Origin of the sequence: Streptomyces sp. NPDC051740 (genome assembly GCF_044453165.1) — a bacterium.
In the GTDB taxonomy this organism is placed as follows: domain Bacteria; phylum Actinomycetota; class Actinomycetes; order Streptomycetales; family Streptomycetaceae; genus Streptomyces; species Streptomyces atrovirens.
The window spans coordinates 187,218-300,645 of sequence record NZ_JBITCL010000005.1 but is presented as its reverse complement, the minus strand read 5'-3'; the positions used below and the strand labels follow the sequence as shown (position 1 = coordinate 300,645).

Sequence of the window (113,428 nt, the reverse complement as noted above, 5' to 3'; positions counted from 1 at the left end):
GCTGCTGCTCAGCCGCTCTGCCGCCTCCCCCAGGAAGAACAGCCCCTTGTCGCGGCGCAGATAGCCCTCGTGCACCAGGGTGCGCAGCAGGTGGTACGTGGTGGGGAGCGCCAGTCCGGTCTCGCGGGCCAGTTGTTTGGCGGGAGCCCCGTAGCCGTGCCCGGCGACGGTCTCCAGCAGGCGCATGGCTCGCTGGACGGAGCCGATGAGGGTGGCGGTGGGCGGCGGTGCGGGGGGCGTCGGCGAGCGGGGCTGCGGGGGGACCGCGGTCAGCTGCGCGGAGCCGGTGCCAGTCGTGGCCAAGGGTCACTCCCGAAACGCGAGGGGGCAGCCCGTGCGGGGAACACGGGTGAGGGGTCGCCGCTCACGGGGATCGTCCCCGCGTCGAGTTCCGGACTCTAACGGGCTGTCACCGCATGCGGACGGCCCGCCGGAGAAACTTCCCCCGCCCGAGGGAACCGGTGATTCCTGTTACCGCCTCACCGGTCCCCCTCGGCTCACCAGTCGCTGCGCGACGAGGAACTCGATGTGAACTTCCGTACGACGTAGATCAGTCCGCCGACCAGCGCCACGAAGACCAGCGCCTTGAAGAGCAGTCCGATCACGAAGCCGACCACGCTCGCTATCAGCCCGCCGAACACGACCAGGGCGATGACCGGCACCGCGATCCACTTCACCCACCACGGCAGTCCCGTGAAGATCTCTCGCATCGCCCTCGTCCTTACCTCTCCGCCCGCCGAGTGCCGGGTCGTGTCGATGATGTCCTGCACTCGATGCTAGGGCGGCGGGTGCTCCGGCGGGGGGCTCGGATCCCTTGTCCGTCCCTGACCGTTCCCCTAGGGAACCCCGACGGCGCTCCTCAGCTCTCGGGGGGAGAGAACACCACCAGAACCCGCAGATCCTCGCTGATGTGGTGGAACTTGTGGGCCACTCCGGCCGGTACGTACACGACGCTGCCGCGTGCCACCTGGGTGGTCTCCATGCCGACGGTGATCGCCGCGCGGCCGCTGACGACGAAGTACACCTCGTCCTGGCTGTGCGGCTGCTGCGGATCCTGGGCGCCGGCGTCCAGGGCGTAGAGGCCGACCGACATGTTCCGCTCGCGCAGGAACTGCAGGTATGCCCCGTCGTTGGCGGCGCGCTCCGCCTCCAGTTCGTCCAGCCGGAATGCTTTCATCGCCTGTCCCGCCCCTGCCTCACTGCCCGAGTCCGATCGTGTCTGCCACGATCAGACACATGATGAATTTCCTAGTCAAGACGATCGCCAACGCGGGCGCCCTGGCGGTCGCGGTGTGGTTGCTCGACGACATCACCCTGACCGGTGACAGCACGGGCAAGGAGATAGGCACGCTCCTCCTGGTCGCACTGCTCTTCGGACTGGTGAACTCCCTGGTCAAGCCGGTTGTGCAGCTGCTGAGCCTCCCCCTGCTCATCCTGACGCTCGGGCTGTTCACCCTGGTGGTGAACGCGCTGATGCTGCTGCTCACCTCCTGGCTCGCCGACCAGCTCGACCTGAGCTTCCACGTGGAGGGCTTCTGGACGGCCGTGCTGGGTGGCTTGATCATCTCCGTCGTCTCCTGGGCGCTCAACGTCGTCCTGCCCGACAGGGACTGAAGCCGATGACCTACCGCGTCTGCTTCGTCTGCACCGGCAACATCTGCCGCTCCCCGATGGCCGAGTCCGTCTTCCGCGCGCAGGTGGCGGAGGCCGGACTCGACGGTCTGGTCGAGGTGGACAGCGCCGGTACGGACGGCTGGCACGAGGGCGAGGGCGCCGATCCCCGCACGGTGACCGTGCTGCGGGAGAACGGCTATGACGCCGGCCACACGGCCCGGCGGTTCGACCCGTCCTGGTTCGCCCGCCTCGATGCCGTCATCGCGCTCGACTCCGGCCACCTCGGGGCACTGCGCCGCCTCGCGCCCACACAACGGGACGCGGACAAGGTGCGTCTGCTGCGCTCCTACGATCCCGCCGCCGGCGACGATCTCGACGTACCGGACCCCTACTACGGGGGCGCGGACGGATTCGACGCGTGTCTTGAGATGGTGGAGGCGGCGAGCACCGGACTGCTCGCCGCGGTACGCGAGCAGGTGGAAGGACGAGCGGCATGAACGATTCGACGACGGGTGCGGGCCACGGGCCGGCGCTGCCGGACAGGGCGGGCGACGGCACCCGCGCGGTGCGGGCCGGGCTGCCCGAGCCGGTCAAGCACGAGCCGACCCTGCCCGGGCCGGTGTTCGCCGCCCACTTCCATCTGCCGGGCGACCCCACCGGCCCGTACACCTACGGCCGGGACGAGAACCCGACCTGGACGCTGCTGGAACGGGCCATCGGCGAGCTGGAGGCGCCCGGCCGGGACGATGTCGAGGCCCTGGTGTTCGCCTCGGGCATGGCCGCGATCTCCTCGGTTCTCTTCTCCCAGCTGCGCGCCGGGGACACGGTCGTCCTGCCGAACGACGGCTATCAGGCCCTGCCCCTGGTGCGGGAGCAGCTGGAGACGTACGGCATCGAGGTACGGACCGCGCCGACGGGCGGCGACGCCCAGCTCGAGGTCCTCGACGGCGCGAAACTGCTGTGGATCGAGACGCCCTCGAATCCGGGGCTCGACGTGTGCGACGTACGACGGCTGGCCGAGGCCGCGCACGCGCGCGGTGCCCTGGTCGCCGTGGACAACACCCTCGCGACGCCGCTCGGCCAGCGCCCACTGGAGCTCGGCGCCGACTTCGCGGTGGCCAGCGGCACCAAGCAGCTCACCGGGCACGGCGACGTGCTCCTGGGGTACGTCACCGGCCGGAACGCCGAGGCCATGGCCGCCGTCCGCCGCTGGCGCAAGATCGTCGGTGCCATTCCGGGGCCCATGGAGGCCTGGCTCGCGCACCGCTCGATCGCCACGCTCCAGCTCCGCGTCGACCGGCAGAACGCCACCGCGCTGACGCTCGCCCGGGCGCTGCGGGAGCGGTCCGAGGTCACGGGGCTGCGTTATCCGGGGCTGCCCGACGACCCCTCGCACAGGATCGCCTCGCAGCAGATGCGGCGCTATGGGTGCGTGGTGTCCTTCACGCTGCCCACGCGCGCGCGTGCGGACCGCTTCCTCGACGCGCTGCGGCTCGTGGACGACGCGACGAGCTTCGGCGGCGTACGGTCCACGGCGGAGCGGCGCGGGCGCTGGGGCGGGGACGCGGTGCCGGAGGGCTTCATCCGCTTCTCCGTGGGCGCCGAGGACCCGGAGGACCTGGTCGCGGACGTCCTGCGCGCCCTGGACGCATCAGCCGGCTGACCGGCCGGGCCGGCAGGCGCCCGACACACTGCGGCGGACGGTCCGAGCCTCCCCCCTCGTGGCTCGGACCGTCCTCGGTTCCACGCGCGAAGAACCGCGTGACCAAGGCTAGTTGACTCAGTGTCAGTGTCCAATCACAGTAGCGACAGCGACCTATCGACTTATTTATGGTTGGACATCCGGACCCGGGACGGGACCGGCGAGGGAGGATGTGGCGTGGATCTGGCCTTGCTGCGGACCTTCGTGACCGTGCACCGGGCCGGTTCCTTCACCCGCGCCGCCGCCCTGCTCGGCCTCTCCCAGCCGGCCGTCACCTCGCAGATACGGACGCTGGAACGGCAGCTGGGGCGGCCCCTGTTCCTTCGGCAGGCGCGCGGTGTGACACCGACGACCATCGGGGACGAGCTCGCCCACAAGGCGGCACCGCACCTCGACGCCCTGGTGGAGATAGCCGAGTCCGGCCTGGAGGAGGACTCCTCCTTACGGACGCTGCATCTGGCCGGCCCTCCGGAGTTCACCGCCGAGCGGGCACTGCCCGCGCTCACGGAGCTGACCGGCGAGGACGGCCAAAGCTTCGCCCTGCGTGCCTCCTTCGGCACCGCCGAGGAGGTCCTCGAGGGACTGGCCGCCGGACATCATGATCTGGCCATCAGCACGGTCCGGCCGCGCGGCGCCCTGCTCTCGGCGACCGCGCTCTGCGACGAGGAGCACGTCCTGGTCGCCGCCCCGCGCTGGGCCGAGCGGATCGGCTCCGGCACGCTCCACCGCACGGGCCCGTCGGTCCTGGAACACGTCCCGGTGGTCGAGGTGCACGAGTCGCTGCCCTTCGTCGCCCGCTACTGGGCCTCCGTCTTCGATTCCCGCCCCGTCGCCCCGGGCACCGTCATCGTCCCGGATCTACGCGCGGTGCTGGCCTGCGCCGTGGCGGGAGCGGGGCTGGCGGTGCTGCCCCGCTACCTGTGCGCGGGCGCGCTCGGGCGGGGTGACGTGGTGCCCCTGCACGAACCGACGGTGCCTCCGCTGCGCACGTACTTCCTGGTGGTCCGCACCGGCACGCTGGCGATGCCGCACATCGCGCGGGCCCACGAGTGGCTGGAGCGGGCGGCCACCGGCTGGTGCTGACCCGCCGGTCCGGTGTCCCACCGCGGGAAGCCGGCCGCTGCCCTCCCGCGATGTTTCACGTGGAACCAGCCGGGCCACATTTCCTCCATGACCGTCCGACCCGTGGTCAAGCGCACCGCCCGAGCCGTTCTGCTGGACGGCGAGAACCTGATTCTGATCAAGCGCACCAAACCCGGCGTGGATCCCTACTGGCTCACCCCGGGCGGCGGGGTGGAGCCGGAGGACTCCACCGTCGTGGACGCCCTGCACCGGGAGGTGTACGAGGAGCTCGGCGCGAAGATCACCGACGTGGTGCCCTGTTTCGTCGACACCGTGGAGCACATCGGCGAGGACGGCGGCGCCACCGGCGTGAAGGTGCAGCACTTCTTCGTATGCCGCCTGGAATCCATGGACCCGTCCCTGCGCCACGGCCCGGAGGTCGACGAACCCGTCGGCGAGTACGAGATCGTCCGCGTGCCGTTCACCCGCGTCGGAATCGCCTCCGTCCACCTGGTACCGCTGTCGCTGCGGCACTACCTGGACGGCAACATCGAGGGCGTACGCGCCATGCACGCCCCCGACCTGGGGTGACGCCCGGACCTTACACGGCCCGCACCAGTTCGTAGGGTCGCCAGCCGGATTAGCGATCCGTAGTGACTCTGTGACAGACTGCCACGCGCATGCTCGGCGCCCAGGCGACGTCGGGCGCCCTCCTCGGTGAGGTCGCGAGAGCTCACCGACCAGCGTCCGGAGGGACGTGCCACGAGGGCTGACAGCTCCCGCTGTTCAGCACCAGGGCACGAAGGCGATCGGCTTACATCCCTGGGCTATACAGGGGATCACCAAGCCAATCAGAGACGCTTCCCAGAGGTCCCGCCCCGTGTAGGAGTGGGTCACGAGGCCACTCGGATGCCGGTCTGCGTTGATCGCGACGGAGACCGACACAGAGCCGAACAGGCCCTTGTCCGACGCAGATACGGGCCAGCCATGGAGCCGCTTCGAACGCCGCCGTCACATGCGCCTCGGTGAGACCGGCGCAGAGGGCGTGCACCTGTGTGGCGTACTCCGGTGGCCCGATCAGACCGGAGGAGATCGCCCGGTCAAGGGCCATCGCCTCGGCCTCCAGTCCCAGTTACCGCGAGATCTCCACGGGAGCCGAGGTGCCGTGGAGCAGGGTGCCGTCGAGATCGAAGAGATGCAGCCTCGCCATGAGCGACGAGGTTAACGGCTCCTGCTTCCTTCGCCTCCGGGGGAAGGAAGCGGCCACGCGCCGTTCTCGTATGTTTCACGTGAAACATCCCGTGCCCGTGTCCGCGCTCCGCCTGTGACCACGGCATGGCCAAAAGCTCGCACGAGTCTCCTGAAACGGGTGGACGCCGAAGCCCCCTGTCGGACAGCCTGACCTGCGTGCCGACACCTTCCCTTGCCTCTCTGCCCATCCGCCGTCTAACGCTCCGCGACCTCACCGCCTGCGCCGACTTGTCCGAGGACCGGGGGTGGCCACGGGAGGAGCACAAGTGGGGCCTCCTCCTCGCGGCCGGGAAGGGTTACGGCATCGACGATCCCGACGGTGGTCTGGTGACCGCCTGTGTCGTCACCGAGTACGGACCGCGGGAACAGCCCGTTCTCGCGGCCGTCGGCATGGTCCTGGTCGCCGAACGGCATGCCCGCCGGGGCGTGGGGCGCCGGCTCATGCGTCACATCGTCTCCGCGATGGGCACCACGCCCCTCACCCTGCACGCGACCCCCTTCGGCCGGCCGCTCTACGAGGAGCTCGGTTTCAAGGTCACCGGACGTGCCGAGATGCTGCGCGGCCACTTCGTCCCCACCGGTGACCGGGCGGAGGTCGCCACCCGGGCCGCGACCGCGGAGGATCTCCCCTCGGTCGTCCGGCTCGACGAGGAGGTGTTCGGTGCCGACCGAACGCACATCGTCACCCGCCTGCCCGCCTTCGCCGATCAGCTGCGCGTCGCCGAGGAGGGTGGACGGATCATCGGTTACGCGGCCGCCTGGCCCAACATGGACACCCATGTCGTGGGGCCGCTCATCGCCCGCGACACGGCGACGGCCGAGGCCCTGCTCGCTTCGCTCGCCGCCCGCACCGACCGGCCGCTGCGCACCGACATCGACGTACGGCACGAAGAGCTGCTGAGCTGGGCGAAGGCACGCGGGCTGGCGTCCGTCGCGTCGAACGCCGTCATGACGTACGGAATCACGGAGCTGCCCGGGGACTGGAGCCGACGGTTCGCACCGGTGACGGTCGCTGCGGCCTGACGTCCATCGGATGTGACGACGCCGGCCCCGAGCTTCGGGGCCGGCGTCGTCACGTGCGGTGGGCATCATCGTCAGATGAGGGCCGCCACGGCGGCCGTGGCGAAGGCATGGTCCTGCTCCGGGGCGCCACCACCGACACCGATCGCGCCGATCAGCCGGCCGTCGCGCCGGACGGGCACACCCCCTGCGATGAACAGCAGCGGCCGGTCGAGTGCGGTGGGCAGGGTGTGGAAGAGACCTCCGGGCTGCACGGCGTCCACGAGGTCGGCGGTCGGCGCGTTCAGTTGGAGCGCGGTGTACGCCTTGCGGGTGCTGGTCTCCCCGGAGATCAGCACGGCGCGGTCGTCCCGGCGGAAGGCGAGCAGGTGCCCGCCCGCGTCGAGGACGGTGACGCTGACCGTCACACCGGCCGCCTCGGCGGCCTGACGTGCGGCGACGACCAGGGATTCGGCATCCGCGGTGGTGAGCGGGGCGACGGCGGTGGTGGTGCTCATGAGGTGGTTCTCCTTGTGGTGCGGGTGATGCCGGTAGTGCCGGAGTGAGGAGTCGGCGGATGCGGGAACGGCCCTGGCCCCGTACCTGCCGGTCCTGTGGGTCAGTGGGGGACAGCGGTCCGCCGCTCGGTGGTCACCGGGCCGGCGAGCACGGTGGCGGGCGGGATGTCGCGGCGCTCGAGAGCGGCCGAGACGAACGCCAGCACCAGGGCACTCGCGGCGAGAACGGCACCGACCCAGTTGGGTGCGGTGTAGCCGAGGCCGGACCCGATCACGAGGCCGCCGAGCCAGGCGGACAGCGCGTTGCCGAGGTTGAAGGCGCCGATGTTCAGCGCCGAGGCCAGGGTGGGGGCGCCGTGCGCCTGGTCGAGGACCCGCTTCTGCAGGGGCGGCACCGTGGCGAATCCCAGGGCGCCGATGAGGGCGATGGTGACGGCGGCGGCGATCTTGTTGTGCGCGGTCAGGGTGAAAAGCGCGAGGACGACGGCGAGGGCGCCCAGGGAGAGGTACAGCATGGGCATCAGGGCGCGGTCCGCGTACCTGCCGCCGATGAGATTGCCGCCGACCATGCCGAGGCCGAAGAGGACCAGCAGCCAGGTCACGGAGCCGTCGGCGAAGCCGGTGACGTGCGTCATCATCGGCGCGATATAGGTGACGGCCGCGAAAACGCCACCGAATCCGAGGACGGTCATCGCCATGGCGAGCAGGATCTGGACGTTCTTCAGGGCGGCCAGTTCGTGCCGCAGTCGCACGCCCTCGGCCTTGGGCATGTCGGGAACCAGCCCGGCGATGCCGGCCAGGCCGACGACGCCGAGGGCGGCGACGATGCCGAAGGTGACCCGCCAGCCGATGGACTGGCCTACGAGCGTGCCCAGCGGAACACCGACGACATTGGCGACGGTCAGTCCGGTGAACATCAGGGCGATGGCTCCGGCCTTCTTGTCCGGGGCGACCAGGTCGGCCGCGACCACCGAGCCGATACCGAAGAAGGCGCCGTGGGCCAGTGAGGCGACCACCCGCCCGGTCAGCATGAGGCCGAAGGACGGGGCCAGCGCGGACAGCAGGTTCCCGGCGATGAACAGTCCCATCAGCAGCATCAGCATCCGCTTGCGGGAGATCCTGGTGCCGAGCACGGTCATCAGCGGGGCGCCGAGCATGACGCCCAGCGCGTAGCCGGTCACCAGATAGCCGGCGGTGGGGATGGAGACACCGAAGTCACCCGCGACCTCGGGCAGCAAGCCCATGATCACGAACTCCGTGGTTCCGATTCCGAAGGCCCCGATCGCGAGGGCCAGAAGCGCGAGAGGCATGGGGGACAGACCTTCCCAGACGATTGCAGGAGCGCTTTGCGTGCTCCGACAATAGTTGCAGACGCCTACTATTTGCAAGCGCCTTATATTGCGGGCTTGCTCTACCCTGGTGTCAGCAGCTCCTGGACGGAGGAAACGCCCATGACAGCCACGGACCCCGCGCTCACCGCCCTCGCTCAGGGCTGGTGCGCACTCTCCCTGCTGCACGGGAGGATCGAGGCCCGCATCGAGCGCGCCCTTCAGGCCCGGCACGATCTGAGCGTGCGGGAGTACTCCCTGCTCGACGTACTGAGCCGACAGCACGACGGCGACGGGGGCCACCTGCAGATGAAGCAGGTCGCCGACGCGGTCGTGCTCAGCCAGAGCGCCACCACGCGCCTGGTCACCCGTCTCGAGGACCGCGGACTGCTGGAGCGCTACCTGTGCCCCACCGACCGCCGGGGCATCTACACCAACGTCACCGAGGCCGGCCTCAAGTTGCTGGACGAGGCGCGGCCGACCAACGACACGGCCCTGCGCGAGGCCCTCGACGCGGCGGCGGAGAACCCCGACCTCGCTCCCCTGGTCCGGGCCGTGGAAACACTGAAGGCGCCGGTGCCCGCGTAGGGTGCCGGCATGGATGATCTGGAGATACGGGCCGCGGTCGCCGACGACGTCCCCGCCATCGTCGGCATGCTCGCGGACGACCCCCTGGGCGCGCGGCGCGAGTCACCGGACGACCTCAGCCCGTACCTGACCGCGCTGGAGCGGCTCGACGCCGACCCGAACCAGCACCTGGTCGTCGCGGTCCGTGAAGGCCGCGTCGTCGGCACGCTTCAGCTCACGGTCGTTCCCGGACTCTCCCGCCGCGGCGCCACCCGGTCGATCATCGAAGCGGTCCGCGTCCACGCCGACGAACGCGGCAGCGGTCTGGGAAGCAGGCTCGTCAAGTGGGCTATCGACACCTCCCGCCGCGAGGGCTGCCAACTGGTCCAGCTGACCTCCGACAACACCCGGGCCGATGCCCACCGCTTCTACGAGCGACTCGGCTTCACGGCCTCCCACGTGGGCTTCAAACTGCCGCTGTGACCAAAGGCCCGGGGTCCTGTTTCACGTGAAACAGGACCCCGCACGCACTCCTGGACGCTAACCGATACCCCGCCATCCCGCCGGGTCCACTCCGCCCGGCACAGGAGCCCCCTCGTCGTACGGTTGACGCGTGAACACGAACGACCCCAGGTCGAGATGGCTCAGCGAGCCGTCCGGCCGCCGTACGGGCTTCAGGAGTTCTCCTGCGTAGTAGCCCTCCAGGCCCACCCAGGTGCCGTCCTCCGCCGGACGGAAACGCGAGCGCCGGCCGTTGCCGGACAGCGGCTCCAACGAGACGAGACCGTCGGCCGAGAGCCGGAGCGCGAACGCGGACGTCCCCCAGTACCACTGCCCCACCAGCTCCAGTCCCGCCGGATCCACCTCTCGCAACGGCTGCCAGGGAGCCGGGATACGTGGTTCCGCCTCGGCGACGATCCGGACGAGGTCGGCGGCCACCGTGAACGGCGCCGGTCCGGACGTGCAGTTGGCCAGGACCACCGCGCTCACGTCGTCCGCCACGCCGATCGTGAGGCAGGCGAGGAAGCCCGGCAGCGAACCCGTGTGCCCGACGAGAGAACGTCCGTGCTGGTGACGGATCTCCATGCCCAGGCAGTACGCGTAGCCGCTCGCCACGTCCGCCGCCTCGACCGGCGCGGCCGGTGTCCTCATCTCCCGCAACGACTCGGCGCTCAGCACCCGTTCGTCGCCCTCGGCCAGGAAGGCGGCGAAGCGCGCCAGATCAGCCGCGGTGGACCACAACTGGCCGGCGGGCGCCATCACCCCGAGGTCCTCCAGGGGTTCGGGCAGCATCACGTCGGCCCATGGATGCACCGCCCAGCCACCCGCGTGCGGCGCTTCCGCGCGCACGGTCGTGCGACGCAGGCCCAGAGGTACGAGCACTTCGCACCTAAGCACCTCCTCCCACGGGGTGCCGCGCAGCTTCTCGACCAGGGCGCCGAGCAACGCGTATCCGGGGTTCGAGTAGTGGAACCGCCGACCGGCGGGGTGCACCAGGGGACGCTCGCCCAGCACGTCGGCGAGGCCGGGGCGCAGGGAACCAGGGGTCCGCTCCCACCAGGGACCGGGCGTCTCGGCGGCCAACCCGGCGCTGTGTGCGAGCAGTTCGGCGATGGTCACGTCACCCACGCCCGTACCGGGCAGGTGCTTCTCCAGCGGGTCGGTGAGACCGAGCGCTCCCTCGTCGCGCAGCCGGAGCACCAGAACGGCCGTGAAGATCTTGGTGATCGAACCGATCCGGTACTGCACGTGCTCGTCCGGAGCGTGTCCTTCCACCGACGTCCGCGCCCCCGTCCACACGGTCTTCCCGTCCCGCACCACGGCCGCGACGAGCGACGGCGCGCGTCCTTCGCTCTGGGCGACGGCGATCCTGTGCAGCAGCGCCCGCCGGGTACCGGGCAGCAGTTCTTCCTGATGAGGTGTCGTCATGCCCTCAGTTCAGCAGGAACGGGTCAGGTCTGCGCCATGTCCACGAAGCGCGAGTAGTGGCCCTGGAAGGCGACCGTGATCGTGGCCGTCGGACCGTTTCGGTGCTTCGCCACGATCAGGTCCGCCTCACCCGCACGTGGGGACTCCTTCTCGTAGGCGTCCTCGCGGTGCAGCAGGATGACCATGTCGGCGTCCTGCTCGATGGACCCGGACTCACGCAGGTCGGAGACCATCGGCTTCTTGTCCGTGCGCTGTTCCGGGCCACGGTTGAGCTGGGAGAGCGCGATGACCGGGATCTCCAGCTCCTTGGCGAGCAGCTTGAGGTTACGGGACATGTCCGAGACCTCCTGCTGACGGCTCTCGGAGCGTTTGGAACCGCCGGACTGCATCAGCTGGAGGTAGTCGATGACGACCAGCTTCAGATCGTTGCGCTGCTTGAGGCGACGGCACTTGGCGCGGATCTCCATCATCGACAGGTTCGGGGAGTCGTCGATGTAGAGCGGTGCCGCCGAGACGTCCGGCATCCGGCGTGCCAGGCGCGTCCAGTCCTCGTCGGTCATCGTGCCGGAGCGCATGTGGTGCAGGGCGACGCGGGCCTCGGCGGACAGCAGGCGCATCGCGATCTCGTTGCGCCCCATCTCGAGCGAGAAGATGACGCTCGGCAGGTTGTTCTTGATGGACGCGGCCCGCGCGAAGTCCAGGGCGAGCGTCGACTTGCCCATCGCGGGACGCGCGGCGATGACGATCATCTGCCCCGGGTGCAGGCCGTTGGTGAGCGAGTCGAAGTCGGTGAACCCGGTGGGCACCCCGGTCATCTCACCACTGCGCGATCCGATCGCCTCGATCTCGTCGAGCGCGCCCTCCATGATGTCGCCGAGCGGCAGGTAGTCCTCGCTGGTGCGCTGCTCGGTGACCGCGTAGATCTCCGCCTGCGCGCGGTTGACGATCTCGTCGACGTCGTCGTCGGCCGCGTATCCCATCTGTGTGATGCGCGTGCCGGCCTCGACCAGGCGGCGCAGCACGGCGCGCTCGTGCACGATCTCCGCGTAGTAGGCCGCGTTGGCCGCCGTGGGGACCGTCTGGACGAGGTTGTGCAGATACGAGGCCCCGCCGACCTTGTTGATCTCACCGCGCTTGGTCAGCTCCGCGGCGATGGTGATGGGGTCGGCCGGCTCGCCCTTGGCATAGACGTCGAGGATGGCCGTGTAGATGGTCTCGTGGGCCGGCTTGTAGAAGTCGTGGCCCTTGAGGATCTCGACGACGTCGGCGATGGCGTCCTTGGACAGCAGCATGCCGCCCAGCACGGACTGCTCGGCCTCGAGGTCCTGCGGCGGCACCCTTTCGAACGCGGAGCCTCCGCCGTCCCACGCGCCGTTGTCCCGGCCGCGGTCGTGCTGCTCGTCGCGGCCCCTGCCCCGGTCCTCACGGCGACGGGAGGCGGGCAGACGATCACTGGGTCCGCTCTCGGCCCACGGGTCGTCCAAGGGCTCGGAAATGCTCACCGAGCCACCTCCTCCCGTCCGCCGGAACGGACCTCGCCGTGCCTCTCTGTTCTACGGCACGGCACTGACAAATAAGAGGCCCAACTCCAGTTGTCGCGCGCCGGATTTGTGGCGTTTCTGAAACCGGTGGACGGAGCGAGCGCCGGACCACCGTAGGCCCGTCGGCACCGTCAGCCAATCTGGTTATCCACAGGCCCTGTGGACGACTGGCCCAATGCTGTGGAGAACTCCGCGAAACCTGTGCACGAGCCGGTGGACAGCCCTGTGAACAAGCCCAAACCTTTGACATCCACAAGGCTGTGACCTGCGTTTTCATCATCCACCGGCTGTGCAGAAGAAAAAGTTGCCCAGTCGGATCAAGATCGCTTCATGCGATGTACCCAAGCCCACACCCGGAGCCACAAAGTAAGGGTCTCCAGAGCTTTGCATCTCTTACCTGTGGACGATTAGATTGGTGCACATGACACAGGCCCCCGCGCGGCCCGGAGCCGCTCGACGGCGGCATGACCGCGAAATCGTCATGCTGGCAGTCCCCGCCTTCGGCGCCCTCGTCGCCGAGCCGCTCTTCGTCATGGCGGACAGCGCCGTCGTCGGCCATCTGGGCACGGCACAGCTCGCCGGTCTCGGCGTCGCCTCGGCCCTCCTGATGACCGCCGTGAGCGTCTTCGTCTTCCTGGCCTACGCCACCACGGCCGCCGTCGCCCGGCGCGTCGGAGCCGGCGACCTGCCCTCGGCCATCCGCCAGGGCATGGACGGGATCTGGCTGGCCCTGCTCCTCGGCGCCACCGTCATGGCCGTCGTCCTGCCCACGGCACCCGCCCTCGTGGACCTCTTCGGCGCCTCCGACACGGCGGCTCCCCACGCGACCACCTATCTGCGGATCTCCACACTCGGCATACCGGCCATGCTGGTCGTGCTCGCCGCGACCGGTGTCCTGCGCGGACTGCAGAACACCAGGACACCGCTCTACGTCGCCATCGCCGGCTTCGCCGCCAACGGTGTCCTCAATGTCGCGCTGGTCTACGGCGCCGGCCTGGGCATCGCGGGCTCCGCCTGGGGCACCGTCATCGCGCAGTGCGGCATGGCCGCGGTCTACCTGACCGTGGTGCTGCGCGGAGCACGCAGGCACGGGGCGTCGCTGCGCCCGGACGCCGCCGGGATCAGGGCGTCCGCCCGGGCGGGCGTTCCCCTGCTGGTCCGGACCCTCTCGCTCCGGGCGATCCTGATGATCGCGACAGCCGTCGCCGCCCGTCTCGGTGACTCCGAGATCGCGGCCCACCAGATCATCCTCTCCCTGTGGAGCCTGCTCGCCTTCGCGCTGGACGCCATCGCCATCGCCGGGCAGGCCATCATCGGACGTTATCTGGGCGCCGGCGACGACCGGGGTGCCCGTGAGGCATGCCGCCGCATGGTCGAGTGGGGTATCGCGGTCGGTGTCGTCCTCGGTGTCCTGGTGGTGCTCGCCCGGCCGGTGTTCCTGCCCCTGTTCACCAGCGATGCCACGGTCACGGACGCGGCGCTGCCCGCCCTGGTGCTGGTGGCGCTGTCCCAGCCGATCTGCGGCGTCGTCTTCGTCCTGGACGGGGTCCTGATGGGCGCGGGCGACGGACCGTACCTGGCCTGGGCGATGCTGCTGACCCTCGCGGTGTTCACTCCCGCCGCCCTGCTGGTTCCCTCACTCGGGGGCGGACTCACCGCACTGTGGGCCACGATGACGCTCATGATGACCGTGCGGATGCTGACCCTGTGGCTCCGCACCCGGTCCGGCCGCTGGATCGTCACGGGCGCCGCACGTTGACCGTTTCACGTGGAACATGACGATGGGGGCCGCACCCCGAAGGGTGCGGCCCCCATGCTCACTGCTTCAGCGAGCGCGGCACTCAGCCGGCGACGACCTCGATGTCGACCTTGGCGGCCACCTCGGGGTGCAGACGCACGGACGTCTCGTGGGCGCCCAGCGTCTTGATCGGCGAGCCCAGCTCGATGCGGCGCTTGTCGACCTCGGGACCACCGGCGGCCTTGATCGCCGAAGCGATGTCGGCCGGGGTGACGGAACCGAAGAGACGACCGGCGTCGCCGGAGCGGACGGCCAGGCGGACCTTGACGCCCTCGAGCTGGGCCTTCACCTGGTTGGCCTGCTCGATGGTCTGGATCTCGTGGATCTTGCGAGCACGACGGATCTGCTCGACGTCCTTCTCGCCGCCCTTGGTCCAGCGGATCGCGAGCTTCCGCGGAACCAGGTAGTTGCGAGCGTAACCGTCCTTGACGTCGACGACGTCGCCCGCGGCACCGAGACCGGAGACCTCGTGGGTGAGGATGATCTTCATGAGTCGGTCACCCTTCCCTTATCGCGCGGTGGAGGTGTAGGGCAGCAGCGCCATCTCACGGCTGTTCTTGACGGCCGTGGCGACGTCACGCTGGTGCTGCGTGCAGTTGCCGGTCACGCGGCGGGCACGGATCTTGCCGCGGTCGGAAATGAACTTCCGCAGCATGTTCGTGTCCTTGTAGTCCACGTACGTGACCTTGTCCTTGCAGAATGCGCAGACCTTCTTCTTAGGCTTGCGCACAGGCGGCTTCGCCATGATGTTTCTCCTGTGTGATCAAGAAGTGTGGGTACGGCCCGCCTAGAAGGGGGGCTCGTCCGAGTAGCCGCCGCCGCTGCCGCTGGAGCCACCGCCCCAGCCGCCGCCACCACCCTGCTGGCCACCGGCGGGAGCGCCGGTCGCCCACGGGTCGTCGGCGGGAGCGCCGCCGCCCTGCTGGCCGCCGCCCTGCTGGCCACCGCCGGGGCCGCCGCCCCAGCCGCCGCCACCCTGGCCGCCACCGCCGCCGTAGCCGCCACCACCCTGCTGACCACCGCGGCCGGTGGTCTTGGTGACCTTGGCCGTGGCGTTGCGCAGGCTGGCGCCGACTTCCTCGACGTCCAGCTCGTAGACCGTGCGCTTGACGCCCTCACGGTCCTCGTAGGACCGCTGCTTCAGCCGGCCCTGCACAATGACGCGCATGCCTCGCTGGAGCGACTCGGCGACGTTCTCCGCCGCCTGACGCCAGACCGAGCAGGTCAGGAACAGGCTCTCGCCGTCCTTCCACTCGTTCGTCTGGCGGTCGAAGGTGCGGGGGGTCGACGCGACACGGAACTTCGCGACGGCCGCACCGGACGGGGTGAAGCGCAGCTCGGGGTCGTCGACAAGATTGCCGACGACCGTGATGACGGTCTCGCCTGCCATGGGGAACCTCTCGGCGGGTTTGCTGCTGGCTGCTTGTGCTGCTACTCGAGTCCCGGGATCAACTGAGCGGGAGAGCTCAGTGGGTCTCGGGGCGGAGGACCTTGGTCCGGAGGACCGACTCGTTCAGGTTCATCTGGCGGTCGAGCTCCTTGACGACCGCAGGCTCGGCCTGCAGGTCGATGACCGAGTAGATGCCCTCGGGCTTCTTCTTGATCTCGTACGAGAGACGACGACGGCCCCAGGTGTCGACCTTCTCGACCTTTCCGCCGCCGTCACGGACGACAGAGAGGAAGTTCTCGATCAGCGGGGAGACAGCGCGCTCCTCGGTGTCGGGGTCGAGGATGACCATCACCTCGTAGTGACGCATGTGGAACCCACCTCCTTTGGACTCAGCGGCCACGGTCGTTCCGTGGCAGGAGGGTCGTGATGCGTTGCCGCAACGATGCCTGTCAGTAAAACAGCCGCCACTGACAATCGAGGTCGGGCGGCGATCTCCCAGGCCGGCCGGGGCGGACCGTGGCCCTTCCTCGGCTTGCCTGGCTCTGTCCGGACAGAGACCGGTGCGGACGGTACAGAGTACCCGCACAGCGGCTTCCGGTTGAAATCCGGCCGTGGGGACAGTCAATCTGTACACATCGGGTGTGTACGGCGCTACGATCCGCCGCCTTTCGCAGGAGGTGCCCCATGGCACAGGCATTGCGACCCAACACCGCCGGAGGCCTTTTCGCCACGGACGGCAAACCCCACCCGCTCCAGGACACCCTCATGGCGGTGACCCTGGTGCTGGGCATCACGTCCTTCATCACGGCGATGTTCCACCACCTGCACCTGCTCAGTTCCTGGACCGGCCTGGTGGGGATCCTCACGGGCGCGTACGGCCAGTGGATCTCGGTGACGACCCGCGAGCGATTCGGCCTCGTCCTGGGCCTGGGTGCCGCGGCGGTCGGGTTCTTCCTGGGCATGGCGCACGGGGGCCTCTTCGGCGGTCTCTTCGACTGACGTCGGACACCCCCTCTTTCGAACATCGTCGAACGCCCCGGCCGGCGACGGGCCGGGGCGAAGGTCCCGTGCGCCCAACCGGGGCGCCCCCGAGGCGCAGTAGGCTTCGCGCGAGAGCCGGAGCCCCTGAACCCATGGGGACACACCAGCCCGAGGAGCGCCCCGAATGAGCCTGACCCTGAGGACCATCAGCCGAGAGCAGCATCTGGCCTACATCCAGAGCCTGCCGTCGGCGAGTCACATGCAGGTCCCGGCCTGGGCTGATGTCAAGGCGGAATGGCGCTCGGAGAACCTCGGCTGGTTCGACGACCGGACCGGTGAGCTGGTCGGTGCCGGTCTCGTCCTCTACCGGCAGCTTCCCAAGATCAAGCGCTACCTCGCCTATCTGCCCGAGGGCCCGGTCATCAACTGGTTCGCGCCGAATCTCCAGGAGTGGATCGAGCCGATGCTCGCCCACCTGAAGCAGCAGGGCGCGTTCTCGGTGAAGATGGGTCCGCCGGTGATCATCCGGCGCTGGGAGGCCTCGACCATCAAGAAGGGCATCCAGGACCAGGACGTGAAGCGTCTGCGCGACCTGGAGGCCGACTTCATCGAGCCCCGCGCCTTCGAGGTCGCCGACAAGCTGCGCCGCATGGGCTGGCAGCAGGGCGAGGACGGCGGCGCCGGCTTCGGGGACGTCCAGCCCCGTTACGTCTACCAGGTGCCGCTGGCCAACCGCGCCCTGGAAGATGTCCACAAGAACTTCAACCAGCTGTGGCGCCGCAACATCAAGAAGGCGGAGAAGGCCGGCGTCGAGGTCGTCCAGGGCGGTTACAACGATCTGCCCGAGTGGCAGCGGCTGTACGAGATCACGGCTGTGCGCGACCACTTCCGGCCCCGCCCGCTGTCGTACTTCCAGCGCATGTGGTCGGCCCTCAACACCGAGGACCCCAACCGCATGCGGCTGTACTTCGCCCGGCACAACGGCGTGAACCTGTCCGCGGCGACGATGCTGATCGTCGGCGGGCACGTCTGGTACTCCTACGGCGCCTCCGACAACATCGGCCGCGAGGTCCGGCCCTCGAACGCGATGCAGTGGCGGATGCTGCGCGACGCCTACGCGCTCGGCGCGACCGTCTACGACCTGCGCGGCATCTCCGACTCGCTGGACGAGACCGACCACCTCTTCGGTCTGATCCAGTTCAAGGTGGGCACCGGCGGCCAGGCCGCCGAGTACCTCGGCGAGTGGGACTTCCCGCTGAACAAGCTGCTCCACAAGGCGCTCGACATCTACATGTCGCGCCGCTGACCTCTGCTTCGCCGCTCCGGCGGCTCCATTCGCTCCCATACCTCTGATACACCGCAGCCACGAGAAAGGTTCCAGGTCCGGCCATGGCGCTCACGCTCTACGTCGACACCGCGCGCTGGCGGGCGCATCACAAGCACGTGCAGGAGCAGTTCCCGGGGCTGGTCCCGGTCTGCAAGGGCAACGGCTACGGCTTCGGCCACGAGCGGCTGGCCGAGGAGGCCACCCGGCTGGGCTCGGACGTCCTCGCCGTCGGCACGACGTACGAGGCCGCCCGGATCAAGGACTGGTTCGGCGGCGACCTGCTGGTGCTGACGCCGTACCGGCGCGGTGAGGAGCCGGTGCCGCTGCCCGACCGGGTCATCCGCTCGGTGTCGTCCGTCGACGGCGTGTACGGCCTGGTCGGCGCCCGGGTGGTCATCGAGGTGATGTCCTCGATGAAGCGGCACGGAATCAGCGAGCAGGACCTGCCCCAGCTGCACTCCGCGATAGAGAACGTCCGGCTGGAGGGCTTCGCCATCCATCTGCCGCTGGACCGCACCGACGGCTCGGACGCCGTCGAGGAGGTCATCGGCTGGATGGACCGCCTGCGGGCGGCCCGCCTCCCGCTGCACACCATGTTCGTGAGCCATCTCAAGGCCGACGACCTCGCCCGGCTGCAGCAGCAGTTCCCGCAGACCCGCTTCCGCGCCCGGATCGGCACCCGGCTCTGGCTGGGGGACCACGAGGCCACCGAGTACCGGGGCGCCGTCCTGGACGTCACGCGCGTCGCCAAGGGCGACCGGTTCGGCTACCGGCAGCAGAAGGCCGCCTCCGACGGCTATCTGGTGGTCGTGGCGGGCGGTACGTCGCATGGAGTGGGCCTGGAGGCCCCCAAGGCCCTGCACGGGGTCATGCCGCGGGCCAAGGGCGTCGCCCGCGCCGGCCTCGCCACGGTCAACCGCAACCTCTCGCCGTTCGTCTGGGGCGGCAAGCAGCGCTGGTTCGCCGAGCCGCCGCACATGCAGGTGTCGATCCTGTTCGTGCCCGCGGACGCGCCGGAACCGACGGTGGGCGAGGAGCTGGTGGCCCATCTGCGGCACACCACCACGCAGTTCGACCGGCTCGTCGACCGCTGACAGCGAGAAGGCCGTACACGCACTGACAGCGGGAAAGGCCGTACACGGGAGAACCGTGTACGGCCTTTCTCACGTCCTGAGGGGGCGTCACCCTCCGGTTTGTTCGCTCAAAGCGAACCGCCAGTGGTTTCCGTCCTGCCCCACTCGACCGGTGGCCCCTCGAAGTGGGCCGCGTGACGAGCGGGACGGGCCGCCGGCCCGAGCACGAACACGTCCTCGGCCCCGTCCAGCACCCCGCCCGAGGGGTCGTCGTCACCGGACCGGCGCACCGGGTCCCGCTCCGGCATCAGGATGTCGCGCAGGACCATGGCACACAGGTAGAGCGTCCCCAGCAGATGCACACCGATCGCCCAGTGGTAGCCGTCGGTGGGCAGTCCCTTGTGGGCGTCCCCACTGGTCGTGTAGGCGAGGTACATCCAGATGCCCAGGAAGTACGCCACCTCACAGGCCTGCCAGACGAGGAAGTCCCGCCACTTCGGCCGGGCGAGGGCCGCCAGCGGCACCAGCCACAGGACGTACTGCGGCGAGTAGACCTTGTTGGTGAGGATGAACGCCGCGACGATCAGGAAGGCGAGCTGGGCGAAACGCGGCCGGCGGGGGGCCGTGAGCACGAGGGCCGCGACGCCCACGCAGCACAGCAGCATCAGCGCCGTGGCGAGCGTGTTGACCGTGTCGGTGCTCAGCGGGTCGTCCGAGTTCTGCGCCAGGATCAGCCAGAAGGAACCGAAGTCGACACCTCGCTCCTGGCTGAACGTGTAGAACTTCGACCAGCCGTCGAACGCGAAGAGCATCACGGGCCCGTTCACGACGAGCCAGGCGACGGCCGCGCCGCCCAGGGCCGTGCCGTACGCCCGCCATCGTCCCGCACGCCAGCACAGCACCAGCAGCGGCCCGAGGAGCAGCACGGGGTAGAGCTTGGCGGCCGTGGCGAGTCCGAGGAGGACACCGAAGGCGAGGGAGCGCCCCCGCGACCACATCAGCATCGCGGCGGCCGTCAGAGCGATCGCCAGCAGGTCCCAGTTGATGGTCGCGGTCAGCGCGAAGGCCGGTGCCAGGGCGACCAGCAGGCCGTCCCAGGGCCGCCGCGCGTGCGTACGGGTCACGCAGACGACGATGACGGCCGCGCACGCCATGAGCATCCCGGCGTTGACCATCCAGTACCACTGCTCCTGGTCCTGGATGCTGCCGCTGCCGGGGGTGAGCCAGGCGGCGACCTCCATGAACAGGCCGGTCAGCACCGGGTACTCGAGGTACTCCATGTCCCCGGGAAGCCTGTCGAAGTACGGCACCAGCCCGTCGGCGAAGCCGCGCCCCTGGTAGAGGTGCGGGATGTCCGAGTAACACGCATGCGTGTACTGGGAGCTGGCGCCGAAGAACCAGGCGCCGTTGTAGCAGGGTGCCTTCTGCACCAGGCCGAGGGCGAACATGCCGATCGCCACGAGCGCGATCACTCGCACCGGGGTCCACCAGGAGGTCCCGGTCAGAGCACGCCGTCCGAGCGGACCGCCGATCAGCTCGCTGCCGGCCGCGGCGACCCGGTCCTCCTCGGTCGGCCGCACCGGTTCCGGCTCGTGGACGCTCGCTTGCGTCGATTCTCCACTGGGCATGCCGCACATCCTGCCGTACATGGCTGGGGATACGCCGAGGGCCGCCGCACCCGGAGGTGCGGCGGCCCATGTTTCACGTGAAACACCCAAGCCGGGCGATAGGCCGGCTAACCGGCCGGGCCTCCAAAGAGACTGCCTCCGTTGCCGTTGCCTCTGCTGCTTCCGGTGTCACTGCTTGCCGTGGGATCCGGCGAGCTGGTCGCCCCTCCGTCCGTGCCGCCGTTGTCCGTACCACCGTTGTCCGTTCCGCCCGTTTCCTCCTCACCGTCGCCTTCACAGTTGAAGTCGAACGGCCCGCACGTGGCGGTGTTGGCCGGCGGCGACGGTGTGACCTCGGTCTGCGTGGGCGACACAGGCGCCGTCGGCGTCTCCTTCTCCTCTTCTTCCTCGGTCTCCGTGGCGGTCGGAGTGGGAGACGGCGCTCCGATCCCGTCCGCGACCTCGCCGATCTTCTCGGCCTTGGGGAATCCGGGGTCGTCCTCGCCCTTCAGCGCGACCTTCATGTACTCGGTCCAGATCTGCGTGGGAACGTCACCACCGTGGATGGAGTCCTCACCCGCCGTGCCGTTCATGGAGAGCAGCTTGTGGTCCTTGGGGTCCTCGCGGAACATCCCGACCGAGGTCGCGAGCTGCTGGGTGTAGCCGACCCACCACGCGGACTTGTTCTTGTCGGTCGTACCCGTCTTGCCGGCCGCTGCACGCCCCAGCTCCTGCGCCTTGTAACCGGTACCGTTCTCGATCACGTTCTCGAGGATGTCGGTGATGTTGTTCGCCACGTTCTCCGGCATCGCCTGCGTGACCCGCGGCTTCTCGAAGCCGGGCAGTTCCGACCCCTTGTGCTTGACGGCGGTCACCGAGTACGGGTCGGCCTGCTTGCCGGATGCGGCGAAGGTCGCGTAGGAGTCGGCCATCCGGATCGCACTGGGGGTCGACGTACCCAGGGCGAACGACGCGTTGAGGTCGGCGAAGCTGTCCTTCAGGATGCCGGACTTCTCGGCGACGTCCGCCACGTTCTTCATCCCCACGTCCATGCCGAGCTGCACGAAGGGGGTGTTGACGGACTGCTCCATCGCCTTGCGCAGGGTGATGTAACCCCACGGGTAGTCGCTCTCGTTCTCCTGGTAGAAGGGCGTGTTGTCCTTCTTGAGGACGAGGGAGCCGTCGTTGTTCTTGATCTGCAGGTGGTCGTCGCCGTTGTACTTGCTGAGCGGCGAGACGCCCATGCCGTCCGTCTTGTAGGTGCCGTGCTCCATCGCGGCGGCCAGCACGAACGGCTTCCACGTCGAGCCGACGGGGACGCCCGAGGTGTCCGCGTTGTTGTTGAAGTGACCGTTCTCGAAGCCGGCACCGCCGTAGAGAGCGACGATCGCGCCGTCGTTGGGCTTCACCGAGGCCGCGCCGAACTGGACGTGCTGGTCCTCGTCGCGCTTCTTCGGGTCGATCTTCTCCTTCTCGACCTTCTTCACGGCCTTGGCCAGTGCGTCGACCTTGTCCTTCTCGAAGGTCGTGTAGATCTGGTAGCCGCCCTGGTCGAACTGCGCCTCCGTGACGTCGGAGTTCTTCAGGACGTAGCGCTTCGCCGTGTCGACGAGATAGCTGACCTGGCCGGTCATGCCCTTGACCGCCTTGCGGCCCTGGGGCTCGGGGTACTTCTTGGTCGCCTCCTGGTACTTGGCGTCCGAGAGGTGCTCGTCCGCGTGCATCTGCTCGAGGATCCAGCCCCAGCGCTCCTCGGACCGCTCACGGTTCTTCTCGGCGGTGGCGGAGGAGTCGAGGTTCGTGTTGCCCGCGGGGTCGTAGTACGTCGGTCCCTTGAGCAGGGCGGCGAGGAAGGCGCACTCGCTGGGCGTGAGATCGACCGCGTCCTTGCCGTAGTAGGTCTGGGCGGCGGCCTGGATGCCGTAGGCGCCACGACCGTAGTACGAGGTGTTCAGGTAGCCCTGGAGGATCTCGGCCTTGGAGAGCTTCGTGCCCACCTTGATCGAGATGAACATCTCCTTGAACTTCCGGGAGATCGTCTGGTCCTGGCTCAGGTAGGTGTTCTTCACGAACTGCTGGGTGATCGTCGAACCACCCTGGGTGTCACCGCCCGTGGCCATGTTGCCGAGCGCCCGGGCGATGCCCATGGGGTCGATGCCCGAGTCCTCGTAGAAGCTCTTGTTCTCGGCCGAGATCACCGCCCACTGCATGGCCTCGGGGATGCGGTCGATCGTGACGTTCTGCCGGTTCTGGCCACTGCCGGTGGCGACCATCTGGCTACCGTCGGCCCAGTAGTACACGTTGTTCTCGGACAACGCCATGGCGTTCTCCTCGCTGGGCACGCTCACCATCGCGTACCCGATCCCCGCCACGGCGACCAGGCTGCCGAAGAACGCGATGCACAGGCCGGACACGAGCTTCCAGGACGGCGTCCAGCGGCGCCAGCCGTCCTTGTCGAAGCGCGGATAGTCGATGATCCGTTTCTTTCCGGGAGGGGCCGAACGCCCCCCGCCCCGGCCGGGGCCGGCGGCACCGGCACGGCGGCCCCCGCCTCTCTGTGCCGCGCGTCGCGCCTCGGCGCGGCTGCCGTACGTATGCTCCTCACCCCCCGGGCCATGGGAGCCCGACCCATAGGAATCGGACGGAGACCCGGTGGCGCCTCGCGGTGCCGCGCGGCGGCCGGAGGACGAGCCGGACTGGCCGCGTCGGGCCGCGGCACGTCCGCCTCCCTGCGGCTGCGGCGGTTTGCGACGGTGCTCGCTCATCGAACGACTACTCCTCGGGCAGGCGCACCCTTGCGCGCCTGGAAACGGCGGCTGGTTTCCGGTCCCCCCGAAGTACGGATGCGGTGCTTCCCGCATTCACCCGTACCGCACCGGGGAGCAAGACGTCCCCAAGCGTCACTCGGTTCCCGGTGGTGTGCATGGCGCACAGACTACGCACCACCAAAACCCACCGAGCACAGAAGTTCACCTCAAATCAGGCAACTTGCTCCCTATCAATCAGCGATGTGATCCCGTTCACTTCTCTCCCCCTTGTCGCATCCGGAAGGCCGTTCTATCGTCGTGATGTATCGAGTCGATACATCAGCTCGACATAAAGGCGGCGACGAGCCGCACACGAGCCCGTCACGGCACGACCGCGGCAGAGAGGAGGCGACGATGAGCCGGCGTTCCGGGATCCTCGAGTTCGCCGTACTCGGCCTGCTCCGCGAATCTCCGATGCACGGCTATGAGCTGCGCAAACGACTCAATACGTCACTGGGTGTGTTCCGTGCGTTCAGCTACGGGACGCTCTACCCCTGCCTCAAGACGCTGCTCGCCAACGGCTGGTTGATCGAGGAACCGGGGAACACCACCGAGGACGCCCTCGCCGCTCCGCTCGCGGGGCGCCGCGCCAAGATCGTCTACCGGTTGACGGCGGAGGGTAAGGAGCACTTCGAGCAGCTGCTCTCCCAGACGGGGCCGGACGCGTACGAGGACGAGACCTTCGCCGCGCGGTTCGCCTTCTTCGGGCAGACGTCGCGCGACGTGCGCATGCGCGTGCTCGAGGGCCGCCGCAGCCGGCTGGAGGAGCGCCTCGAGAAGATGCGCGCCTCCCTGGCCCGGACCCGGGAGCGCCTCGACGACTACACGCTCGAGCTCCAGCGCCACGGGATGGAGTCCGTGGAGCGCGAAGTGCGCTGGCTGAACGAGCTCATCGAGAGCGAGCGGGCCGGGCGGGACCTGAAGGGGTCCGCCGCCGGGGCGCCCGCTCAGCAGGACACCACATCTGGAGCGACGGGCGGCCTGCCCCGGACCGGGGACGACCCCCGGCCGGATACGCCCGACGACACCGCCACGTGAGACCCGCTGAAGGGCCTCACTCGTACACACAGGGAGCAACCGGAATGGGTTCGGTTCGCGTAGCCATCGTCGGCGTGGGCAACTGCGCCGCATCGCTGGTGCAGGGCGTCGAGTACTACAAGGACGCCGACCCGGCGTCCAAGGTCCCGGGCCTGATGCACGTCCAGTTCGGCGACTACCACGTCCGTGACATCGAGTTCGTCGCCGCCTTCGACGTGGACGCCAAGAAGGTCGGCCTGGACCTCGCGGACGCCATCGGCGCCTCCGAGAACAACACCATCAAGATCTGCGACGTGCCGAACAGCGGCGTCCAGGTCCAGCGCGGCCACACCCTCGACGGTCTCGGCAAGTACTACCGGGAGACCATCGAGGAGTCCGCCGAGGCCCCGGTCGACGTCGTCCAGGTCCTCAAGGACAAGCAGGTCGACGTCCTCGTCTGCTACCTGCCCGTCGGTTCCGAGGACGCGGCGAAGTTCTACGCCCAGTGCGCCATCGACGCCAAGGTCGCCTTCGTCAACGCCCTCCCGGTCTTCATCGCCGGTACCAAGGAGTGGGCGGACAAGTTCACCGAGGCGGGCGTCCCGATCGTCGGTGACGACATCAAGTCCCAGGTCGGCGCCACCATCACGCACCGCGTGATGGCGAAGCTGTTCGAGGACCGCGGTGTCGTCCTGGACCGCACGATGCAGCTGAACGTCGGCGGCAACATGGACTTCAAGAACATGCTCGAGCGCGACCGCCTCGAGTCCAAGAAGATCTCCAAGACGCAGGCCGTCACCTCGCAGATCCCCGACCGGGACCTCGGCGAGAAGAACGTCCACATCGGCCCGTCCGACTACGTGGCCTGGCTGGACGACCGCAAGTGGGCCTACGTCCGCCTGGAGGGTCGCGCGTTCGGTGACGTCCCGCTGAACCTGGAGTACAAGCTCGAGGTCTGGGACTCCCCGAACTCCGCCGGTGTCATCATCGACGCCCTGCGCGCCGCGAAGATCGCCAAGGACCGGGGCATCGGCGGCCCGATCCTCTCGGCGTCCTCGTACTTCATGAAGTCCCCGCCGGTGCAGTACTTCGACGACGAGGCCCGCGCGAACGTCGAGAAGTTCATCCAGGGCGAGGTCGAGCGCTAAGACCTCCCCACTGTGGGCAGTTGAGGGTCTCCGGGTCGCATGGCCCGGAGACCCTCTCCGTATGTGAGGCTGTGCCCCATGGCCGTCGTCCGTGACCTGCGCGTCCTGCTGCGCCTCCAGGGCTTCAGGCGCCTGCTCGCCGTCCGGCTGCTCTCCCAGGGCGCCGACGGCGTCTTCCAGGTCGCGCTCGCCGCCTACGTGGTCTTCTCCCCCGAGAAACAGACGTCGGCCACGGCGATCGCCTCCGCGATGGCGGTCCTGCTCCTCCCGTACTCCGTGGTCGGCCCCTTCGCGGGAGTCCTCCTGGACCGCTGGCGCCGCCGCCAGGTCTTCCTGTACGGCAACCTGCTGCGCGCCCTGATGGCCTCGGTGACCGCTCTCCTGATCCTCGTCCAGGTGCCCGACTGGCTCCTCTTCGTCGCCGCCCTGTGCGTCACCGGCGTCAACCGCTTCATCCTCGCCGGGCTGTCCGCCGCACTGCCGCGCGTGGTGGACAGCGAGCGGCTGGTCGTCGCCAACTCCCTGTCCCCGACCGCCGGGACGCTCGCCGCGACCGCGGGCGGCGGTCTCGCCTTCGTCGTCCGTCTGGTCGTCGCCGACTCCGACGCGGCCGTGGTGCTCGTGGGCGCCGCGCTGTACCTGTGCGCGGCCGTGGCATCGCTGCGCATGGCGAAGGAACTGCTCGGTCCCGACCGGGCGCTGGTACGTCCCCGGCTGGCCACGGCACTCACCGGAACCGCTCGTGACCTGGTGGCGGGCGTACGGCACCTCGCCGCGCCCCGGCGCAGGGAGGCCGCCTGGGCGCTCACGGCGATGTCGCTCATGCGGTTCTGCTACGGCGCGATGCTCGTCATGCTGCTGATGCTCTGCCGGTACGCCCTGACGTCGACCACCGACGAGGGACTCGCCCTGCTGGGGCTGGTGTTGGGCGTGTCCGGGGCCGGCTTCTTCGCCGCGGCCGTCCTCACGCCCTGGGCCGCGGGGCGGCTCGGCCCCGGCCGCTGGATCATGGTGTGTGCCGCGGCGGCGGCCGTGCTGGAGCCGTTGCTCGGTCTGCCCTTCGCCTCCGGCCCTCTGCTGGCCGGGGCGTTCGTCCTGGGTCTGACCACCCAGGGCGCGAAGATCGCCACGGACACCATCGTCCAGGCCTGTGTCGACGACGACTTCCGCGGCCGGATCTTCTCCGTGTACGACGTCCTGTTCAACGTGGCCTTCGTCGGCGCCGCGGGAGTGGCCGCCCTGATGCTCCCGCCGGACGGCCGATCTGTCCCGCTGGTGGTAACGATCGCCGTTATCTACGGAGCAGTAGCTGTGACTATGGCCCGTTTTGAGCATCAGTAAGTGTCACATCAACGCCACAGAGCCTTATTGGGCTACGGAGTTGTCAGTGCGGGCCGGTAGCTTACGTGCGTCTTATCAACGCGTCTTTCGCGCCACGCACCCATGTTCTAGGGGGACCCCAAGTGACCACTCCGCCGCCCCAGGGCAATCCATTCGCACAGGGCCAGCAGCAGCCCCACGGCCAGCCCCAGAGCCCGGCCACCTTCCCGCAGCAGGCGGGCCAGCCCGGGTTCCCCCCGCCGGGTGCGCCGGTCCCGCCGCCCGCCCCCTCCGGGCGCTTCAACAAGAAGGTGCTGCGCATCGTCGGCTTCATCGTCATCGCGGTACTCATCGGCGTGGGCAAGTGGTTCTTCGGACAGAGCGACGCCGAGACCACGTCCGTGGGCAGCTGCATGCACAACGAGGGCACGCAGATCAGCCCGGACCTCAAGACGGTGGACTGCTCTTCGAGCGATGCCCAGTACAAGGTCGTCGAGAAGTTCGACAACACCAGCGACGACTCGAAGTGCGAGGCCGTCAAGGAAGCGACGATCTCCTACTACCAGACGGGCGACAGCAGCCACAACGTGGTCCTCTGCCTCAAGGAAGTGAAGTAACACTTCCACGCAGACTCGAAGGGCGGTGTTTCACGTGAAACACCGCCCTCGTCATGTCAGCGGGGTCATGTTTCACGTGAAACATGACCTCGTTCCACGCTCTCAGCCCTGCTGCCCGGCCCACCACTCCTTGAGTGCCGCCACCGCCGCGCCGTACTCCATCGGACCGTTCTCCAGACGGAGCTCCAGCAGGTGCTTGTACGCCTGACCGACAGCCGGGCCCGGCTTGACGCCGAGGATCTCCATGATCTGGTTGCCGTCGAGGTCCGGACGGATGGCGTCCAGCTCCTCCTGCTCCTGGAGCTGGGCGATCCGCTCCTCCAGGCCGTCGTACGCACGCGAGAGCGCCGAGGCCTTGCGCTTGTTGCGGGTCGTGCAGTCCGAACGGGTCAACTTGTGGAGCCGGCCGAGGAGCGGTCCGGCGTCACGGACATAGCGACGCACGGCGGAGTCCGTCCACTCTCCCGTGCCGTAGCCGTGGAAGCGCAGATGGAGTTCGACGAGACGCGAGACGTCCTTCACCAGCTCGTTGGAGTACTTGAGCGCCGTCATGCGCTTCTTGGTCATCTTCGCCCCGACCACCTCGTGGTGGTGGAACGAGACGCGGCCGTCCTTCTCGAAGCGGCGCGTGCGCGGCTTGCCGATGTCGTGCAGCAGGGCCGCCAGACGAAGGGTCAGGTCGGGGCCGTCCTCCTCCAGGGCCATCGCCTGCTCCAGGACGATCAGCGTGTGGTCGTAGACGTCCTTGTGTCGGTGGTGCTCGTCCCGTTCCAGGTGCAGGGCCGGCAGCTCGGGCAGCACGCATTCGGCGATCCCGGTGTCCACGAGCAGGGACAGGCCCTTGCGCGGGTGCGTGGAGAGGATCAGCTTGTTCAGCTCGTCCCGTACGCGCTCGGCGGAGACGATCTCGATGCGTCCGGCCATCTCCTTCATCGCCGTGACGACCTCGGGTGCCACCTCGAAGTCGAGCTGGGCGGCGAAACGGGCGGCCCGCATCATCCGCAGCGGATCATCCGAGAAGGACTCCTCGGGCGTACCCGGGGTGCGCAGCACCCGCGCGGCCAGATCGGCGCGACCACCGTGCGGATCGATGAACCGCTTCTCCGGCAGCGCGACGGCCATCGCGTTCACCGTGAAGTCACGGCGGACCAGGTCCTCCTCGATGGAGTCGCCGTACGACACCTCCGGCTTGCGCGAGGTGCGGTCGTACGCTTCCGAGCGATAGGTGGTCACCTCGATCTGGAAGCTTCGGCCGGCGTCCCCGACACGGGCTTCCTTCTGTGCGCCGACCGTGCCGAAGGCGATCCCGACGTCCCAGACGGCGTCCGCCCAGGGGCGCATGATCTTCAGTACGTCCTGTGGGCGGGCGTCGGTCGTGAAGTCCAGATCGTTGCCGAGACGGCCGAGCAGCGTGTCCCGCACCGAGCCGCCCACCAGGGCGAGTGAGAACCCGGCCTCCTGGAAGCGGCGGGCGAGGTCGTCGGCGACAGGGGCGACCCGCAGCAGTTCACTCACGGCGCGGTCCTGCGCCTGGCTCAGGGCACTGGTTTCTTCGTTGGCGTTCGGCACAACAGAAGAGGGTACGTGGCCCGAACCGCCGAAGGCTCCCCCAATAACGCGCGCACGGACACCCCCGCCGATACACGGACAAGCTCACGCCCCACGATCTTGTGGACCGGTCCGCGGCACTTCCTCCCAGCGCGCATCGTTACCATGCCTGGACGCACATTCCGACGAACACTGACGAAGACGAGGGACGGGCGAGCGCGTGGCCGAGGCGGCAGACTTCCAGGGGACGAGTCCCTCACCTGCCCGCCGCTGGCTGCGGCGCACCGGAGCCCTGCTCACCGGAGTGCCCCTGCTGACGGGGCTCGTCCAGCTGCCCTCCGCGGACGCCGCGGGTGCGGACGCGGCGCAGGCCGTCTCCGGTGCGGGCTCGGTATCCGTCTCGGTCGACACCCTCACCCCCTCCGCCCCCACCGAGGACGACACCGTCACCGTGTCCGGAACGGTGACCAACAAGGGCAAGCAGACCGTCACCGACGCCCATGTGGGGCTGCGTGTGGGACCGCTGCTGAACACCCGCTCGGGTATCGACAGCCTCGCCAAGAACAGCACCGACGTGCAGAGCGCCCTCGGCCCGGAGGTCGACGACAAGTACTCCGAGGAGTTCGCCAAGCTCACTCCGGGTATCTCCCAGCCCTTCACCCTCTCGGTACCGGTGAACAAGCTGGATCTCGGACAGGACGGCGTCTACCAGCTGGCCGTGACGCTCTCCGGACAGACCTCCGCGCAGCAGTGGGAGCAGATCCTCGGCGTCCAGCGGACATTCCTGCCGTGGCAGCCCGACGACGCCGGCACGAAAACGAAGACGACGTTCATGTGGCCGTTGGTCTCCACCGCCCACATGACGGCGGAGACGCGTTCGGACGAGCAGCAGACGCCGGTCTTCCATGACGACGACCTGGCCAAGGAGATCTCCCCGGGCGGCCGGCTGGACCGGATGGTGGCACTGGGCAAGGACCTCGACGTGACCTGGGTGATCGATCCGGACCTGCTGGCGTCCGTCGAGGCGATGACCGACCGTTACGAGGTCCCCGGCGAGGGTGACGACACCGTCGTCGGCACCCACCAGGAGGTCGCCAAGCACTGGCTCACCCAGGTGCAGGAGGCCGTGGCGGACAAGGAGGTCGTCGCGTTGCCGTTCGGCGACCCCGACCTGGCCTCCCTCGCCCACAACGGCACCTCCGTCAGTGGCTCGCTGAGCCACCTCAAGGAAGCCACCGACGTCGCCTCCAGCACCGTTGAAGCGATCCTCCACGTCAAGCCCAGCACGGACTTCGCCTGGCCCGTCGACGGCGCCGTCGACCCCTCCATCATCAAGGTCGCCACATCCGCCGGAGCCGACAAGGTGATCGCCCGCAGCGACACCTTCGAGGAGACCGACGGCCTGTCGTACACGCCCTCCGCGCCCCGGCCCATCGGCGGCGGCACCACGGCCGTCGTCGCGGACGCGCGGCTGTCCACGGCGTTCCGGGGCGACATGACCAAGGCCTCCACCTCCACGCTCGCGGTGCAGCGGTTCCTGGCCCAGAGCCTGACCCTCGGCCTGCAGACGGGGAAGCGGCGCAACGTCGTCGTCGCGCCGCAGCGCACGCCGTCCGCAAGCCAGGCCCAGACGATGGCCGAGGCGCTCACGATCCTCCAGGACGGCACCTGGTCCGAGTCCCAGGGCCTCATGGCTGCCGCCAAGGCCCAGCCGGACCCCGCCGCCACCACCAAGGTCCCCCCGGCCTCCGCGTATCCCTCTTCCTTGCGCAAGCACGAGCTGCCACGGACGACGTTCGAGCAGATCGCCAGGACCCAGGCCAAGCTCGACAAGTTCAAGGTGATCCTCTCCGACCAGTCCCGGGTGGTGACCCCGTTCGGGCGCGCCTTGAACCGGGAGATGTCCGTGTCCTGGCGGGGCCGGCAGTCGGAGGCCGCGATCTACCGGAGCGGTGTCGAGGCCTACCTCGACACGCTCCTCGGCCAGGTCAGACTGATCGACAAGTCGGAGACGAAACTCTCCGGCCGCAGTGCCACCATCCCCGTGACGGTGCAGAACAACCTGGTACAGGGCGTCGAGCACCTGGTGCTGCGCCTCACCTCGACCAATCCGACCCGTCTCGAGATCGACGGGGGCGCCTACGCGGAGCAGCGCGTCGCGGTCTCCGGCGGCCACAGCCAGTCGGTGAAGTTCACCACGTCCGCCAACGCCAACGGACGGGCGACGGTGGTCGCCCAGCTGTACACGCAGGACGGCCAGAAGTACGGCGAGCCCGTCACGTTCGACGTGAAGGTCACCGAGATCACCGCCACGGTGATGCTGGTCATCGGCGGTGGCGTGCTGCTGCTCGTCCTCGCCGGCTTCCGGATGTACACCCAGCGCAAGCGGGCCGCGGCCCGCGAGGCCCGGGAGCGGGACCACGAGGCGGACGAGGACGCCGACGACCCGCAGAACCCGGAAACCGCCGGAGAGCGTCTCACTCAGGACTCCGGGACGGACGGCCCGGAGCAGCCGAGTGACCCGGTACCGGACACCGCACCGGAGAACGCCGACCCGTCCGGCACGGGTGAGAGAGTGGACCGTTGAGGATGTCGTGGCCGGTGGGCCCGGGACGATGAGGTGGGGTAACCATGAACGCGCCGTACGACGGTGACCGCGGCCATGCCGCGGGCAACTCGGGCTATCCCGAGTCGGACCCCCCGCAGGGTCCGCCGCCCGGGCACGACCAGGTGCCGCAGCCGCCCGCCGACCCGTACCTCCAGGACGCCTACGACCAGGATCCCTACCGGGCACAGGACCTCACCGCCCAGGACCCGGTCGCCGAGGCGCTCTATGACCGCGCCGCACACCCGCCGCCCCCTCCCGGCGCCTACCCCCCTCAGCAGCCGCTGTACGGGCAGCCGCCCCAGTCTCCGTACGCTCCCGACCCGCGGGTGTGGGCCCGGCCCCCCGCGCCGGAACCGGACGGACCGACGCAGTACCTGCCGTACGGCGACGACCCGCGCACCACGCAGTTCGTGGGCGTGGACGATCTGGTCGGCCAGACCGGCGACCAGCGCCAGGAGCCGGACGCCTTCGCCCATCTCTTCCGCGACCAGCAGCAGAGCGGCGCCTTCCCCGACCAGCAACAGGGTGGCGGGTACCCCCAGCAATACGGCGGCGGACACCCGGGCCACCCACCGGTGAACAGCGGGCAGCCCTACGCGCCGGTGCCGGGACCGGCGTCGTCGACGCCCGGCCACTACGCGGGCGCCACGCCGCCCCCCGTCGCCGAGGCTCCCGCACCTGAACCGGCTCCCGCCCCGAAGAAGGGCGGCCGGGCCGGGGGACTGCTGAAGTCGAGCGCCGTGATGGCGGCGGGCACGATGGTGTCCCGCCTCACGGGGTTCATCCGGTCCGCGATGATCGTCTCGGCGCTCGGCCTCGCCCTGCTGGGCGAGTCGTTCCAGATCGCCTACCAGCTGCCGACGATGATCTACATCCTGACCGTCGGCGGCGGCCTCAACTCCGTCTTCGTGCCGCAACTCGTGCGAGCCATGAAGGAGGACGAGGACGGCGGCGAGGCCTACGCCAACCGCCTGCTGACGCTGGTGATGGTGGCCCTGGCCGCGCTCACCGCCCTCGCGTGGCTGGCCGCCCCACTCCTGGTGCGCGCGCTGTCTGTCCCGGTCGCCACCGACCCCGCGGCCAACGACGTCGCCGTCACCTTCACCCGTTACTTCCTGCCCTCGATCTTCTTCATGGGCGTTCACGTGGTGATGGGTCAGATCCTCAACGTGCGCGGCCGGTTCGGCGCGATGATGTGGACCCCGGTCCTGAACAACATCGTCATCATCGTCACCCTCGGCACCTTCATCTGGGTCTACGGCACCGCCGCAGACTCGAAGATGGAGGTCACGAACATCCCGCCGGAGGGTATGCGACTGCTGGGTGTCGGCGTTCTCCTCGGCCTCGTCGTCCAGGCCCTGGCGATGATCCCGTACCTGCGCGAGACCGGGTTCCGTATCCGCCTGCGCTTCGACTGGAAGGGCCACGGCCTCGGCAAGGCGGCGATGCTCGCCAAGTGGACCATCCTGTTCGTCCTCGCCAACCAGGCGGGCGCGCTGGTCGTCACCCAGCTGGCGACCGCGTCGGTGAAGGACACGGACATCGCGGGAACGGGCTTCAGCGCCTACTCCAACGCCCAGCTGATCTGGGGCCTGCCCCAGGCCATCATCACCGTCTCCCTGATGGCCGCCCTGCTGCCCCGTATCTCTCGCTCGGCGGCCGAGGACGACGGCGGTGCCATCCGGGACGACATCTCCCAGGGCCTGCGCACCACGGCCGTCGCGATCGTGCCGATCGCCTTCGGCTTCGTCTCGCTCGGCATCCCGATGTGCACGCTGATGTTCGGTTCCTCGGGTACCGAAGCGGCCACCAACATGGGCTACATGCTGATGGCCTTCGGCCTCGGCCTGATCCCCTATTCGGTGCAGTACGTCGTCCTGCGGGCCTTCTACGCGTACGAGGACACCCGAACCCCCTTCTACAACACGGTCATCGTGGCCGCGGGCAACGCGATCGCCTCGGGCATCTGCTACATCGTGCTCCCGGCCCGCTGGGCCGTGGTCGGCATGGCCGCCTCCTACGGCCTGGCCTACGTGATCGGTGTCGGCGTCGCCTGGCGCCGGCTGCGCAAGCGGCTGGGCGGGGACCTGGACGGCGCCCGGGTGCTGCGGACCTACGCCCGGCTGTGCATCGCCTCCGTTCCCGCCGCGCTGCTCAGCGGCGCGGCCTGCTACGGGGTCGTGCAGACGCTCGGCCAGGGCGTCCTGGGCTCGCTCGCGGCGCTGCTGGCCGGCGGGGCCGTACTGTTCGGAGTCTTCTTCGTGGCCGCCCGCCGGATGCGGATCGAGGAAGTCAACTCGCTGGTCGGTATGGTGCGCGGACGCCTTGGACGCTGAGCCAGGGGGTAGGCGCACAACCATCGTCGGCCACTGTGTGTCGTGCATAGCGGCGGACTGTGGGCACAATTGGTCTCGGCGTCGAACGGCGCGCGACGGACGCCGGCCGACGCGCATGGGATGGGGAGGCAGGGAACGACGGTGGCCGAACGGAGCACAGCTGCCGTCGACGTGGCAGACAACAGCGGCGAGCAGTCGCTGACCGCACAGGCGGACCAGTCCACGGCCGACGGGGTGGCCCAGAACCGGGAGCGGGACACGGACAACGACGAGGCACAGGAGGGCGCCGGGACCGACGGTTCCGCGATGACCTCGCCACCCGAACTGCACAGCGGTCACAAGCTCGCCAGGCGCTACCGCCTCGAGGAGTGCGTCACCCGTCTGGACGGGTTCAGCAGTTGGCGTGCCGTGGACGAGAAGCTCCGCCGCGCCGTCGGCGTGCACATCCTGCCCGCGGATCACGCGCGCGCCCGGTCCGTCCTGGCCGCGGCCCGTTCCGCCGCCCTGCTGGGTGACCCGCGCTTCGTCCAGGTCCTGGACGCCGTCGAGGAGAACGACGTCGTCTACGTCGTCCACGAGTGGCTCCCCGACGCGACGGAACTGACGACGCTCCTGGCGGCCGGCCCGCTGGAGGTGTACGACGCCTACCAGATGGTCAGTCAGATTTCCGCCGCCATGGCCGCGGCCCACCGTGAGGGCCTCGCCCATCTGCGGCTGAACCCCAACGCCGTCCTGCGCACCTCGACCGGCCAGTGGCGCATCCGCGGCCTCGCGGTCAACGCCGCGCTGCGCGGCGTCGGCTCCGACACCCCGCAGCGCACCGACACCGAGTCGATCGGCGCCCTGCTCTACGCGGCGCTCACCCAGCGCTGGCCGTACGAGAACGACGCCTACGGCATGTCCGGACTGCCGAAGGACATCGGGCTGATCCCGCCCGACCAGGTGCGCGCCGGTGTCCACCGCGGGCTGTCCGAGCTGGCCATGCGGGCGCTCGCCAACGACGGCGCCACCGCCTCGCGCCACGAATCGGCGTGCACCACGCCCGAGGAACTGGTGAAGGCGATCGGCGAGATGCCCCGCATCCGCCCGCCGGAGCCCGCGTTCACCACGCCTCCGGAGTACCAGCGCACGACGTACCAGCAGGGCACCTACGGCCGTCCGGCGCCGCACCCCGGTGTCACCCAGCCGGTGCCGACGCCGCCTCCTCCGCTGCAGAGCCGCACGGGCAAGGCGCTGAAGTGGGCCGTCTCGGCCCTGCTGATCGCCGCGCTCGGCCTGGGCAGCTGGCAGCTCGCGGACGCGCTCCTGGAGCAGGACAAGCAGTCCGACGACACCAACCAGACCCAGACGACGGACAGCGGCGACAAGAACCCGCAGAAGCCGGTGAGCGGCAAGCCCATTGCCATCACGGGGGCAAAGGACTTCGATCCGTTCGGCTCCGACGGGTCCGAGTACCCGGACGACATAGACAAGGTCTACGACGGTGCTTCGGACACGTACTGGCAGACGAGCTACTACGAGAGTTCCGACTTCGGCCGGTTGAAGTCGGGCGTGGGTGTCATCCTCGACCTCGGCAAGAGCCAGCAGGTCGGTAAAGTCACCGTTTCCTTTGTGGGTAACACGTCCGTCGAACTCCGTGCCGCCTCCAGCGACGCCGGGGCGCAACCGACCTCCTTCGACGACTACACCAAGGTCGCCGAAGGAGGTGGTACCAGTGTCGCCCTCAAGCCCAGCGAGACGTTGAAATCCCGGTATCTGTTGATCTGGCTGACCGAGCTGCCCGTGCAGACGGACGACGGCAAATGGCGCGGCAGGGTCACGGACGTCAAGGTGACCAGCTGAGGCCGTCTGCGTCGAGGGAGGGGGTCCGATGGCAGAAAGCGCCGCATATGACGGAGTGAGCGATCAGAACCTCCTCGCCCGTCATGTGGAGGGCGACCCCGACGCCTTCGGTGAACTCGTGCGGCGTCACCGTGACCGACTCTGGGCCGTGGCGCTGCGGACGCTCGGCGACCGCGAGGAAGCCGCTGACGCCGTCCAGGACGCCCTCGTCTCCGCCTACCGGGCCGCCCACACCTTCCGCGGCCAGTCGGCCGTCACGACATGGCTGCACCGGATCACGGTGAACGCCTGCCTGGACCGCGCCCGCAAGGCGGCCTCCCGCAAGACCGCTCCGGTCGACGACACGGAGCGCCTGGAGCAGTTGCTCGAACCCCACGAGTCCGCCTCCGCGCCCGCGGAGCGCAACGATCTGCACCGCCAGCTCATCGAAGCCATGGGCACCCTTCCGCCCGATCAGCGGGCCGCGCTCGTCCTCGTGGACATGCAGGGCTATCCGGTCGCCGAAGCCGCCCGCATCCTCGATGTGCCCACCGGTACGGTGAAGAGCCGCTGTGCACGGGGCAGGGCCAGACTCCTGCCCCTGCTCTCCCATCTACGGCCGGACGGCCCCGGGGAGAGCGGGAAACAGAGTGAGGGACGGAACCGGACGCGGGGAACGTCCGTCCCACCCGCAGCGGGCCTGCGGCAAGCGGATCCGTCGGACCCAGGATCGAACGACCCGGCTGCGGTGAAGGGCGGAGGTGGGCGAGCGTGACGTCGACGACAGACATGGCGGAGCACCCGGACGTCGCGGAGATCTCCGACCTGACCGAGGGGCTCCTCCCGGCCGCCCGGAGCGCCGACGTGCGTCGGCATCTGGACGAGTGCGCACTCTGCGCGGACGTCCACGCCTCTCTCGAGGAGATCCGGGACCTGCTCGGTACGGCGCCGGGTCCGCCCCGCATGCCCGCCGAGGTGGCAGGCCGCATCGACGCCGCACTGGCCGCAGAGGCCCTGCTGCACGCCACGGCTCCGGAGCCGAAGCCAGAGGCCGCCGGGGAGCCCACCGATGCGTCTCCCGCGTCCTCCGACGACGATCCTGGGCATGTTTCACGTGAAACACCGGCGTCCCAGGACCGGCCGGCCGGGCGTCCCCGGTCCACCACGACCGGACCGGGACGCAAGAGCCGTCTGCGCGGTGGGCGCCGCCGGGTCGCCGTCCTGGGGACCGTGTTCACGGTCGCCGCTCTGGGGCTCGGGTCGGTGGTGCTGTCCTCCCTGAACGACGGCACCGGCCAGGACGAGGGAACCCGGACGACCGCTTCGGACACCTTCTCCGAAGGGAAACTGGAGAAGCAGGTCACCGATCTCCTCGCACAGAGCCAACAGGGCCAGGGGAAGGTGAAGGGCCCCGGCACCGTCCACACACTCGGTTCGCAGTCGGAGTCCGACGCCGTCAATCCCAGGGTCCTCAAGGAGCCCGCAGTGCCCAAGTGCGTCAGCGACGGCATCGGCCGCAACGACGCCGCACTCGCCACCGAGACGGGCACCTACAAAGGGAAGGACGCTCTGCTCGTCGTGCTTCCCGACCCCTCGGACGACACCCGTGTGACCGCGTACATCGTCGAGGCGACCTGTGTGGACAACCCGTCCGCGGCCACCACGGCGAAGGTTCTGCTGAAGCACTCCTACACGCGCTCCTGACGACCGACGCTTCGTCTCCCTCCTACGTGGTATCCCGTACGGTGTGCGCTTCTCCCTGTCGGCAGCGGGCCATGTCCGTGTGCCCGGACACGGCGGGAATGCGCGCCCCTTAGGATCCGTTGGACGGGGTGAGAGTTCCGAAAGAAGCTTCCCCGGTCGACCGACGCAGACCAGAGACGAGGAAACAAGCCGTGAGCGACGTTCGTAACGTGATCATCATCGGCTCGGGGCCCGCCGGCTACACGGCGGCGCTCTACACCGCCCGTGCGTCGCTGAAGCCCCTGGTGTTCGAGGGCGCCGTCACCGCCGGCGGCGCGCTGATGAACACCACCGAGGTCGAGAACTTCCCCGGCTTCCAGGACGGCATCATGGGCCCCGAGCTCATGGACAACATGCGGGCCCAGGCGGAGCGCTTCGGTGCCGAGCTCGTCCCGGACGACGTGGTCGCCGTCGACCTGACCGGTGAGATCAAGACCGTCACGGACACCGCCGGCACGGTCCACAAGGCGAAGGCCGTCATCGTCACCACCGGTTCGCAGCACCGCAAGCTCGGTCTCCCGAACGAGGACGCCCTCTCCGGCCGCGGTGTCTCGTGGTGCGCCACCTGTGACGGCTTCTTCTTCAAGGACCACGACATCGCCGTGATCGGCGGTGGCGACACCGCGATGGAGGAGGCCACCTTCCTCTCCCGCTTCGCCAAGTCCGTGACGATCGTCCACCGCCGTGACACCCTGCGCGCCTCCAAGGCGATGCAGGAGCGTGCCTTCGCCGACCCGAAGATCTCGTTCGTCTGGGACAGCGAGGTCGCCGAGGTCCAGGGCGACCAGAAGCTCTCGGGCCTGAAGCTGCGCAACGTCAAGACCGGCGAGCTCTCGGACCTGGCGGTGACCGGTCTGTTCATCGCGATCGGGCACGACCCGCGCACCGAGCTCTTCAAGGGCCAGCTGGAGCTGGACGAGGAGGGCTACCTGAAGGTCGAGGCGCCCTCGACGCGCACGAACCTCACCGGTGTCTTCGGCGCCGGCGACGTGGTCGACCACACCTACCGCCAGGCGATCACCGCGGCCGGCACGGGCTGTTCCGCCGCCCTCGACGCCGAGCGCTTCCTCGCCGCTCTCGCGGACGAGGAGAAGGCCGAACCCGAGAAGACCGCTGTCTGACCCCCACCCGCCCCACGCACCAACCAGTTAAGGAGCCCGCTGTGGCCGGCACCCTGAAGCATGTGACCGACGACTCCTTCGAGCAGGACGTCCTCAAGAGCGACAAGCCCGTCCTGGTGGACTTCTGGGCCGCCTGGTGCGGTCCGTGCCGCCAGATCGCCCCGTCCCTCGAAGCCATCGCCGCCGAGTACGGCAACGAGATCGAGATCGTCAAGCTGAACATCGACGAGAACCCGGCCACGGCCGCCAAGTACGGCGTCATGTCCATCCCGACCCTGAACGTCTACCAGGGTGGCGAGGTCGCCAAGACCATCGTCGGCGCCAAGCCGAAGGCCGCGATCGTCCGCGACCTCGAGGAGTTCATCACTGTCGCCAAGTGATGACCGACCGCCTCACCGGCGGCACATGTTTCACGTGAAACACGAATGGGCTGGCCCACCTGGGTCGGCCCATTCGTATGAGGAGCGTCAGAGGGGACGCAGCGCCGGCTCCTTCTGCACGGCCCCGAGCAGCCGGTCCAACGCCATCTCGACGTCTTCCTTCCAGGAGAGCGTCGTCCTCAGTTCCAGCCTCAGCCGGGGGTGGGTGGGGTGCTGCCGGACCGTCTTGAAGCCCACGGCCAGCAAGTGGTCGGCGGGCAGGAGGCAGGCCGGCTCCTTCCAACCGGCGTCGCCGAACGCCTCGATCGCCTTGAAGCCCCGGCGCAGCAGGTCCTTGGCCACCGTCTGCACCATCACCCGGCCCAGCCCTTGCCCCTGGTACCCCGGCATGATGAACGCGGTCATCAGCTGCACCGCGTCGGGCGACACGGGGCTGGTGGGAAACGCCGTGGAGCGTGGCACATAGGCGGGGGGAGCGTAGAGGACGAAGCCCACGGGGACGTCATCGACGTAGACGACTCTTCCGCAGGACCCCCAGTCCAGGAGGACGGCCGAGATCCACGACTCCTTCTCGACCGCGGAGGTTCCCGCCTTTACCGCTGCCTCGCCACTGACGGGGTCGAGTTCCCAGAAGACGCACGAGCGGCAGCGCTGGGGGAGGTCCGGAAGGTTGTCCAGCGTGAGCGGTACGAGCCGACGGCCCATGAAGGCTGTTCCTCGCTTCCTTCGCCCGCTGCCTCGCGGGCGGCTGTCAGAGCGCTCCGTTCCCTGAGCAGGCTGCCGATGAAGCCGCTGACGGCCCCCACTCCCAGCCCCGCGCTCACCAGTCCGGTGCGGCTCGTCATTCGCATGGCCCTTGCCTTGCTCTCAGAGGTACTGCCGGGTGGATGCGCCCTGTCCGAACGCATCGTATCCATGAAGCGATTCCATCGATACCGCCAAAAAGCAAAGGGCGGACCGTGTCCGGTACACACCGGACACGGTCCGCCCCTGGTCACCCGGTCACCCGGTCACCCGGTCACCCGGTCACCCGGTCGGCCGCTCGGCCGAACCCGTCGAGGGATCAGGACCCGGTCTCCACGGAGTCATCGTCTACCAGACTCTTCTGCAGAACGGGTCCCTCACCCGGAGCAAGGGTGCCGAGGATACGCTCGAGGTCCTCCATGGAGGCGAACTCGACGGTGATCTTGCCCTTCTTCTGCCCCAGGTCGACCTTCACCCGTGTCTCGAAGCGATCCGAGAGACGCGTCGCCAGATCCGTCAGTGCCGGCGAGACAAGAGCCCCGGCGCGCGGCCCCTTGGACCGCCGATCCTTCTGGGGATGTGAACCCATCAGGGTCACGATCTCCTCGACCGCCCGCACCGACAGCCCCTCGGCCACGATCCGGTGGGCCAGTCGGTCCTGCTCCTCCGCGTCCTCGACGGACAGCAGCGCGCGTGCGTGTCCGGCGGACAGCACACCGGCGGCAACCTTGCGCTGAACGGTCGGGGAGAGCTTCAGCAGGCGCAAAGTGTTGGACACCTGTGGCCGGGACCGGCCGATGCGGTCCGCCAGCTGGTCGTGCGTGCAGTTGAAGTCCTTCAGCAACTGGTCGTAGGCGGCGGCCTCTTCCAGCGGGTTCAACTGGGCACGGTGCAGGTTCTCCAAGAGTGCGTCCAGGAGGAGCTTCTCGTCCTCCGTGGCCCGTACGATCGCCGGAATCGCCTCGAGTCCCGCCTCACGGCAGGCACGCCACCGGCGCTCACCCATGATGAGCTCATAGCGCGCGGGCCCCACCTGCCGTACGACAACCGGCTGGAGGAGACCGACCTCCTTGATGGAGGTGATGAGCTCGGACAGCGCGTCCTCGTCGAAGATATCGCGCGGCTGCCGGGGATTCGGCGTGATGGCGCCGAGGGGGATCTCGGCGAAGTGCGCGCCCATGGGTGGCGCGGGTACGGTCGCAGCGCCATGAACCGATGCCTCATCTGTTTCACGTGAAACATCCGACAGCGTGGCCACCTTCGCGGCGGCCACCCCTCGCTCGTTCGGCAGTACCGGCACCGTCGCAGAAGACGGGGAGACGCTGCCGCCCACCGCGGACGGCGTCACCGCCTTCTCTGTCGGGGCAGCGGGAATCAATGCGCCAAGACCACGACCCAGCCCCCTCCGTCGCTCGCTCACTGGACGCCCTCCACCATGCTCGGATCGTTCTGCCGTACGCCGAGGTGGGCCTGCGATGCGTCATAGCTGACACCGACACCCCTCAGCGCAATCTCTCGTGCCGCCTCGAAGTAGGAGAGGGCACCGCTTGATCCAGGATCGTAAGTCAGCACCGTCTGCCCGTAGCTCGGCGCCTCCGAGATACGGACGGAGCGGGGAATGCTCGTCCGCAGTACCTCGTCGCCGAAGTGGGTGCGCACCTCGTCCGCGACCTGTGACGCGAGGCGCGTCCGGCCGTCGTACATGGTGAGCAGGATCGTCGATACGTGCAGAGTGGGGTTGAGGTGTCCCCGCACCAGGTCGACGTTGCGCAGCAGCTGCCCCAGCCCCTCCAGCGCGTAGTACTCGCACTGGATAGGGATCAAGACCTCCTGGCCGGCCACCATCGCGTTGACCGTCAGCAGGCCGAGCGAGGGCGGGCAGTCGATGAGGATGTAGTCCAGCGGCTGCTCGTACGCCTGGATCGCCCGCTGTAGCCGGCTCTCTCGCGCCACCAGCGACACCAGCTCGATCTCCGCACCTGCGAGATCGATCGTGGCGGGTGCGCAGAAGAGTCCCTCGACATCGGGGACCGGCTGGACGACCTCCGCGAGCGGCTTGCTCTCCACCAGAACGTCATAGATGGAGGGGACCTCGGCATGGTGGTCGATGCCCAGGGCTGTGGACGCATTGCCCTGGGGGTCGAGGTCGATCACCAGGACACGGCTGCCGTGCAGAGCGAGCGACGCGGCAAGGTTGACGGTGGTCGTCGTCTTACCGACACCGCCCTTCTGGTTGGCGACCACGATGACGCGGGTCTGCTCGGGCCGTGGCAGGCCCTCACCGGCTCGCCCCAGAGCCTCCACCGCCAGTTGGGCAGCACGACCGATGGGAGTGTCGTCCATCGGAGGCGGTGTTTCACGTGAAACATCCGCTCCCGTCGACTCGGTACGGGGACCGGGGACCGGATCGGTCATCGGTCCCGCGATGTTGGCGTCGGACCGCAAGGATTCACTCTCCTCGACTTCAGGCTCGCTATGAACAGAGCCTCCCATGCCTTCGGGGTCGTGAACCAGTGAGCCCTGACGTTCTGTGGAGAAATCCACCTCTGTGGACAACTCCACACCTCTTGAGGAGGTCGGTGTCTCGTCGGGAACAGGAGCCTCTCCGAGCGAACCGAGAGGCTTCCGGTCACGGGGTTCGGCCGCGGCGCGGCCCCGACTGATGATGCCGTGCAGCAGTGAGCGACGTTTCACGTGAAACACGATGCACAGCGGCCGAGGCGGCACCACCGCGACACTCCGGCATGCATGGGTTCGGCAGCTTGTGTGGAGTACGTCCGGCCCTCAGCGCCGGCGCCGGGCCCGTCCCGTACGGGCAGCCTTCGCGCGCTTCGCCGCGAACCGCACACCGCCCGGACTCTCGCCGACCTCGACCCGCACCACCGTGGACATCGGATCCACGATGCCCTCGCCCACATGCACGATGGATGTCTCCACGGCACCGAGCTTGCTCAGCGCCGTCGTCGCGCTCTTCAGCTCCTCCTCGGCGGTGTCACCCTTGAGCGCCAGCATCTCGCCGTAGGGCCGCAGCAGAGGAATGCCCCATGTGGCGAGGCGGTCGAGCGGAGCCACGGCGCGAGCGGTCACCACGTGCACCGGAGGCAGCTTCCCCATGACCTCCTCGGCCCGGCCACGTACGACCGTCACGTGGTCCAGTCCGAGCAGCTCGACGACCTCGGTCAGGAAGTTGGTACGCCGGAGCAGCGGCTCCAGCAGAGTGATCTTGATGTCCTCCCGGACCAGTGCCAGAGGGATGCCAGGCAGGCCGGCACCCGAGCCCACATCGCACACCGTCACCCCTTCGGGCACGACCTCCGAGAGGACCGCGCAGTTCAGCAGATGCCGCTCCCACAGGCGGGGCACCTCACGCGGCCCGATCAAGCCGCGCTGCACGCCCGCCTCGGCGAGCAGCTCCGCGTACCGGACCGCGTCCTCGAAGCGATCTCCGAACACCTCGCGTGCCTGCTCGGGCGCGGGGGGAAGCTCCGCTGCCTCCGTCACGGGGGACCGTCCTTCCGTACCGTGCCGACACCGGGCGCCGACACCAGAACCACAGAACTATCAGGCTGACAAAGTTCGGCCCCGTCTGCGCAACAGACGGGGCCGGTGGAACGTAGGGCCGATCAGGCGGGAAGCACGACGACGAAGCGCTGCGGCTCCTCGCCCTCGGACTCGCTGCGCAGGCCGGCCGTCTTGACCGCGTCGTGCACGACCTTGCGCTCGAACGGCGTCATCGGGTCCAGCCTCACGGCCTTGCCGCTGCTCTTGGCCTCGGCCGCGGCCTTGGCGCCCAGTTCGGACAGCTCGGTCCGCTTCTCGGCCCGGTAGCCGGCGATGTCGAGCATGAGACGGCTGCGGTCCCCGGTCTCCCGGTGCACGGCCAGACGCGTGAGCTCCTGGAGCGCCTCCAGCACCTCACCGTCACGACCCACCAGCTTCTGCAGGTCACGGCTGCCCGTGTCACTGATGATCGAGACGGAGGCGCGGTCGGCCTCGACGTCCATGTCGATGTCGCCGTCGAGGTCGGCGATGTCGAGCAGACCCTCCAGATAGTCCGCCGCGATCTCGCCCTCCTGCTCCAGGCGGGTCAGGGTGTCTGCGCCCTCGGCAGCGGCGGAGGTGGTGCCTTCCGTCACGGGATGGACTCCTTCTTACTTCTTGGACGGGGACTTGGGCCGCTGCGGACCCTTGCGCTGCCCGGACTGGGCCCTGCTGCGGGTACTGCCGGCGGGCTTGGCGTTGTCCTTCTTGACGGGGCCGGCGGGCTTGGCGTCCTCGGGCTCGTCGGACTTGGTCAGCGAGGTGGGCTCACCGGCCGCCTTGGCCGCGCCGGACTGGCGCTGGGACTTGGTCTGCCGCTTGGGCTGCTGCCGCTTGGCGGCGGCCGCGTCCTCGGCCTGGGCGGCGGCCGTGCTCTCGCTCTTGATCACCGTGCCGTCGGCCTGGGCCGCGAGGCCCTCCTTGTTCAGACCGTTGACGAACTTGCGCTCGTACTCGTTGCGGTCCCGGCCCTTGGCGACGATGGCCTTGACGATGGCGCGCTCACCGCGGCCTCGGGTCCTGCCGTGCTTGGAGACGCTCTTGGAGAGGCGCTCAAGGTACGCGGCCTGGGCCTTGGAACCCGGCGTGGGGTTGTTGTGGATGACGTACATCTGCTGGCCCATGGTCCACACGTTGGTGGTCAGCCAGTAGACGAGGACACCGACCGGGAAGTTGATGCCGAAGACGGCGAAGATGACGGGGAAGACATACATCAGCATCTTCTGCTGCTGCATGAACGGCGTCTTCACCGTGGTGTCGACGTTCTTCGTCATCAGCTGGCGCTGCGTGTAGAACTGCGACAGCGACATCAGGACGATCATGATCGCCGTGACGACACGGACATCGGTCAGCGAGGCGTTGAGCGCCTCGACCTTGTCCGCGCTGTCCGTGAACTTCGCCGCGAGCGGGGCACCGAAGATGTGGGCCTTCTGCGCGCTCTCCAGCAGACGCTCGTTGATCACACCGATGGTGTCACCCGACGCAATGCTGTTGAGCACGTGGTAGAGGGCGAAGAAGAACGGCGACTGCGCCAGGATGGGAAGGCACGAGGAGAGCGGGTTGGTACCCGTCTCCTTGTACAGCTTCATCATCTCTTCGGACTGGCGCTGCCGGTCGTTCTTGTAGCGCTCCTGGATCTTCTTCATCTCCGGCTGGAGCGTCTGCATGGCGCGCGTCGCCTTGATCTGCTTCACGAAGAGCGGGATCAGGCAGATGCGGATCAGAATCACCAGGGACACGATGGACAGGCCCCAGGCCCAACCGGTGTCAGGGCCGAAAATGGCGCCGTACACGCTGTGGAACTGGACGATGACCCAGGAGACAGGTGTCGTGATGAAGCTGAAGAGGCTGGCAATCGTGTCCACTGATCATGCTCCTTGGGCATGGGACGGGGTCTCTGCGGCCGGGCTCGAAGGACTCGTCGGACCTGTGGGAGAGGTCCGCCCCTCGGTGGCCGGTTCAGCGGCGGAGGTCCCGCCCCTGCGTGCACGCCAGGCGTCACGCAGCATTTCGTGCCACCGCGGACGCTTGCGCGGCGGAACATGGTCCACACCACCCGGCGACCACGGATTGCACCGGAGGATGCGCCAGGCCGTGAGCGCTGTGCCCTTGATGGCACCGTGCCGGTCGATGGCCGTGTAGCCGTAGTGGGAACACGACGGGTAGTACCTGCACACCGGTCCCAGCAGCGGACTGATCGTCCACTGGTAGATCTTGATCAGAACCAGCAGCGGGTACTTCATCGCGCGCCCCCTCCCAGCAGCCGCCGCAGGGCGGCATCCAGGTCTCGGGCCAGTTGTGCATGGTCGGCGTCACCCGCACCGGGCAGCGCTCGTACGACTACCAGGCTACCGGGGGGCAACTGGTCGACTCGCTCGCGCATCAGATGGCGAAGCCTGCGCTTCACCTTGTTGCGCACCACCGCACCGCCCACGGCCTTGCTCACGACGAAACCCGCACACGACGGGGGAGCGCTCTCCCCAGGCGCATGCGGGTCCGTGGCACCGCTACGAAGATGGACGACGAGATGCCGGCTTCCTGCCCGGCGCCCTCGTCGTACCGCGGTCGCGAAGTCCTCGCGCCGCCTCAGCCGGTTCTCGGTGGGCAGCACGACGGCATGACCTGACCGGGATCAGGCGGACAGACGGGCGCGACCCTTGCTACGGCGGGACGCGAGAATCGCGCGGCCGGCACGGGTACGCATACGCAGCCGGAAGCCGTGGGTCTTGGCGCGACGACGGTTGTTCGGCTGGAAGGTGCGCTTGCTCACTCGGGGGCTCCAGAAAGACTCGGTGTTTGCGGGGTGCCGTCCTGGCTGTCACCGTGCGCCCACGAGTAGCTCGCGTTACGCCCGAGTGCACCGCTGACCGATCACCTTGCGTGATCTGTGCCCATCGGAGGCAGGCGGCAGCAGCCATCGACAACTCGACCTGGTCACGGTACGCGCGGCTGCGCCATTCGGTCAAACCGGCGACGACTGGGGGACACTTGTCCACAGCCTGGGGACAACAACTTGAACCGTACCGGCCGCGCTGACTACCGTGGCTTGACTCCGGTTCGTTCCCCTGACGAGTCGTTTCCTTGATCCCCCCACCACCCGATTCACATCCCGACCCGTCCTCCGCATCACACGATCGAAGGACCTGTGAGAGAGCGTGCCCTGTGGCTGACGTACCTGCCGATCTTGCCGCAGTGTGGCCACGCGTACTGGAGCAGCTCCTCGGGGAGGGCCGCGGACAGGGGGTCGAGGGCAAGGACGAGCACTGGATCCGGCGCTGCCAGCCGCTGGCACTCGTCGCCGACACCGCGTTGCTCGCCGTGCCCAACGAGTTCGCGAAGGGCGTGCTCGAGGGCCGCCTCGCCCCCGTCGTCAGCGAGAGCCTGAGCCGCGAGTGCGGACGCCCGATCCGCATCGCGATCACCGTCGACGACACCGCCGGCGAGCCCTCGCCCCCGCCGGCGCCCCGCCCCCAGCCGCGCTACGAGGAGCCCGGGCTTCCGGCCGTCCGCCAGGAACGCCCCGAGCGCCCCGAGCGCCCCGATCACCTGGAGCGGTCCGACCGGCCGGACCGGCAGGAGCGCGAGCCGTACGAGGGGTACGACGGCTACGAGGGATACGAGAGCTACGGCCGCCGCCGTACCGACCAGCAGCAGGGCCCCTCCGGTGACCAGCTGCCCACCGCCCGCCCCGCCTACCCGTCGGAGTACCAGCGCCCGGAGCCCGGCGCCTGGCCGCGGCCGGCGCAGGAGGAGTACGGCTGGCAGCAGCAGCGCCTCGGCTTCCCGGAGCGGGACCCGTACGCCACACCCCCGCAGGACACCTACGGATCCCAGGACTCGTACGGCTCGCAGGACGGCTACGGCGGCGGCCCGCCCGCGCAGGACTACCGTCCGCAGCCCATGGACCGGCCGTCCTACGACCAGCAGCGCTCCGACTACGACACATCACGCGGCGACTACGACCAGCGCAACGCCAGGCGCCGCGAACTGCCCGACCCGCCCTCCGGATCCGGGCACGTCCACCGCGGCGGCCCGGTGGGTCCGAACCTGCCCACCACCGGCGCGCCCGGCCCGCTGGCGGCGCAGCCGGCACCGGCGGCCGGCCCCGGTGAGCCGACCGCGCGGCTGAACCCGAAGTACCTCTTCGACACGTTCGTCATCGGTGCGTCCAACCGCTTCGCGCACGCGGCCGCGGTCGCCGTCGCCGAGGCACCGGCGAAGGCCTACAACCCGCTGTTCATCTACGGGGAGTCCGGGCTCGGCAAGACCCACCTGCTGCACGCGATCGGGCACTACGCGCGGAGCCTGTACCCCGGCACGCGCGTGCGGTACGTGAGCTCGGAGGAGTTCACCAACGAGTTCATCAACTCCATCCGCGACGGCAAGGGCGACAGCTTCCGCAAGCGGTACCGCGAGATGGACATCCTGCTCGTAGACGACATCCAGTTCCTGGCGGACAAGGAGTCGACGCAGGAGGAGTTCTTCCACACCTTCAACACGCTCCACAACGCCAACAAGCAGATCGTGCTCTCCAGCGACCGGCCGCCCAAGCAGCTGGTCACCCTGGAGGACCGGCTGCGGAACCGTTTCGAGTGGGGCCTGATCACCGACGTCCAGCCGCCGGAGCTGGAGACCCGCATCGCGATCCTGCGCAAGAAGGCGGTGCAGGAGCAGCTCAACGCCCCGCCGGAGGTGCTGGAGTTCATCGCCTCCCGGATCTCGCGGAACATCCGTGAACTGGAGGGCGCGCTGATCCGGGTGACGGCGTTCGCCTCGCTCAACCGGCAGCCGGTGGACCTGGGCCTGACGGAGATCGTCCTCAAGGACCTGATGCCCGGCGGTGACGACTCGACGCCGGAGATCACCTCGACGGCCATCATGGGCGCCACGGCCGACTACTTCGGCCTCACTGTCGAGGACCTGTGCGGCAGCTCCCGGGGCCGGCAGCTGGTGACGGCCCGCCAGATCGCCATGTACCTGTGCCGTGAGCTGACGGACCTGTCGCTGCCGAAGATCGGTGCGCTGTTCGGCGGACGCGACCACACCACGGTGATGCACGCCGACCGGAAGATCCGCAACCTGATGGCCGAGCGGCGCTCCATCTACAACCAGGTCACCGAGCTCACCAACCGCATCAAGGCCGGCTGAGCGGCCCACAGGCCGGACGGACTTCGTCGAGGGCGCCCCTGGAGCGATCCGGGGGCGCCCTCGTCGTGTCCCGGGACGATCCGAGGGCGCCCTCGTCGTGTCCCAGAGCGCCTCGCCTCCTCGTGGAGCACCTCGGCGCTGTTCGATTCCGAAGCCGGGTTACGGCCTTCGTCCACAGATTCGGTGACTTTTTCCCGTCCACATCCTGGGGACCGGGAAGTTGTCCCGATCTTGTCCACAGGGCAGCCTGTCAAGGAGTCATCGGGCCAGTTCAGCGGGGTGTGGATACGTGGAAAAGCGATCTCCACAGGCTGTGGACAAACTGGAGGCCCATCACCTGTGCACCGAGTTGTCCACGGGCAACCCACAGGCTGGAGGCGGTTGTCCCCAGTGATCGCCTGGTTCTCCACATGACTGTCCACTGTTCGGCAACACAGCGCACTCTCTCACCGTGGCGAGTGAAAGGCGTCACACCGAGCTGCCGAAGGGGCCTGTGGGAAAGAGCCTCAAACCTGGGGACGGAGCTGGGGAGAACTCGCCCCTCCCTGTGTACGGGATGTGCAGAACTTTCTGTTCTCCACAGAGACGCCCAGTTGTCCACGGCCTCCACCCACAGGCCCCGTGGACAAAATCCCCAACCTGACCTGCGGAAACGAGGTTATCCACGGTATCCACAGGCCCTACTACTACTCCCAACTAGAGAGAGCGAGGAATTCGTTTCGAAGGAGGCCCTGTGCACAACTCGGTGTCTCGGCCCCGACTGCCACTCGTCACGACTTGACCCTGAGGGGCATCTACTGTCAGTGCGGTGCGTCAGACTGTTCCCGGTGTCCTTCCCCTCACCGGGGCCGACGACACCGAGTCAGACGACGAAAGCCAGGCAGGGCGAGAAGCGCCGGCAACAGCAGGAGGCGGCAACAGTGAAGATCCGGGTGGAACGCGACGTACTCGCGGAGGCAGTGGCCTGGGCGGCGCGCAGCCTCCCGGCCCGTCCGCCGGCCCCTGTCCTCGCCGGCCTGCTCCTGAAGGCCGAGGACGGCCAGCTGAGCCTGTCCAGCTTCGACTACGAGGTCTCCGCGCGGGTGTCGGTGGAGGCGGAGATCGAGGAGGAGGGCACGGTCCTCGTCTCGGGCCGGCTGCTGGCCGACATCTCCCGCGCCCTCCCCAACCGGCCGGTGGAGATTTCCACAGACGGTGTACGGGCGACGGTGGTCTGCGGCTCCTCGCGGTTCACACTCCACACACTGCCTGTGGAGGAATACCCGGCCCTGCCGCAGATGCCGAACGCGACGGGCACGGTCCCCGGCGAGGTCTTCGCCTCCGCCGTGCAGCAGGTCGCCATCGCGGCCGGCCGTGACGACACGCTGCCCGTCCTCACCGGTGTGCGCATCGAGATCGAGGGCGACACCGTCACGCTGGCCTCCACCGACCGCTACCGCTTCGCGGTCCGCGAGTTCCTGTGGAAGCCGGAGAACCCGGAGGTCTCCGCGGTCGCCCTGGTGCCCGCCAAGACGCTCCAGGACACCGCCAAGGCGCTGACCAGCGGTGACCAGGTGATCCTGGCGCTGTCCGGCTCGGGTGCGGGCGAGGGCCTGATCGGCTTCGAGGGCGCCGGCCGCCGTACCACCACGCGCCTGCTGGAAGGCGACCTCCCGAAGTACCGCACGCTGTTCCCGACCGAGTTCAACAGCGTCGCCGTGATCGAGACCGCCCCCTTCGTGGAGGCCGTCAAGCGCGTGGCCCTGGTCGCCGAGCGCAACACCCCGGTGCGGCTGAGCTTCGAGCAGGGTGTGCTCATCCTGGAGGCCGGTTCCAGCGACGACGCACAGGCTGTGGAAAGGGTCGACGCCCAGCTGGAGGGCGACGACATCTCGATCGCCTTCAACCCGACGTTCCTGCTGGACGGCCTGAGCGCCATCGACTCCCCGGTGGCCCAGCTGTCCTTCACCACGTCCACCAAGCCGGCGCTGCTCAGCGGCCGTCCGGCGGTGGACGCGGAGGCGAACGACGCCTACAAGTACCTGATCATGCCGGTGCGGCTCAGCGGCTGAGGTGCGTCCGCCGCAGCGACTGCCGGGGGCGTGGGGGTCGGCCCCCGCGAGACCGCGGTATGCCGGTGCGGCTCGGCGGCTGACCGTCGTCCCGAGCGAAGCCGCAGGTGAGGGCTGCGTGTGAGCGCCTATGCCCACAGATGTGCGCGGGCGTCCGGGTTTAGGCTCGGACGCCGGCACGTACGTGCCGTCACGCCACGTCGCATACCTAAGGATCACAACTGATGGAGCTCGGTCTCGTCGGCCTCGGCAAGATGGGCGGCAACATGCGCGAGCGGATTCGCCGCGCGGGTCACACCGTCCTCGGATACGACCGCAACCCGGACCTCGCCGATGTCCACAGCCTGCGGGAGCTTGTGGACAAGCTCAGCGGCCCCCGTGTGGTGTGGGTGATGGTTCCGGCGGGTGGGCCGACCCAGTCCACGATCGACGAGCTCGCCGAGCTGCTCGAGCCGGGTGACGTCGTCGTGGACGGCGGCAACTCCCGCTGGACGGACGACGAGAAGCACGCCGAGGAGCTGGCGGCCAAGGGCATCGGCTTCGTCGACTGCGGCGTCTCGGGCGGCGTCTGGGGCCTGGAGAACGGCTACGCGCTGATGTACGGCGGCGACAAGGAGAACGTCGCCAAGGTGCAGCCGGTGTTCGACGCCCTCAAGCCGGAGGGCGACTTCGGCTCGGTGCACGCGGGCAAGGTCGGCGCGGGCCACTTCGCGAAGATGGTCCACAACGGCATCGAGTACGCCATGATGCAGGCCTACGCCGAGGGCTGGGAGCTCCTGGAGAAGGTCGACTCGGTGACCGACGTCCGGGAGGTGTTCCGCTCCTGGCAGGAGGGCACCGTCATCCGCTCCTGGCTGCTCGACCTCGCGGTGAACGCCCTGGACGAGGACGAGCACCTGGACGGGCTCCGGGGTTTTGCACAGGACTCCGGTGAGGGACGCTGGACTGTGGAGGCCGCCATCGACAACGCGGTCCCGTTGCCGGCGATCACCGCCTCGCTGTTCGCGCGGTTCGCCTCCCGTCAGGAGGACTCGCCGCAGATGAAGATGATCGCGGCGCTGCGGAACCAGTTCGGCGGCCACGCGGTCGAGAAGAAGTAGTCCACAGGGCACGTCCCGTATCCACAGGACCGTTTCCGCGGTCCGCAACGCCGGGGGAGGTCGGCGGAACGACCATGCACGTCACGCATCTGTCGCTGGCCGACTTCCGGTCCTATCCCCGGGTCGAGGTCCCGCTCGACCCGGGGGTGACGGCCTTCGTCGGGCCCAACGGGCAGGGCAAGACGAACCTGGTCGAGGCGGTCGGCTACCTCGCCACCCTCGGCAGCCACCGGGTCTCCTCCGATGCCCCGCTGGTCCGCATGGGCGCCGACCGCGCGATCGTCCGGGCCCAGGTCCGGCAGGGCGAGCGGCAGCAGCTCGTCGAGCTGGAGCTGAACCCGGGCCGCGCCAACCGCGCCCGCATCAACAGGTCCTCGCAGGTCAGGCCCCGGGACGTGCTGGGGATCGTACGGACCGTGCTGTTCGCGCCCGAGGACCTCGCCCTGATCAAGGGCGACCCCGGTGAGCGGCGCCGGTTCCTGGACGAGCTGATCACCGCCCGCTCCCCGCGCATGGCCGGTGTCCGCTCCGACTACGACCGGGTGCTCAAGCAGCGCAACACCCTGCTGAAGTCGGCCGCGCTGGCGCGCCGGCACGGCGGCCGCGCCATGGACCTGTCCACGCTCGACGTCTGGGACCAGCACCTCGCGCGTGCGGGCGCCGAGCTCCTGGCGCAGCGGCTGGACCTGATCGCCACGGTCCAGCCGCTGGCCGACAAGGCGTACGAGCAGCTCGCGCCCGGCGGCGGACCGGTCGCCCTGGAGTACAAGCCGTCCGCGCCCGGCGAGGCCCACACGCGCGAGGACCTTTTCGAGCAGCTGACGGCCGCGCTCGCCGAGGCCCGCAAGCAGGAGATCGAGCGGGGCGTCACCCTGGTCGGTCCGCACCGCGACGACCTGCTGCTCAAGCTGGGTCAGTTGCCCGCCAAGGGCTACGCCTCCCACGGCGAGTCCTGGTCGTACGCGCTGGCGCTCCGTCTGGCCTCCTACGACCTGCTGCGCGCGGAGGGCAACGAGCCGGTGCTGGTGCTCGACGACGTCTTCGCCGAGCTGGACGCGCGGCGGCGCGAGCGGCTGGCCGAGCTGGTGGCGCCCGGCGAGCAGGTCCTGGTGACCGCGGCGGTCGACGACGACGTACCCCATGTGCTGGCGGGTGCGCGGTTCGCCGTGTCCGAGGGGACGGTGGAACGCGTATGACCGATCAGGGCACGCCCGGAAGCGGTGCCGGGAAGGCCCCCGAGCCGTCCGGTGTCGACCTCGCGCGCGTGGCGTTGCGCGCGGCCAAGGAGGCGGCACGCGCGCGTGGGGACGCGGCGCAGCAGAAGAAGCAGGCGCGGCGCGGCGGCCTGCGTTCCGGCGCGCGCGCCGACCGGCGCGACCCGATGGCGCTCGGCCCGGCGATCAACCGGCTGCTCAGCGAGCGCGGCTGGGAGGCCCCGGCCGCGGTGGGCGGGGTGATGGGGCGCTGGCCCGAGATCGTCGGCGAGGACGTGGCCAAGCACTGTGAGCCGGAGCGGTACGACGAGGACGAGCGGGTGCTGGTCGTGCGCTGCGACTCCACGGCGTGGGCGACGAATCTGCGGCTGCTCGCGCCGACCCTGGTCGCGCGTCTGAACGAGGACCTCGGGCACGGCACCGTGCGGCTGATCAAGGTCGTCGGCCCCGGCGGTCCCGCCCGTCGCTTCGGTCCCCTGCGCGCTCCCGGAAGCACGGGTCCAGGGGACACGTACGGGTGACCGGGCGCCCGTTTCGGGCCCTTCAGCCCTACGTGATGGACATCACAACGCGGGTCTCGACGGTGCTTTCCGGCCGCCGGTGCCCGTTTCGTCGCGGCATCGCACGCGGTTGCGAATCGCCACCTGACTCCTAAGTAGCCAAGGGTTGACGGCCCGAAGCGCTGGGTGCCCTCGTGGGGCTCCTGGAGCCCCCATCCGCATATCGGGAGTCGGACGAGACCGGTTGAGGGCGGCACATGCGGACTCAGGTGCCCGCAAACCCCCATCGATGTCAGTGCTACCGGTAGAATGGAAGACAATCCCGCCCCGAACGTGGGGACCGCCCGGGAAAAGCTGAGCAACGCTGATCAAGGCTTACCAACGCAACATGCCGCAGCCGCTCCGGCAACCTGCCGACGAGCCCGGCTCGTGCTGTGCCAGAAAGGGCGCTTCGTGGCCGATTCCGGCAACCCCAACGAGAACATCCCGTCCACCGACACCGGCGTGAACAGCGCGGCGACCACCTCGGGCAACGAGGTCACCGCCTCGTACGACGCCAGTGCGATCACCGTCCTCGAGGGTCTGGACGCGGTCCGCAAGCGACCCGGTATGTACATCGGTTCCACCGGTGAGCGAGGACTGCACCACCTGGTGCAGGAGGTCGTCGACAACTCCGTCGACGAGGCGCTGGCCGGTCACGCCGACACGATCGACGTGACGATCCTCGCCGACGGCGGCGTCAAGGTCGTCGACAACGGCCGTGGCATCCCGGTGGACATCCACCCCGTCGAGAAGAAGCCGGCCGTCGAGGTCGTGCTGACGGTGCTGCACGCGGGCGGCAAGTTCGGCGGCGGCGGCTACGCGGTCTCCGGTGGTCTGCACGGTGTCGGCGTCTCCGTCGTGAACGCCCTGTCGTCCAGGGTGTCCGTCGACATCAAGCGCGACGGCTACCGCTGGACGCAGGACTACAAGCTGGGCGTCCCGACCGCGCCGCTCGCCAAGCACGAGGCGGTGGAGGACTCCGGTACGACGGTCACCTTCTGGGCCGACCCGGACGTCTTCGAGACCACCGAGTACTCCTTCGAGACGCTCTCCCGGCGCTTCCAGGAGATGGCGTTCCTCAACAAGGGCCTGCGGATCAACCTCACCGACGAGCGCGAGTCGGCGAAGGCCACCGCCGGTGCGGACGAGGCGGGCGAGGACGAGAAGCACGAGGTCAAGGCCGTCTCGTACCACTACGAGGGCGGCATCCTCGACTTCGTGAAGTACCTCAACTCCCGCAAGGGAGAGGTGGTGCACCCCACCGTGATCGACCTGGAGGCCGAGGACAAGGACAGGCAGCTGTCCCTCGAGGTCGCCATGCAGTGGAACGGCGGCTACACGGAGGGCGTGTACTCCTTCGCCAACATCATCCACACCCACGAGGGCGGTACGCACGAAGAGGGCTTCCGCGCGGCGCTCACCTCGCTCATCAACAAGTACGCGCGGGACAAGAAGCTGCTGCGCGACAAGGACGACAACCTCACGGGTGACGACATCCGCGAGGGTCTGACCGCGATCATCTCGGTCAAGCTGGGCGAGCCGCAGTTCGAGGGCCAGACCAAGACCAAGCTGGGCAACACCGAGGTGAAGACCTTCGTCCAGAAGGTCGTCTACGAGCACCTCAACGACTGGCTGGACCGCAACCCCAACGAGGCCGCGGACATCATCCGCAAGGGCATCGCGGCGGCCACCGCGCGCGTGGCGGCCCGCAAGGCGCGTGACCTGACCCGCCGCAAGGGCCTGCTGGAGTCGGCGTCGCTGCCGGGCAAGCTGTCCGACTGCCAGTCGAACGACCCCACCAAGTGCGAGATCTTCATCGTCGAGGGTGACTCCGCCGGCGGTTCGGCCAAGTCCGGCCGCAACCCGCAGTACCAGGCGATCCTCCCGATCCGCGGCAAGATCCTCAACGTCGAGAAGGCGCGCATCGACCGGATCCTGCAGAACCAGGAGATCCAGGCGATGATCTCCGCGTTCGGTACCGGTGTGCACGAGGACTTCGACATCGAGAAGCTCCGCTATCACAAGATCATTCTGATGGCGGACGCCGACGTCGACGGCCAGCACATCAACACCCTGCTGCTGACCTTCCTGTTCCGCTTCATGCGGCCGCTGGTCGAGGCCGGACACGTGTACCTGTCCCGTCCGCCGCTCTACAAGATCAAGTGGGGCCGGGACGACTTCGAGTACGCCTACTCCGACCGCGAGCGCGACGCGCTGATCGAGATGGGCCGCAACGCCGGCAAGCGCATCCGCGAGGACTCCGTCCAGCGCTTCAAGGGTCTCGGTGAGATGAACGCCGAGGAGCTGCGCGTCACCACGATGGACCAGGAGCACCGGGTCCTCGGCCAGGTCACCCTGGACGACGCCGCCCAGGCCGACGACCTGTTCTCGGTCCTCATGGGCGAGGACGTCGAAGCCCGCCGCGCGTTCATCCAGCGCAACGCCAAGGACGTCCGCTTCCTCGACATCTGAGTCGGTCTCAGCTGACCGCACCAGGAAGGACCTTCACCAGCAATGACCGACGAGAACACTCCTGTGACGACGCCCGAGGGTGACGCCCTGGCCATGCGTGTCGAGCCCGTCGGGCTCGAGACGGAGATGCAGCGCTCCTACCTCGACTACGCGATGTCCGTCATCGTCTCGCGTGCGCTGCCGGACGTCCGTGACGGCCTCAAGCCCGTGCACCGCCGCGTGCTGTACGCCATGTACGACGGCGGCTACCGCCCCGAGCGCGGCTTCTACAAGTGCGCCCGCGTCGTCGGCGACGTCATGGGCAACTACCACCCGCACGGCGACAGCTCCATCTACGACGCCCTGGTGCGCCTCGCCCAGCCCTGGTCGATGCGGATGCCGCTCGTCGACTCCAACGGCAACTTCGGCTCGCCGGGCAACGACCCGGCGGCGGCCATGCGGTACACCGAGTCGAAGATGGCGCCGCTGGCGATGGAGATGGTCCGTGACATCGACGAGGAGACCGTCGACTTCACGGACAACTACGACGGCCGCTCCCAGGAGCCGACCGTCCTGCCGGCCCGCTTCCCGAACCTGCTGATCAACGGTTCGGCCGGCATCGCGGTCGGTATGGCGACCAACATCCCGTCGCACAACCTGCGCGAGGTCGCGGCCGGCGCCCAGTGGTACCTGGAGAACTTCGAGTGCTCGCACGAGGAGCTGCTGGACGCGCTCATCGAGCGCATCAAGGGCCCCGACTTCCCGACCGGCGCCCTCGTGGTCGGCCGCAAGGGCATCGAGGAGGCGTACCGCACGGGCCGCGGCTCGATCACCATGCGCGCGGTGGTCGAGGTCGAGGAGATCCAGAACCGCCAGTGCCTGGTGGTCACGGAGCTGCCCTACCAGACCAACCCCGACAACCTCGCGCAGAAGATCGCCGACCTGGTGAAGGACGGCAAGATCGGCGGCATCGCGGACGTCCGCGACGAGACGTCGTCCCGGACCGGCCAGCGCCTGGTCATCGTGCTGAAGCGGGACGCGGTCGCCAAGGTCGTCCTGAACAACCTCTACAAGCACACCGACCTGCAGTCGAACTTCGGCGCCAACATGCTGGCGCTGGTCGACGGTGTGCCGCGCACGCTCTCCCTGGACGCGTTCATCCGGCACTGGGTGAACCACCAGATCGAGGTCATCGTCCGCCGTACGCGCTTCAGGCTGCGCAAGGCCGAGGAGCGGGCGCACATCCTGCGCGGCCTGCTGAAGGCCCTGGACGCCATCGACGAGGTCATCGCGCTGATCCGGCGCAGTGACACCGTGGAGATCGCGCGCGGGGGCCTGATGGACCTCCTGGGGATCGACGACATCCAGGCCAACGCCATCCTCGAGATGCAGCTGCGCCGACTGGCCGCCCTGGAGCGCCAGAAGATCGTCCAGGAGCACGACGAACTCCAGGCGAAGATCAACGAGTACAACGAGATCCTCGCCTCCCCGGTCCGCCAGCGCGGCATCGTCAGCCAGGAGCTGGCCGCGCTCGTCGAGAAGTACGGCGACGACCGCAAGACGAAGCTGATCCCCTACGAGGGCGACATGTCCATCGAGGACCTGATCGCCGAGGAGGACATCGTCGTCACGGTCACGCGCGGCGGCTACATCAAGCGCACCAAGACCGACGACTACCGGGCCCAGAAGCGCGGCGGCAAGGGCGTGCGCGGCACGAAGCTCAAGGAAGACGACATCGTCAACCACTTCTTCGTGTCCACCACCCACCACTGGCTGCTGTTCTTCACCAACAAGGGCCGGGTCTACCGGGTGAAGGCCTACGAGCTGCCCGACGCCGGCCGGGACGCGCGCGGGCAGCACGTGGCGAACCTGCTGGCCTTCCAGCCGGACGAGACGATCGCCCAGATCCGCGCGATCCGCGACTACGAGGCAGTGCCCTACCTGGTCCTGGCCACCAAGGCGGGCCTGGTGAAGAAAACACCGCTGAAGGACTACGACTCCCCGCGCTCGGGCGGTGTGATCGCGATCAACCTGCGGGAGCAGGAGGACGGTTCCGACGACGAACTGATCGGCGCCGAACTCGTCTCGGCCGACGACGATCTGCTGCTGATCAGCAAGAAGGCGCAGTCGATCAGGTTCACGGCGACGGACGACACACTCCGTCCCATGGGCCGTGCGACCTCGGGCGTCAAGGGCATGAGTTTCCGCGAGGGGGACGAGCTGCTCTCGATGAATGTTGTTCGACCCGGTACGTTCGTGTTCACTGCCACGGACGGCGGGTACGCGAAGCGGACCGTCGTCGACGAGTACCGCGTCCAGGGTCGCGGCGGCCTCGGCATCAAGGCTGCCAAGATTGTCGAGGACCGCGGCACCCTCGTCGGCGCGCTGGTGGTCGAGGAGACCGACGAGATCCTCGCCATCACGCTGTCGGGTGGTGTGATTCGTACGCGAGTCAACGAGATCAGGGAAACCGGCCGTGACACCATGGGCGTCCAACTGATCAATCTGGGCAAGCGCGATGCCGTGGTCGGCATCGCCCGTAACGCCGAGGCCGGGCGCGAGGCGGAGGAAGTCGACGGCGACGTGGCCGTGGACGAGACCACCGACGGGGACGCGACCACCAGTACGGACGAGGGTGAGGCGCCCTCGGCCGAGTAACACGAGGAGTGAGTCAGCGTGAGTGGAGCCACGGGCGCCGGACCGGCCGGTACCAACAGGGGAACGGACGGCGGCGGCCGTGGCTCCGCCGCGCGGGCGGCGGATCCGCACACGACCAATCTCAAAGCGATCAAGCCGCCCGCCAAGGACGCCTCCTCGTCCGGCAGGCAGGGATCCCAGGGGGGAACCGTGACGGACACCCGAGGCCCGCAGCAGGCCGCGCCCGGCCAGGGCGCCGCCGCTCAGACGGCCTCACCACTGCCGGGGGAACGGCAGTCGCAGCAGCAGGCGGGCCCGTACCACCCGCCGCAGGCCTACCCGGCGCAGGCCGGTACGGCGGCCGGCCAGACCGGCGCGGTACGACGTCCCCGCACGGGGGCGCGCACCACCCCGCGCGTGCGCAAGGCACGTCTGCGGGTGTCGAAGGCCGACCCGTGGTCGGTGATGAAGGTCAGCTTCCTGCTCTCCATCGCGCTCGGCATCTGCACGATCGTCGCGTCCGCGGTGCTGTGGATGGTCATGGACGCCATGGGCGTGTTCTCGACGGTCGGCAGCACGATCTCCGAGGCGACCGGCTCCAACGAGTCGAACGGCTTCGACCTCCAGTCGTTCCTGTCGCTGCCCAACGTCCTGATGTTCACGACGATCATCGCGGTCATCGACGTCGTCCTGGCGACGGCGCTGGCGACGCTCGGCGCGTTCATCTACAACCTCTCCGCGGGTTTCGTGGGCGGTGTCGAGCTGACGCTGGCCGAGGACGAGTGAGCTGTTCACAGCGGTCTCCCCGCCCGTTCTGAGGGTCCCGCGACAACCGATTTTGGGACTGCCCCGGTCGTGCGCTAATCTTCAGGAGTCAGCGCGCGGAACACACACCGCAGAGCGCGGCGGGGCTATAGCTCAGTTGGTTAGAGCGCATCCCTGATAAGGATGAGGCCACAGGTTCAAATCCTGTTAGCCCCACCAGCGACAAGACCCCCAGCCGGTACCGGCTGGGGGTCTTCTCTTTCACGGGCCGCATCAGCCGGTGAGCGGCACCCGGGGCCTTGCCCAGAGGGACGGGCCCCGGACGGCGGCCTTGAAGCGATCGCAGTGGCCGGCGTCCGTCCCCTGCCGTGGACAGCGAACGTGGACGGCGGAGAAGACCCCGGTCGGATGTCGACCGGGGTCTTCTGGTGTCGGCTCGGGCCGTGGTGCTGTACGCGAGTTCGCCAGGACTCGGGGAAGCGGCGACGGCGCGAGGAGGGGGCGGTGGAGGCTCCGTGATCAGCGCTGGAGGGGGATGCGGCCGGTGGCGGGCTCCGTGCGGGTGGACGTCGTGTCGTCGGAGCAGTCCGCGGAGTCGGACTCCGCCGTCGTGTCCGGGGACGGACGGTGCCGGCAACTGGGAGACTTGCCGTGGGCCTCGGCGTGGATGCGCTGTTTCATCGTGGGGGGCAGGGCCCTGGCCAGTGACCAGGACCGCGGGGGCGTCGTCGACGCCGACACGTTCGGGGTGCTGTCGCTGTTGCGCGTCTTGTCGGTCTGCGGTACGGCCGCGGAAGCGGTCGTGGTGATGAGTCCGAGCGCCGTGCACAGCGCGAGGAAGGCGGTGACGATGGCGTTCCACAGCTTCATGACCTTGTTCCGGGCCATGGCCCCTCACTTTCGGGTTGGGCGATTTGCGTACTTTCCTCATGATGTGTATGGGGGTCGCGAAATGGTGGACCGACGCCCGTGGCGCGTGGATGTTCAGATGAACACCACACGGATGGGTGCATAAGCGGAGAAAAGATGCGGAGACGGCGGAGAAGCCGCCAAAGTGACCGTCCGTGCGGATGCGATCACCCTCCGGCCGGATCGCCGTACTCCGCTTCTACTGCGCCGTGCCGGAGGGCAGTTGGAGGGGCCGACGCAGGTCACCGATCGGTATCGACCGGTGTGTATAGTCGGGCGCCAGAGGTCCCCTACGTCAAGGAAAGACGAGGTCGCGCGGTGAAGAAGCTTCTCCTGGTCGCACTGGCCGCCATCGGCGGGCTCCTCGTGTACCGCCAGATCCAGGCGGATCGCGCCGAGCAGGATCTGTGGACGGAGGCGACTGACTCCGTGCCCACGGGTTCGTGAGTACCGACATCCGACGCTGAACAGACCCCGGCCGCCCACGCGGTCGGGGTTTTGTTGTGTCGGGGACTTGTCGGAGGGCCTCGTCCGCGGGGCAGGATGGGCGCGGTGCGACGTCCGGGCGACGACGAGGGGTGGCGCGTGAGGGGACGGCGGGGCAGGGCCCGGGCCGGGCACGGCGGGCTCTCGGCCTGCGTACGTGCGGGCGTGGTGACGCTCGCGTCCGTGACGGTGCTGGGACTGGCCGGTGTGCTGCCGGGGCGGGGGGCCGTCGCGGACGAGGCCGCCGAAGACGCCGGGGCCTATGCCTTCGCCGAGGACGCGCGGAGGATCGACGGCACCACGAGCACCGCGGCCGCCGTGGAGCTGGAGCCCGGCCGCACCTACCGGAGCACTCTCCCGGCGAGCGGCGCGGTCTACTACCGGCTCGAACTCGACGCCACCACGAGCACCTACGCCTCCGCCACCGCCGTACCCCCGGCCGGCCGCACCGCCTCCGTCATCGACGGGGTCAAGGTGTCCGTGCAGGACGGCGAGGGCCGCTCCTGCGACGTGGACACGGCGAGCTTCGGCACCGCCGGCAGCCGGCATCCGGTCGCCGCGTGGGCCATGCGGGAGATCTCCCCCAGGAGATCACTCTGCCAGGAGGCCGGTACGTACTACCTGGGCGTCGAACGCGTCGACCCGGACGGGGAGGGATCCACCCCCGGCCCCTGGGAGATGGAGCTCACCGCGGTGGCGGAGCCCCCTCTGGAGCGGACCGGTACGACGAGCGCACCGAAGGAGTGGAACTCCGCCCCGCCCCAGCCCTTCACCGGGAAGCCCGAACGACGCCCCGGTGGCGCGGGCTTCACCCGAGCCACCCCCGTCGGCCAAGGAGTCTGGCGGGACGACATCCGCCCCGGCCAGACACTCTTCTACAAGGTCCCCGTCGACTGGGGCCGGCAGCTCTACGCCACCGCCGAACTGGGCGGTTCGAGCAAGGGCGTCAGCGGCTACACCGCCGCCGCGCTGGACCTGGACCTCTACAACCCCGTACGCGGTCACGTCGTGGACGTGGGTGTCGGCTACGACGGCGGCCGGAAGGCGGAGAGCCTCGCGCCCCTCCCGCCGGTCGCGTACGCCAACCGGCACGCCGCCGGACGCCAGGTCGGGGCGATGCGGTTCGCCGGCTCCTACTACCTCGTCGCGCACCTCTCGGCCGCGGTGGCGGACGACTTCGGCGACGGGCCCGTCCCGCTGACGCTGCGGGTGCGGCTGAGCGGTGCGGCGCAGGAGGGGCCCGGATACGCGGCGGAGTCCGTGCCGCCGGACGTCTTCACGGTCACGGGGGAGGACCGGGAGGCGGCGGCCGAGGGCGAGGACGCGGGCGGCGGCGCCGCCTTCCGGGCGCTCGCGGTGGGCGGCATCGGTACGGGCACCGCACTGCTGGCGGGGCTCGGCGTGTGGACGCTGGCGGCCCGGCGGCGGGCCGTGCCGTAAGCCGTGGACGGCTTGGACAGTGGCGGTCAGACGCGCGTGAGGGCCCAGAACCCCACGGCGTAGCAGGCCAGGGCCAGGAGTAGCAGGGGAACGACCGCCTTTGCCGGAGGACCGGGGCGGCGGCTGCGCCGGCGATGGGTCCGGGGAGCGGTGGGCCCGCGCTGTGACAGTGCCTCGCCCACAGGGGGGGTCCGCGGGGCCCGGGCGGTGTATTCCGCGGTGGAGGCGTCGGGACGCGCGGCCGGCCGTGGCAGGGGGGCACGCAGCTGATGAGTGGGGTCGTGGGGGGAGACGGAGGGGACGGCGCCGGCCGGCCGGTACCGCACCGGCACCTGGGGGGCCTGCTCGGGGGGCGGCGGAGCGGGCGCGGGGGAGGAGGCGACCGTGGACCGGGGCGGTGGCAGGGGGAAGCTCCCGGTGTCCGACATGCCGGGCGGGTGCGGGGAGGCGCCGGACGCGGTGCCCAGACGCGGATCGGTGGGTACGACGCCTCCGCCCCCGTCCGGGCCCGCACCGAGCGCCCTTGAGCCGGTTCCGGCGGGTGTGCCGAGCGCCCTTGGCCCGTCCGGGCCCGCACCGAGCGCCCTTGAGTCGGTTCCGGCGGGTGTGCCGAGCGCCCTTGGCCCGTCCGGGCCCGCACCGAGCGCCCTTGAGTCGGTTCCGGCGGGTGTGCCGACGCCCGCCGCCGTGGCCGGCCGGACGGGCCCGGGGCCGGTCGTGCCGCCGGAGGCGTCCGCACCGCCCGTGTCCCGGCCGGAGCCGGAACCGGGCGAAGAGTCCCGCTCCTCCTCCGGGGCGGTACGCACCACGCCCGAAGCACGCTTCAGCGGGCCGTCCGCGGCGAATCCCGGGGGCAGGGGACCCAGTTGGTCGAAGATCTCGATCAGTTCGTCGTCGGGGCCGGGCTCCGGAAGGAGCTCCGCGGCGGCCGCGAGCGCCTTCCGCGCCCCTGTGGCCGTACGGAACCGCGCCTGCGGATCCGGCTGGAGCAGCGAGGCCACCACCTGCCACAGCGGCTCGGGGATGCCCTGGGGTGCGCCGGGCGTCCCGTGGTCGGCGAAGTACTGGATGAGGGCCTTGGCGTCCGGCTTGGCGCCCTCCAGCAGATACAGCGCCACCAGGCCCACGGCGAACAGGTCGGCGGGGAAGTCCGGATCGGAGCCCATCAGCTGCTCCGGCGCGAGATAACCCGGCGTGCCCACCACCAGGTTGGTCTCGGTCAGCCGGGGCTCGCCCAGCCGCATCGCGATGCCGAAGTCCGACAGCCGCAGCCGTGGCCTGCCCGTGCCGGTGGCCTCCAGGAGCACGTTGGCGGGCTTGACGTCGCGGTGCACGACGTCCTCCGCGTGCACCGCGGAGAGCCCCGCCAGTAACTGGTCGAGCAGGGTGCAGACGAAGGCCGGCGGCAGCGGACCGTAGTCGCCGACCAGGTGGACCAGCGAACCGCCGGCGACCAGGTCCATGGTGAACAGGACCTTGTCGTCGTCGGCGGCCCAGCTCGTGGGCGCCAGGACATGGGGATGGTCGATCCGCAGCGCCTGCTCGCGCACGAAACGGAGCAGGGAGTGGGCGTCGCTCTGCAGCAGGACCTTGGCGGCCACATAACGGCGGCGGCGGTGGTCCCAGGCGCGCCAGACGGCACCGACACCCCCGCGCCCGATCGGATCGACCAGTTCGTACCGGCCGGCGAAGACCTCACCCATCGCTGTGCGTCGTCCCTCCCCTGCGGTGTCCCCCGTCTTCCGCGCGTCACTGGCGGCCGAACCCCCCTTCGGCCGCCGGGCGGGGAATCAGTTCTGGTGGGACTGGTAGTGCGTGACCGCGTCGGAGGTGCGGCCCGCGCCGTAGACCCGGAGGAACTCTGCCAGTTCGGGGTGCGTGGGGGCGAGGGTGTCGGCGGCCTCGATGATGTCGCCGGCGGCGGCCACCGAACGCAGCAGGGACTGGATCTCACGGACCACCCGCTTGACCGTGGGCGCCCCCGAACCGCTTGTCGTCTGCGTGGTGTTGCTGAGCACCGAGCCCCCCTGTGACCTCTTGATCTCGTCCATGCGCTCGGTCGCCTCGGCCGCGCTCACACTGCCGTCGGCGACCTGCCCCGCCAGGTCCTGCAGCAGCTGCACCCGCTGCACCACGGCGGGGTTCCCGATCTTCGCCCGCTGGCCGCTCATCAGCTGCGACAGCATCGGTGCGGACAGTCCCAGAACCCCCGCGAGACGAGCCTGGTTGAGGCCCAGGTCGTCTATGAGCCTACGGAAGAGCGCCCCCAGCGGCTCCCCGTACCAGTTCCGCTGCAGTTCCCGCGCTCTTGCGGTGGCTTCCTGCTGTGCGGCGTCCATTGCGTCTCCCCATCGCTTCCCCAAGAACCATGGTTCGCTGTAGCGAACCACGTCCGAGCATCTTACGGAGAGTGGTTGGTCACGGGGACCCCCAATCTTTTTGCGGAATCCCCGGGGGAACCCGGTACTCTGGTCCCAGGCGCCCATCGGCATGCGGTTCTCGCAGGTGGACGCTTTCCTCCGGGGCCTTAGCTCAGTTGGTAGAGCGCTGTCTTTGCATGGCAGATGTCAGGGGTTCGACTCCCCTAGGCTCCACACTCGGACCCCTCCCACCTGCGGAAACGCGGTGGGAGGGGTCCCTTGTTTCACGTGAAACGTCGCGGTGGGGCAGGAGACACCCAAGTCTCCTGCCCCACCGCGCCGTTGACGCCGCCGCGCGTCAGGTCTGGTCGTCGCGCCGGGCGGTCTCCTCCTCGGCCTCCTTGGCCTCGACCTCCGGGTCGAGCGTGGCCCCGCTGCTGCCGTCCACCGACGCCAGCTTGGCCGACCCCGACGACACGTCCGTCGCGGCCGGCGGCTCCACCAGCCAGTCCGGGTTGGCCTGCTTGTCCCACCACTTCCAGGCGGCGAAGGCACCGCCCGCCACGGCCCCCAGGACCAGGACCATCTTCGCGGCACGGCCGGCCTTCGCCCGCCGTCGCTGCTTGCGGACCAGCTTCTGGATCTGCCGCGCCGGAACCTGACCGCGCAGCGCGACCAGCGCGGCCGCACCACGGGCCGCGGCCTCTTCCGTCACGGGACCGGCGGCGGCCACCGCCTGCTCGATCCTCGGGCGGGAGTAGTCCGCCGCCTGCCGGGCGACCTTGCGAGTGCGGTCGGCGGCCTGGTGAGCGGCCAGGTCGACCTTCGGCGGCACATGCGTCCGGGCCTGCTCCAGATACGGCTGCACATGGGCGCCGTACTGGACGCGGGCCTGGCCTGCGGCCTGCGTCACCATGGGCGCGAGCCGTACGCGGGCCTCCTGCGCGTAATGCGCGGCCCTGACCTTGGCCGTGTCGGCGTAGGGCGCCACCACTTCCGCGGCGTGCAGCACGCTGTCCTTCGCCGAACCGGTCGCGGCGCGCACGCTGTCGATGCGGGTCACGGGTTCCTCCTCCTCGGTGGCGTACGGTATTTCGACTTTCCACCCTTTTACGGATCATGCCTGCCGAGTCACCGCGCGGCATGCGCGGACGGGCATCCGGGTGCCGGTGAACTCGATCGATGGTGATATCGACTGTGATAGCAGATGAATACTGGGCAATAGGAGCTTGTCGTCGACAATGCCACGGATCGCCACCATGCGCCCCCGGCGCGGGACCACTCACCCGGTTCCGCGTAAGCGGAACGGTCAGGTCCCCCGCCTGTGAACGGACGCCGGGCGACTGCGCGCCCCGTCCGTGCGAGGATCAGGGAGTCACGGAAAGACAACGGAAGGCACATCGTGGCTGAGCAGCTCAACGCCACCCTCAAGACCAACCACGGCGACATCCAGGTCCGGCTCTTCCCGAACCAGGCGCCGATCACGGTCAAGAACTTCGTCGAGCTCGCCAAGGGCGAGCGGGAGTGGACCCACCCGCAGACCGGTGCGAAGACCACGGACAAGCTCTATGACGGTACGGTCTTCCACCGGGTGATCAGCGGCTTCATGATCCAGGGCGGAGACCCGCTGGGCAACGGCACCGGTGGTCCCGGCTACCAGTTCGAGGACGAGTTCCACCCGGACCTGCGCTTCGACAAGCCCTACCTGCTGGCGATGGCCAACGCCGGACCGGGCACCAACGGCTCGCAGTTCTTCATCACCGTCGCCCCGACGGCCTGGCTGAACCGCAAGCACACCATCTTCGGCGAGGTCGCCGACGCCGCCAGCCAGAAGGTCGTCGACGCCATCGCGTCCGCGCAGACCAACCCGCGCACCGACCGCCCGGTGAACGACGTCGTGATCGAGTCGGTCGTGATCGGCGAGATCAGCAAGGGCTGACACCTCCTCCCCGGAGCGCGAAAGCCCCCGAAGGGAACCAATCGCCCCGCTCATCCGTAAGGATGGGCGGGGCGGGGCTTTTCCACACGACCTAGGGGATCCCATGGACGACCAGGCAGCCGGCACTCCGCAGGAGGCTCAGCGCGTCCCCGTCTGCTATCGCCACCCGGACCGCGAGACCGGCATCCGCTGTACCCGGTGCGAGCGGCCGATCTGCCCGGAGTGCATGGTCGACGCCTCGGTGGGGTTCCAGTGCCCGGAGTGCGTCCGCAAGGGCTCGGGCACGGGACACGCGCCTTCGGCCTCCATGCCCCGCACGCTCGCCGGTGGATCCGTCGCCGCCGATCCCCGCCTGCTGACCAAGATCCTTCTCGGGATCAACCTCGCGGTGTTCATCGCCGTACAGGTCCGGTCGTCCCTGCTGGACCACCTCGTGCTGGTCGGCGTCTGGCCCCCGGCGCCGTTCATTCCCACCGAGGGGGTGGCCGAGGGTGAGTGGTACCGCCTGTTCACCTCGATGTTCACGCACGAGGAGATCTGGCACATCGGCTTCAACATGCTCGGTCTGTGGTGGCTCGGTGGACCGCTGGAGCAGGCTCTCGGCCGCGCCCGCTACCTGGCGCTCTATCTGATCTCGGGCCTGGCGGGCAGCGCGCTGACGTATCTGCTGGTTGCGGGGACCACGGCCTCACTCGGCGCGTCCGGCGCGATCTTCGGGCTGCTCGGCGCGACCGCCGTACTGATGCGCCGGCTGAACTACGACATGCGGCCGATCATCGCCCTGCTGGTGATCAACGTGATCATCACGTTCGGCTGGGGCGACATCGCCTGGCAGGCCCATGTCGGGGGCCTGGTCGCCGGTGTCGTGATCGGGTACGCCATGGTGCACGCCCCGCGCGAGCGGCGGGCGTTGGTGCAGTACGGCACGTGTGCGCTGGTGCTGGCCGTGGTCGTCCTGATGACCCTGCTGAGGACGGCGCAGCTTACCTGAGCACCGAGTTTGTCCACAGTCGGTGGCGGATCTTGTGCACAGGGTGCCCGGAAGGCTGTGCGCTGGGTGATCGACCAGCGTTTCCGCAGATCAGACGGTGTGCGAACAGGTCTTCGGTTACTGGTATTTCTGTCACACCGGCGTCAATGCCCCGAAAGTTATCCACAGATCGGGTCTCCTATCCACATGTGGACAAGGCCTGTGGATAACTCAGAGGACAACCCTGCCCAGAGCTGATGGACAGCCCTGGGCAGAGGAGCGCTCACCGTGCGGCGAGCGTTACTTCCACTGAGTGGAGACACCGAATCCGGCGGCGATGAACCCGAAGCCCACCACGATGTTCCAGTTGCCCAGGGCGTCGATGGGCAGCGAACCGTCGGTGACGTAGAAGACGACGATCCAGGCCAGGCCGATGAGGAACATGGCCAGCATCACCGGCGCGACCCAGGCACGGTTGGTCAGCTTGAGTACGGTCGTCTGCTTCGCCGGCGGCGGCGTGTAGTCGGCCTTCTTGCGGATACGTGACTTCGGCACGAGGGTCTCTCCTGTCGATGCGCTGCGTGGCCGCGCAGGGAACTGGGTCGGGCTCGGGGCAGCGTACAAGGGGACTCCGAGCACTCCCCCGGGCGTCCGTTAGCGTAGTGCTTCCACGGCGCCGAAGGAGATAAGGGTACGTTGAGCAATTCTGCCGACTTCCCCGGGAAGGAATCCAGCCCTGCCCGCCGACGCCGTCTCCGGCCCGTGCGGATCCTCACCGCGGGCGTCTTCGCTCTGGCGGGACTCATCTTCTTCACCAGCTTCGACACGGCCAAGGGCACCAACATCCGCACGGACGCCTCGCTGCTGAAGCTCTCCGACCTGATCCACGAGCGCAGCCGCAAGAACGGCGAGCTGGAGGAGTCCAACGGCGCGTTGCGCGACGACGTGGAGTCCCTCGCCGAGCGCGACGACGGCAGTACCAAGGCGGAGGACGACAAGCTCGCCGCCCTGGAGAAGCGCGCCGGCACGCAGAAGCTCAAGGGCGAGGCGATCACGGTCACCCTCGACGACGCGCCGCCGGACGCCACCGCCAAGCTCCCCGGCTACCCCGAGCCGCAGCCCGACTACCTGGTCATCCACCAGCAGGACCTCCAGGCCGTGGTGAACGCGATGTGGCAGGGCGGCGCCGAGGGCATCAAGGTCATGGACCAGCGGCTGATCTCCACCAGTGCCGTGCGCTGTGTGGGCAACACCCTGATCCTCCAGGGCCGCGTCTACTCACCGCCGTACAAGATCACGGCAGTCGGTGATCCCGAGAAGCTGAAGAAGGCGCTCAGCGCCTCGCCGGCGATCCAGAACTACATGGTGTACGTCAACGTCTACGGGCTCGGCTGGCAGGTCGAGGACAACGGGACGACGACCCTGCCCGGCTACTCGGGCACGGTGGACCTGCACTACGCGAAGCCCGTGGAATAGCGGCCCGTCCCGGTTTCACGTGAAACAAGCCCGGGCATCGAGGCGATCGGCCCTGAACCACGTATGCGTGGGTGCACACGGCCGGACCGGTCCCGACCTCACACGGCCTGTGGAGGCCGGGAAACCGGAGGGGCACGCCGTTAGTCTGTTGGCGTACGGCGTGGGTCTGGTGCCGTGGTGCGACGGAAGGGACGGCATGTACAGCTGGATCTGGCGGCATCTGCCGGGCAACGGATGGGTGCGGGCACTCATCTCACTGGTGCTGATCACCGCCGTGGTCTACGTCCTCTTCCAGTACGTCTTCCCGTGGGCCGAGCCGCTGCTGCCCTTCAACGATGTGACGGTGGACAACCAGTGAGCGCGCGCATTCTCGTCGTCGACAACTACGACAGCTTCGTCTTCAACCTGGTCCAGTACCTCTACCAGCTGGGCGCCGAGTGCGAGGTCCTGCGCAACGACGAGGTGTCGACGGCGCACGCCCAGGACGGTTTCGACGGGGTGCTGCTGTCGCCGGGCCCCGGTACTCCCGAGGAGGCCGGCGTCTGCGTGGACATGGTCCGGCACTGCGCGTCCACCGGGGTGCCGGTCTTCGGCGTCTGCCTCGGCATGCAGTCGATGCAGGTGGCGTACGGCGGTGTCGTGGGCCGTGCGCCCGAGCTGCTGCACGGCAAGACGTCGCCGGTGGAGCACCAGGGCAAGGGCGTCTTCGCGGGCCTGCCCTCCCCGTTCACGGCGACCCGCTACCACTCGCTGGCCGCCGAACCGGACACGGTACCGGCGGAGCTGGAGGTCACGGCCAGGACGCCGGACGGCATGGTGATGGGGCTGAGGCACCGTGAACTCCTGGTCGAGGGGGTGCAGTTCCATCCCGAGTCGGTGCTGACCGAACACGGCCACCGGATGCTGGCCAACTGGCTGGTGGAGTGCGGCGACGAGGGCGCGGTGGCGAGGTCGGCGGGGCTCGCCCCGGTGGTGGGCAGGGCCACGGCGTGACCGCGCTGCGCCCCGAGCGCGAGTCCGGCGCCGACGCCTACGGCGGCGCCGGCGGACAGGACACCCCGTACGGCGGACAGCCGTACGGGGCGCCGGGTGCGCACGGGGACGGCTGGTACGGCGACACGGCGTCCGACCCCTATGGTGGCGCTGCCGAGAGCACCGCGTACCTGCCACCGGTCGACGAGGAGACGGTGGCGCTGCGGATCCCCGAGCCGCCGGAGCGGACGGCGCGTGAGGAGACCGCGTCGGCTCCCTTAGCGGCACCGGGCGGGCGTGCGGCCCGCAGGAAGGCCGCCAGGAAGCGCCACGGGCGCCGTGGAGGCTCTCACAAGGCCGTGGAGGGCCCTGGTGCCGACGCGGGCCGGGAAGGCGCGTCAGAGGCGCCTGAGGAGGCGTCACGGGCTCCGCTGTCGCGGGTGGAGGCGCGTCGGCAGGCGCGGGCGAGCAAGGCGAGTCCGGCGGTCGTCGCGAGCCGGGCCATCGGTGAGGTGTTCATCACCTGCGGTGTGCTCATGCTGCTGTTCGTCACCTACCAGTTGTGGTGGACGAACGTGCGGGCGCACGCGCAGGCCGGCAAGGAGGTCAGCGACCTCCAGAACGACTGGGCCAGCGGCGAGCGCAAGCCGGGGGCGTTCGAGCCGGGGCAGGGCTTCGCGCTGCTGCACATCCCCAAACTGGACGTGGTGGTGCCGATCGCGGAGGGCATCAGCAGCAAGAAGGTGCTCGACCGCGGCATGGTGGGGCACTACGCGGAGGGCGCGCTGAAGACGGCGATGCCGGACGCGAAGACCGGCAACTTCGGTCTCGCGGGCCACCGCAACACGCACGGGGAGCCGTTCCGCTACATCAACCGGCTGGAGCCGGGCGACCCGATCGTGGTGGAGACGCAGGACGAGTACTTCGTCTACAAGATGGCGTCGGTCCTGCCGGTGACGTCGCCGAGCAACGTGAGCGTCCTCGAACCGGTGCCGAAGGGATCGGGCTTCACCGGGCCCGGCCGCTACATCACGCTGACCACGTGCACACCGGAGTTCACCAGCAAGTACCGCTTGATCGTCTGGGGCAAGATGGTCGAGGAACGGCCGCGCAGCAAGGGCAAGCCGGATGCGCTCGTCAGTTAAGGGCAGAGGGAACGTGGCAGCGACCGCCGACGACACCGAAGAACACGCCGACGCGCCCGCGTCCCCGCCGCCACCGGAGCGCCGCCTGGGGCCGGTGGCGATGACGGTCAGCTTCTTCGGGGAACTCCTCATCACCGTGGGCCTGGTGCTCGGCCTGTTCGTCGTCTACTCGCTGTGGTGGACGAACGTCGTCGCCGACCGCGCGGCGGACAAGCAGGCGGACAAGGTCCGCGACTCCTGGTCCCAGGGGTCCGACGACGACGGTGGCAGCGGTGGACCCGCCTCCTACGACAGCAAGAGCGGCATCGGCTTCCTGCACGTGCCCGCGATGAGCGGTGACGAGATCCTCGTCGAGAAGGGCACGTCGATGAAGGTCCTCAACGACGGCGTCGCCGGCTACTACACCGATCCCGTGAAGGCGACCCTGCCGACCTCCGGCAAGAAGGGCAACTTCACCCTCGCCGCCCACCGGGACGGTCACGGCGCGAAGTTCCACGGCATCCACAGGATCGAGAAGGGCGACCCGATCGTCTTCGAGACGAAGGACACCTGGTACGTCTACAAGACCTACGCGATCCTCCCCGAGACCTCGAAGTACAACGTCGACGTCCTCGGGAAGATCCCGAAGGAGTCCGGCAGGAAGAAGGCAGGCCGCTACATCACGCTGACCACCTGCACGCCGGTGTACACCAGCAAGTACCGGTACATCGTGTGGGGGGAACTGGTCCGCACGGAGAAGGTGGACGAGGAGCGGACCCCGCCGGAGGAACTGCGCTGACCTCGCGCGGGGCGACCCGCGCAGCAAGGAGCCCCGGCCCTCTCCGAAGAGGGCCGGGGCTCCTGTCGTACGGGGTGCTACGACGCGTCAGTCGTCCTCGCGGCCGCCGGTGAGGCCGCCGAAGATGCCGCCGTCGTTGCCGCCGTTGTTGCCGCCCTGGTCCACGGTGACCAGGTTGATCGCCGTCCCCTTGTCGACCGGGTTGCCCTGGCCGGGACTGGAGGTGATGACCCGGGAGTTCTCGTCCTGCGAACCGCCGATGTTGCCGACCACGAGTCCGGCCTGCTCGATCATCTTCCGGGCGTCCTTGAGGGTCTGCCCATTGATGTTCGGGACCGCGACCTGCTGGTTCTGCGGTGCCTTGGCGATCTTGATGTTGACCGTACTGCCGCGGTCGATGTCCGTACCCGGGGCGAAGCTCTGCTCGAAGACGGTGCCCTCGGCCTGGGCCGTGGACTCCTCCTCCGTCTGGGCTCCGAGTACCAGACCCTTTGCCTCCAGCAGCGCCTTGGCATCAGCGGGGCTCTTGCCCAGGAGGCTGGGCACGGTCACCTGGGCCGTCTCCTTGGCGACGGTGAGCGTGACCGTGGAGCCCTTCTCCTTCGAGGTGCCGCCCGCGGGGTTCTGGGAGAGCACCGTGTCGGGTGTCTGAGTGGACTCCTCGGACTGCTGCTCGACCTCGAAGCCCTTCTCCTTCAGGGCTTCTTCCGCGTCGTCGAAGGTGAGGCCCTCGACATCCGGAACCTCGACCTTCGGCGCCCCGGTGGACACCGTCAGGTTGACGGTGGAGTCCTTCTCGACCTTCGTACCCGCGTCGGGATCCTGCTCGCAGATCTTGCCCTTGCTCTGGTCCTCGCAGGGCTCTTCCTTGAAGGTGAGTTGCAAGTCGCCGTTGACGGCCAGCTGTTCGGCGTCCTCTTTGGTCTCGCCGACGAAGTTCGGGGTCGCGACCGTGTCGTTGCCCACGCCGCCGCCACCGCCGATGGCCCAGCGGCCGATCAGGATCGCACCGATGAGGACCAGGACACCCGCCACGACCAGCAATATCGTCGAGGTGTTGTTCTTCTTCGGCTGGCGTCGACGGCTCTGGCGGTCGTCGTAGCCGTAGCCGCCGTCGTCCGGGTTCATGGGCGGCAGCATCGAGGTCGCCGCCGCGGCGCCGGCCTCCTGGCGCAGGGCCGTCGTCGGCTGGTCGTCGGGGTAGCCGCCGTAGCCGACCGCGCCCAGGGCGGCGGTCGCCGCGACGGGCTGGCCGTCGAGGCAGGCCTCGATGTCGGCGCGCATCTCGTCGGCCGACTGGTACCGGTAGTCGGGGTCCTTGACCAGCGCCTTCAGCACGATCGCGTCCATCTCGGGCGTGATCTCGGGGTCGAAGACGCTCGGCGGCTGCGGTTCCTCCCGTACGTGCTGGTAGGCGACCGCGACCGGGGAGTCGCCCACGAAGGGCGGCCGGACGGTCAGCAGCTCGTACAGCAGGCAGCCGGTGGAGTACAGGTCGGAACGCGCGTCGACCTGCTCGCCCTTGGCCTGCTCCGGCGAGAGGTACTGCGCGGTGCCGATGACGGCCGAGGTCTGGGTCATCGTCATGCCGGAGTCGCCCATCGCGCGGGCGATGCCGAAGTCCATGACCTTGACCTGGCCGTTGCGCGTCAGCATGACGTTGGCCGGCTTGATGTCACGGTGGACGATGCCGGCCCGGTGGGAGTACTCCAGGGCCTGGAGGATGCCGATGGTCATCTCCAGCGTCCGCTCCGGCAGCAGCTTGCGGCCGCTGTGCAGGAGCTCACGGAGCGTGGAGCCGTCGACGTACTCCATGACGATGTACGGGATGGAGACCCCGTCGATGTAGTCCTCGCCCGTGTCGTAGACCGCGACGATCGCGGGATGGTTGAGCGAGGCGGCCGACTGGGCCTCCCGGCGGAACCGGGCCTGGAAGGACGGGTCGCGTGCGAGATCCGCGCGCAGCGTCTTCACCGCCACCTGGCGTCCGAGCCTGGTGTCATGCGCGTGGTAAACCTCCGCCATGCCACCACGGCCGAGCACCGGGCCCAGCTCGTACCGGCCGCCGAGGCGACGCGGCTCTTCCATAGCTACTACCAGCCCTCTCCGTCGGTCCCGGGCGGCACACGCGTGCCGCCGGAGGCTGCCGTCCGGGCCTACCGTACCCGGCTCTTTTTGTGTGACCTGGCCAAGTGCGTCAGCCGATATGGGACCGGTACCGCAACGTGCACCGATGTGAAGCGGACGTGACGGGGGTCACTGCTTGCCCTTGAGGACCGCCTCCATGACGGCCTTGGCGATCGGTGCGGCCAGGCCGCCGCCGCTGATGTCGGCACCGGTCGCGGCACTGTCCTCGACGACGACGGCGACGGCGACCGGGGAACCCCCGTCGGTCTTGGCGTACGAGATGAACCAGGCGTAGGGCTTGCCGCTGTTGTTGACGCCGCGCTCGGCGGTACCGGTCTTGCCGCCGACGGTGACGCCGTCGATCTTGGCGTTGCCTCCGGTACCGTCCTCGACGACGGTCTCCATCATCTCCTGGATCTTCTGCGCGTTCTCCGAGGAGAGGGGCTGGGACAGCTCCTGCGGTTCGGTCGTCTCGATGGTGTCCAGGTTCGCGGCCTTGAGCTGGTCGACCATGTACGGCTTCATCAGCTTGCCGTCGTTGGCGATGGCCGCGGTGACCATGGCCATCTGGAGCGGGGTGGCGCGGTTGGAGGCCTGGCCGATGCCGGCCATGGCGTTCTGCGACCTGTTGTCCTCGGGGAAGATGCTCTCGGCGGCGCGGACGGGGGTGTCGAGCTCGGGGTTGTTGAAGCCGAACTTCTCCGCGTACTCGATCATCTTCTCGTTGCCGACCTCGTGGCTGAGCTTGCCGAAGACGCTGTTGCAGGAGTACTGGAGGGCCACGCGCAGGGTGGCGTTCTCACAGGGGATGTTCCCGTGGTTCCGCAGGGGCGTGGTGGTGTCCGGCATGATCCACGGCTCAGGAGTGTCGGTCTTGGCGTCGATGTCGTCGACCAGGCCCTCCTCCAGCGCCGCCGCGGCGGTGAGCACCTTGAAGGTGGAGCCCGGCGAGTAGGTCTCGCGCAGTGCCCGGTTCAGCATCGGGTCGTCGGGGTTGTTCGCCTTCTGGACTTCCTGCCAGGCCTTGGCGTCCGCGTCGGAGGTCCCGGCGAACTTCGACGGGTCGTACGACGGCGTGGAGGCCAGTGCGAGGATCTTGCCGGTCGTCGGGTCGATCGCGGCGACGGCGCCCTTCTTGTCGCCGAGGCCCTTGTACGCGGCCTTCTGCGCGGCGGCGTCGAGGGTGGTGACGACGCTGCCGCCTTCCTTCGGCTTGCCCGTGATCATGTCGAGGGTGTTGCGGAAGAAGAGCCGGTCGTCGTTGCCGGTGAGGATGCCGTCCTCCAGCTTCTCCAGCTGGTTGGCGCCGAAGGCCTGCGAGGAGTAGCCGGTGACCGGCGCCCACATGGCACCGTCGGTCCAGGTGCGCTTGAACTTGTAGTCGCCGCTCTTGGACTCGACGGACCCGGTGATGGCCTTGCCGTCGACGATGATGTTGCCGCGCGGAGTGGCGTAGCGCTCGATGTTGACGCGGCGGTTCTCGTCGTCGGAGGCCAGCTTGTCGGCCTGGGCGTACTGCAGCCAGTTGCCCCGGACGAGCAGGGCGAGGATGAGGAGGCCGCAGAAGATCGCGACCCGGCGCAGGGGCTTGTTCACGGGCGGACCACCTGGGTCATCTCGGCGTCGGGGTTGGTGGCGGGGGCGGGCGCCGGGCGGCGGGCGGTGTCGCTGATCCTGAGCAGGATGCCGATCAGTGCCCAGTTGGCGATGACGGAGGAACCGCCGTACGCCAGGAAGGGCATCGTCATACCGGTCAGCGGGATCAGGCCCATGACGCCGCCGGCCACGACGAAGACCTGGAGCGCGAAGGCGCCGGACAGGCCGATGGCGAGCAGCTTGCCGAACGGGTCGCGGGCGGCGAGGGAGGTGCGTACGCCGCGTTCCACGATCAGCGCGTAGAGCAGGATCAGTGCCATGACGCCGGCCAGGCCGATCTCCTCGCCGAAGGTGGCGAGGATGAAGTCGGAGTTGGCGGCGAAGCCGATGAGGTCGGAGTGGCCCTGGCCCCAGCCGCTGCCGAGGGTGCCGCCGGAGCCGAAGGCCCACAGGGCCTGCATGGCCTGCTCGGAGTGGACGATGCCGTCCTGGACCCCGGCGCGGCTGAGCTCGAACTCGTGCATCGGGTCGAGCCAGGCCTGCACGCGGGTCTGGATGTGCGACTCGAAGCTCGCCACGCCGACGGCACCGACCGCGGACATCAGCAGGCCGAACACGATCCAGCTGGTCCGCTCGGTGGCGACGTACAGCATGATCACGAACATGCCGAAGAACAGCAGCGAGGTGCCGAGGTCGGTCTCGAAGACCAGGATCAGGATGGAGATGATCCAGACGACGATGATCGGGCCGAGGTCACGGCCGCGGGGCAGGTAGAGCCCCATGAAGCGGCGGCTGGCGAGGGCCAGGGCGTCGCGTTTGACCATGAGGTAGCCCGCGAAGAAGACCGCGAGGACGATCTTGGCGAACTCGCCGGGCTGGAGGGTGCCGAGACCGGGGATCTTGATCCAGATCTTGGCGCCGTAGACGTTGTGGCCGAGACCCGGGACCAGCGGCAGGAGCAGCAGGATCAGCGCGCCGGCCATGGAGATGTAGGTGTAGCGCTGCAGGACGCGGTGGTCCTTGAGAAAGAACAGTACGACCATGAACAGGGCGACACCGAGCGCGGAGTACATCAGCTGGCGCGGCGCCGCCTCGACGAACGTGCTGCTCGCCTGTAGTCGCTTCGACTGGTCCAGGCGCCAGATGGCGACCAGGCCGATGCCGTTCAGCAGGGTGGCCAGCGGCAGCAGCAGCGGGTCCGCGTACGGGGCGAACTTCCGTACGGCGAGGTGGCCGACGCCCGCCATCAGGCCGAGGCCCAGGCCGTAGCTCAGCAGCCCGGCGGGCACCTCGTCGTTGAGGGCCAGACCCACGTTGGCGTAGGCGAAGACCGGGATGACGACGGCGAACACCAGGAGCGCCAGCTCGGTGTTGCGGCGGCTGGGCGCTCCGATCGCGCCGATCGTGGACGTGTGCTGCGTCGACGGGTTGGTAGTACTGCTCATCGTGTGACAGGGCCTCTCACGGCTTGCCTACTGCTTACCGCACAGGGAGACGACCTTCTGCTCCTCCTCCGAGAGGCTGGGGCCGGGGCTGGAAGTGGGTGCGGTCGTGGACGGGGGCGTGGACTGCTCCGGGGCCTTAGCCGAACCCGAGGGGTTCGGCGTCGGCGAGGCCTTGGACGTGAAGGAGGCGGGTGTGGTTCCCGTGGTGCCTCCGGCCTCGCCCTCGCCGGTCTTCGCGTTCTTCTCGCTCTCGGCGGAACGCCGCTCGGCCTGCTTCTTGCACGCGGAGGCCTGTACCGACAGTTCCTCGATCTTCGCGCGGGCGCCGTAGAGGTCGCCTTCGGCGATGGTCGCCTCGACCAGCTTCTGCTGGTAGGGCGGCAGGTACTTGAGTTCGATCTCGGGATGGTCCTTCTCGATCTCCGAGAGGGAGACCCAGGCCAGGTCCTGGCTGATGCCCTGGTACAGGGCGACGTGTTCGCCGTTGGTGCCGACGTAGTACTGCGTCTGGGTCCAGCGCCAGCCGCCGTACAGGCCGCCGCCGAGGACGGCGAGCGCGAGCAGGCTGTAGACGGACCGCTTGAGCCACCGGCGGTTCTTGCCGGGCTTGACGAAGTCGTCGTCGCCGTAGGCGAAGCCGTCGGTGGGGATGAAGCCGGTGATGTCGCCGCTGCCGGGCGGGCCGAACTCGCCCCCGCCGCCCTCTCCGCGCCGCCTGCCGAGACCGGAGGCGCGGCCGGCGGGGGTCTGCATGATGCCGTTGTCGGAGAGCTGGTTCTGGTTCTCGGCCACGGCGCCGACCACGACCGGGGTGTCGGAGAGCTGCCCGGCGAGGGTGTCGCCGGTGTCGAGGTCCAGGACGTCGGCGACGATCACGGTGATGTTGTCGGGGCCGCCGCCGCGCAGGGCCAGCTCGATCAGGTTCTGGACGGTCTCCTCGGGGCCCTGGTAGCTGGCCAGGGCCTCCTCGAGGGTCTGGTGGGAGACCACGCCGGACAGGCCGTCGGAGCAGATCAGGTACCGGTCGCCGGCCCGGACCTCGCGGATGGAGAGGTCGGGTTCGACGTGCTCGCCGCTGCCGAGGGCCCGCATCAGCAGGGAGCGCTGCGGATGGGTGGTGGCCTCCTCCTCGGTGATCCGGCCCTCGTCGACCAGACGCTGCACCCAGGTGTGGTCCTGGGTGATCTGGGTGAGGACGCCGTCGCGCAGGAGGTAGGCGCGGGAGTCGCCGACGTGCACCATGCCGAGGCGCTGACCGGTCCACAGCAGGGCGGTCAGGGTGGTGCCCATGCCTTCGAGCTGGGGGTCCTCCTCGACCATCATGCGCAGCTGGTCGTTGGCCCGCTGGACGGCGGTGCCGAGCGAGGTGAGCACGTCGGAACCGGGGACGTCGTCGTCGAGGGCGACGATGGTGGAGATCGCCTCGGAGGAGGCGACCTCACCGGCGGCGGCGCCGCCCATGCCGTCGGCGATGGCCAGCAGGCGCGGACCGGCGTAACCGGAGTCCTCGTTGCCTTCCCGGATCATGCCCTTGTGCGATCCGGCGGCGAAGCGCAGAGACAGACTCATGCGCACCTCGCCCGTCGGCTCCGGGTACAGCCGGTCGTGTCGAGCCACACTGCCCACCCTCCGGTCGGGAGCGCGCCGGGCCCCTGGTCGGGGACCCCCACTGCGTGCTCGCTCCGCTCGCGCTCATTCATTGGTGTAGCACTACTTCCGCAGCTCGATGACGGTCTTGCCGATGCGGATCGGTGCGCCCAGCGAAATCGGTGTGGGGGTCGTCAGCCGGGTCCGGTCCAGGTAGGTGCCGTTGGTGGAGCCCAGGTCCTCGACGATCCACTGACCGTCGCGGTCCGGGTAGATCCTGGCATGGCGGCTGGAGGCGTAGTCGTCGTCCAGCACGATCGTGCTGTCGTGCGCCCGGCCCAGGGTGATGGTCTGGCCCTGGAGGGCGACGGTGGTGCCGGTGAGGGTTCCTTCGGTCACGACCAGCTTGGTGGGGGTGTTCCGGCCGCGGCGGCCACCGCCGCCGGACTGCTGGCGCTGCTGCGGAGGCGCCTGGCGTGCGGCCTGCTGCGGCCGGCCGGCGTCCCGCCGTGATCCGCGCTGGGTGACGCGAGTGCCGAACAGGTCACTCCGGATGACCTGCACGGCCACGATCACGAACAGCCACAGTACGGCCAGGAACCCCAGCCGCATGACCGTGAGGGTCAGCTCTGACATTGCCCCCGCTTCACCCTTCGGCTTGCCTATAGATAACGGTGGTGCTGCCCACGACGATCCGCGAGCCGTCGCGGAGCGTAGCGCGGGTGGTGTGCTGCCCGTCCACCACGATGCCGTTGGTGGATCCGAGATCCTGGATCGTCGAGGGCGTTCCGGTCCGGATCTCGCAGTGCCGGCGGGAGACGCCGGGGTCGTCGATCCGTACGTCGGCTTCGGTGCTGCGGCCCATCACGAGGGTGGCGCGGGAGATCTGGTGGCGGGTGCCGTTGATCTCGATCCAGTAGCGGGTGCGTCCGCCGGCCGCGGGGGCGGCGGGCCGCTGGCCGCCCGCGGGCTGCGGGTAGCCGTAACCGCCACCGCCGGGCCTGCCGCCGGGCGGCGGCGCGGCCGGCATGGGCGGTGCGCCCGCGGGGCCGGCCGACGGGTGGCCGTAGCCGCCGGGGCGGCCGGCCGGCGGTGCGCCGCCGGGAGCGCCGGGGGCCTGGCCGGCGGAGGAGGAGGCGAGCGTGCGGCTGCGGACCCGGTACAGGCCGGTGTCGAGGTCGTCCGCCTTCTCCAGGTGCACCTTGATGGGCCCCATGAAGGTGTAGCGCTGCTGCTTGGCGTAGTCGCGCACCATGCCGGCGAGCTCGTCGCCGAGCTGGCCGGAGTACGGGCTGAGCCGCTCGAAGTCCGGGGTGCTCAGTTCGACGATGAAGTCGTTGGGTACGACGGTGCGGTCGCGGTTCCAGATGGTGGCGTTGTTGTCGCACTCCCGCTGGAGCGCTCCCGCGATCTCCACGGGCTGCACCTCGGACTTGAACACCTTGGCGAAGGTGCCGTTGACCAGACCTTCGAGACGCTGCTCGAACTTCTTCAGGACTCCCATGGGGCACCTCCTCCGTAGCTGCCGTCCTGTGTACTGCCCGGCGCACCGTTTCGTGCACCGCCTACCTGGTACTGCTTACTGATCGTATCCACGCGCCGGTCGATCGGCTGGTTCCCCCTGTCGGCCCGGTCGACGGGTGTCGACGCCTGACGAAGTTCCCTCCGGAACCCCTCTTCGAACTCCTTCGGCCGTGCTCGTGCGCGTCGTTCTGCCATGGATCGTAGAGGGGGCTGCAGACCAGTGTCCCGCACCCGGCTGTGGACTCCACCCGGCTCATGGACAGACGGGGACTACCGGTACGAGGTTGATACGTGAATCAGTCGGCGTCGCGACATCGGAGCCGCGGGAAGGCCGGCCGGGACGATGCGGGCCCGTCGGGGCCGGTGGGGCGGCGGGGGCGGTCGCGGGGAAAGGGATGTGAATCCATCCCGACCAGCGTGCTAATGTTCTGGGTGTCGGAAGGCGCAAGGCCCCAAGGGGCAGGGCCCGGAAGACACACCCAATGCGCGGGTGGCGGAATAGGCAGACGCGCTGGATTCAGGTTCCAGTGCCCGCAAGGGCGTGGGGGTTCAACTCCCCCCTCGCGCACACCGTCGAAACGGGCGGCATCCATCGGATGCCGCCCGTTTCGCGTGCTCGGAGTGGGTGCTGCGGTGGGATGGCGTGTGAGGAACATCTCATGATCCTTTTCGTCGTGGAGCGGTGTGCCGGCCACCTCCGAGGCGCCCTTCCGAGGCCTCCGGGGAGACCTCGGAAGAGAGCGGGAGGGCGCCGGCGGGACCTCCGGAGCGGGCCGCGTGGGCTCACTCGCCGAGGCCCGCCGGTTCCAGTGCGGGCTACGAAGGATTCACTCGCGGACACCCGCCGACTCCAGCGCGGGCCGGCGCAGGGCGAGGGCGGCGGGGGCGACCGCGGAGGCCGTGGCGAGTACGGCGCAGGCGGCCGTGACGGCGGCGAGCGTGGACCAGGGGAGGGCGATCGTGACGGGGGCCGGGAGCAGGGCCAGTGCTCCCCACATGCCGGCCAGGTTGAGCGCGGCCACGGTCAGGCCCAGGACCGCGCCGACCGCGACCACCGCCAGCGACTCCGCGCCCACCATCCGCAGCACCTGCCACCGCGTGGCCCCGGCCAGCCGCAGGACCGCGAGGTCGCGCACCCGGTCGGAGGTCGCCATGACCATGGTGTCGGCCAGGGAGATGCCCGTGTACAGCAGGGCGATGCCGAGGACCAGCAGGAGGCCGTGACGGGTGGTGCGTTCCGTCCCGGGGGCCGTGGCGGAGAGCCACTGCTCCGAGGTGAGGACACGACCGCCGGCGGGCCGCACCGCCCGCTCCAGCCCGGCGGCCACCACGCGCGCGTCGGCGCCGTCCGCGAGGGCGACGTCCACCCGGTCCGCGCGGGCGCCCGGCGCGTTGGCCGGGGTGACGTAGACGCCGTTGTCGCCGGTGCCGGTGGCCATCACCGCGGCGATCCGCAGCGTCCGCTCCGTGCCGTCCCCGAGCCACACCCGCACGCGCTGCCCCACCGTGTGCCTCTCCCACTCCTCGTTGACGACGACCGAGCCGTCGTCGAGGTCGGTGACCTCCCCCGCGGTGAGCGGCAGCCGCGCGGTGGCCGCCAGCGCCCCGGGATCGACGGCACGGGCCTCGGACCTGATCAGCGCCACACCCTCCTCCAGGACGTACACCGCGCTCGGCGCGCTCGCCGACACCCGCGCGCCGGGCACCGCGCGCAGCCGGTCCAGCGTCCGCGCGTCGAGGGCCCCGTCATCCGCGGCCGTGACGACGAACGCCGCGGTGGTCCGCTCCCGCGCCTCGGCGGCCCCGGCCCGGTCCAGGGTGGCGGTGGCGCCGAGCAACGAGCCCGCGAGGGCGACCGTGACCAGCACGGGCGCCGCGACCGCGGCCGTACGGCGCACCCCGGCGGACGCGTTCTCACGCACCAGCATGCCGATCACCCCCGGCAGCCAGGTCAGCAGCCTCGTGAGCGGGCGTACGACGAGTGGGGCGAGCAGCGCGGCGGCGGTGATCAGCAGCATGGGCCGGCTGACGTAGGTCTTGCGGTGCAGCAGGTCGCCCGGATCGCCGAGCAGCGCCATGGCGAGCGTCACCCCGGCGGTCAGCAGCAGAGCCGTGCCGCACAGCCACCGCCCCCGCGTCAGGGCCCCGCTGTCGGCGGACACCTCGCGCAGCGCCTGGACGGGGCCCGTGCGCCCCGCCCGCCAGGAGGCCACGACGACACCGCTCAGGGCGACGAGCAGCCCCGTCCAGAACGCCACGTGGTACGGCCAGTCCGCGTCGCCGATCGTGAACCAGCCCGGTGCCAGCTCCACGTCGACCACCCACGCGGCCAGCGAGGGCGCCGCGTACCCGCCGAGCGCGCAGCCGGCGGCCGAGGCGAGCGCCCCGACCAGCAGGGCCTCTGCGGCCACCATGCGCCGTATCTGCCCCGGTGTGGCCCCCGCGGTGCGCAGCAGCCCGAACTCCCGGCGCCGCCGGTCGACCGCGAAGGCGAAGGTGGACGCCACCACGAACACCGAGACGAAGGCGGATACCCCGCCCGCCGTGCCGAACAGGGCGTTCACCGCGGTCAGCGCCTCGCTGTCCCGCCCGGGATCCGCGTCGGCGTACCGGAGGCCGTCCCCGGTGAGGACCCGGACGCCCTCGGCTCCGCGCACCGCTTCCCGTACGGCCGCCGGGTCGGCGTCCACGACCAGCTGGACGACGGCCGGGGACAGCTCGGCGGCGCGCGCGTCGGTGTGGAAGACGGCGTGCTCGAAGCCGCGGCCGGCCACGGTGCCCACGACCCGCACGGTGCCGTGGTCCGTGCGCACCCGCGCGCCGGGCCGCGTCCAGTCGCCGCTGACGACGACCTCGTCGGCCGCGCGGGGCGCACGGCCCGCCTCGATGGCGTACGGGGCGAACGCGGCGGTGGACCAGGGGTGGCCGGTCAGCTCGCCGGGAGCGCCCGCCGCGCGGACGGGATAGGAGCGGTCCTCGACGACCGTGCCGAGCCGGCGCAGCTTTGTGACGGTCGCCGCCGGCACCGCGCGCGGGTGGACCAGTTCCTCGGTCCTCTCGCCGTTCGGTGTCGGTACGCGCAGGGTGTCCGCGCCCTTGACCACGACCGGGGCGGCGGCGAACCGCTCCGGCTCCCGCGCGGGAGCGTCCAGGGAGGAGGCGAGGGCGAGTCCCATGACGGTGAGGAGGGCCACGCCCAGCGCGAGGGCGGTGAAGCTGCCGGCGAAGGTGGTCCACCGGGCGCGCAGGGTGCGCAGGGCGAGGCTCAGCACGGCGTGGCCTCCAGCCCGGTCATCCGCGCGGCGACGGTGTCGGCGCCCGCGCCGGTCAGCTCGCCGTGGACGCGGCCGTCGACCAGGAAGACCACGCGGTCGGCACGGGCGGCGGCCACCGGGTCGTGGGTCACCATGACGACCGTCTGCCCCTCGCGGTCCACCATGCCGCGCAGCAGCGTGAGCACCTCGTGCCCGGTGCGGGAGTCCAGCGCGCCGGTCGGTTCGTCGGCGAACAGCACCTCGGGGCGGGTGACCAGGGCGCGGGCCAGCGCGACGCGCTGCTGCTGACCGCCGGAGAGTTCGGCGGGCCGGTGCCGGGCGCGGTCACCGAGACCGACCTGGTGGAGCGCCTCACGGATCCGGGCCCGCGGCACGCGCCGGCCGGCCAGCCGCAGCGGGAGGGCGACGTTCTGCTCGGCGGTCAGCGCCGGCAGCAGGTTGAACGCCTGGAAGACGAAGCCGACGCGCTCGCGGCGCAGCAGGGTCAGCCGTCTCTCACCGAGCCCGGTCAGCTCGGTGCCACCGAGGGCGACCGAGCCCGAGGTGGGCCGGTCGAGCCCGGCGGCGCACTGCAGCAGCGTCGACTTGCCGGAGCCGGACGGGCCCATCACGGCGGTGAAACTCCCCCGCGGGAAGGCGAGGGAGACCTCGTCCAGCGCGCTCACCGCGCCGTCGCCCGATCCGTACCGCCGGCTCACCCGACGCAAGGTGATCGCGTCGCCGTTCCTCTGGCTCATGTGCCCCGCTCCCCATGTCCGGCCCGGCCGTTCCGGGCTGCTCGCCTGCGACCACGAAACCGTCCGGGAGCCGGTCGGCGCAGTGCGGCAGGGGCGAGAAAAGGGGTAGGGCCAGGCATACCCCGAAGCCTCCACCCAGGCCGATGGCCCCGGACGGAGACGGCTTCTACCGTGATCCGCATGCAGCCTCGAAATTCCTGGCAGGCCATGTCCCGTCCCGGCTACGCGCTGTCGGTGTGGCCGTGGCGCTCGGCCGGATATCTGTTCACCGGCGCGGTGACCGGCGCGGTCGTGCTCGTGGGCATCGTGGTGTCGGTGGTGGCCGGCGGGGTGCTCGCGCCGGTCCTGGTGGGGCTGTTGCTGCTGCTCGGCACCGCCCTCGCGGGCATACCGGTGGCCCGGCTGGAGCGGTGGCGGCTGCGGCTGGCCGACCGTGATCCGGCACCCGACCCGCACCTGCCGCCCACCGCCCCCGGCCTGCGGGCCTGGCTGACCGCCCGGCTGCGGGAGCGGGCCACCTGGCGGGAGCTCGGGCACGCCCTGCTGTTCGCGGGCCTGCTGTGGCCGGTCGACGCCCTCGCGCTCACGACCGGCCTGCTCTTCCCGGCGGCCGTGACCGCCACCCCGTTGCTGATGGCCACGGTCGGGGACGGCGAGGAGGCGAAGGTCCTCAAACTGTGGACGGTCACCACCTGGCCGGCGGCGGCCGGTGCCGCCCTGCTCGGGATCGTCCTGCTCGCCCTGGGCTCCTACCTGCTGGGCGTCGCGGCGGGCGCCCGCGTGGGGCTGACCCGGCTGCTGATCGCCCCGCGCGAGACCGCCCTGGACGCCAGGGTGACCGAACTGACCCGGTCCCGGGTGCGGCTGGTGGAGGCCTTCGAGGCGGAGCGGCGGCGCATCGAGCGCGATCTGCACGACGGGGCCCAGCAGCGTCTGGTCGCCCTGACCATGACGCTGGGCCTGGCCCGCCTGGAGGCGCCGCCCGGACCGCTGGCCGACCGGCTCGCCAAGGCCCACGGCGAGGCGGGCCGGGCGCTCGGGGAGCTGCGGGAGCTCATCCACGGCATCCACCCCCAGGTCCTCGCCGACTACGGTCTCGAGGCCGCGGTCGCCGACGCCGCCGACCGGTCCGCCGTACCCGTGGACGTGGACCTGGACCTCACCGGCCGGCTGCCCACGCCGGTCGAGGCCGCCGCGTACTTCGTGGTGTGCGAGGCGCTCGCCAACGTCGCCCGGCACAGCGGGGCGAGCCGCGCGCGGGTGGACGGCGGACACCATGAGGGGCGGCTGCTGCTGGAGGTCCGCGACGACGGGCGGGGCGGCGCACGGGCCGGGGCGGGCAGCGGGCTGACCGGACTCGCCGACCGGGTGTCGGTGCTCGATGGCAGACTCACCCTGTCCAGTCCGGTGGGCGGACCGACCCTGCTGCGTGTGGAGATCCCTTGCGCCCCCTGCTCTCCCTGACAGACGGCCGAGCACTGCGCGTCGTGCTGGCCGAGGACAGCGTGCTGCTGCGGGAGGGTCTGATCGGCCTGCTCCAGCAGTGCGGGCACGAGGTCGTCGCGGCGGTCGGCGACGCCGAGGCGCTGATCGCCGAGGCCGGGAAACACGAACCCGACATCGTGGTGACGGACGTCCGGATGCCCCCGGGCTTCCAGGACGAGGGTCTGCGCGCGGCCGTGCGCCTGCGCACCGAGCGGCCCACGCTGCCCGTCCTCGTGCTCAGCCAGTACGTGCAGCGCCGGTACGCCTCCGACCTGCTGGACTCCGGTGACGGCACCGGCATCGGCTATCTGCTCAAGGACCGGGTCGGTCAGATCGAGGAGTTCGTGACCGCGCTGAGCCAGGTCGCGGACGGCGGCACGGTGGTCGACCCGGAGGTCGTACGGCAGTTGCTGCGCCACCGCCGTGATCCGCTGGAACGGCTGTCCCCGCGGGAGCGGGAGGTGCTGGCGTTGATAGCGGAAGGCAAGTCCAACGGCGCGATCGCCCGCGAGCTGGTGGTGTCGGAGGCCGCCGTCGGCAAGCACATCGGCAGCATCTTCACGAAGCTGGACCTGCCGTTGACGGACGAGACGCATCGGCGGGTCCTCGCGGTGCTGGCTTATCTGCGGGCGTGACCGGACACGACCGGCTGTGGCGACGTAGACCGACCGGACGGTTTTCTCACCGGCCGGTCATCGCGTACGACCGGTACCAGGGCGCCGACCGCGCGAACGTACGGGCGAACCCCTCGCCCGGTGAGCAGTCCAGGTCCTTCCAGAAGCCGTCGTCCGCGAACCAGTGGTCCACGGTGAGCATGCCCAGGTGATGCAGCGCGCGGGGACCCGGCGGCCCGGGCGCGGGCGGTGGCCACGTCCACCGAGGCGCCGCCGCCGGGCCGTTCCACCCGCTCGCACACGGACGCGAGCAGCTCCGAGGCGGGGACGGGGTCCGGATGGGCGACGTAGTGGGCACCGGGACCATGGCCGGGGGACAGTGCCGCGGCGACGACCGCCCGGCCCAGGGTGTCGACGTCGATCATCGACTGGAGCGCCTCGCAGCCGGACACGGTCGCGGACAACTCCCGCAGCAGTCCCATCAGTCCGGGGATCATCCAGCGGTCGCCCTCGCCGTGCACCAGGTGCGGGCGCAGTACCAGGCCGCCCGCGTCGAGGACATGCCGTTCGGCCGCCGCGCGGGTGCGGCTGTCGGCGGAGGCGGGCGCGACAGGGGCCTCGCCGGGCCGTACGCCCCGGAAGGGGCCCCGGCCGTGGACGGCGGCGGTGCTCACGTACACGATCCGGCGCACCCCGCTCCGTACGGCCTCCTCCACCAGGGCCTTCGTGCCGAGGTCGTTGACCGCGGCGACGGACTCCGGGTCACCGCTCACACGGGAGGCGCAGTGGACGAGGACGTCGACGCCGGCGCAAGTGCCGTGCAGGGTGCGCGGGTCGGCGAGATCACCGGGCACCGTCCAGGAGCCCGGCCGCTCGGACGGCGTACGGCGGGACAGCGACCGGACGCGGACCTCGGGGCGTTCGAGGGCCGCCGCCGCGACCCGGCCGCCGACGAAGCCCGTCGCGCCGGTGATCAGGAGGTCGACGGTCACGGCAGTGACCGTACCGGGGCCGTGGGCGCGCAGGTGAGGGTGGCGGCGAAGACGGGCCGGCCGTCCTGTGTGCCCGACACCCGCACCGTCACCTCGTCCTCGCCCTTGTCGAGCACTTCGGTGTCGAGCCGGCAGGGGCTGTCCAGTTCGGCGTAGTGACTGAAGGAGACGGACAGTTCGGACGGCAGGAAGGGCAGCCGGCCCGACGCCGCGGTCGCGGCCTGGCGGGCCGCCTCGAACAGGACCATGCCGGGGACGTGGTCGTTGGGACGCGGGAAGAGGACCGGGTGCTCGGTGTGTGCGCGCAGCAGCCAGGACCCGGGCCGGTCCGCGGGGGCGAGGACGACGTCCTCCGCGCGGTGACGGCCCACCAGTTCGGGCGACACCGGTTCCGGCAGCGGTATTCGGGCTCTCCGGGCGGCCAGTTGGCGTTCCCGCAGGCGGCGGTAGGCGGCCGGGGAGGTGCAGCCGGTGCTGCCGGTGCCCCGGGCGACGAGGCGTCCCGCGCGGCGGAACTCCATCGTCGTGCGCATGCCGTTCAGGCCCCGGCCCCGGCGGCGGACCTCGGAGCAGACGACGTCGACGGTGACCGGCTCGTCGGCGTCCGCGAGCAGCAGCCGGTCAGGGTCGGTGGTCACGTCCAGGTCCCGCATGACGAAGTGGGTGTCGGCCGGGGCGCCGAACTCCGCGTGGGCGAGGGCCATCGAGGTCTGACGCAACGTTTCGCCGACGATCATCGGATCCTGGCGGAGGTCGTCGACGGGGCCGAAGAAGGCGTGGTCGGCGGGCCAGCGCGCGGTGACACGGAAGCGGACGTCCGAGAGCCGGACCCATTCGACCGGGAAGACGTCCGCCGCGCGGGGGCGGTGGGCGAGTTCGGTGGTGACGCGGGTGCGGGCACCGGGTCTGCCGGCGGTGTTTGCGGGCGGGACCCGCTGTCCGGTCTGATCCTCCATGGGGGCGCTCCAGAAATCCGGCTGCGGCATGAGGAACACCCGGGATCGGGAATCGGACCTCCGGGCGGTTCGCACTAAGATACGGACGAGTTGGTTTTTTTCCAAGGGTGATCCACACCGCCGGAGACGAGCCCACGCGCCCCGCACGACACGACAGACCGCACGGCGGCTACACGACGGCTTCACGGCAGCTTCACGATGACCGCACGGTGCGACCCACGAGATCCACCCAGATCAGGAGGCACCCGATGGCGCGACAGGAGCGCGCGATCCGCACCCGGCGGACCATCCTGGAGGCGGCGGCGGCCGTCTTCGACGAACGCGGCTACACCTCGGCGACCATCGGGGAGATCCTGGAGCGGGCCGGGGTCACCAAGGGCGCGCTGTACTTCCACTTCGGCTCCAAGGAGGAGCTGGCGCTCGGCGTGTTCGAGGAGCAGCTCGCGATCTCCCTGCCGCCCCAGTCCAGCAAGCTGCAGGAACTCGTCGACTCCGGCCTGGTGCTGGCGCTGCGGCTGCGGACCGAGCCGCTGGTGCGGGCCAGCGTCGGGCTGGCCCTGGACCAGGGGGCGCTGGGGCTGGACCGCACTCCGGCGTTCGGCATGTGGATCGACCAGACCACCCGGACCCTGGTCGAGGCCAAGGCGGGAGGCGAACTGCTGCCGCACGTCGACGCGACGGAGACGGCGGAACTGCTGGTCGCCAGCTTCTCCGGGGTGCAGCTCATGTCGCAGCTGCGCTGCCAGCGGCAGGACCTGGAGCACCGGGTCGCCGTGCTCTTCCACCACATGCTGCCGGGCGTGGCCGTTCCGGCCGTGCTGGCCCGGCTGGACATCTCCCGGGACCGCGCCGGGCGGCTGCTCGCCGAGGGGCGGCTGCCGACGGCTGGAGAGGTGGCGGAGGTCGGGTAGGGCCAGGACCTCGTACGCACCGGGTCGGATCCGGACCTCGTACGCACCGGGTCGGATCCGGACCTCGTCAGCACCGGGGCGGGTCCGGGCCCTGTCCACACCGGGTCGGGCCCGGACTTCTCCACACCGGAAGAGTTGTCCACAGGGTCTGACGTGTTTCGGCCACCGGCTGTACGGTCGGCACGATCGATGTCGACGCGTGTGTACGGCACGTATGTGTACGGGGGAGGCGGTCGCCGTGACCGAAGCCGTTGCCGGGATGTCCGGGACTCATGAGCCTGCCGGTGCGAGCGGGACCGGCGGTACGGCCCCGGTGCGGCGGCTGCCGCGGGTGCCGGGATTCGCCGAGCGGTCCGCCGGGGGCCGCCCCAAGGACGAGGGCAAGGCCCTGCGCGGTCAGGTTCCCCGCGCGGCACACGCCACCTTCGACCCGGACGCCTCCCGTCCCGGCGCCGTGAGCGCCGTCGAGGAGTCCAGCCGGGGCCGGCTGCCCGAGCTCGCACCGATCCGGGTGGGCAGGATGGCGGCGACACCGTTCGCCTTTCTGCGCGGATCGGCGGGCCTCATGGCGTACGACCTGGCCCGCACGCCGGTGACCCGGATCGGCGCCCAGATCTGCGGCGACGCCCATGCGGCGAATTTCGGCCTCTACGGCGACGCGCGCGGCGGACTGGTCATCGACCTGAACGACTTCGACGAGACGGTGCACGGCCCCTGGGAGTGGGACCTCAAGCGGCTCGCCACCTCCCTGGTGCTCGCCGGGCGCGAGGCCGGCGCGGACGAGGACACCTGCCGTGCCGTGGCCCACGACACCGTGGGCGCCTACCGCCGCACGATGCGGCTGCTGTCCAAGCTGCCGGCACTGGACGCCTGGAACGCCATCGCGGACGAGGAACTGGTCTCCCACACCGACGCCCACGACCTGCTGGGCACCCTGGAGCGGGTCTCCGAGAAGGCCCGCGCGAACACCAGCGGCCGGTTCGCGGCCAAGTCCACCGAGACGACCGGGGACGGCGGCCGCCGCTTCGTCGACGCGCCGCCGGTCCTGCGCCGCATACCGGACGGCGAGGCCGCCGCAGTGGCCGCCTCGCTGGAGCAGTACCTCGGTACGCTCCCGCCCGACCGCCACCCGCTGCTGGCCCGGCACGCGGTGCACGACGTGGCGTTCCGCGTCGTCGGCACCGGCAGCGTGGGCACCCGCTCGTACGTCGTGCTGCTCCTCGACCACCGGGGCGAGCCCCTGGTCCTCCAGGTGAAGGAGGCCCGCCCCTCGGCACTCGTGCCGCATCTGCCGACGGCCGGGTTCGACGCCCCCGAGGCCGGCCACGAGGGCAGGCGGGTGGTCCACGGCCAGAAGCGGATGCAGGTGATAAGCGACAACCTGCTGGGCTGGACGACGGTCGACGGCCGCCCCTACCAGGTGCGCCAGTTCCGCAACCGCAAGGGCAGCGTCGACCCGGCCGCGCTGGCCGCCGACCAGATCGACGACTACGCCCGCATGACCGGCGCCCTGCTGGCCCGCGCCCACTCCCACAGCGCGGACCCCCGCCGCATCGCCGGGTACTGCGGCAAGAACGACGAACTGGACGAGGCCGTGGCGGCCTTCGCCGTGGCCTACGCCGACCGCACCGAGGCCGACCACACCGACCTGGTGACCGCGGTGCGCTCGGGACGGATCGCGGCGGAGACGGGGGTGTGAGCGGGCGTCCGGGCCGGGCGCGCGCCTCTGACCGGGGAGTGCGCCGCCGCGGCGGGGTATGCCGCCCGGCCGGGTGGCCTACGCTGTCCGGGTGACGACCTCGGAAGGTGAGCAGAGTGGCGGCGCCGGCGCGGAGCGGACCCCCGGCGGTGGTGGTGCGGCGCGGCCCGAGGAGCGGCTGGAGCAGGCCGTACGCGCGGCCGAACAGGCGCTGATCGAGTTCGAGATCGCCGTGGAGACCTTCCGCGTCGAGGTCGAGAACTTCTCCCGGCTGCACGAACAGAAGCTCGGCCCGATGTACGCCCGGCTCGAGGAGCTGGACGCCCGGATCCTGGAGGCCAGGGCCGCCCGCAGCGACGACCCCGAGGACCGGCGCCGGGCCGACGAGGCGCGTGCCCGGCTGATGCCCATCCCCGGCGTCGAGGAGCTGCTCAACGGCTGGATGGACGGCGACGGCCTCTTCCCCGAGGCCACCGCCATGCTCACCGACCAGCCGGTCCGGCCCCCGCGGCGGGTGCGGCCCAGCGAGGAGGCCCGCAAGCTCTACCGCGACCTCGCCCGCAAGGCCCACCCGGACCTGGCGCAGGAGGACAAGGAACGCGCGCGCCGAGAGGAGTTCATCACCCGCGTCAACGCCGCCTACGCCCGCGGCAGCGAGGACGAGCTGCGCGAACTCGCCGAGGAGTGGGCCAAGGGACCGGAGCTGAAGCGCGTCCCGAGCGCGGGCGAGGAGCTCTACGCCCGCCTCGAATGGCTCGCCCGGCGCAAGGAAATGCTCACGCTGGTCGCCAGGGAACTGGAGGACGGCGCCATCGGCTCGATGCTCCGCCTCGCCCCGGACGACCCCGACAGGCTCCTGGAGGAGATCGCCGAGCAGCTGCGGACCCAGGTGACCGAGCGCGAGGCGGAGCTGGCGGCGTTGCTGGCCTGAGCCGGGACCCGCCCGGTCGGGTAGCGTCGGGGGCATGAGTTTTGGAGCTGGTGTGCCCACGGTCCGGGTCGCGGACATCGAGGACGGCGACTTCCTGCTGGACGTCCGCGAGGACGACGAGTGGAAGGCCGGCCACGCCGCAGGGGCGCTGCACATCCCCATCAGTGAGTTCGTGGCCCGTTACGGTGAGCTGACCGAGGCCGCCCCGCAGGACGGCCGGGTCCATGTGATCTGCCGTTCCGGCGGACGGTCGGCGCAGGTCACCATGTACCTGGCCCAGCAGGGCGTCGACGCCGTGAACGTGGACGGCGGCATGCAGGTGTGGGAGGCCGCCGGGCGCCCGGTCGTCACGGACGACGGAGCGCCGGGGCACGTCCTGTAGCACCCTTCCCGGGGACGCCCGCACGCTAGCCCGGCCCGCCGGACGCGGCCCTGCGGGCTCCCGGTGGCGCCGGCCGGCCGCAGGGCCGGCACCGGAGAGCGGCGCAGGGCGGTTGGGCCGGCACCGGAGGTGCCCCTGGAGCGGCCCCGGGGTGGCCCCCGGCCCGCGGGGGGCGGGCCGGAGCGAGCGGAGGGCTCCTACCGGTCGAAGTCCAGCTCCACCCGCTCCGTCACCGGATGTGACTGGCAGGCCAGGACATAGCCCGCCTCCGTCTCCTCCGACTCCAGCGCGAAGTTGCGGTCCATCCGCACCTCGCCCGAGACGAGGAAGGCGCGGCAGGTTCCGCACACCCCGCCCTTGCAGGCGTAGGGCGCGTCGGGCCGGTTGCGCAGCACCGTGTCCAGCAGGGACTCGCCGTCCTGGACGGGCCAGGTACCGCCGCGTCCGTCGAGCCGGGCGGTGACCGTGCTGTGCGCGAGGGCGGGCGCCGTGGTGACGGTCGCCGTACCGGCGTCCACGTGGAAGATCTCCTGGTGGACGCGGGAGCGCGCCACGCCAAGTCCGCGCAGCGCCCGCTCGGCTCCTTCGACCAGGCCGTACGGTCCGCACAGGAACCAGCCGTCCACCTGCTCCACGGGCAGCAGGGCCGGCAGCAGCCCGGTCAGCCGCTCCTGGTCCAGCCGTCCGGACGGCAGTCCCGCCTGCTGCTCCTCCCGGGAGAGCACCGTCACCAGCTGGAGCCGCTCGGGGTAGCGGTCCTTCAGGTCGGCGACCTCCTCCAGGAACATCGTCGAGGCGGCCGTCCGGTCACTGCGGATCAGGCAGAACCGGGCCCGCGGCTCGCGCGCGAGGAGGGTCGAGACGATCGACAGCACCGGTGTGATGCCGCTGCCGCCGACGATCGCCGCATACCGGCCGGGCGCGGGAGGGAGCGTGAAGCGGCCGGCCGGGGTCATCACCTCCAGCTCGTCGCCGGGGCCGATCTCCTTGAGCGCGTACGTGGAGAAGGCGCCGCCCTCGACCAGCCGCACGCCGACCCGGAGGGTGCTGGGTGCCTCGCCGTCGGGTGCGGGGGAGCAGATGGAGTAGGTGCGCCGGATGTCCTCGCCGTCCGCGACGCGCCGCAGGGCCAGGTGCTGCCCGGGGGCGTACCGGTACTCCTCGGCCAGGTGCGGGGGGACGGTGAGGGTGAGGGCGACGGAGTCGTCGGTGAGCCGGTCGACCGCGGCCACCCGGAGCCGGTGGAAGCGGGCCATCACAACTCCTTGAAGTGGTCGAACGGTTCACGGCAGGCCAGGCAGCGGCGCAGCGCCTTGCACGCGGTGGACGAGAAACGGCTGAGCAGTTCGGTCTCGGCGGAGCCGCAGTGCGGGCAGCGGACGGGCACCGGTTCGTCCTCCGGCCGGGTCGCACGGGTGCGCGTCGGGCCCAGCTCCACCCCGACCGGCCCGGAGGCCGCCCGTACGCGGGGCGGGGCGATGCCGAACTCCCGCAGTTTGCGGCGCCCTTCGTCCGTGATGTCGTCGGTCGACCAGGCGGGCGCGAGCACCCTGCGCACGGTGACCTCGCGCACCCCGTGCTCGCGCAGCACCCGCTCGATGTCCAGGCTCATCGCCTCGACGGCCGGGCAGCCGGTGTACGTGGGGGTCAGCTCGACCTCGACGGTGTCCGCACCGCGCGCGTGCACCGCGCGCACGACGCCCAGTTCGCGCAGGGTCAGTACGGGCAGTTCGGGGTCGGGCACCGAGCCGGCGAGCTCCAGGAGTTCGGCCTCCAGCGGGGTGAGGGCGGTCACCATGTCGCCCCCGGATGGCTGCGGTGCAGGTGCTGCATCTCGGCGAGCATCCGGCCGAAGGGCTCGGTGTGCAGACCCTGACGGCCCGCACCGGCGGTCCACGCTCCCGTGCGCGGGCCCTCGGGCACCGTGAGGGTGGCCCGGCGCAGCACCTCCGGGACCCACTCCAGCCAGGCCGTCTCCAGGCCGCTCCAGTCGACGTCCAGGCCCTCGACGGGCTGGAACATCTCGCCGGTGTGGCGCCACAGCGCGTCCACGGCACGCTGCGTCCGCGCGTGGCTCTCGTCCGTGCCGTCGCCGAGCCGCAGCGTCCACTGCTCGGCGTGGTCGCGGTGGTAGGCGGTCTCCTTGACCGCCTTGCCGGCCAGCGGCGCGAACGGGCCCTTCCCTGCGGCCAGTTCGCCGTAGAGGAGGTACTGGTGGGCGGAGAAGAACAGCTGGCGGGCGATGGTGTGGGCGAAGTCGCCGTTGGGCTGCTCCACCAGCTGAAGGTTGCGGAAGGCGCGTTCCTCGCGGAGATAGGCCAGCTCGTCCTCGTCGCCCACCATCGACAGCAGCACGCGGGCCTGGCCCAGCAGGTCCAGCGCGATGTTGGCGAGGGCGACCTCCTCCTCCAGCACGGGGGCGTGGCCGGCCCACTCGCCCAGGCGGTGGGAGAGCACCAGCGCGTCGTCGCCGAGGGCGAGCGCGGCCGTCGCGTGGGCGGTGTCCTCGGCGGGGGTCGTCGTCACAGGTGCCGCACCCCCTCGGGGATCTCGTAGAACGTCGGGTGCCGGTAGGGCTTGTCGGCGGCCGGTTCGAAGAACGGGTCCTTCTCGTCGGGCGAGGAGGCGGTGATCGCGGACGACGGGACGACCCAGATCGAGACGCCCTCGCCGCGCCGGGTGTACAGATCGCGGGCGTTGCGCAGGGCGAGCTCCGCGTCCGGCGCGTGCAGGCTGCCGGCGTGGGTGTGGGACAGTCCCCGGCGCGAGCGCACGAAGACCTCCCACAGGGGCCAGTCGGTGTGGGTCATGCTCGCGCAGCTCCTGTCTCGCTGTTCGTGTGCCTGGCCGCGTGGGCCGCCGCGGCCTCCCTGACCCAGGCGCCCTCCTCGTGGGCCTGCCTGCGCCGGGTCAGCCGCTGTTCGTTGCACGGGCCGTTGCCCTTGAGGACGTCCCGGAACTCGGACCAGTCGATCGCCCCGAAGTCGTGGTGTCCGCGCTCCTCGTTCCACTTCAGGTCCGGGTCGGGGAGGGTGAGGCCGAGCGACTCGGCCTGGGGGACGCAGATGTCGACGAAGCGCTGGCGCAGCTCGTCGTTGGAGTGGCGCTTGATCTTCCAGGCCATCGACTGCGCGGAGTGCTGGGACTCGTCGTCGGGCGGGCCGAACATCATCAGCGACGGCCACCACCAGCGGTCCACCGCGTCCTGCGCCATCGCGTGCTGCTCCGGGGTGCCCTTGCTGAGGGCCAGCAGCAGCTCGTAGCCCTGGCGCTGGTGGAAGGACTCCTCCTTGCAGATGCGGACCATCGCGCGCGCGTACGGGCCGTAGGAGCAGCGGCACAGGGGCACCTGGTTGGTGATCGCCGCGCCGTCCACCAGCCAGCCGATGGCGCCGACGTCCGCCCAGGTCAGCGTCGGGTAGTTGAAGATCGAGGAGTACTTCTGACGGCCGGAGTGCAGCTTGTCGAGCAGCTCGTCGCGGCTGGTGCCGAGGGTCTCGGCGGCGCTGTACAGGTACAGGCCGTGCCCGGCCTCGTCCTGCACCTTGGCCATCAGGATCGCCTTGCGGCGCAGCGAGGGCGCGCGGGTGATCCAGTTGGCCTCCGGCTGCATGCCGATGATCTCGGAGTGGGCGTGCTGGGCGATCTGCCGGACGAGCGTGGCCCGGTAGGCGTCCGGCATCCAGTCGCGCGGCTCGATCCGCTCGTCGGCGGCGACGGCCGCGTCGAAGGCGCGCTCGTAGCCGGCGGTGTCGCCGGCGCCGGCCGGTGCGTCGTACACCTGGCTGCCGGCCGTATCGCGGGCGGCTGCTGTCGCCATGAGGTCCCCCTCGACTGGATGCTTCCCGGAGCACGCTCCCGACCGATCGTTCGGTTCGTGCGATTCCATGGTGAGACGGGCGCCGCGAGGTGTCAACCGCTGTGGATAACCTGCGGGGACCACCTGTGGACAACGGGGCTCGGGTCGCGCTGTGGATACGGCCACGGAACGGGATCCCGGCGGGACTGTGCTCGGGGGTCCGGTGCTGAGTACCGTTCCGTGCGACACGGCGGAGCGGTCGTGCGGGGCGGAACGCCGTTCTCGTGGCCGGGAGGGCGCGGCGACGGACCGGGATCGGGGATCGGGGCGGAATGGACGTGTACGACGAGGGCTCGGACGCCCGGCACGGCCCTGCGGGGCCCTCTGCCGGGCCGAGCGGGCCGGAACCGGGCGCCGCCCTGCCCGGGCCCGCCGCCCTGCCCGGGCCCGCCGTCCCGGCCGGGCCCGCCGTCCCGGCCGGCTCCCCCGGACCAGGAGCCCCACCGCCCGGTACCGGCCGCCCGGAAGACCTCCCGCACTCCCCCGCCGATCCCGGCGCCGGCCCCCACGCCGCCCCCGGCCCGTCCGCCGGCCCCCGTACCGGGGTGGCCGCGCTCTCCCTGCGCTATCAGATCGGCGCCGCGGTGGCGCTCGTGGTCGTCGCGGTCGCGGTCTGTGCGCACCTCGGCATGACGTTCCTGCACGTCGCGCCGGCGAACACGGTCAGCAAGAAGCACGGCGAGACGGTCGAGAACTGGATCTACCCGGAGTTCGAGCAGAACTGGAAGCTGTTCGCGCCGAACCCGTTGCAGCAGGACATCGCCGTCCAGGTGCGTGCCGAGATCCGTACCGCGGACGGGGGGACGCGGACCACCGGCTGGTACGACCTGTCCGCACAGGACGGCCGCGCCATCGACGGCAACCTCCTGCCCAGCCACACCCAGCAGAACGAGCTGCGCCGCGCCTGGGACCTGTTCGTCGCCACGCACGACGACGACAACCGGCCGGTGGGCCTGCGCGGGGCGCTGTCCGAGACGTATCTGCGCCGGATCACGGTGCTGCGCCTCGACCGCGCGGACGCGGCCGGTCCGGGCGGTGCCGTCGAGCGCGTCCAGATCCGCTCACGGACCGCCCCTGTGCCGCCGCCCGAGTGGAGCGGGGAGAAGGTCTCCACCACACCCGTGTACCGCACGCTGTCCTGGTGGTCGCTGCCCGAGGACGAGGCCCGGGGAGGCGCGGGGTGAACCGCTGCTCGCCGGCCCTGTCCCGCGCGATCGCCCGTGTCACCGACTCCGCGCTCGGCCCCTACCAGACCGCCGTGATCCGCATCGGCTTCAGCCTGACCTGGCTGCTGTTCCTGCTGCGCGAGTTCCCCCACCGCCAGGAGCTGTACGGCCCCGACGGACCCTGGAGCTGGGACCTCGCCGATCAGCTGGTCGCGACGAACGACGCCTTCACGCCGCTGCTGTGGTCGGACAGCCAGGTCTGGTTCGAGGCCGTCTACGCGCTCGCCGTGCTGTGGAGTCTCCTGCTGCTGCTCGGCTGGCGCACCCGCACCATGTCGGTGCTGTTCATGGTGGGTGTGCTGGCGCTGCAGAACCGCAGCGTGTTCATGGGGGACGGCGGCGACAACGTCCTGCACCTGATGTCGATCTACCTGGTGTTCACGCGCTGCGGCCGGGTCTGGTCCCTGGACGCGCGCCGTGCGCGCCGCGCGGCCGGGGCACGCGCGCGTGGCGAGTGGCCGCGCGACCGGACGGGCCCGGTGCTGTGGGGCGTGCTGGGCCTGCTGCTGCTCCCGGCGACACTGGCGGGCCGGATGGACGGCGACTGGTTCATACCGGCGCTGCTGTGGACCGTATGGCTCGCGCAGGCGCTGTGGTGGCTGGTGGGGCGCCGCGCGGAGACCGGGCAGCCGCGGATCCTGCTGGACGTCGTCGCGAACCTCGTGCACAACGGCGCGCTGCTGGTGATCATGGCCGAGGCGTGTCTGATCTACGCCACGGCCGGCTGGTACAAGGTCCAGGGCTCCCGCTGGCAGGACGGCACCGCCGTCTACTACCCGCTGCACCTGGAGTACTTCTCCCCCTGGCCGGCCCTCGCGGACCTGCTGTCGGCCAGCGGCACGATGGTGATGCTGGTGACCTACGGGACGGTCGCCGTGCAGGTCGCCTTCCCGTTCACGCTGTTCAACCGGCGGGTCAAGAACGTTCTGCTGGCCTTCATGATCATGGAGCACGCGGTCATCGCCGTCGTGCTCGGACTGCCCTTCTTCTCCCTGGCGATGATCGCGGCGGACGCGGTCTTCCTGCCGACGGCCTTCCTGCGCCGCCTCGGAAACCTCGCGGCACGCGCGCGTGGGCGGCTGCGCCCGCGCGGGGCATCGGTTCCACGGCCGCGGCCCCCGGCCGGCCGGCCGGCCGGAAAGGATCCGGCGGGGGCCGCCCCGGTACCCGGCGGAGTGCCGGGCCCGCGCACGTAGGCTGCACGCCATGACCGACCCCGCTCCCGAGACCCCGGCCGGCCCCGTCTCCGCCTGGCACCGCCTGGCCGGCACCGCCGTGCTGCTCGACGGCTTCCACGCCCTCAAGCACGCCGTGCGCTTCGGGGCCGAGGTCCCGGTGGCGCTCACCGCGGACCGGGCCGGTGCGCTCGCCCTAGCCGACGAGCTGGCCGGGGACGTGCGGGAGGCGCTGGCGGAGCTGCTGACCGAGGTGCCCCACGAGACGTACGCCGCTCTCGTGCCGCGCCCGCATCCCACCGCCGTGGCCGCCCTGGCCGTACGACCCTCCCGCGCGGGCAACCTCGAGAAGCTGGCGCACACCCCGCGCACCGCCCCCGTGGTGGTCCTGGACAACCCGCGCAACCTCGGCAACACGGGCGCGGTGATCCGGCTGACCGCCGGTTTCGGGGCGACCGGGGTCGTCACCACCGGCACGCTCGACCCCTGGCACCCCACCGTCGTACGCGGCGGGGCGGGGCTGCACTTCGCCACCGCCGTGGAACGGCTGCCCGTGGAGGAGCTGCCGCCCGGACCGGTCTTCGCGCTCGACCCGGAGGGCGAGGACATCCGCTCGCTGAAGCTCCCGGACGACGCGCTGCTCGCCTTCGGCTCCGAGCGCAGCGGACTGTCGGCGGAGCTCCGCGCGCGGGCCGACCACCTGGTGGCGCTGCCGATGCGCCCCCAGGTCTCCAGCTACAACCTCGCGACCAGTGTGGCCATGACGCTGTACCACTGGAGCGCCACCGGGGGCGCGCCCTCCTGAAACGGCCTCCTACGCCTCCCGGCGCACCTCGACCACCCGGAACCGGTTGGCCACGAACGCGCCGTCGCACAGGGCCGCGTTGGCCGCCGGGTTGCCGCCGGAGCCGTGGAAGTCGGAGAAGGCGGCCGTCTGGTTGACGTACACCCCGCCGGTGAGGTTCAGGGAGAGCTGGGCGGCCTCCTCCAGACAGACCTCCCGGACCGTCTCCTCGACCTCCGGGGAGGTCGTGTACGCGCCGACCGTCATCGCGCCCTTCTCGCGGACCGTGCGCCGCAGCAGCTCCGCCGCGTCGTCGGCCGAGTCGACCGCGACGGCGAAGGAGACCGGGCCGAAGCACTCGCTCATGTAGGCGGCCTCGGCGTCCGGCTTGGCGCCGTCGAGCTTCACGATCACCGGCGTGCGCACCACCGCGCCCGGGAACTCCGGGTGGGCGATCTCACGGGAGGCGAGGGCGACCTCGCCGAGCCCGGCGGCGGCCTCCAGGCGGGCCTTCACGTCCGGGTTGACGATCGCGCCCAGCAGCGCGTTCGCGCGGGTGTCGTCGCCGAGCAGGCCGTCGACCGCCTTCGCCAGGTCGGCGGTGACCTCGTCGAAGGACTTGGGGCCCTGGTCGGTGGTGACGCCGTCGCGCGGGATCAGCAGGTTCTGCGGGGTGGTGCACATCTGGCCGCTGTACAGCGACAGGGAGAACGCCAGGTTGGCCAGCATCCCCTTGTAGTCGCCGGTCGACTCCACGATCACCGTGTTGACGCCGGCCTTCTCGGTGTACACCTGCGCCTGGCGGGCGTTGTCCTCCAGCCAGTCGCCGAACTCGGTGGAGCCGGTGTAGTCGATGATCCGGATCTCCGGGCGGGTGGCCAGCGTCTTGGCGATGCCCTCGCCGGGCCGCTCGGCGGCCAGCGCCACCAGGTTCGGGTCGAAGCCGGCCTCGGTGAGCACCTGGCGGGCCACCTGGACGGTGAGCGCGAGCGGCAGCACCGCGCGGGGGTGCGGCTTGACCAGGACCGCGTTGCCGGTGGCGAGGGAGGCGAACAGGCCCGGGTAGCCGTTCCACGTAGGGAAGGTGTTGCAGCCGATGACCAGGCCGATGCCGCGCGGGACCGGCGTGAACCGCTTGGTGAGCGCGAGCGGGTCGCGCTTGCCCTGCGGCTTGGTCCACTCCGCGGTGCCGGGCGTGCGGACCTGCTCCGCGTACGCGTAGGCCACCGCCTCCATGCCGCGGTCCTGCGCGTGGGGGCCGCCCGCCTGGAACGCCATCATGAACGCCTGGCCGGAGGTGTGCATGACCGCCTGGGCGAACTCCATCGTCCGGTCGCTGATCCGCTTGAGGATCTCCAGACAGACCACCGCGCGGATCTCCGGGCCCGCGTCCCGCCAGGCCCGCATCCCCGCCCTCATGGCGGGCAGCAGCTCGTCGAGGTCCGCGTGCGGGTAGCTCACGCCCAGCTCGATGCCGTACGGGGAGGTCTCGCCGTCCACCCAGCCGTCCGTGCCGGGCTGGCCGAGGTCGAGGCGGGTGCCGAGCAGGGCGTCGAAGGCGGCCTTGCCCGCCGCCATGTCCAGGCTGCCGTGCTCCCCGTACGCCTTGGGGTGCTCGGGGTGCGGGGACCAGTACGCGCGCGTGCGGATCGCTTCCAGTGCCTGGTCCAGGGTGGGACGGTGCCGGGCGATCAGCTCGTGCGCCGCGGGTTCGGCGGCCATGCGGGACCAACTCCTCGTCTCAGGAACTCTTCGTCGAGCTCATGGACCTGTGCGGAAACGTAGTCAGAACGGGCGGTCAGGGTTAGAGTAACCGAACGATCGGTCGGGACAAGGGGGTCCGCCGCATCTGTGGAAAACCCCGTGCGGGAGGATCGCGCACATGACAGCACTCGACCTCAGCAGTCCCGTGGCCGTGGTCGGCACCGGCACCATGGGCCAGGGAATCGCCCAGGTCGCGCTGGTCGCGGGCCATCCCGTGCGGCTGTACGACGCCGTCCCCGGCCGGGCCCGTCAGGCGGCCGACGTGATCGGCGCCCGGCTCGACCGGCTGGTGGAGAAGGAGCGCCTCACCGCCGCCGAGCGGGACGCGGCCCGTGCCCGTCTGCGGCCCGTCGGCGAGCTCACCGGGCTCGCCGACTGCACCCTGGTCGTCGAGGCCGTCCTGGAGCGCCTGGACGCCAAACAGGAGCTGCTGCGCGCGCTGGAGGACGTCGTCTCCGACGACTGTCTGCTCGCCACCAACACCTCCTCCCTCTCCGTCACCGCGATCGGCGGCGCCCTGCGCGCGCCCGGCCGCTTCGTGGGCCTGCACTTCTTCAACCCCGCGCCGCTGCTGCCGCTCGTCGAGGTCGTCTCCGGCTTCGCCACCGACATCGCGTACGCCACGCGCGCGTACGAGACGGCCCGCGCCTGGGGCAAGACGCCCGTCGCCTGCGCCGACACCCCCGGCTTCATCGTCAACCGCGTCGCCCGGCCCTTCTACGCCGAGGCCTTCGCGGTGTACGAGTCCCAGGGCGCCGATCCGGCCACCATCGACGCGGTCCTGCGCGAGTCCGGCGGTTTCCGCATGGGCGCCTTCGAACTGACCGACCTCATCGGGCAGGACGTCAACGAGTCCGTCACCCACTCGGTGTGGCAGTCCTTCTTCCAGGACGTGCGCTTCACCCCCTCGCTCGCCCAGCGCCGCCTGGTCGAGTCCGGCCGCCTCGGCCGCAAGACCGGGCACGGCTGGTACGACCACAGCGGCGGCGCCGAGCGCCCCGAGCCGCACACCGCGGAGCCCGCCGAACCGCCCGCTTACGTGGTCGCCGAGGGTGACCTGGGACCCGCCTCCGAGCTGCTCGCCCTGATCCGCGAGGCCGGGATCCAGGTGCGCGAGGAGGCGGAGAACGAGGGCACCCGCCTGGTGCTGCCCGGCGGCGGCCAGCTGGTCCTCGCCGACGGCCAGGCCTCCGTCGAGTTCCTCGACGTCGTCTACTTCGACCTCGCCCTCGACTACCGAGCGGCCACGCGCATCGCCCTGTCCCACGCCCAGGACACCTCCGCGCGGACCGTCGCCGAGGCCACCGGACTGTTCCAGGCGCTCGGCAAGAAGGTCAGCGTCATCGGGGACGTCCCCGGAATGATCGTCGCGCGGACGGTGGCCCGGATCATCGACCTCGCGGTCGACGCAGCCGCCAAGGGCGTCGCCACCGAGGAGGACATCGACACCGCGATGCGGCTGGGTGTGAACTACCCCCTGGGGCCCTTCGAATGGAGCCGCCGCCTCGGCCGCGGTTGGGCCGGCGCCCTGCTGGAAGAAATGCACGAGATCGACCCGTCCGGCCGTTACGCGCCCTCCCTCGCGCTCCACCGGTACGCGTGCGCCACCCGCGAGAGGGAGGACACCCCGTGACCACCGCCAGGCGCGACACGTACACCCCGGAGACGCTGCTGTCCGTCGCCGTCCGGGTGTTCAACGAGCGCGGCTACGACGGCACCTCCATGGAGCACCTCTCCAAGGCCGCCGGCATCTCCAAGTCGTCGATCTACCACCACGTGGCCGGCAAGGAGGAACTGCTGCGCCGCGCGGTGAGCCGGGCCCTGGACGGGCTCTTCGGCATCCTCGACGAGGAGCACGCGCGCGTGGGGCGCGCCGCCGGGCGGCTGGAGTACGTCGTACGGCGCATGGTCGAGGTGCTGATCGCCGAGCTGCCGTACGTGACGCTGCTGCTGCGGGTGCGCGGCAACACGGGCACCGAGCGGTGGGCGCTGGAGCGGCGGCGTGAGTTCGACCACCGGGTGGCGGCGCTGCTGAAGGCCGCGGCGGCCGACGGGGACGTGCGCGAGGACATAGAGGTGCGCCTGGTGACCCGGCTGGTCTTCGGCATGATCAACTCGATCGTGGAGTGGTACCGGCCGGACGGGCGCGGCATGAACGAGCTGGATGTGGCCGACGCGGTGGTGCAGCTGGCCTTCGGAGGGCTGCGCAAGGCGCCCTGAGGGCCCTCACCTCACCCCTGCGGCTCCAGGTCCTCCTCCTCGAACACCAGCAGGGTGCGCGTGCTCAGCACCTCGGGGATCGCCTGGAGCCGGGTGAGCACCAGCTCGCGCAGCGCCCGGTTGTCGGGCGTGTGCACCAGCAGCAGTACGTCGAAGTCACCTCCCACCAGCGCGATGTGAGAGGCGCCCGGGAGCTGCCGGAGCTGCTCGCGGACCGTGCGCCAGGTGTTCTGGACGATCTTCAGGGTGATGTACGCGGACGTTCCGTGACCGGCCCGCTCGTGGTTGACGCGGGCCCCGAAACCGCGGATGACACCGTCCTCGACCAGCCGGTTGATGCGTGCGTACGCGTTCGCGCGGGAGACGTGCACCCGATCGGCGACCGAGCGTATCGACGCGCGGCCGTCCGCCTGGAGCATCCGCAGGATGTCCTGGTCGATGGCGTCCAGGGGCCGCGCGGGAGCGAGCGGCCCGGTCCCCTCCTGGCCCTCGGCCATTTGTTCAGATGCCACCCGCCCCCACCTCTCCGCCGTGGACGTCCTGCATCCATCTCAGGTTGTGGAGAACCGTTTGTCCACAGCCTGGTGCCACCCGTAGCCAAAATGTGCCGGCGACCGAACAATCGGTTGGTGAGGCGCGTCACAGACGCCGCGCCTCCGTCTTCCCACGAGGAGGTGCCGTCATGACGGTCATGGAGCAGCGGGGGGCCTACCGGCCGACCCCGCCGCCCGCCTGGCAGCCCCGTACCGACCCCGCGCCGCTGCTGCCCGACGCGGAGCCGTACCGCGTGCTCGGCACCGAGGCGGCCGCCGAGGCCGACCCGGAGCTGCTGCGCCGGCTGTACACGGAGCTGGTGAAGGGCCGCCGCTACAACGCGCAGGCCACCGCCCTCACCAAGCAGGGCCGTCTCGCGGTCTACCCCTCCAGCACCGGCCAGGAGGCCTGCGAGGTCGCCGCCGCGCTCGTCCTGGCGGAGCAGGACTGGCTCTTCCCGAGCTACCGCGACACCCTCGCCGTCGTCGCGCGCGGGGTGGACCCCGTCGAGGCCCTCACCCTGCTGCGCGGCGACTGGCACACCGGCTACGACCCCCACGAGCACCGCGTGGCCCCGCTGAGCACCCCGCTCGCCACCCAGCTGCCGCACGCCGTCGGTCTCGCGCACGCCGCCCGCCTCAAGGGCGACGACGTGGTCGCGCTCGCCATGGTCGGCGACGGCGGCACCAGCGAGGGCGACTTCCACGAGGCGCTGAACTTCGCCGCCGTCTGGCAGGCACCGGTGGTCTTCCTCGTCCAGAACAACGGCTTCGCGATCTCCGTACCGCTCGCCAAGCAGACCGCGGCCCCGTCGCTGGCCCACAAGGCCGTCGGCTACGGCATGCCCGGCCGCCTGGTCGACGGCAACGACGCCGCCGCCGTGCACGAGGTCCTGGCCGACGCCGTACGCCGCGCCCGCGCGGGCGGTGGTCCGACCCTGGTCGAGGCGATCACGTACCGCGTGGAGGCCCACACCAACGCCGACGACGCGACCCGCTACCGCGGTGACGCCGAGGTCGAGACCTGGAAGCGGCACGACCCGATCGCCCTGCTGGAGCACGAGCTGACCGGGCGCGGACTGCTCGACGAGACCGGTGTCGAGACCGCCCGCCGGGACGCCGAGACCATGGCCGCCGATCTGAGGGCCCGCATGAACCAGGACCCGGAGCTCGACCCCCTGGACCTCTTCACCCACGTCTACGCCGAACCCACCCCCCAGCTCCTGGAGCAGCGCGAGCAGCTGCGGGCCGAGCTGGCGGCCGAGGCCGAGCCGGAAGGGACACAGCGATGACCACCGTCGCCGTCAAGCCGGCCACCATGGCGCAGGCCCTCACGCGCGCGATGCGCGACGCCATGGCCGCCGACCCGTCCGTGCACGTCATGGGCGAGGACGTCGGCACCCTCGGCGGGGTCTTCCGCGTCACCGACGGACTCGCCGAGGAGTTCGGCGCGGACCGCTGCACGGACACGCCGCTGGCCGAGGCGGGCATCCTCGGCACGGCCGTCGGCATGGCGATGTACGGACTGCGCCCGGTCGTGGAGATGCAGTTCGACGCGTTCGCCTACCCGGCCTTCGAGCAGCTGATCTCGCACGTCGCGAAGACGCGCAACCGCACGCGCGGGAAGATGCCCCTGCCGCTCACCATCCGCGTCCCCTACGGCGGCGGCATCGGCGGCGTCGAGCACCACAGCGACTCCTCCGAGGCGTACTACATGGCGACCCCGGGGCTCCACGTCGTCACGCCCGCCACCGTCGCCGACGCCTACGGGCTGCTGCGTGCCGCCATCGCCTCAGACGACCCGGTCGTCTTCCTGGAGCCCAAGCGGCTGTACTGGTCGAAGGACTCCTGGAACCCACAGGCGCCGACGGCCGTTGAACCGATAGGCCGTGCGGTGGTGCGGCGCTCAGGGCGGAGCGCCACGCTCATCACGTACGGGCCGTCCGTACCCGTCTGCATGGAGGCGGCCGAGGCGGCCCGGGCCGAGGGCTGGGACCTCGAAGTCGTCGATCTGCGCTCCCTGGTGCCGTTCGACGACGAGACGGTGTGCGCCTCGGTACGGCGGACGGGGCGTGCGGTCGTCGTCCACGAGTCGGGTGGCTTCGGCGGCCCGGGCGGGGAGATCGCGGCCCGGGTCACGGAGCGCTGCTTCCACCACCTGGAGGCGCCGGTGCTGCGTGTGGCCGGGTTCGACCTGCCGTACCCGCCGCCGATGCTGGAGCGCCACCACCTGCCCGGAGTGGACCGGATCCTGGACGCCGTGGGGCGTCTGCAATGGGAGGCCGAGAGCTGATGGCACAGGTGCTGGAGTTCAAGCTGCCCGACCTCGGTGAGGGGCTCACCGAGGCGGAGATCGTGCGCTGGCTGGTCGAGGTCGGTGACGTCGTCGCCGTGGACCAGCCGGTCGTCGAGGTCGAGACGGCCAAGGCGATGGTGGACGTGCCCTGCCCCTACGGCGGTGTCGTCACGGCCCGCTTCGGCGCGGAGGGCACGGAACTGCCCGTCGGCGCTCCGCTGCTGACGGTGGCGGTGGGCGAACCGGCCGACGGCCGCCCGGCCGGGGACGCGGGCCCCGGAGAACCCGCGGAATCCGAGGGTGCGCGCGGCGGGACCCCCGCCACCGAGGGCTCCGGCAATGTCCTGGTCGGCTACGGCACCGCGGAGGCACCGGCCCGGCGCCGCCGCGTTCGTCCGGCGGAGACGACACCCGCGGCCCCCGCCGTACCCACGGCACCCTCCGCCCCTTCCACTCCCGTGGCGAACGGACAGCTCAGGACCGAGCAGCCCACCGCCGCGCAGGCCCGTCCCCGGGGCGCGGTGGACGGCCCCGTCCCCGTGATCTCGCCCCTGGTGCGCAGGCTGGCCCGGCAGAACGGCCTGGACCTGCGGGAGCTGACCGGCTCCGGACCCGAGGGGCTGATCCTCCGCGCGGACGTGGAGTACGCCCTGCGTGCCGCCGCAGCCCGGGGCCGTACGGGCGCGACGGCCGGCGAGCCGCGTGCGCGGGCCGGCCGGACGGACGTGCCGGTACCGGCCGCGGACTCCCCGGGCGTCACCCGGGTCCCCCTCAAGGGCATCCGCGGGACCGTCGCCGACAAGCTCTCCCGCAGCCGTACCGAGATCCCCGACGCGACCTGCTGGGTGGACGCCGACGCGACCGAGCTGATGCGCACGCGGGCCACGATGAACGCGGCGGGCGGGCCGAAGATATCCGTCATCGCCCTGCTGGCCCGCATCTGCACCGCCGCGCTCGCCCGCTTCCCCGAGCTCAACTCCTCGGTGGACGCCGAGGCCAGGGAGATCGTCCAGTACGCGGACGTGCACCTCGGCTTCGCCGCGCAGACCGACCGGGGGCTGGTCGTCCCCGTCGTCCGGGACGCGCACACGCGGGACGCGGAGTCGCTCACGGCGGAGTTCGCCCGGCTGACCGAGGCGGCCCGGACCGGGACGCTGACGCCCGCGGAACTCACCGGTGGCACCTTCACGTTGAACAACTACGGCGTGTTCGGCGTCGACGGCTCCACACCGATCGTCAACCACCCCGAGGCCGCCATGCTCGGCGTCGGCCGCATCGTCCCCAAGCCATGGGTGCACGAGGGCGAGCTGGCGGTGCGGCAGGTCGTGCAGCTCTCGCTCACCTTCGACCACCGGGTCTGCGACGGCGGCACCGCGGGAGGCTTCCTGCGGTATGTGGCGGACTGCGTCGAACAGCCGGCGGTGCTGCTGCGGACGCTGTGAGTCCGTTTCGAGCCGCCGGCCTCTCCGACCGTGTCCCGGTGCCCCCGCGTTCCCGGTGATCGCGGGGGGCACGCATACTCGGAGGGTGACCGAGTATCAGCCACCCGGCGATTCCTCCGGTGATCCTCCCGGCGGTCCCCTCGGGGACCCCGACTCCGCGTACGACGCCGTCGTGCTCGCCGGTGGCGCCGCCCGGCGGCTCGGGGGCGCGGACAAGCCCGGGGTACGGGTGGGCGGCCGGGCGCTGCTCGACCGGGTGCTCGCGGCCTGCGGCGGCGCCCGGACCACGGTGGTCGTCGCCGGCGCCCGCCCCACCGCACGGCCCGTGATCTGGGCCCGCGAGGAACCCCCGGGCGGCGGCCCCCTGGCCGCGCTCGCCGCCGGACTCCGGCACACCACGGCCGACCAGGTCGTCCTGCTCTCCGCCGACCTGCCCTTCCTCGACCGCCGCACGGTGCGGGGACTGCTGGCACCCCTCCGGCACGGCACCGCCGACGGCGTGCTGCTGACCGACTCCGACGGCCGGGACCAGCCGCTCGTCGCCGCGTACCGGACCGGGCCCCTGCGCCGCGAGCTGGCCGTGCTCACCGGCCGGCACGGCGAGCTGACCGGGCTGCCCCTGCGCCGGCTGACCGGCGCGCTCGACCTCACCCGTATCTCCGACCCGGTGGCGTCCTTCGACTGCGACACCTGGGACGACATCGCCACTGCCAGGGCACGCATCAGGGAGCATGGACACGTGTTGGATGAATGGATCTCCGCAGTCAAGGACGAGCTGGGCATCGACCTGGACGTCGACACCGGCGTACTGCTCGACCTCGCCCGCGACGCCGCCCACGGGGTGGCCCGGCCCGCCGCGCCGCTGACCACCTTCCTCGTCGGCTACGCGGCCGCACGGGCGGGCGGTGACCGGGAGGCCGTCGCCGAGGCGGCCCGCAAGGCCGCGGCGCTCGCCCTGCGCTGGGCCGACGAGGAAACCCCCGACGCCACCCCCAAGGCTCCCGACGCCACCCCAGAAGCCCCCGACACCCGCCCGGACGCCTGATGACCGCGCGCGCCGCCCGGGCCGACGAGAACGCCGACGACCTCGACGTCGAGGAGGCGCTCGCCCTCGTGAAGAAGCACCCCGGCGGCACCACGGACACCCCCCGCCACATGCACCCGCACCACGACGCCACCGCCTGGCCCGACGCCCGCGCCATCGCCGAAGACGCCCCGCGCCACGGCACCGGCGGACGCACCGGCGGCCGTACCGGCTACCTGACCCCGGTCGCCGTCCCCCTCGCCTCGGCCCTGGGCCTCACCCTCGCCGCCCCCCTCACCGCCCTCACCGACCTGCCCTCCTTCGACACCTCCGCGATGGACGGCTGGGCGGTCTCCGGCCCCGGCCCCTGGTCCGTACGGGACAAGGGCGTCCTCGCCGGGCACGCCGCGCACACCCCGCTCACCGACGGCGAGGCCGTCCGTATCGCCACCGGCGCCCGTATCCCCCCGGACACCACCGCCGTACTCCGCAGCGAACACGGCCGCACCGACGACAAGGGCCGGCTGCACGTCACCGCCGCCACCCGGCCGCCGCACACCGTCACCCACGGCCAGGACATCCGCCCCCGCGGCCAGGAGTGCCGCAGCGGCGACCAGTTGCTGCCCGCGGGCACCCCGGTGACCCCGCCCGTCCTGGGCATGGCCGCCGCCGCCGGATACGACACGCTCACCGCCGTCCCCCGCCCCCGCGTCGACGTGTTCGTCCTCGGCGACGAACTGCTCGGCGAGGGCCTGCCGCACGACGGGCTGATCCGGGACGCGCTCGGCCCGCTGCTGCCGCCCTGGCTGCGCGCACTCGGCGCGGAGGTCACCGCCGTACGCCGGGTCGGCGACACCGAACAGGCGCTGTACGAGGCGATCACGGCGTCCGGCGCCGACGTCGTCGTCACCACCGGCGGCACCGCCGCCGGCCCGGTCGACCATGTGCACCCCGCGCTGCGCCGCATCGGCGCCGAACTCCTCGTGGACGGCGTCAAGGTGCGCCCCGGCCACCCCATGCTCCTGGCCCGGACCAAGGACGACCAGCACCTCGTCGGCCTGCCCGGCAACCCCCTCGCCGCCGTCTCCGGCCTGCTCACGCTCGCCGAGCCCCTGCTGCGCACCCTCGCGGCCCGTCCCGCCCCCGAGCCGTACACGCTGCCGCTGCGGGACGGGGTGCAGGGTCACCCGCACGACACCCGGCTGGTCCCGGTCGCCCTGCGCGCTGACCGGGCGCTGCCGCTGCTCTACAACGGCCCGGCCATGCTGCGCGGTATCGCGGCGGCCGACGCGCTCGCCGTCGTACCCCCCGGCGGCGCACGGCCCGGCCAGGAGACGGAGCTGCTCGACCTGCCCTGGACGTCCGGGGGAACCGGGGTGTGTTTCACGTGAAACTTCCGGGCCAGGACGCCATCGCTCGCCAGGCGGACGAACACCTGGTGACCCATCGGGTGAAACTCCCGAGGAAACTGGTGGAGCATCCGGTCCGCCAGGTCGCCAAACGTCTGTCGATGGCCCTGGTGGTGCTGGTGGTGACGGCGATCGTCGTGTACGCCGACCACGACGGCTACAACGACAACTCCGACGGGACCCTCGATCTCCTCGACGCGTTCTACTACGCGACCGTCACCCTCTCCACCACCGGGTACGGCGACATCACGCCGGTCAGCGACAGCGCCCGGCTCACCAACATCTTCGTCATCACGCCGCTGCGTGTGCTGTTCCTGATCATCCTGGTCGGCACCACCCTCGAGGCCCTCACCGAACGCACGCGGGAGGAGTGGCGACTGAACCGCTGGAGGTCCGCGTTGCGCGATCACACCGTCGTCGTCGGGTTCGGCACCAAGGGCAGGTCCGCGATCAAGACCGTCTGCGCGACCGGGCTCCGGAAGGAGCAGGTCGTGGTCGTCGACCCCAGCGCGAAGGCGATCGAAGCGGCCACGGCGGACGGCTACGCGGGTGTCATAGGGGACGCCACGCGCAGCGAGGTGCTGAAGCGGGCCGAGGTGCAGCGGGCACGGCAGATCATCATCGCGACACAGCGCGACGACACGGCCGTCCTCGTGACGCTGACGGCCCGGCAGATCAACCGGGGCGCGAAGATCGTGGCCGCGGTGCGCGAGGAGGAGAACGCCCCGCTGCTGAAGCAGTCGGGCGCCGACGCGGTCATCACCAGCGCCAGCGCGGCCGGGCGGCTGCTCGGGCTGTCCGTGCTCAGCCCCTCGGCCGGCATGGTCATGGAGGACCTGATCCAGCAGGGCTCCGGGCTCGACATCGTGGAGCGGCCGGTCATAAAGGTCGAGGTGGGCAAGACGCCCCGCGAGATCGGCGACCTGGTGGTGAGTGTCGTACGCGGGCACCGGGTGCTCGGCTACGACGACCGGGACGTCGGGACGCTGGAGCTGACGGACCGGCTGATCACGATCGTGCGGGCGACGCCGGGCACACAGATCGCGCCCGACGTCCGCCCGTTCCGCGGCTGAGGCCGTCTGCTTCCGGGCGCCGCCTACTTCCGGTTGTACAGCCGCATCGTGACCGGCCCGAAGACCACCACGAACAGTCCGGCCCAGCCCAGCGTCCAGGCGACCTCGTCGGCCGGCCAGTCGCCCGCCATCAGTCCGCGCACCGCGGACGCCAGGTGGGTGACGGGGCTGTTGTTGACGAACGCCTGGAGCCAGCCGGGCATGGTGCGCGGGTCGACGAAGACGTTGGACAGGAAGGTGAGCGGGAAGATCACCATCATGCTGACGCCCATCACCGACTTCTCGGTGCGCAGCATCAGCCCGAACATGGTCCAGATCCAGGAGAAGGCGAAGGAGAACAGCACCAGCAGCGCGATCCCGGCGAGCACTCCGGGGACCCCGCCGTCGGCGCGGTAGCCGAGGACCATGCCGACGGTCAGCATCACGACGGACGCGATGGTGTAGCGCAGGGCGTCGCCGAGCAGATAGCCGACCATCGTCGACGGCCGCCAGATCGGCAGGCTGCGGAACCGGTCGAAGACGCCCTTCTCGATGTCCGTGTTGACCGATACCCCGGTGTACATGGTGATCATCACGACCGACATCACCAGGATCCCCGGCAGCAGGAACTGGATGTACTCCTTCGGCGACCCGGCCAGCGCCCCGCCGAACAGGTACGTGTACATCAGCACCATCATGATCGGGAACGCCGTCACGTCGAAGAGCTGCTCCGGCACGTGCTTGATCTTCAGGATCGCCCGCCAGCCGAAGGTCAGCGAGGCCGACCAGGCGCTGGGCCGTGGCGGGCGCTCCTCGGCGACCAGCAGTTCGGTGAGGGAGTCGGTGCGCACCGGGGCGAGTTCGGCGCTCTCGGTGGTCGTCGTGGTGCTCATGCCGCCACCTCGTCCTTCGGGTCGTGGGAGCCGTCCTGGCCGGATGCGTCGGATGCGCCGGATGCGCCGGACACGCGCGTGTCGTGGCCGGTGAGGGCCAGGAACACCTCGTCCAGGCTGGGCTGGCCGAGCGAGAAGTTGTCGACGGTGACACCGGCGCGGGCCAGTTCGCTCAGCGCGCGGGCGGCCTGCTCGGCGGCCGTGTCGTGGCTCGCGGCCGCGGCGAGACGGGCGGTCAGCGCCACCGGGTCGGGCTCGGGCTGCACCCGCGCGTCGAGGGCGCGGCGCAGCAGGTCGGCGGCGAGCGGCCGCTGCTCGGCGTCCCGCAGCCGCAGATGTACGGACCCGGCGCCGACGGACGCCTTCAGCTCGCCCTTGGTGCCCTCGGCGATCACCTTGCCGCGGTCGATGACGGCGATCCGGGACGCCAGCTGGTCGGCCTCGTCCAGGTACTGCGTGGTCAGCAGCACCGTCGTGCCCTGGGCGACGACCGCGCGCACGATGTCCCACACCTGGTTGCGGCTGCGCGGGTCCAGGCCGGTCGTCGGCTCGTCGAGGAACAGCAGGTCGGGGGTGTTGAGGATGGACGCGGCGATGTCGATACGGCGCCGCATGCCACCGGAGTAGTGCTTGACCTGCTTCCCGGCCGCGTCCGTGAGCCCGAAGGCCTCCAGGAGCTGGGCGGCGCGGGTGCGGGCGGCGGGCTTGCGGTGGCCGAGGAGCCGGCCCAGCAGGACCAGGTTCTCGGTGCCGGTGAGGTCCTCGTCCACGGACGCGTACTGGCCGGTGAGGCTCACCCGGCCGCGCACCTCGTCGGCCTCGCGCACGATGTCGTGACCGAAGACATGGGCTTCGCCGCCGTCGGGACGCAGGAGGGTGGCGAGCATCTTCACGGTGGTGGTCTTGCCGGCGCCGTTCGGTCCGAGGACCCCGTACACCGTGCCGGCCGGTACGGCGAGATCGACGCCGTCGACGGCCCGTGTCCCACCGAAGGTCTTGACCAGGCCCGCGGTCTCGATCGCCAGGCCGGACGTCTGCGTGCTCATGCTCCGGGTCCTTCCGCATGCTTGGGCTACGCATGGACAGACCTTCACCGTCGCGCAAACTCATCGCTCCCGCACACGGATTTCCCCGAGCGGCCGGTCCGGCCCGCGTGCCCGGCCCAGGAGTACCGTCCCCCTCATGTATGCGATCACGATTCCCGAACCCGGTGGGCCCGAGGCGCTGGTGTGGGACGAGGTCCCCGACCCCGTGGCCGGTCCCGGAGAGGTCCTGGTCGAGGTGGTGGCCGGTGCCGTCAACCGGGCCGACATCCTCCAGCGGCAGGGCTTCTACAACCCTCCGCCCGGTGCCTCCCCCTACCCCGGTCTCGAATGCTCCGGACGGATCGCCGCGCTCGGTGACGGGGTGAGCGGGTGGGCCGTCGGCGACGAGGTCTGCGCGCTGCTCGCCGGCGGCGGCTACGCGGAGAAGGTCGCCGTCCCGGCCGGGCAGCTGCTGCCCGTACCCGAGGGGCTCACCGTCGACCAGGCCGCGGTGCTCCCGGAGGTCGTCTGCACGGTCTGGTCGAACGTCTTCATGGTCGCCCACCTCCGCCCCGGTGAGACCCTCCTCGTGCACGGCGGCTCCAGCGGCATCGGCACGATGGCGATCCAGCTCGCGAAGGCCGT

General features: G+C 70.4%; 105 protein-coding genes, 3 tRNA genes and 1 pseudogene (2 of these 109 only partly in view). 61 read left to right on the top strand and 48 right to left on the bottom strand.

All coding sequences use genetic code 11. The annotated features are described in order from the left end of the window. The 3 genes from ACIA6T_RS11325 to ACIA6T_RS11315 all read right to left on the bottom strand — a co-directional run. Window positions 1-303, bottom strand: the start of a protein-coding gene (locus tag ACIA6T_RS11325; protein ID WP_399446286.1) for an IclR family transcriptional regulator. Its footprint begins 528 nt before the window's first position; the window shows 303 of its 831 coding nt (coding positions 1-303); its start codon is at window positions 301-303; its stop codon lies beyond the left edge, outside the window. Window positions 304-497: 194 nt separating this feature from the next. Next, complete coding sequence (locus tag ACIA6T_RS11320) at window positions 498-710, bottom strand: DUF5326 family protein (protein WP_398927556.1); 213 nt, start codon at window positions 708-710, stop codon at window positions 498-500. Window positions 711-859: 149 nt separating this feature from the next. After that, window positions 860-1,177, bottom strand: a complete 318-nt coding sequence (locus tag ACIA6T_RS11315) for a cupin domain-containing protein (protein ID WP_004929283.1) — start codon at window positions 1,175-1,177, stop codon at window positions 860-862. Between the two features lie 59 nt (window positions 1,178-1,236). On the opposite strand from ACIA6T_RS11315, the gene ACIA6T_RS11310 reads away from it, so the two are divergent. The 5 genes from ACIA6T_RS11310 to ACIA6T_RS11290 all read left to right on the top strand — a co-directional run bounded on the left by ACIA6T_RS11310 (window position 1,237) and on the right by ACIA6T_RS11290 (window position 4,969). Further along, a complete protein-coding gene (locus ACIA6T_RS11310; protein WP_399446284.1) occupies window positions 1,237-1,614 on the top strand; it encodes a phage holin family protein in 378 nt (125 codons plus the stop codon). 5 nt (window positions 1,615-1,619) lie between these two features. Further along, window positions 1,620-2,111, top strand: coding sequence for a low molecular weight protein-tyrosine-phosphatase (locus tag ACIA6T_RS11305; RefSeq protein WP_399446283.1), 492 nt, complete (start codon window positions 1,620-1,622; stop codon window positions 2,109-2,111). Beyond that, a complete protein-coding gene (locus ACIA6T_RS11300) occupies window positions 2,108-3,277 on the top strand; it encodes a cystathionine gamma-lyase (protein WP_399446282.1) in 1,170 nt (389 codons plus the stop codon). Before ACIA6T_RS11305 ends, ACIA6T_RS11300 begins: the two co-directional genes overlap by 4 nt. Window positions 3,278-3,493: 216 nt before the next feature. After that, window positions 3,494-4,399 carry a LysR family transcriptional regulator gene (locus ACIA6T_RS11295; RefSeq protein ID WP_399446281.1) on the top strand — a complete coding sequence of 302 codons (906 nt, stop codon included), beginning with the start codon at window positions 3,494-3,496 and terminating at the stop codon, window positions 4,397-4,399. Between the two features lie 87 nt (window positions 4,400-4,486). Continuing rightward, complete coding sequence (locus ACIA6T_RS11290; RefSeq protein ID WP_385046936.1) at window positions 4,487-4,969, top strand: NUDIX domain-containing protein; 483 nt, start codon at window positions 4,487-4,489, stop codon at window positions 4,967-4,969. A 195-nt stretch (window positions 4,970-5,164) separates the two neighbouring features. On the opposite strand, the pseudogene ACIA6T_RS11285 reads toward ACIA6T_RS11290, so the two are convergent. Further along, window positions 5,165-5,588 (bottom strand): annotated as a pseudogene (locus tag ACIA6T_RS11285) (hypothetical protein). A gap of 197 nt (window positions 5,589-5,785) precedes the next feature. Between ACIA6T_RS11285 and ACIA6T_RS11280 the strand changes: the two are divergent. Continuing rightward, on the top strand, window positions 5,786-6,652 hold the full coding sequence (locus ACIA6T_RS11280) for a GNAT family N-acetyltransferase (protein WP_399446280.1): 867 nt from the start codon (window positions 5,786-5,788) through the stop codon (window positions 6,650-6,652). 71 nt (window positions 6,653-6,723) lie between these two features. Here ACIA6T_RS11280 and ACIA6T_RS11275 read toward each other — a convergent pair whose 3' ends face one another. Then, window positions 6,724-7,146, bottom strand: coding sequence for a heme-binding protein (locus ACIA6T_RS11275; protein WP_399446279.1), 423 nt, complete (start codon window positions 7,144-7,146; stop codon window positions 6,724-6,726). Window positions 7,147-7,247: 101 nt separating this feature from the next. Further along, entirely contained in the window at window positions 7,248-8,456 is a 1,209-nt protein-coding gene (locus ACIA6T_RS11270; protein WP_399446278.1) for an MFS transporter, read from the bottom strand. A gap of 141 nt (window positions 8,457-8,597) precedes the next feature. Between ACIA6T_RS11270 and ACIA6T_RS11265 the strand changes: the two genes are divergently transcribed. Continuing rightward, complete coding sequence (locus tag ACIA6T_RS11265; RefSeq protein WP_399446277.1) at window positions 8,598-9,062, top strand: MarR family winged helix-turn-helix transcriptional regulator; 465 nt, start codon at window positions 8,598-8,600, stop codon at window positions 9,060-9,062. Between the two features lie 9 nt (window positions 9,063-9,071). After that, on the top strand, window positions 9,072-9,524 hold the full coding sequence (locus ACIA6T_RS11260) for a GNAT family N-acetyltransferase (RefSeq protein WP_399446276.1): 453 nt from the start codon (window positions 9,072-9,074) through the stop codon (window positions 9,522-9,524). A 57-nt stretch (window positions 9,525-9,581) separates the two neighbouring features. On the opposite strand, the gene ACIA6T_RS11255 is transcribed toward ACIA6T_RS11260, so the two are convergent. Beyond that, window positions 9,582-10,970, bottom strand: coding sequence for a serine hydrolase domain-containing protein (locus tag ACIA6T_RS11255; RefSeq protein WP_399446275.1), 1,389 nt, complete (start codon window positions 10,968-10,970; stop codon window positions 9,582-9,584). Window positions 10,971-10,993: 23 nt separating this feature from the next. Next, window positions 10,994-12,472, bottom strand: a complete 1,479-nt coding sequence (dnaB, locus tag ACIA6T_RS11250) for a replicative DNA helicase (RefSeq protein ID WP_073933344.1) — start codon at window positions 12,470-12,472, stop codon at window positions 10,994-10,996. Window positions 12,473-12,932: 460 nt separating this feature from the next. Here dnaB and ACIA6T_RS11245 point away from each other — a divergent pair, with 460 nt between their 5' ends. Next, window positions 12,933-14,270: an MATE family efflux transporter gene (locus tag ACIA6T_RS11245; protein WP_399446274.1), complete on the top strand. Its 1,338-nt coding sequence runs from the start codon at window positions 12,933-12,935 to the stop codon at window positions 14,268-14,270. A gap of 82 nt (window positions 14,271-14,352) precedes the next feature. On the opposite strand, the gene rplI is transcribed toward ACIA6T_RS11245, so the two are convergent. From rplI to rpsF, 4 genes are all read right to left on the bottom strand, one after another. Then, window positions 14,353-14,799, bottom strand: a complete 447-nt coding sequence (rplI, locus tag ACIA6T_RS11240; RefSeq protein WP_030820148.1) for a 50S ribosomal protein L9 — start codon at window positions 14,797-14,799, stop codon at window positions 14,353-14,355. 18 nt (window positions 14,800-14,817) lie between these two features. Beyond that, window positions 14,818-15,054 (bottom strand): 30S ribosomal protein S18, encoded by a 237-nt coding sequence (gene rpsR / locus ACIA6T_RS11235; RefSeq protein WP_003949403.1) that lies wholly within the window; start codon window positions 15,052-15,054, stop codon window positions 14,818-14,820. 42 nt (window positions 15,055-15,096) lie between these two features. Beyond that, a complete protein-coding gene (locus tag ACIA6T_RS11230) occupies window positions 15,097-15,699 on the bottom strand; it encodes a single-stranded DNA-binding protein (RefSeq protein ID WP_399446273.1) in 603 nt (200 codons plus the stop codon). 76 nt (window positions 15,700-15,775) lie between these two features. Continuing rightward, on the bottom strand, window positions 15,776-16,066 hold the full coding sequence (rpsF, locus tag ACIA6T_RS11225; RefSeq protein WP_004929252.1) for a 30S ribosomal protein S6: 291 nt from the start codon (window positions 16,064-16,066) through the stop codon (window positions 15,776-15,778). Between the two features lie 317 nt (window positions 16,067-16,383). Between rpsF and ACIA6T_RS11220 the strand changes: the two genes are divergently transcribed. The 3 genes from ACIA6T_RS11220 (at window position 16,384) to ACIA6T_RS11210 (ending at window position 19,101) form a co-directional block, all read left to right on the top strand. Then, window positions 16,384-16,698 (top strand): hypothetical protein, encoded by a 315-nt coding sequence (locus tag ACIA6T_RS11220; protein ID WP_383454996.1) that lies wholly within the window; start codon window positions 16,384-16,386, stop codon window positions 16,696-16,698. Window positions 16,699-16,864: 166 nt separating this feature from the next. Beyond that, the gene (femX, locus tag ACIA6T_RS11215; protein ID WP_344569790.1) at window positions 16,865-17,986 is read left to right on the top strand and encodes a peptidoglycan bridge formation glycyltransferase FemX; all 1,122 of its coding nucleotides are present in this window, start codon (window positions 16,865-16,867) and stop codon (window positions 17,984-17,986) included. Between the two features lie 83 nt (window positions 17,987-18,069). Next, complete coding sequence (locus ACIA6T_RS11210) at window positions 18,070-19,101, top strand: alanine racemase (RefSeq protein ID WP_030857077.1); 1,032 nt, start codon at window positions 18,070-18,072, stop codon at window positions 19,099-19,101. 107 nt (window positions 19,102-19,208) lie between these two features. Here the strand turns inward: ACIA6T_RS11210 and ACIA6T_RS11205 are convergent, their stop codons facing one another. Beyond that, the gene (locus tag ACIA6T_RS11205; protein WP_399446418.1) at window positions 19,209-20,717 is read right to left on the bottom strand and encodes a glycosyltransferase family 87 protein; all 1,509 of its coding nucleotides are present in this window, start codon (window positions 20,715-20,717) and stop codon (window positions 19,209-19,211) included. A gap of 98 nt (window positions 20,718-20,815) precedes the next feature. Then, entirely contained in the window at window positions 20,816-23,452 is a 2,637-nt protein-coding gene (locus ACIA6T_RS11200; RefSeq protein WP_399446272.1) for a transglycosylase domain-containing protein, read from the bottom strand. A 396-nt stretch (window positions 23,453-23,848) separates the two neighbouring features. Between ACIA6T_RS11200 and ACIA6T_RS11195 the strand changes: the two genes are divergently transcribed. The 4 genes from ACIA6T_RS11195 (at window position 23,849) to ACIA6T_RS11180 (ending at window position 27,596) form a co-directional block, all read left to right on the top strand. Then, window positions 23,849-24,532 carry a PadR family transcriptional regulator gene (locus ACIA6T_RS11195; protein WP_399446271.1) on the top strand — a complete coding sequence of 228 codons (684 nt, stop codon included), beginning with the start codon at window positions 23,849-23,851 and terminating at the stop codon, window positions 24,530-24,532. A 44-nt stretch (window positions 24,533-24,576) separates the two neighbouring features. After that, a complete protein-coding gene (locus tag ACIA6T_RS11190; protein WP_073933338.1) occupies window positions 24,577-25,659 on the top strand; it encodes an inositol-3-phosphate synthase in 1,083 nt (360 codons plus the stop codon). Between the two features lie 78 nt (window positions 25,660-25,737). Continuing rightward, window positions 25,738-27,000, top strand: coding sequence for an MFS transporter (locus ACIA6T_RS11185; protein ID WP_399446270.1), 1,263 nt, complete (start codon window positions 25,738-25,740; stop codon window positions 26,998-27,000). A 122-nt stretch (window positions 27,001-27,122) separates the two neighbouring features. Further along, window positions 27,123-27,596, top strand: a complete 474-nt coding sequence (locus ACIA6T_RS11180; RefSeq protein ID WP_399446269.1) for a hypothetical protein — start codon at window positions 27,123-27,125, stop codon at window positions 27,594-27,596. 102 nt (window positions 27,597-27,698) lie between these two features. Here ACIA6T_RS11180 and ACIA6T_RS11175 read toward each other — a convergent pair whose 3' ends face one another. Beyond that, window positions 27,699-29,165, bottom strand: a complete 1,467-nt coding sequence (locus ACIA6T_RS11175; protein WP_399446268.1) for a CCA tRNA nucleotidyltransferase — start codon at window positions 29,163-29,165, stop codon at window positions 27,699-27,701. Window positions 29,166-29,364: 199 nt separating this feature from the next. Here ACIA6T_RS11175 and ACIA6T_RS11170 point away from each other — a divergent pair, with 199 nt between their 5' ends. From ACIA6T_RS11170 to trxA, 7 genes are all read left to right on the top strand, one after another. Further along, window positions 29,365-31,731 (top strand): DUF6049 family protein, encoded by a 2,367-nt coding sequence (locus ACIA6T_RS11170; RefSeq protein WP_399446267.1) that lies wholly within the window; start codon window positions 29,365-29,367, stop codon window positions 31,729-31,731. 44 nt (window positions 31,732-31,775) lie between these two features. After that, complete coding sequence (murJ, locus tag ACIA6T_RS11165; RefSeq protein ID WP_399446266.1) at window positions 31,776-34,088, top strand: murein biosynthesis integral membrane protein MurJ; 2,313 nt, start codon at window positions 31,776-31,778, stop codon at window positions 34,086-34,088. 141 nt (window positions 34,089-34,229) lie between these two features. After that, the gene (locus ACIA6T_RS11160; RefSeq protein WP_399446265.1) at window positions 34,230-35,930 is read left to right on the top strand and encodes a protein kinase family protein; all 1,701 of its coding nucleotides are present in this window, start codon (window positions 34,230-34,232) and stop codon (window positions 35,928-35,930) included. A 28-nt stretch (window positions 35,931-35,958) separates the two neighbouring features. After that, complete coding sequence (sigM, locus tag ACIA6T_RS11155; protein ID WP_399446264.1) at window positions 35,959-36,684, top strand: RNA polymerase sigma factor SigM; 726 nt, start codon at window positions 35,959-35,961, stop codon at window positions 36,682-36,684. Continuing rightward, on the top strand, window positions 36,681-37,613 hold the full coding sequence (locus ACIA6T_RS11150; protein ID WP_399446263.1) for an anti-sigma factor family protein: 933 nt from the start codon (window positions 36,681-36,683) through the stop codon (window positions 37,611-37,613). Before sigM ends, ACIA6T_RS11150 begins: the two co-directional genes overlap by 4 nt. Window positions 37,614-37,804: 191 nt before the next feature. Further along, a complete protein-coding gene (gene trxB, locus ACIA6T_RS11145; RefSeq protein WP_217130727.1) occupies window positions 37,805-38,773 on the top strand; it encodes a thioredoxin-disulfide reductase in 969 nt (322 codons plus the stop codon). 41 nt (window positions 38,774-38,814) lie between these two features. After that, window positions 38,815-39,153: a thioredoxin gene (trxA, locus tag ACIA6T_RS11140; protein WP_399446262.1), complete on the top strand. Its 339-nt coding sequence runs from the start codon at window positions 38,815-38,817 to the stop codon at window positions 39,151-39,153. Between the two features lie 87 nt (window positions 39,154-39,240). Here trxA and ACIA6T_RS11135 read toward each other — a convergent pair whose 3' ends face one another. The 9 genes from ACIA6T_RS11135 to rpmH all read right to left on the bottom strand — a co-directional run bounded on the left by ACIA6T_RS11135 (window position 39,241) and on the right by rpmH (window position 46,207). Then, entirely contained in the window at window positions 39,241-39,858 is a 618-nt protein-coding gene (locus ACIA6T_RS11135; protein WP_399446261.1) for a GNAT family N-acetyltransferase, read from the bottom strand. Window positions 39,859-40,216: 358 nt separating this feature from the next. After that, complete coding sequence (locus tag ACIA6T_RS11130) at window positions 40,217-41,317, bottom strand: ParB/RepB/Spo0J family partition protein (protein WP_399446260.1); 1,101 nt, start codon at window positions 41,315-41,317, stop codon at window positions 40,217-40,219. Continuing rightward, on the bottom strand, window positions 41,314-42,390 hold the full coding sequence (locus ACIA6T_RS11125; RefSeq protein ID WP_073933498.1) for a ParA family protein: 1,077 nt from the start codon (window positions 42,388-42,390) through the stop codon (window positions 41,314-41,316). Before ACIA6T_RS11125 ends, ACIA6T_RS11130 begins: the two co-directional genes overlap by 4 nt. A gap of 291 nt (window positions 42,391-42,681) precedes the next feature. After that, on the bottom strand, window positions 42,682-43,398 hold the full coding sequence (rsmG, locus tag ACIA6T_RS11120) for a 16S rRNA (guanine(527)-N(7))-methyltransferase RsmG (RefSeq protein WP_399446259.1): 717 nt from the start codon (window positions 43,396-43,398) through the stop codon (window positions 42,682-42,684). Between the two features lie 122 nt (window positions 43,399-43,520). After that, window positions 43,521-44,033 (bottom strand): protein jag, encoded by a 513-nt coding sequence (locus ACIA6T_RS11115; protein ID WP_399446258.1) that lies wholly within the window; start codon window positions 44,031-44,033, stop codon window positions 43,521-43,523. A gap of 15 nt (window positions 44,034-44,048) precedes the next feature. Further along, complete coding sequence (gene yidC, locus ACIA6T_RS11110) at window positions 44,049-45,302, bottom strand: membrane protein insertase YidC (protein ID WP_399446257.1); 1,254 nt, start codon at window positions 45,300-45,302, stop codon at window positions 44,049-44,051. A gap of 3 nt (window positions 45,303-45,305) precedes the next feature. Next, window positions 45,306-45,680, bottom strand: a complete 375-nt coding sequence (gene yidD, locus ACIA6T_RS11105; protein ID WP_073933323.1) for a membrane protein insertion efficiency factor YidD — start codon at window positions 45,678-45,680, stop codon at window positions 45,306-45,308. Beyond that, complete coding sequence (rnpA, locus tag ACIA6T_RS11100; RefSeq protein WP_073933322.1) at window positions 45,677-46,048, bottom strand: ribonuclease P protein component; 372 nt, start codon at window positions 46,046-46,048, stop codon at window positions 45,677-45,679. Before rnpA ends, yidD begins: the two co-directional genes overlap by 4 nt. Window positions 46,049-46,069: 21 nt before the next feature. Next, window positions 46,070-46,207, bottom strand: a complete 138-nt coding sequence (rpmH, locus tag ACIA6T_RS11095; protein ID WP_003956500.1) for a 50S ribosomal protein L34 — start codon at window positions 46,205-46,207, stop codon at window positions 46,070-46,072. Window positions 46,208-46,599: 392 nt separating this feature from the next. Between rpmH and dnaA the strand changes: the two genes are divergently transcribed. From dnaA to ACIA6T_RS11050, 9 genes are all read left to right on the top strand, one after another. After that, window positions 46,600-48,585 (top strand): chromosomal replication initiator protein DnaA, encoded by a 1,986-nt coding sequence (dnaA, locus tag ACIA6T_RS11090; protein ID WP_399446256.1) that lies wholly within the window; start codon window positions 46,600-46,602, stop codon window positions 48,583-48,585. 920 nt (window positions 48,586-49,505) lie between these two features. Further along, entirely contained in the window at window positions 49,506-50,636 is a 1,131-nt protein-coding gene (gene dnaN, locus ACIA6T_RS11085) for a DNA polymerase III subunit beta (RefSeq protein ID WP_399446255.1), read from the top strand. A 224-nt stretch (window positions 50,637-50,860) separates the two neighbouring features. Next, window positions 50,861-51,736, top strand: coding sequence for a phosphogluconate dehydrogenase (NAD(+)-dependent, decarboxylating) (gene gnd, locus ACIA6T_RS11080; protein WP_030857037.1), 876 nt, complete (start codon window positions 50,861-50,863; stop codon window positions 51,734-51,736). A gap of 74 nt (window positions 51,737-51,810) precedes the next feature. Continuing rightward, window positions 51,811-52,932 (top strand): DNA replication/repair protein RecF, encoded by a 1,122-nt coding sequence (gene recF / locus ACIA6T_RS11075; protein WP_399446254.1) that lies wholly within the window; start codon window positions 51,811-51,813, stop codon window positions 52,930-52,932. Further along, window positions 52,929-53,471, top strand: a complete 543-nt coding sequence (locus ACIA6T_RS11070; protein WP_399446253.1) for a DUF721 domain-containing protein — start codon at window positions 52,929-52,931, stop codon at window positions 53,469-53,471. The genes recF and ACIA6T_RS11070 overlap by 4 nt, the downstream gene beginning before the upstream one ends. Before the next feature lie 432 nt (window positions 53,472-53,903). Then, the gene (gyrB, locus tag ACIA6T_RS11065) at window positions 53,904-55,964 is read left to right on the top strand and encodes a DNA topoisomerase (ATP-hydrolyzing) subunit B (protein WP_399446252.1); all 2,061 of its coding nucleotides are present in this window, start codon (window positions 53,904-53,906) and stop codon (window positions 55,962-55,964) included. Window positions 55,965-56,006: 42 nt separating this feature from the next. Further along, window positions 56,007-58,601: a DNA gyrase subunit A gene (gene gyrA / locus ACIA6T_RS11060; RefSeq protein WP_399446251.1), complete on the top strand. Its 2,595-nt coding sequence runs from the start codon at window positions 56,007-56,009 to the stop codon at window positions 58,599-58,601. An 18-nt stretch (window positions 58,602-58,619) separates the two neighbouring features. After that, complete coding sequence (locus tag ACIA6T_RS11055; RefSeq protein ID WP_399446250.1) at window positions 58,620-59,366, top strand: DUF3566 domain-containing protein; 747 nt, start codon at window positions 58,620-58,622, stop codon at window positions 59,364-59,366. Between the two features lie 121 nt (window positions 59,367-59,487). After that, window positions 59,488-59,564: transfer RNA gene (locus ACIA6T_RS11050), tRNA-Ile, on the top strand. A gap of 300 nt (window positions 59,565-59,864) precedes the next feature. Here ACIA6T_RS11050 and ACIA6T_RS11045 read toward each other — a convergent pair. After that, window positions 59,865-60,233, bottom strand: a complete 369-nt coding sequence (locus ACIA6T_RS11045; RefSeq protein WP_399446249.1) for a DUF6344 domain-containing protein — start codon at window positions 60,231-60,233, stop codon at window positions 59,865-59,867. A 339-nt stretch (window positions 60,234-60,572) separates the two neighbouring features. Between ACIA6T_RS11045 and ACIA6T_RS11040 the strand changes: the two genes are divergently transcribed. After that, entirely contained in the window at window positions 60,573-60,701 is a 129-nt protein-coding gene (locus ACIA6T_RS11040) for a DLW-39 family protein (protein WP_003999697.1), read from the top strand. Between the two features lie 96 nt (window positions 60,702-60,797). Further along, window positions 60,798-62,180, top strand: a complete 1,383-nt coding sequence (locus tag ACIA6T_RS11035; RefSeq protein WP_399446248.1) for a hypothetical protein — start codon at window positions 60,798-60,800, stop codon at window positions 62,178-62,180. Window positions 62,181-62,206: 26 nt separating this feature from the next. On the opposite strand, the gene ACIA6T_RS11030 is transcribed toward ACIA6T_RS11035, so the two are convergent. Both ACIA6T_RS11030 and ACIA6T_RS11025 read right to left on the bottom strand, forming a co-directional pair. Next, window positions 62,207-63,883 (bottom strand): protein kinase, encoded by a 1,677-nt coding sequence (locus tag ACIA6T_RS11030; RefSeq protein ID WP_399446247.1) that lies wholly within the window; start codon window positions 63,881-63,883, stop codon window positions 62,207-62,209. A gap of 87 nt (window positions 63,884-63,970) precedes the next feature. Further along, complete coding sequence (locus ACIA6T_RS11025; RefSeq protein ID WP_030857021.1) at window positions 63,971-64,519, bottom strand: DNA-binding protein; 549 nt, start codon at window positions 64,517-64,519, stop codon at window positions 63,971-63,973. Window positions 64,520-64,701: 182 nt separating this feature from the next. Here ACIA6T_RS11025 and ACIA6T_RS11020 point away from each other — a divergent pair. After that, window positions 64,702-64,774, top strand: a tRNA-Ala gene (locus ACIA6T_RS11020). A gap of 124 nt (window positions 64,775-64,898) precedes the next feature. Here the strand turns inward: ACIA6T_RS11020 and ACIA6T_RS11015 are convergent. Beyond that, window positions 64,899-65,603, bottom strand: a complete 705-nt coding sequence (locus tag ACIA6T_RS11015) for a DUF5324 family protein (protein ID WP_399446246.1) — start codon at window positions 65,601-65,603, stop codon at window positions 64,899-64,901. Window positions 65,604-65,942: 339 nt separating this feature from the next. On the opposite strand from ACIA6T_RS11015, the gene ACIA6T_RS11010 reads away from it, so the two are divergent. Next, window positions 65,943-66,479 (top strand): peptidylprolyl isomerase, encoded by a 537-nt coding sequence (locus tag ACIA6T_RS11010; RefSeq protein WP_385051185.1) that lies wholly within the window; start codon window positions 65,943-65,945, stop codon window positions 66,477-66,479. A gap of 103 nt (window positions 66,480-66,582) precedes the next feature. Then, a complete protein-coding gene (locus ACIA6T_RS11005) occupies window positions 66,583-67,470 on the top strand; it encodes a rhomboid family intramembrane serine protease (RefSeq protein WP_399446245.1) in 888 nt (295 codons plus the stop codon). Between the two features lie 279 nt (window positions 67,471-67,749). Here ACIA6T_RS11005 and crgA read toward each other — a convergent pair whose 3' ends face one another. Further along, the gene (crgA, locus tag ACIA6T_RS11000; RefSeq protein WP_399446244.1) at window positions 67,750-68,004 is read right to left on the bottom strand and encodes a cell division protein CrgA; all 255 of its coding nucleotides are present in this window, start codon (window positions 68,002-68,004) and stop codon (window positions 67,750-67,752) included. A gap of 141 nt (window positions 68,005-68,145) precedes the next feature. On the opposite strand from crgA, the gene ACIA6T_RS10995 reads away from it, so the two are divergent. The 5 genes from ACIA6T_RS10995 (at window position 68,146) to ACIA6T_RS10975 (ending at window position 71,820) form a co-directional block, all read left to right on the top strand. After that, window positions 68,146-68,925, top strand: a complete 780-nt coding sequence (locus tag ACIA6T_RS10995; RefSeq protein WP_399446243.1) for a DUF881 domain-containing protein — start codon at window positions 68,146-68,148, stop codon at window positions 68,923-68,925. Window positions 68,926-69,121: 196 nt separating this feature from the next. Further along, entirely contained in the window at window positions 69,122-69,283 is a 162-nt protein-coding gene (locus tag ACIA6T_RS10990) for a hypothetical protein (RefSeq protein ID WP_175449228.1), read from the top strand. Next, complete coding sequence (locus ACIA6T_RS10985) at window positions 69,280-69,918, top strand: aminodeoxychorismate/anthranilate synthase component II (protein ID WP_399446242.1); 639 nt, start codon at window positions 69,280-69,282, stop codon at window positions 69,916-69,918. The genes ACIA6T_RS10990 and ACIA6T_RS10985 overlap by 4 nt, the downstream gene beginning before the upstream one ends. Continuing rightward, window positions 69,915-71,042 carry a class E sortase gene (locus tag ACIA6T_RS10980; RefSeq protein ID WP_399446241.1) on the top strand — a complete coding sequence of 376 codons (1,128 nt, stop codon included), beginning with the start codon at window positions 69,915-69,917 and terminating at the stop codon, window positions 71,040-71,042. Before ACIA6T_RS10985 ends, ACIA6T_RS10980 begins: the two co-directional genes overlap by 4 nt. 13 nt (window positions 71,043-71,055) lie before the next feature. After that, the gene (locus tag ACIA6T_RS10975) at window positions 71,056-71,820 is read left to right on the top strand and encodes a class E sortase (RefSeq protein ID WP_399446240.1); all 765 of its coding nucleotides are present in this window, start codon (window positions 71,056-71,058) and stop codon (window positions 71,818-71,820) included. Between the two features lie 87 nt (window positions 71,821-71,907). Here ACIA6T_RS10975 and pknB read toward each other — a convergent pair whose 3' ends face one another. The 6 genes from pknB to ACIA6T_RS10945 all read right to left on the bottom strand — a co-directional run bounded on the left by pknB (window position 71,908) and on the right by ACIA6T_RS10945 (window position 80,079). Continuing rightward, window positions 71,908-73,908 (bottom strand): Stk1 family PASTA domain-containing Ser/Thr kinase, encoded by a 2,001-nt coding sequence (gene pknB, locus ACIA6T_RS10970; RefSeq protein WP_399446239.1) that lies wholly within the window; start codon window positions 73,906-73,908, stop codon window positions 71,908-71,910. Between the two features lie 168 nt (window positions 73,909-74,076). Further along, complete coding sequence (locus ACIA6T_RS10965) at window positions 74,077-75,543, bottom strand: peptidoglycan D,D-transpeptidase FtsI family protein (RefSeq protein WP_399446238.1); 1,467 nt, start codon at window positions 75,541-75,543, stop codon at window positions 74,077-74,079. After that, a complete protein-coding gene (locus ACIA6T_RS10960; RefSeq protein ID WP_399446237.1) occupies window positions 75,540-76,988 on the bottom strand; it encodes an FtsW/RodA/SpoVE family cell cycle protein in 1,449 nt (482 codons plus the stop codon). The genes ACIA6T_RS10965 and ACIA6T_RS10960 overlap by 4 nt, the downstream gene beginning before the upstream one ends. 27 nt (window positions 76,989-77,015) lie before the next feature. After that, window positions 77,016-78,557 (bottom strand): Stp1/IreP family PP2C-type Ser/Thr phosphatase, encoded by a 1,542-nt coding sequence (locus ACIA6T_RS10955; protein ID WP_399446236.1) that lies wholly within the window; start codon window positions 78,555-78,557, stop codon window positions 77,016-77,018. Between the two features lie 141 nt (window positions 78,558-78,698). Further along, entirely contained in the window at window positions 78,699-79,211 is a 513-nt protein-coding gene (locus tag ACIA6T_RS10950; RefSeq protein ID WP_073933299.1) for an FHA domain-containing protein, read from the bottom strand. A 10-nt stretch (window positions 79,212-79,221) separates the two neighbouring features. Further along, a complete protein-coding gene (locus tag ACIA6T_RS10945; protein ID WP_399446235.1) occupies window positions 79,222-80,079 on the bottom strand; it encodes an FhaA domain-containing protein in 858 nt (285 codons plus the stop codon). 504 nt (window positions 80,080-80,583) lie between these two features. On the opposite strand from ACIA6T_RS10945, the gene ACIA6T_RS10940 reads away from it, so the two are divergent. Further along, window positions 80,584-80,667 (top strand) — tRNA-Leu (locus tag ACIA6T_RS10940). 259 nt (window positions 80,668-80,926) lie between these two features. Here ACIA6T_RS10940 and ACIA6T_RS10935 read toward each other — a convergent pair. After that, window positions 80,927-83,371, bottom strand: coding sequence for an FtsX-like permease family protein (locus ACIA6T_RS10935; RefSeq protein ID WP_399446234.1), 2,445 nt, complete (start codon window positions 83,369-83,371; stop codon window positions 80,927-80,929). After that, complete coding sequence (locus tag ACIA6T_RS10930; protein ID WP_399446233.1) at window positions 83,365-84,111, bottom strand: ABC transporter ATP-binding protein; 747 nt, start codon at window positions 84,109-84,111, stop codon at window positions 83,365-83,367. The genes ACIA6T_RS10935 and ACIA6T_RS10930 overlap by 7 nt, the downstream gene beginning before the upstream one ends. Window positions 84,112-84,318: 207 nt before the next feature. Between ACIA6T_RS10930 and ACIA6T_RS10925 the strand changes: the two genes are divergently transcribed. Together ACIA6T_RS10925 and ACIA6T_RS10920 are read left to right on the top strand one after the other, a co-directional pair. Continuing rightward, entirely contained in the window at window positions 84,319-85,575 is a 1,257-nt protein-coding gene (locus tag ACIA6T_RS10925; RefSeq protein WP_399446417.1) for a sensor histidine kinase, read from the top strand. A gap of 23 nt (window positions 85,576-85,598) precedes the next feature. Further along, a complete protein-coding gene (locus ACIA6T_RS10920; RefSeq protein ID WP_399446415.1) occupies window positions 85,599-86,231 on the top strand; it encodes a response regulator in 633 nt (210 codons plus the stop codon). On the opposite strand, the gene ACIA6T_RS10915 is transcribed toward ACIA6T_RS10920, so the two are convergent. Both ACIA6T_RS10915 and ACIA6T_RS10910 read right to left on the bottom strand, forming a co-directional pair. Next, window positions 86,216-87,202 (bottom strand): NAD-dependent epimerase/dehydratase family protein, encoded by a 987-nt coding sequence (locus ACIA6T_RS10915; protein WP_399446232.1) that lies wholly within the window; start codon window positions 87,200-87,202, stop codon window positions 86,216-86,218. The two genes, ACIA6T_RS10920 and ACIA6T_RS10915, sit on opposite strands and share 16 nt — an antisense overlap. Further along, window positions 87,199-88,158 (bottom strand): ScbA/BarX family gamma-butyrolactone biosynthesis protein, encoded by a 960-nt coding sequence (locus ACIA6T_RS10910; protein WP_399446231.1) that lies wholly within the window; start codon window positions 88,156-88,158, stop codon window positions 87,199-87,201. Before ACIA6T_RS10910 ends, ACIA6T_RS10915 begins: the two co-directional genes overlap by 4 nt. Window positions 88,159-88,406: 248 nt before the next feature. On the opposite strand from ACIA6T_RS10910, the gene ACIA6T_RS10905 reads away from it, so the two are divergent. The 4 genes from ACIA6T_RS10905 to ACIA6T_RS10890 all read left to right on the top strand — a co-directional run bounded on the left by ACIA6T_RS10905 (window position 88,407) and on the right by ACIA6T_RS10890 (window position 92,081). Continuing rightward, window positions 88,407-89,069 carry a ScbR family autoregulator-binding transcription factor gene (locus ACIA6T_RS10905; RefSeq protein ID WP_399446230.1) on the top strand — a complete coding sequence of 221 codons (663 nt, stop codon included), beginning with the start codon at window positions 88,407-88,409 and terminating at the stop codon, window positions 89,067-89,069. 259 nt (window positions 89,070-89,328) lie between these two features. Further along, window positions 89,329-90,768: a DUF2252 domain-containing protein gene (locus ACIA6T_RS10900; RefSeq protein WP_399446414.1), complete on the top strand. Its 1,440-nt coding sequence runs from the start codon at window positions 89,329-89,331 to the stop codon at window positions 90,766-90,768. Between the two features lie 91 nt (window positions 90,769-90,859). Next, on the top strand, window positions 90,860-91,699 hold the full coding sequence (locus ACIA6T_RS10895; protein ID WP_385051153.1) for a J domain-containing protein: 840 nt from the start codon (window positions 90,860-90,862) through the stop codon (window positions 91,697-91,699). 52 nt (window positions 91,700-91,751) lie between these two features. Further along, window positions 91,752-92,081 (top strand): rhodanese-like domain-containing protein, encoded by a 330-nt coding sequence (locus ACIA6T_RS10890; protein WP_073933291.1) that lies wholly within the window; start codon window positions 91,752-91,754, stop codon window positions 92,079-92,081. A 197-nt stretch (window positions 92,082-92,278) separates the two neighbouring features. On the opposite strand, the gene paaE is transcribed toward ACIA6T_RS10890, so the two are convergent. The 5 genes from paaE to paaA are packed head-to-tail and all read right to left on the bottom strand — an operon-like array spanning window position 92,279 to window position 95,901. Further along, window positions 92,279-93,337: a 1,2-phenylacetyl-CoA epoxidase subunit PaaE gene (gene paaE, locus ACIA6T_RS10885; protein ID WP_399446229.1), complete on the bottom strand. Its 1,059-nt coding sequence runs from the start codon at window positions 93,335-93,337 to the stop codon at window positions 92,279-92,281. Beyond that, the gene (gene paaD / locus ACIA6T_RS10880) at window positions 93,337-93,879 is read right to left on the bottom strand and encodes a 1,2-phenylacetyl-CoA epoxidase subunit PaaD (RefSeq protein WP_399446228.1); all 543 of its coding nucleotides are present in this window, start codon (window positions 93,877-93,879) and stop codon (window positions 93,337-93,339) included. The genes paaE and paaD overlap by 1 nt, the downstream gene beginning before the upstream one ends. Then, the gene (paaC, locus tag ACIA6T_RS10875; protein WP_399446227.1) at window positions 93,873-94,607 is read right to left on the bottom strand and encodes a 1,2-phenylacetyl-CoA epoxidase subunit PaaC; all 735 of its coding nucleotides are present in this window, start codon (window positions 94,605-94,607) and stop codon (window positions 93,873-93,875) included. The genes paaD and paaC overlap by 7 nt, the downstream gene beginning before the upstream one ends. After that, on the bottom strand, window positions 94,604-94,891 hold the full coding sequence (gene paaB, locus ACIA6T_RS10870) for a 1,2-phenylacetyl-CoA epoxidase subunit PaaB (RefSeq protein WP_030215302.1): 288 nt from the start codon (window positions 94,889-94,891) through the stop codon (window positions 94,604-94,606). The genes paaC and paaB overlap by 4 nt, the downstream gene beginning before the upstream one ends. Then, a complete protein-coding gene (gene paaA / locus ACIA6T_RS10865) occupies window positions 94,888-95,901 on the bottom strand; it encodes a 1,2-phenylacetyl-CoA epoxidase subunit PaaA (RefSeq protein ID WP_399446226.1) in 1,014 nt (337 codons plus the stop codon). The genes paaB and paaA overlap by 4 nt, the downstream gene beginning before the upstream one ends. Before the next feature lie 311 nt (window positions 95,902-96,212). Here paaA and ACIA6T_RS10860 point away from each other — a divergent pair, with 311 nt between their 5' ends. Genes ACIA6T_RS10860 through ACIA6T_RS10850 form a run of 3 tightly spaced genes read left to right on the top strand, consistent with a single transcriptional unit; the run spans window position 96,213 to window position 99,146 of the window. Next, window positions 96,213-97,124, top strand: coding sequence for a DUF5819 family protein (locus tag ACIA6T_RS10860; protein ID WP_399446225.1), 912 nt, complete (start codon window positions 96,213-96,215; stop codon window positions 97,122-97,124). Next, window positions 97,121-98,362, top strand: coding sequence for an HTTM domain-containing protein (locus ACIA6T_RS10855; RefSeq protein ID WP_399446224.1), 1,242 nt, complete (start codon window positions 97,121-97,123; stop codon window positions 98,360-98,362). The genes ACIA6T_RS10860 and ACIA6T_RS10855 overlap by 4 nt, the downstream gene beginning before the upstream one ends. A 10-nt stretch (window positions 98,363-98,372) precedes the next feature. Beyond that, a complete protein-coding gene (locus ACIA6T_RS10850; protein WP_399446223.1) occupies window positions 98,373-99,146 on the top strand; it encodes a TrmH family RNA methyltransferase in 774 nt (257 codons plus the stop codon). A 9-nt stretch (window positions 99,147-99,155) separates the two neighbouring features. Here the strand turns inward: ACIA6T_RS10850 and paaN are convergent, their stop codons facing one another. After that, complete coding sequence (gene paaN, locus ACIA6T_RS10845) at window positions 99,156-100,847, bottom strand: phenylacetic acid degradation protein PaaN (protein WP_399446222.1); 1,692 nt, start codon at window positions 100,845-100,847, stop codon at window positions 99,156-99,158. Between the two features lie 160 nt (window positions 100,848-101,007). Between paaN and ACIA6T_RS10840 the strand changes: the two genes are divergently transcribed. Further along, window positions 101,008-102,522: a 3-hydroxyacyl-CoA dehydrogenase gene (locus ACIA6T_RS10840; RefSeq protein WP_399446221.1), complete on the top strand. Its 1,515-nt coding sequence runs from the start codon at window positions 101,008-101,010 to the stop codon at window positions 102,520-102,522. Continuing rightward, window positions 102,519-103,109, top strand: coding sequence for a TetR/AcrR family transcriptional regulator (locus ACIA6T_RS10835; RefSeq protein WP_399446220.1), 591 nt, complete (start codon window positions 102,519-102,521; stop codon window positions 103,107-103,109). Before ACIA6T_RS10840 ends, ACIA6T_RS10835 begins: the two co-directional genes overlap by 4 nt. Window positions 103,110-103,120: 11 nt before the next feature. Here the strand turns inward: ACIA6T_RS10835 and ACIA6T_RS10830 are convergent, their stop codons facing one another. Continuing rightward, a complete protein-coding gene (locus tag ACIA6T_RS10830) occupies window positions 103,121-103,606 on the bottom strand; it encodes an Lrp/AsnC family transcriptional regulator (RefSeq protein WP_399446413.1) in 486 nt (161 codons plus the stop codon). Between the two features lie 185 nt (window positions 103,607-103,791). On the opposite strand from ACIA6T_RS10830, the gene pdhA reads away from it, so the two are divergent. The 6 genes from pdhA to ACIA6T_RS10800 all read left to right on the top strand — a co-directional run bounded on the left by pdhA (window position 103,792) and on the right by ACIA6T_RS10800 (window position 110,886). Next, entirely contained in the window at window positions 103,792-104,934 is a 1,143-nt protein-coding gene (gene pdhA / locus ACIA6T_RS10825) for a pyruvate dehydrogenase (acetyl-transferring) E1 component subunit alpha (RefSeq protein WP_399446219.1), read from the top strand. Beyond that, a complete protein-coding gene (locus tag ACIA6T_RS10820) occupies window positions 104,931-105,935 on the top strand; it encodes an alpha-ketoacid dehydrogenase subunit beta (protein ID WP_399446218.1) in 1,005 nt (334 codons plus the stop codon). The genes pdhA and ACIA6T_RS10820 overlap by 4 nt, the downstream gene beginning before the upstream one ends. After that, on the top strand, window positions 105,935-107,380 hold the full coding sequence (locus ACIA6T_RS10815; RefSeq protein ID WP_399446217.1) for a dihydrolipoamide acetyltransferase family protein: 1,446 nt from the start codon (window positions 105,935-105,937) through the stop codon (window positions 107,378-107,380). Before ACIA6T_RS10820 ends, ACIA6T_RS10815 begins: the two co-directional genes overlap by 1 nt. A gap of 85 nt (window positions 107,381-107,465) precedes the next feature. Beyond that, window positions 107,466-108,425, top strand: coding sequence for an NTP transferase domain-containing protein (locus ACIA6T_RS10810; RefSeq protein ID WP_399446216.1), 960 nt, complete (start codon window positions 107,466-107,468; stop codon window positions 108,423-108,425). Continuing rightward, complete coding sequence (locus ACIA6T_RS10805; protein WP_399446215.1) at window positions 108,425-109,795, top strand: molybdopterin molybdotransferase MoeA; 1,371 nt, start codon at window positions 108,425-108,427, stop codon at window positions 109,793-109,795. The genes ACIA6T_RS10810 and ACIA6T_RS10805 overlap by 1 nt, the downstream gene beginning before the upstream one ends. Further along, the gene (locus ACIA6T_RS10800) at window positions 109,792-110,886 is read left to right on the top strand and encodes a potassium channel family protein (protein ID WP_399446214.1); all 1,095 of its coding nucleotides are present in this window, start codon (window positions 109,792-109,794) and stop codon (window positions 110,884-110,886) included. Before ACIA6T_RS10805 ends, ACIA6T_RS10800 begins: the two co-directional genes overlap by 4 nt. A gap of 23 nt (window positions 110,887-110,909) precedes the next feature. On the opposite strand, the gene ACIA6T_RS10795 is transcribed toward ACIA6T_RS10800, so the two are convergent. Both ACIA6T_RS10795 and ACIA6T_RS10790 read right to left on the bottom strand, forming a co-directional pair. Continuing rightward, on the bottom strand, window positions 110,910-111,758 hold the full coding sequence (locus ACIA6T_RS10795) for an ABC transporter permease (RefSeq protein ID WP_399446213.1): 849 nt from the start codon (window positions 111,756-111,758) through the stop codon (window positions 110,910-110,912). Beyond that, on the bottom strand, window positions 111,755-112,804 hold the full coding sequence (locus ACIA6T_RS10790) for an ATP-binding cassette domain-containing protein (RefSeq protein WP_399446212.1): 1,050 nt from the start codon (window positions 112,802-112,804) through the stop codon (window positions 111,755-111,757). The genes ACIA6T_RS10795 and ACIA6T_RS10790 overlap by 4 nt, the downstream gene beginning before the upstream one ends. 136 nt (window positions 112,805-112,940) lie before the next feature. On the opposite strand from ACIA6T_RS10790, the gene ACIA6T_RS10785 reads away from it, so the two are divergent. Beyond that, window positions 112,941-113,428: the start of an NAD(P)H-quinone oxidoreductase gene (locus tag ACIA6T_RS10785; protein WP_399446211.1), read on the top strand. It continues 496 nt past the right edge of the window; the window shows 488 of its 984 coding nt (coding positions 1-488); its start codon is at window positions 112,941-112,943; its stop codon lies off the right edge, out of view.

Bases quoted from the DNA above. Each gene is read 5' to 3' on its own strand.
- ACIA6T_RS11320 (WP_398927556.1), bottom strand. From the start codon at position 710: ATGCGAGAGATCTTCACGGGACTGCCGTGGTGGGTGAAGTGGATCGCG.
- ACIA6T_RS11315 (WP_004929283.1), bottom strand. From the start codon at position 1,177: ATGAAAGCATTCCGGCTGGACGAACTGGAGGCGGAGCGCGCCGCCAAC.
- ACIA6T_RS11310 (WP_399446284.1), top strand. From the start codon at position 1,237: ATGATGAATTTCCTAGTCAAGACGATCGCCAACGCGGGCGCCCTGGCG.
- ACIA6T_RS11305 (WP_399446283.1), top strand. From the start codon at position 1,620: ATGACCTACCGCGTCTGCTTCGTCTGCACCGGCAACATCTGCCGCTCC.
- ACIA6T_RS11300 (WP_399446282.1), top strand. From the start codon at position 2,108: ATGAACGATTCGACGACGGGTGCGGGCCACGGGCCGGCGCTGCCGGAC.
- ACIA6T_RS11290 (WP_385046936.1), top strand. From the start codon at position 4,487: ATGACCGTCCGACCCGTGGTCAAGCGCACCGCCCGAGCCGTTCTGCTG.
- ACIA6T_RS11275 (WP_399446279.1), bottom strand. From the start codon at position 7,146: ATGAGCACCACCACCGCCGTCGCCCCGCTCACCACCGCGGATGCCGAA.
- ACIA6T_RS11270 (WP_399446278.1), bottom strand. From the start codon at position 8,456: ATGCCTCTCGCGCTTCTGGCCCTCGCGATCGGGGCCTTCGGAATCGGA.
- ACIA6T_RS11265 (WP_399446277.1), top strand. From the start codon at position 8,598: ATGACAGCCACGGACCCCGCGCTCACCGCCCTCGCTCAGGGCTGGTGC.
- ACIA6T_RS11260 (WP_399446276.1), top strand. From the start codon at position 9,072: ATGGATGATCTGGAGATACGGGCCGCGGTCGCCGACGACGTCCCCGCC.
- ACIA6T_RS11255 (WP_399446275.1), bottom strand. From the start codon at position 10,970: ATGACGACACCTCATCAGGAAGAACTGCTGCCCGGTACCCGGCGGGCG.
- ACIA6T_RS11245 (WP_399446274.1), top strand. From the start codon at position 12,933: ATGACACAGGCCCCCGCGCGGCCCGGAGCCGCTCGACGGCGGCATGAC.
- rplI (WP_030820148.1), bottom strand. From the start codon at position 14,799: ATGAAGATCATCCTCACCCACGAGGTCTCCGGTCTCGGTGCCGCGGGC.
- rpsR (WP_003949403.1), bottom strand. From the start codon at position 15,054: ATGGCGAAGCCGCCTGTGCGCAAGCCTAAGAAGAAGGTCTGCGCATTC.
- ACIA6T_RS11230 (WP_399446273.1), bottom strand. From the start codon at position 15,699: ATGGCAGGCGAGACCGTCATCACGGTCGTCGGCAATCTTGTCGACGAC.
- rpsF (WP_004929252.1), bottom strand. From the start codon at position 16,066: ATGCGTCACTACGAGGTGATGGTCATCCTCGACCCCGACACCGAGGAG.
- ACIA6T_RS11220 (WP_383454996.1), top strand. From the start codon at position 16,384: ATGGCACAGGCATTGCGACCCAACACCGCCGGAGGCCTTTTCGCCACG.
- femX (WP_344569790.1), top strand. From the start codon at position 16,865: ATGAGCCTGACCCTGAGGACCATCAGCCGAGAGCAGCATCTGGCCTAC.
- ACIA6T_RS11210 (WP_030857077.1), top strand. From the start codon at position 18,070: ATGGCGCTCACGCTCTACGTCGACACCGCGCGCTGGCGGGCGCATCAC.
- ACIA6T_RS11205 (WP_399446418.1), bottom strand. From the start codon at position 20,717: ATGTGCGGCATGCCCAGTGGAGAATCGACGCAAGCGAGCGTCCACGAG.
- ACIA6T_RS11200 (WP_399446272.1), bottom strand. From the start codon at position 23,452: ATGAGCGAGCACCGTCGCAAACCGCCGCAGCCGCAGGGAGGCGGACGT.
- ACIA6T_RS11195 (WP_399446271.1), top strand. From the start codon at position 23,849: ATGAGCCGGCGTTCCGGGATCCTCGAGTTCGCCGTACTCGGCCTGCTC.
- ACIA6T_RS11190 (WP_073933338.1), top strand. From the start codon at position 24,577: ATGGGTTCGGTTCGCGTAGCCATCGTCGGCGTGGGCAACTGCGCCGCA.
- ACIA6T_RS11185 (WP_399446270.1), top strand. From the start codon at position 25,738: ATGGCCGTCGTCCGTGACCTGCGCGTCCTGCTGCGCCTCCAGGGCTTC.
- murJ (WP_399446266.1), top strand. From the start codon at position 31,776: ATGAACGCGCCGTACGACGGTGACCGCGGCCATGCCGCGGGCAACTCG.
- sigM (WP_399446264.1), top strand. From the start codon at position 35,959: ATGGCAGAAAGCGCCGCATATGACGGAGTGAGCGATCAGAACCTCCTC.
- ACIA6T_RS11135 (WP_399446261.1), bottom strand. From the start codon at position 39,858: ATGGGCCGTCGGCTCGTACCGCTCACGCTGGACAACCTTCCGGACCTC.
- ACIA6T_RS11125 (WP_073933498.1), bottom strand. From the start codon at position 42,390: ATGGGAGGCTCTGTTCATAGCGAGCCTGAAGTCGAGGAGAGTGAATCC.
- yidD (WP_073933323.1), bottom strand. From the start codon at position 45,680: ATGAAGTACCCGCTGCTGGTTCTGATCAAGATCTACCAGTGGACGATC.
- gnd (WP_030857037.1), top strand. From the start codon at position 50,861: ATGGAGCTCGGTCTCGTCGGCCTCGGCAAGATGGGCGGCAACATGCGC.
- recF (WP_399446254.1), top strand. From the start codon at position 51,811: ATGCACGTCACGCATCTGTCGCTGGCCGACTTCCGGTCCTATCCCCGG.
- ACIA6T_RS11070 (WP_399446253.1), top strand. From the start codon at position 52,929: ATGACCGATCAGGGCACGCCCGGAAGCGGTGCCGGGAAGGCCCCCGAG.
- gyrA (WP_399446251.1), top strand. From the start codon at position 56,007: ATGACCGACGAGAACACTCCTGTGACGACGCCCGAGGGTGACGCCCTG.
- ACIA6T_RS11045 (WP_399446249.1), bottom strand. From the start codon at position 60,233: ATGGCCCGGAACAAGGTCATGAAGCTGTGGAACGCCATCGTCACCGCC.
- ACIA6T_RS11035 (WP_399446248.1), top strand. From the start codon at position 60,798: ATGGGCGCGGTGCGACGTCCGGGCGACGACGAGGGGTGGCGCGTGAGG.
- ACIA6T_RS11030 (WP_399446247.1), bottom strand. From the start codon at position 63,883: ATGGGTGAGGTCTTCGCCGGCCGGTACGAACTGGTCGATCCGATCGGG.
- ACIA6T_RS11025 (WP_030857021.1), bottom strand. From the start codon at position 64,519: ATGGACGCCGCACAGCAGGAAGCCACCGCAAGAGCGCGGGAACTGCAG.
- ACIA6T_RS11005 (WP_399446245.1), top strand. From the start codon at position 66,583: ATGGACGACCAGGCAGCCGGCACTCCGCAGGAGGCTCAGCGCGTCCCC.
- ACIA6T_RS10990 (WP_175449228.1), top strand. From the start codon at position 69,122: ATGTACAGCTGGATCTGGCGGCATCTGCCGGGCAACGGATGGGTGCGG.
- pknB (WP_399446239.1), bottom strand. From the start codon at position 73,908: ATGGAAGAGCCGCGTCGCCTCGGCGGCCGGTACGAGCTGGGCCCGGTG.
- ACIA6T_RS10960 (WP_399446237.1), bottom strand. From the start codon at position 76,988: ATGAGCAGTACTACCAACCCGTCGACGCAGCACACGTCCACGATCGGC.
- ACIA6T_RS10955 (WP_399446236.1), bottom strand. From the start codon at position 78,557: ATGAGTCTGTCTCTGCGCTTCGCCGCCGGATCGCACAAGGGCATGATC.
- ACIA6T_RS10950 (WP_073933299.1), bottom strand. From the start codon at position 79,211: ATGTCAGAGCTGACCCTCACGGTCATGCGGCTGGGGTTCCTGGCCGTA.
- ACIA6T_RS10945 (WP_399446235.1), bottom strand. From the start codon at position 80,079: ATGGGAGTCCTGAAGAAGTTCGAGCAGCGTCTCGAAGGTCTGGTCAAC.
- ACIA6T_RS10930 (WP_399446233.1), bottom strand. From the start codon at position 84,111: ATGAGCCAGAGGAACGGCGACGCGATCACCTTGCGTCGGGTGAGCCGG.
- ACIA6T_RS10925 (WP_399446417.1), top strand. From the start codon at position 84,319: ATGTCCCGTCCCGGCTACGCGCTGTCGGTGTGGCCGTGGCGCTCGGCC.
- ACIA6T_RS10910 (WP_399446231.1), bottom strand. From the start codon at position 88,158: ATGGAGGATCAGACCGGACAGCGGGTCCCGCCCGCAAACACCGCCGGC.
- ACIA6T_RS10905 (WP_399446230.1), top strand. From the start codon at position 88,407: ATGGCGCGACAGGAGCGCGCGATCCGCACCCGGCGGACCATCCTGGAG.
- ACIA6T_RS10900 (WP_399446414.1), top strand. From the start codon at position 89,329: ATGTCCGGGACTCATGAGCCTGCCGGTGCGAGCGGGACCGGCGGTACG.
- paaE (WP_399446229.1), bottom strand. From the start codon at position 93,337: ATGGCCCGCTTCCACCGGCTCCGGGTGGCCGCGGTCGACCGGCTCACC.
- paaD (WP_399446228.1), bottom strand. From the start codon at position 93,879: ATGGTGACCGCCCTCACCCCGCTGGAGGCCGAACTCCTGGAGCTCGCC.
- paaB (WP_030215302.1), bottom strand. From the start codon at position 94,891: ATGACCCACACCGACTGGCCCCTGTGGGAGGTCTTCGTGCGCTCGCGC.
- paaA (WP_399446226.1), bottom strand. From the start codon at position 95,901: ATGGCGACAGCAGCCGCCCGCGATACGGCCGGCAGCCAGGTGTACGAC.
- ACIA6T_RS10860 (WP_399446225.1), top strand. From the start codon at position 96,213: ATGGACGTGTACGACGAGGGCTCGGACGCCCGGCACGGCCCTGCGGGG.
- ACIA6T_RS10850 (WP_399446223.1), top strand. From the start codon at position 98,373: ATGACCGACCCCGCTCCCGAGACCCCGGCCGGCCCCGTCTCCGCCTGG.
- paaN (WP_399446222.1), bottom strand. From the start codon at position 100,847: ATGGCCGCCGAACCCGCGGCGCACGAGCTGATCGCCCGGCACCGTCCC.
- ACIA6T_RS10840 (WP_399446221.1), top strand. From the start codon at position 101,008: ATGACAGCACTCGACCTCAGCAGTCCCGTGGCCGTGGTCGGCACCGGC.
- ACIA6T_RS10830 (WP_399446413.1), bottom strand. From the start codon at position 103,606: ATGGCCGAGGGCCAGGAGGGGACCGGGCCGCTCGCTCCCGCGCGGCCC.
- pdhA (WP_399446219.1), top strand. From the start codon at position 103,792: ATGACGGTCATGGAGCAGCGGGGGGCCTACCGGCCGACCCCGCCGCCC.
- ACIA6T_RS10820 (WP_399446218.1), top strand. From the start codon at position 104,931: ATGACCACCGTCGCCGTCAAGCCGGCCACCATGGCGCAGGCCCTCACG.
- ACIA6T_RS10815 (WP_399446217.1), top strand. From the start codon at position 105,935: ATGGCACAGGTGCTGGAGTTCAAGCTGCCCGACCTCGGTGAGGGGCTC.
- ACIA6T_RS10805 (WP_399446215.1), top strand. From the start codon at position 108,425: ATGACCGCGCGCGCCGCCCGGGCCGACGAGAACGCCGACGACCTCGAC.
- ACIA6T_RS10795 (WP_399446213.1), bottom strand. From the start codon at position 111,758: ATGAGCACCACGACGACCACCGAGAGCGCCGAACTCGCCCCGGTGCGC.
- ACIA6T_RS10790 (WP_399446212.1), bottom strand. From the start codon at position 112,804: ATGAGCACGCAGACGTCCGGCCTGGCGATCGAGACCGCGGGCCTGGTC.